The organism is Pseudoalteromonas sp. Z1A8, assembly GCF_011378855.1.
GTDB lineage: Bacteria > Pseudomonadota > Gammaproteobacteria > Enterobacterales > Alteromonadaceae > Pseudoalteromonas.
On the sequence record NZ_WTLB01000001.1, the window covers coordinates 1 to 115,343 of the forward strand.

Consider the following 115,343-nt stretch of genomic DNA (forward strand, 5'->3'; position numbering starts at 1 on the left):
TGAATGGATTCAAGGTTAAAAAGCAATCAATTGAAAATAGTAGAATACGTTCCTAGAAAGAGTAATTCTACAGCCTCAACGCCACGTTAAGCGGCAAAAAATTGTTGGCTAAAATTGTGAACGGAGTGAAACAGCCAACTGTTTTTTGTCCGTTTGAACGTCTTGTTATGTGTATTATACGCCCAAATATCCGTTTTCTTTTTTAGCCTTTTGAAAGCAATCTATATTTGGAAATGGCCATAAACTTACTTCACCATATTCCTGCCATTTATCAAGAGTGCTCTGACCAAAGAAACCCAAAGAAATACATTTTAAAAAGTCTTCTTTAAATGTTGTAGATGGCCAATTGTACTCAATATCTGTTTTTAGGTACAATACCCATCTAGCAACAATTGATTTTGTTTCGTTTGATAAGGCATCCTTACCTCTAAGCTTATATTCTTTCATATCGCTATAAAGGCACCAAGCACCATGAGAAAAAACTTGTCGTATTGCATCATCATCTGATTCAGGAATTAAGTCTTCAAATTCATCATTTGATATTTGACCAGAGCTTAAACTACGGATAAGTTCGGCTAATCTATTTCGGGAAGTTCGATCAATCATAAATACACATAACAGCTTATTGAACACCACTTTGGGGGTTTATAACACCCCAAAACGGCGTATATTACATTGCTTAATAATTCCACTAAACAACTTCTATGTAAACAGGTAATTACGTATTTTGTAAAGTTATTGTTGTTAAAATACACCAAAACGACTTTTAATAATGTTATTGGACAAAACACGAACAACTGTCTATATATACAGTACGTTTTTAAAAGTTGAATATCATTTATGAAATCTCTCTTTCTAACCATGATTAAAGACCATATGTATAGCAAACGGTATGCAAAGAGCACTATTGAAGCTTATCTTTTTTGGATAGCTAGCTATATCCGCTTTAATAATATGCAGCACCCAAGCTCTATGGGAGACACTCAAGTAGAATCGTATTTGAACCATTTAGTAAACTCGCAAAACGTAGCGCAAGGCACACAAGCGCAGGCACTAAATGCGCTAAGTTTCCTATATAAAGAAATAATTAAGAGCCCCCTTTCATTATCATTAGACTTTGTAAAAAGTGAACGCCCAAGAAAACTACCCGTTGTGCTTACTCAAACAGAAGTTTCAGCGCTATTTAAACACTGTGTAGCAAAGCATTATTTACCCTGTGGATTACTTTATGGCAGTGGTATGCGATTAATGGAGGTACTGCGTTTACGAGTTCACGATATTGACTTTGACTATAACTGCATTCGAATTTGGGATGGCAAAGGAGGTAAAAATCGTGTTGTAACGCTTGCAGTAGAGCTCATACCGCAATTACGTTCTCAAATACAATTAGTTGATAGTTACCTGCAATTAGATCTGAAAAACCCCTTATATAGCGGCGCTTATATGCCGCATTTGTTATGTAAAAAATATCCAAACCATAATAAGCAGCTGGGCTGGCAATATTTATTTTCATCACATAAATTAAGTCTTGATCCCGAGAGTAAACAATTAAGGCGCCATCATATTGATGAAAAGCAATTACAACGCGCTGTTAAAAAAGCCGCTTTTGATGCAAATATTAGTAAGAGTATGCGTAACTCTTTCGCTACGCATTTGCTGCAAAGCGGCGCTGATATACGTACAGTACAAACACAACTAGGTCACAGTGACGTACGTACCACACAAATATATACCCATGTACTACAAAAAAATGCCAATGCCGTTATCAGTCCTTTTCAAGATTATAAACTTCCCTATTTAAAACAAAAAAGCACAGCCCACAAGCGCCATGCTTTTTAAATAAACCTTAATTCAGTTCGGTTTACAAACGAATACCGCCGTCTATTTCAACCACGCGACCGGTAAAAAAGTCGTTTTCGATTATGTATTGTGCAGTATGCGCAATTTCGTCGCTTTCGCCTAAGCGCCCGACTGGCGTTACTGCAAGCATACGCTGTTTGGCTTCGGGCTTCATGGCGTCGGTCATGGCGGTGCTTATTACACCTGGTGCAATAGCGCCTACACGTATACCAAAACGACCAAGTTCTTTAGCCCATGTGGTGGTAAGTGCCACTACGCCTGCTTTTGATGCCGCGTAGTTTGTTTGGCCTATGTTACCTGCTCGCGCTACGCTCGACATATTAACGATTACGCCGCCTTTACCTGATTCAATCATGTGGCTTGCCGCTTCGCGCCCTGCTAAAAACACACCTGTCAGGTTTACATCAATCACTGATTGAAATTGCTCAAGAGACATTTTTTTAACGACTTTACCGTCTTTTGCTTTTATAAACATGCCATCGCGTAAAATACCGGCGTTGTTTATAAGGACGCCAATGTGACCAAAATCGCTGTTAATGGTATTAAATACGTTTTCTACTTCGCTCTCATTTGTTACGTTTGCGGCATACCCTTTTATATTGCTAGTTACACCTTCAAGCTGCATTAGTTGCATAAGTTGCTCGCATGCGGTGTTTAATAAGTCTTGTGCCATATCTATTAAAGCGATATTTGCCCCCATAAGAGCAAACTTTTGCGCCATTGCAAAGCCTAAACCTTGTGCGCCACCGGTTATTACTACCGTGTTATTTTTAATTTCCACGCGTTGCTCCTACTTAGAAAACAGTTTAAAAATAGCACTAAAGTCATCACTACCCGCACCTTGGTGCTGTAGCATAGTGTATAAATTTTTAGCCATTGAACCCATTGGGGTTGTTGAATTACTTTGCTGCGCGGCTTCCATGGCAAGCCCTAAGTCTTTAGCCATTAAATCAACCATAAAGCCTGGTTTATAACCGTTACTTGCAGGTGCACCGTCCATTACACCTGGACAAGGATTATAAAGTTCAAGCGTCCAGTTACGGCCAGAACTTGCGGTCATTATGTCGCTAAGTACTTTAGGATCGAGGCCGTTATTGATGCCCATTTGTAGTGCTTCGCTGGTGCCTGCCATTAAAATGCTAAGTAGCATGTTGTTACATATTTTGGCAACTTGCCCTGCGCCAATATCGCCTGCATGAAATATGTTTTTACCCATATCACTAAGCACTGTATTTGCTTTATCAAACGCTGCTTTTTCGCCGCCTACAATAAAGGTAAGTGTGCCTGCAGTTGCGCCTGCAACGCCGCCCGACACCGGTGCATCTACAAAGTTTATGCCCTGATCGCCAAGCGCACTGCCTACAATACGAGCTGACTCTGCATCTATTGTAGAGCAGTCAATTACTAATGTACTTTTGCTCAGCACGTTAATTAAACCGCTGTCGTCGTTATTACCTAAGTAAAGCGATTTAACATGTTTGCCCGCAGGTAACATGCTAATAAGCACGTCAGCATTAGTTGCACAGTGCTTTGCATCAACCGCTGCTTTTGCACCTTTGCTTGCAAGCTCATTTACGACCGACTGGTTTAAATCGAACACGCTAACAGTATGCCCAGCTTTAATTAAGTTAGCCGCCATTGGGCCGCCCATATTACCTAAACCAATAAAACCTATGTTTAATTTACTCATAGTTGTTCCTTTTAGATACCAATTTTATTTAACAGCAAGCTCATTGAGCGGGTGATTTTCGCCAAAGCGGTTAGCAAAAAAGCTATCTATTATTGTTTGTGGTACATCACTAAGTGTTTTGTATTGCCAATTTGGCGCACCGTCTTTATCTATTAGTAGCGCTCTTACGCCTTCTTGAAACTCACCTACTTCGCCAGCGCGTACCGACATACCCAGTTCCATTTTAAAACACGCTAATAAGCTTTTGCCTTGGCTTATTTTTAATTGCTCACTAACCAGTGCACAGCTTAGTGGGCAGCCATGCTTAAGTGATTTTTGAGCGCGTTGTAGCCATTTATCGTCAGTGGTTAACCCTAAAATATAATCAACTTGCTCCTGCAAGGTTGTAAACTCACCCAGTTTTTGAATCGTTTTTAGGTTAGCTTTTACGTTGCCTTTGGGCATACGCGCCGACTGGTTATCTAAATCGGTGAGTAAATCGGTTAAACGCTCATGATTTAGGCTTGCAGTTTTGCCCCACTTGGCAGTTAAAATTTGTGCAAGCATGGCATCATATTTATTGCTATCGATAAAGTGATCGCTAAGCGATACAAAACGTGCGTCTTCGCAGTTTATAGAGGCCGATGTTAGCCCTAAAAATAACCCGACACTTTGTGGCATTTTATGTAAAAAGTAACTGCCGCCTACATCTGGGTATAAACCAATGGTTTGCTCTGGCATGGCAATGCGTGATTTTTCAGTTACGACGCGGTGGCTAGCACCAGCCATTAACCCTAAACCGCCGCCCATTACTATGCCGTTACCCCAAACGAGGATAGGTTTATCAAAGGTATGAATAAGATAATCAAGCTTGTACTCAAGCGTAAAAAACTCTTCAACTAAGCTTGTTGGTTTACCTTGCGCCATTGCATGATGAAGGCTTACAACATCGCCGCCTGCACAAAATGCTTTATCGCCTGCGCCCTTAAGGATGACCATGGCAATGCGGGTATCGGTTGCCCAAGTACGCAATTGCGGTTCAAGTAATTTGATCATCTCAAAATTAAGTGCGTTTAAGGCTTTTGGCGCATTGAGTGTAATAAGCCCAATTAAACTGCCGTTTTCTGCGGTTGCGGTTTCAAATACCACGGGTTCATCGGCGCTATTTAATAATGTTAAAGCACTCATTAGCCGTTTACCCAGTTAGCACGGCGTTTTTCTAAAAAGGCATTTACGCCTTCTTGTTGATCTTCTGTGTCAAATAAACCAACAAATAACTCGCGCTCAAGAGGCAATACACTTGCCATTGGTTGATGGCGCCCTTTTTGAATCAATGTTTTACATGCTGCAACTGAGGTGGGGCTTTGATCGGCCACTTGGTTAGCAAGTTTTAGTGCTGCCGCAAAGCTTTCACCCTGTGGTACTACTTCTTCTACTAAGCCAATTTGCAGGGCTTTATCAGCTTTTAAGCGCTCGCCGCATAAAATCATGCGCTTTGCCCAGCCTTCGCCTACAAGCCATGCTAAATTTTGTGTACCACCCGCACAGGGTAATAACCCAACTTTAGCTTCAGGCAGGGCCATTTGTGCTTGCTCTTCCGCTATACGTAAATCGCACGCAAGCGCTACTTCTAAACCGCCGCCCATTGCATAACCGTTTATGGCAGCAACCGACACACCTCTAAAATTAGTAAGTGCTTCAAATGCTTCACCAAATACACGCGACATGTCGGCGGCTACGCCTTTATCCCCACCTACAAATACGTTTAGGTCGGCACCAGCGCTAAAAAACTTCTCGCCTTCGCCAGTCAGTACTAAGGCATAAATATTTTTATTATTGTTTAGCTCGTTAACGGTATTTTTTAAATCAACTAGGGTGTCTTTTGTCCAGGTGTTTGCTGGCGGATTAGACATCGTTAAAATAGCAACATGACCTTCGGTTGTAAGTTCAATACTTGGATTAGATTTAGATTCTGACATACATTGCTCCTTATAAAACGTCGCTTGCTGACTCTGCTAAAATACGGCGCGCTATAATTACACGCATGATTTCGTTAGTGCCTTCTAAAATTTGATGAACGCGTACGTCACGTACATGACGTTCAAGCGGGTATTCTTTTATGTAACCGTAACCACCATGAATTTGCAGCGCGTCGTTACACACGGTAAAACCAACATCGGTAGCAAAGCGTTTAGCCATGGCGCAGTAAGTGGTTTTTTCGACGTCGTTATTATCTAGTTTAAATGCAGCAAGCCTAACCATTTGGCGCGCAGCTACCAGCTCGGTGTTCATATCGGCAATTTTAAATTGCAGCGCTTGAAACGCAGCGAGTGGCTTACCAAATTGCGTGCGTTCTTTTAAATATTCACGGGCGGTATTAAGTGCCGCTTGCGCTGTACCAATTGAACATGTGGCAATGTTAATTCGACCGCCATCAAGGCCTTGCATCGCAAATTTAAAGCCTTCGCCCTCAGCCCCTAATAAGTTGTGCGCAGGAATGCGTACATCTTCAAAGCTAATTAGGCGTGTAGGTTGTGCGTTCCAACCCATTTTTTCTTCTGCTTTACCGTATTCAACGCCTTTTGCGTCGGCAGGGACTACAAATGCCGAAATACCCGCAGCGCCTTCGCCGCCTGTACGTGCCATTACCACTAATACTTCGGTTTCGCCAGCGCCCGATATAAACATTTTTGAGCCGTTAATAACGTACTCATCGCCCTCAAGCACAGCTTTTGTTTTAAGTGATGCGGCGTCTGAGCCCGAGCCTGGCTCTGTTAAACAATAAGAGGCAAGTAACTCGCCCATTACTAATTGCTCTACGTATTGGTCTTTAACTGCATCGGTACCAAAACTTGCTACCATCCACGTTGCCATATTATGAATGGTCAACATGGCCGTGGTTGCTGTACAGCCCATTGCAAGCTGCTCAAAAATAATGCTCGAATCTAAACGTGATAAACCAAGGCCGCCCGCTTCCTCTGGCGTGTATAAACCACAAAAACCAAGCTCGCCTGCTGCTTTAATCGTGTCTTTAGGAAAAATATGTTCGCGGTCCCATTTTGCTGCATAAGGTGCGAGTTCTGACTCGGCAAATTGTCGTGCTGTTTGCGCAAAGGCTTGTTGATCTTCAGATAAGTTAAAGTCCATGTTAGACCTCTTTAATTGTGTAAGTTATGTTAGTTGTGTTGTTAGCGTTTCCCGTTACGGGGATATCGTGACGAGCGGCGAAGGTTTATGTGTGTTGTGTGTGAAGTAGCCTTCGCGCCCATCTTTATTATTAGTTATTCTTTTATTTACTCATTTTTTAATTACGATTATTTTAAGTTAATGCTCATATTTGGACCCGAAGCAATATCGTCTTCAAACCAACGTGAGGTAATCGTTTTAGTTTCTGTGTAAAAACGAATACCTTGCTTACCGTACGTGTGCGTATCGCCGTAAAACGAGCCTTTCCAACCAGTGAACGAAAAGAACGGAAGTGGCACCGGAATTGGCACATTAATACCTACTTGCCCTACTTCAATTTCGTGTTGAAATTTACGAGCTACTGCGCCGCTTGAGGTAAATAACGAGGTACCGTTACCGTAAGGGCTGTCGTTAATAAGTGCGATTGCTTCATCAAGCGTGTCTACAAACATACACGCTAGTACTGGGCCAAATATTTCTTCTTTGTATAAATCCATCTCTTTGGTTACATCGGTAAATAACGTTGGGCCAACCCAGTTACCTTGCTCGTACCCTTCAACTGTAAAGTCAGAGCCATCAATTAAACAGGTAGCGCCTTGCTCTTTACCACCAGCAATAAGCGATAAAATACGTGCTTTTGCTGCTTTTGATGTTTGTGGACCGTATGCCGCATTTGCATCATCCCATACACCTGGGCGTACATTTTCAAAGCCTGCTTTAATTTCGTCTACCCATTCGCTCGCTTGGCCTACAAATACAGCAACCGAAATACCCATACAGCGCTGGCCAGCAGCACCGACCGATGCACCAACTAGGTTATTTACAACGTGCGATTTACTTGCATCAGGCATAATAACCATATGGTTTTTAGCGCCAACACAGGCTTGCACACGTTTAAGATTTTGTGTGCCTTTAGAATATATATAAGCACCTACACCACACGAACCAACAAACGAAATAGCACGCACTGCTTTATCTTCTAATAGGCGGTCTACTTGTGGTTTTGTACCGTGAACAACTTGTAATACGCCTTTTGGTGCGCCGGCTTCAATAAATAGCTCGGCTAAGCGCATAGGTGTAAGAGGATCTTGTTCAGACGGTTTTAAAATAAAGGTGTTACCACACACAATAGCCAGCGGGAACATCCAAAGTGGGATCATCGCAGGGAAGTTAAACGGAGTAACGCCCGCACATACGCCAAGTGGCTGCATGTAAGAATACGTATCGATTTTACGCGCTACGTTTTCCATTGTTTCACCCATCATTAATGATGGAGCATTAGCTGCTTGTTCTACTACTTCAATGCCACGCCACACATCGCCTTTTGCATCTTCAAATGTTTTACCCAATTCGTGGCAAATAATAGTAGCAAGCTCATCGTGATGTTCTTTTAATAGCGCCGCGTACTTCATCATAATGCGAGCACGTTCTGTAATAGGTACGTCTTTCCATGTTTTAAACGTCTCAGAAGCTGAGGCAATTGCCGCGTCCATTTCTGACTCGGTGGTACATGGCACTTGTGCAAGTACTTCTTGAGTTGCTGGGTTTATAACATCGATAAGCTCTTTTGATGCTGATTGAATAAATTCGCCATTAATAAGTAGTGGTACTTGGTGCATGATTAAATCCTAGTGTGTGAGTTGTGTGTTCTCTTTTAAAATTGGTAGCGCCGCTTTGTTAGTATTATTAGTGCAGCGCTTTTATAGTTATTCGTACAGCTTTCTTATAACTATTAAATACCTAGTTAATATGCTTCTACGGCCATAGCAACCGCTTCACCGCCACCAATACATAAAGACGCGATACCTTTTTTAAGGCCTCGATTTTTAAGGGCATGAATAAGCGTTACTAAAATACGCGCGCCGCTTGCACCAATTGGGTGGCCAAGTGCACATGCGCCGCCATTTACGTTTACTTTGCTTTCATCGAGTTTTAACTCGTTAATAGCAAGCATGGTTACCATGGCAAATGCTTCGTTAATTTCCCAAAGGTCAACGTCGTTTACAGCCCAACCTGCTTTTTCAAGCACGCTGCTTATTGCGCCTACTGGCGCTACTGTAAATTCACTTGGTTTTTGAGAATGCGTGCTGTGCGCTACAATTTTACAAAGCGGTGTTAAGCCCTGCTCTTTTGCTTTTGATTCGCTCATTAATACAAGCGCTGCGCCACCGTCTGAAATTGACGATGAATTAGCCGCTGTAATGGTGCCGTCTTTTTTAAAGGCTGCACGTAAGGTAGGGATTTTTTCTGGGCGGGCGTTACCTGGTTGCTCGTCTATCGATACTGTTACATCGCCTTTGCGTGTTTGCATTGTGTGCGGGGCAACTTCGTTATCAAAACTGCCGTTTTGTATTGCTGCTTTTGCTTTACTTAATGAGCCCAGTGCAAACGTATCCATTTGCTCGCGGCCAATGCCGTATTCGTCGGCGGTGTCTTGTGCAAAACAGCCCATTGCTTTGTTGTCGTAAGCATCTTCAAGGCCATCGCTCATCATGTGATCTTTTATTTCGCCGTGGCCCATACGCATTCCGCCACGCGCTTTTGGAATAAAGTACGGTGCGTTAGTCATGCTTTCCATACCACCGGCAATAGCTGATTGAATAGAGCCTGCTTTAATTAAATCGTTTGCAAGCATGGCCGCTTTTAAACCAGAGCCACATACTTTGTTAATTGTTGTAGCACCGGTGCTAAGTGCAAGCCCTGCTTTTAACATTGCTTGGCGTGCGGGTGCTTGCCCAAGGCCTGCTGGTAATACACAACCCATAATTACTTCGTCTATTGCATTATTAGCTAAACCAGTTTGTGCAAGTGCACTGGCAATGGCGGTAGCGCCAAGCTCGGTAGACTGCGCATCACTTAACGCTCCCATAAAACCACCCATTGGGGTGCGTTTTGCTGCTACAATTACCACTGATTCTAAAGTCATAACTAACTCCGTTGTAATTTAATGCAAATAATTGTTAGTATATTTGCTCTATTAATTTAGTATTCATTTATTATTTAATACCTACACACAATACTAACGTTTACGCCAACGTCAACTAAAAACAGCTTAATTTTTAGTTTTAAAAGTGTAAGCATTATTTTCCAGCTGTTAGGCTGCATCAAGCAAATAAAATTAACTTATTGAATTCTAAGTATATAATTTGACATTTCACACCAACACTCCTTTATAAATAGCTTCAAATCACGCCAAGCTTTACCTTTACGTAAACTTCACTTATATTGGAGTTATTCGAATGAGGTAAATACAACTATGAAACCAGATAATCAAACAAACTTTGCAAGCTCAGCCAAAATGCCGACCAGTAATGAACAAACATTTAGCATTAGCGAACTCGCTAAAGAATTTGACATTACTACCCGTTCTATTCGCTTTTACGAAGACCAAGGGCTAATAACGCCAGACCGTAATGGTCAAACCCGTATTTATTCAAAACGCGACAAAGTGCGATTAAAACTAATATTACGTGGTAAACGATTGGGCTTTACGCTTGCCGAAACCGGCCGTTTGTTTGAACTGTACGACGCTGATAAGTCGAGCGCTAAGCAGCTGGTTACCATGCTTGATTTAATAGCTGATAAAAAGTCTGATCTATCTCAACAAATGGACGACATTAAAGTTGTTCTTATGGAATTAGTGACGGCCGAACGCCGCTGCAGAGACACACTTAACAAAATAGACGAGTAAGTAGCCTATTTTAAGAATAACAACACACTGACGACACACAGGAATGAATCATGAGCACTATTTCACTATATAAAGAAATGAACTTTGGCCTAGGCGAAACCGCCGATATGATCCGCGACCACGTAAATAGTTTTGCGAGTCAGGAAATTGCCCCACTTGCTGAAAAAACTGACTTAGATAACGCTTTTCCAAATCAACTTTGGACTCAAATGGGCGAAATGGGCGTACTGGGTATGACCGTATCTGAAGAGTTAGGCGGCGCAGGATTAGGTTACTTAGAACATGTTATTGCTATGGAAGAAATTAGCCGCGCAAGTGCCTCTATTGGCCTAAGCTATGGCGCGCATTCAAACCTGTGTGTTAATCAAATTAACCGTAACGGGTCACAAGCTCAAAAAGAAAAATACTTACCTAAGCTTATTAGTGGTGAGCACATTGGTGCCCTTGCAATGAGCGAGCCTAATGCAGGCTCTGACGTTGTATCAATGAAACTTAAAGCTGAGAAAAAAGGCGATAAGTACATTTTAAACGGCAATAAAATGTGGATCACCAATGGCCCAGACGCACATACGTTAGTTATTTACGCTAAAACAGATTTAGATGCCGGCGCTAAAGGTATTACCGCGTTTATTGTTGAGAGTGACTTTCCAGGGTTTTCAACAGCGCAAAAGCTAGACAAACTGGGCATGCGTGGCTCAAACACTTGTGAGCTGGTATTTGAAAACTGCGAAGTACCAGAGGAAAACATTTTAGGTAACTTAAACGAAGGCGTTAAAGTACTTATGAGTGGCCTTGATTATGAACGCGTAGTACTTGCAGCAGGCCCGCTTGGCATAATGCAAGCGTGTATGGATATAGTAGTACCGTATATTCACGAGCGTAAACAGTTTGACACCCCTATTGGTCAATTTCAGTTAATTCAGGGCAAAGTAGCCGACATGTATACACAAATGAATGCTGCGCGCTCATACGTATACACGGTAGCTCGCTCTTGTGACCGAGGTGAAACAACCCGTAAAGATGCCGCCGGTGCAATTTTATACGCCGCAGAGCTTGCAACTAAAATGGCACTAGATGCGATTCAAATTTTAGGTGGCAATGGCTACATAAACGAATACGCCACAGGCCGCCTACTTCGTGATGCCAAACTATACGAAATTGGCGCAGGTACATCTGAAATACGCCGCATGCTTATTGGTCGCGAACTTTTCACTGAAAGCCGTTAAGGATTAAACCATGACGATTTTAAAATCGAGCGTTAATCCTCACGATCCAACGTTTGTGCAAAACCATAAAAACATGTCGACGCTGGTGGATGATTTACGCAGTAAAGTAGCCACTATTAGCCAAGGCGGAGGCGCCGCATTAAAAGAGCGCCACGAAGGCCGTGGTAAGTTATTTGTACGCGACCGTATAAGTACGTTAATTGACGAAGGCTCACCGTTTTTAGAAATTTCGCAATTTGCGGCATTTGGTGTGTACGAACAAGCTATACCGTGCGCAGGTGTTGTAGCCGGTATTGGCCGTGTTAAAGGCATTGAGTGCATGATTATTGCAAACGATGCCACGGTTAAAGGCGGTACGTATTTTCCGCTTACCGTTAAAAAGCATTTACGTGCACAAGACATTGCAGAGCGTTGCCACTTACCGTGTATTTATTTGGTTGATTCGGGCGGTGCAAACCTGCCAGAGCAAGACGATGTATTTCCAGACAAGCTGCATTTTGGTCGTATTTTTTACAATCAAGCCCGTATGTCGGGCAAAGGCATTCCACAAATTGCTGTAGTAATGGGTTTATGTACCGCAGGTGGTGCGTACGTACCTGCAATGGCCGATGAAAGCATTATTGTAAAAGATCAAGGCACTATATTTTTAGCCGGCCCGCCGCTTGTAAAAGCAGCAACAGGCGAAGAAGTAACAGCCGAAGAACTTGGCGGCGCCGATGTGCACTGTAAAGTGTCGGGTGTGGCTGACCACTTTGCTGAAAACGATGAGCATGCGCTGTCTATTGCGCGCCAATGTATTGAGCGTATTAATTACACACGTCCTACAGCCCCTCTTCTAGAGGATGTAAAGCCACCTCGTTATGATATTAACGAGCTTTACGGCATTGTAGGCACCGACCTTAAAAAGCCGTTTGATGTACGCGAAGTAATAGCGCGCACAGTGGACGACTCATCATTTGATGAATTTAAACGCTACTTTGGTGAAACGCTGGTAACGGGTTTTGCCAGCATTTATGGCAACCCGGTTGGCATAGTGGCTAATAACGGTATTTTATTTAGTGAGTCGGCGCAAAAAGGCGCGCACTTTATTCAGCTGTGTGCTCAGCGCAATATTCCTTTGGTATTTTTACAAAACATTACTGGCTTTATGGTGGGTAAAAAATACGAAGCCGAAGGCATTGCTAAGCACGGCGCTAAAATGGTGATGGCGGTTTCGTGTGCTGATGTGCCTAAATTTACAGTACTTATTGGTGGCTCTTACGGCGCAGGTAACTACGGAATGTGTGGCCGTGCATTTGAACCTACCATGATGTGGATGTGGCCTAATGCCCGTATTTCGGTAATGGGCGGCGAGCAAGCAGCCGGTGTAATGGCGCAAGTTAAACAAGATGGTTTAGCACGCAAAGGTCAAAGCATGAGCGAGCAAGAAATCAGTGACTTTAAAAAGCCAATTATTGATCAGTACGAAGAGCAAGGTCATCCGTATTACGCCAGCGCCCGCTTGTGGGATGACGGCATTATAGACCCTGCCGATACGCGTAATGTATTAGGGCTTGCGTTAACGGCTGCGAACAACGCACCAAAACGTGATTCGAAATTTGGCGTATTTAGAATGTAACCGGAGCGCAAAATGTCAGTAACACTACAAATAACAAAATCTAATGTGGCTGTACTTGTGTTAAGCCGCCCAGAAAAAAGAAACGCATTTAACAGTGAAGTAATACACGAACTTATTCAGTGTATTGAACATGCAAATACGCTTGATATTCGCGCTTTGGTTTTGAAAACTGAAGGTAAGCATTTTTCAGCCGGTGCCGATTTAGCCTGGATGAAGTCGATGGCGGATAACAACTACGCCGATAATTTAGCTGACTCAATGCAATTAGCTAAATTAATGCAGGTATTAGCAAGCTCGCCCCATCCTACAATTTGCGCCGTACAAGGCGCTGCTTTTGGTGGTGCACTGGGCTTAATAGCCTGTTGCGACATAGCCCTTAGTAAAGACGACGCGCAATTTTGTTTAAGCGAAGTAAAGCTTGGCCTTATTCCGGCTGTTATTAGCCCGTATGTAATTAAAGCCATTGGTGAACGCGCTGCTCGCAGATATTTTTTAACGGCTGAGGTATTTGATGCACATACAGCTAAGCAACTGGGTTTAATTCATCAAGTAACCGGTAACTTAGACTGTGCACTCGATAACATGCTGCAAACACTTATTGATAACGGACCTATAGCAGTAAAAGCCGCCAAAGCATTAATTAACGATGTAGCAAATAAGCCGATTACCGATGAACTCATTGAGCTTACCGCTGAGCGTATTGCAAAAATTCGCGTATCTGAAGAAGGTCAAGAAGGGCTAACTGCCTTTTTTGATAAACGCCCACCCGCTTGGCAACTGTAGGATTAATTATGAACACACAACGATTACAAAAAATACTGATTGCCAATCGTGGAGAAATTGCGTGCCGCGTAATGCGCAGCGCAAAACAAATGGGCTTAACCACGGTCGCGGTTTATTCTGATGCAGACAAAAATGCCCAGCACGTAAAAATGGCTGACGAGGCTTACCATATTGGCGCTGCGCCAAGTAAAGACTCGTATTTAGTGGCAGACAAAATTTTACAAGTAGCTAAAGACTGCGGCGCTGATTGTATTCACCCGGGGTATGGTTTTTTATCTGAAAACAGCGAATTTGCTAAAGCCTGCGAAGCGAACAATATTGCTTTTGTAGGGCCACCAGCAAGCAGTATTGAAGCAATGGGGTCTAAAACCCGCGCTAAAGAAATAATGGCAGCTGCTAATGTGCCTTTAGTACCTGGTTATTACGGTGATAAACAAGATCCTGCTTTTTTACAAAGTGAAGCTGAAAAAATTGGCTACCCTGTACTTATTAAAGCCGCCTTTGGTGGCGGTGGTAAAGGCATGCGCGTAGTTGAAAAAGCAAAAGACTTTATGAGTGCACTACAAGGTGCGCAACGTGAAGCTATTGCCGGTTTTGGTAACGATTTAGTATTGCTTGAGCGCTACGTAAACCAGCCTCGCCATGTTGAAGTACAAGTATTTGCAGATAACCACGGTAACTGTGTTTATTTAGGCGATCGTGATTGTTCTTTGCAACGCCGTCATCAAAAAGTAATTGAAGAAGCCCCTGCTCCGGGTTTATCTGACGAGCTACGTAAAGAAATGGGCGAAGCGGCTGTACGCTGTGCGCTTGCAATAAATTATCGAGGTGCAGGTACGGTTGAGTTTTTACTGTGTGGCGATGAATTTTTCTTTATGGAAATGAATACGCGCCTACAAGTAGAGCACCCAGTGACCGAAATGGTAACCGGTGTAGATTTAGTCAATTGGCAAATTAATATTGCGGGTGGGCAAACATTGCCACTGGCACAAAGTGATATTCAATTGCAGGGCCATAGCTTTGAAGCGCGCATATACGCAGAAGATCCAGCTAACGACTTTATCCCGTGCTCGGGCACTATTGAAGCACTGCATACACCGCTTAACAGTGAATTTGTACGCATTGATACAGGTATTGCACAAGGCGATGAAATCAGCCCATTTTACGACCCGATGATTGCAAAGCTGATTGTGCACGACGATAATCGCGAACAAGCACTGGGCCGTTTACAACACGCCCTTGAGCAATTTCATTTAGCGGGTTTTAGCACTAACATTGGTTTTTTACATAATTTAGCAAGCCACCCTACGTTTAAACAAGGTGCGCCCAGTACGCACTTTATTGCAGAGCAAGGTGACTCGTTAGTAGCGGTTGATGAGCAGCTGTTGCAAGCAAGCCAACTTATTGGTGCGTTTGCATATTTAGAATCGTTAAGTGACACCCAAAATTCGCAAAACAGTGCAAGCCCTTGGCAACAACTGAGTGGTTTTACACTCAATGCGCCGCAAGTAATTAAAGTCCCTTTTGCCGATTTACAGCTAAGCGCTATAAAAACCACAGCGGGCTATAGTATTACGCATAACGAGCACGTATTTAACTTACAAGGCACATTAAATAATGGTCTGTGTAGTGTATTTATTAACGGCGAAAAACACAGCGCACACGTAACTACGGTAGATAATAATACGGTAGGTAATAATACCGTTGGCAATAGTACAGTAGCTAATAGTGTGACAGTGATGAATAAAGCACTGCAAACTAAGCTTGAACTAGTTGATAAACATTATATTAGTTCGCACGAAAGCGAAGCACTTCCACTTGCCGCCCCGCTCAATGGCACGGTAGTAAAACACTTAATTGACATTGGCAGCACAATTACCAAAGGCGATGCGGTTGTTATTATTGAAGCCATGAAAATGGAATACACGCTTAACGCGCCTCACGACGGTATTTTAAAAAGCTACTGTTTTGGTGAAGGTGAATTGGTAACGCATGGTGCCCTGCTTGCGATAGTCGAAGATACGACTGAGGAAGGTGCATAATGAGTGCTTTTCCGAGTAAAGTCCGTATTGTTGAAGTTGGCGCGCGAGACGGCCTTCAAAACGAAAAAACAGTCAGTACAGCGGATAAAGTAGCGCTTATTAATGCGCTAAGTGCTGCAGGTTTAAAAAACATTGAAGCCGGCGCGTTTGTATCCCCTAAGTGGGTGCCACAAATGGCAGACTCGGCTGATGTAATATCAGCCCTTGATTTACCTGATGTGAATTTAAGTGCCCTTACACCTAACTTAAAAGGTGCGCAAGCAGCGCACGCTGTTGGCATTAAAGAGTTTGCTATATTTACAGCTGCGAGTGAGTCGTTTTGTCAAAAAAATATAAACTGCTCAATAGATGAAAGTATTGAGCGTTTTAGTGAAGTAATGGCGTTTGCTAAAGCGAATAATATCCGCGTACGTGGTTATGTAAGCTGTGTGCTAGGTTGCCCTTACGAGGGTGATATAGACCCACTAGCAGTACTGAGTGTATCGCAAAAACTATTAGATTTAGGCTGTTACGAAGTAAGCCTTGGCGATACCATAGGTGTTGGCACTGCTAAAAAAGTAACGCAGCTAATAGAATTACTTTTAACACACATTGATAAAACCAAGTTGGCCGTGCATTTTCACGATACTTACGGCCAAGCGCTCACAAATATTTACGCAGCCTTAAACCTAGGTATAGCAACGGTTGACGCGGCAGTTGCAGGCCTTGGTGGTTGCCCTTATGCTAAGGGTGCGTCAGGAAATGTTGCCACCGAAGATGTAGTTTACTTACTGCAAGGGCTTGGCATTGAACATGGAATTGATTTACAAAGGTTAAGTGATGCTGGATGGGAGATAACCAAAGCACTTGGTAAGCAACCTGTGAGCAAAGTATCTGTGGCACTACACACTAAATAGCTATCTTATAAAATGATAACTCACTACTAATACAAGATAGTTAACAACAAATAGCACACAATGAGGAGAGACTCATGGCCGGTTTTGATAAAGTAGTTTCTAGTTACGAAGCTGCAATGGAAGGATTAAAAGACGGCGATACTATTATTGCCGGTGGTTTTGGTTTATGTGGTATCCCTGAGGGCTTAATTAAACAAATTAAGCACATGCAAACAAAAGACTTAACCGTGGTATCTAATAACTGTGGTGTTGATGACTTTGGTTTAGGTATTTTATTACAAGACAAACAAATTAAAAAAGTAGTTGCCTCATACGTTGGCGAAAACGCCCTATTCGAGCAGCAGTTATTAAGTGGCGAAATTGATGTAGAACTTACGCCACAAGGAACACTTGCTGAAAAAATGCGTGCTGGTGGCGCGGGTATCCCTGCGTTTTACACCGCTACAGGTTACGGTACTCCAGTGGCTGAAGGTAAAGACGTAAAAGAATTTAATGGCCGCCCGTATATTTTAGAAGAGTCTATAACAGGTGAATTTGCTATTGTTAAAGCATGGAAAGCCGATCGTTATGGCAATTTAGTGTTTAGACACACCGCCATGAACTTTAATCCAATGGCAGCAACGGCGGGTAAAATTACCGTTGCCGAAGTAGAAGAAATTGTAGAGCCGGGTGAGCTTGAACCAAGCCAAATTCATACCCCGGGTATTTTTGTAAATCGCGTTATTAAAGGCAACTTTGAAAAACGCATTGAACGTGTAACAACACGAGATTAAGCAGGAGCATAATTATGGCATTATCACGTGAACAAGTTGCAATGCGCGTTGCACAAGAACTTCAAGACGGCTATTACGTAAATTTGGGCATAGGAATTCCGACACTCGTCGCAAACTATGTACCGGATGATATTGAAGTTATGTTACAGTCCGAAAATGGCCTTTTAGGCATGGGCCCGTACCCTACTAAAGCAGAGCTTGATGCCGATATGATTAACGCGGGTAAAGAAACCGTGACAGCTGCCAAAGGTGCAGCCATATTTAATAGTGCAGATAGTTTTGCCATGATACGGGGTGGTCATGTAGACTTAACTGTTCTGGGTGCATTTGAAGTTGACCAGAACGGCAACATCGCATCGTGGATGATCCCTAAAAAGCTGATTAAAGGCATGGGTGGCGCGATGGATTTAGTCGCTGGCGCAAAAAATATTATTGTTACTATGACCCATGCAAGTAAGCATGGTGACTCTAAATTACTAGAGGCCTGCTCTTTACCGCTTACTGGCGTTAATTGCGTTAAAAAAATAGTAACAGATTTAGCCGTATTAGAAGTTAAAGACGGCGCATTTCATCTATTAGAACGCGCTCCGGGCGTAACTGTTGATGAAATCATTAGTAAAACAGCAGGTAAATTACTTGTTGACGGTGAAGTACCAGAAATGGTTTTTTAAGAACTTTTAACAAATTAACTTAAAATAACGCTTTACCCTGTACCGACCTCATTCCCAGTGCCAATGGCGCTGAGTTACCCAAAATCCCTCTCACGAGGGATTTTTTTTGTCTTTTTTACTTATTTTTAGTCTTGTTCATACATCTGTAGTAAATTTTTATCTATAATAGTTGCATAAATAGATGATTAGTTAGTTAGAACATTTGCACTACTATGCTTTAATGATGCACCACTTTTGTGAATTTACGCTGTTAATATTTTTAACTTATTGATATTATTGTAATTACTAATTGGTTCGATTTTTGCCTATACTAGGCTATATAAACAACTTAATACTGGAAAACATGCAAACTCCTATTCGTGGCCTTCGCTCTTTTTGCTTTGCAGCAAGAAGCCTAAGTTTTAAGCATGCAGCTAATGAACTGTACTTAACACCTTCGGCAGTGAGCCACCAAATAAAACAACTTGAAGAACAACTTGGTATTGAACTTTTTCAACGTAAAACGCGTTCAATTAGTTTAACCACTGCGGGTAAAAACTTTTTTGATGCTGTGTCCCCAATTATCACTATGTTAGAAGGCACCATTAATGAGTTTAGTCAGATGCAGCAAAATACAAATTTGACGATTACGTTGCCTGAGTTTTTTGCCAGCGAACTACTCATGCCTAAATTAAGTGAGTGGACGTCAGAGCACCCTAATATAAACCTGCAAATGGATACGCTTAAAACACGTAAAGAAATAACCCGTCATAGCGATTTATCTATTGTATTATCATCGAGTAAACCCACTGAAGGTTCTGCAACAGAGCTATTTAATCTTGAATATATCCCTGCATGTAATAAAAAGCTGCTCGATCAGTGGAGGGACGATCACCGTCAAGCGCTTAATCAAGTTCCGCTAATACTACACAAAGCTCGCCCTTGGGCATGGCATCAGTGGGCCGAAAAAGCAGGAATTGATGACTTCTCTCCTTCTCAAATTATTCAAATAGATAGTATGTTTGGTGTAGCACGTGCTGCACAACAGGGTATGGGGATTGCACTTATTCCACTGCCTATCAGTCAAAGTTGGTTAGATGAGCAGTGGCTTTATAAGTTATTTGAACAGCCTTTAACAACTAAAGATAAGTATTATTTAGTGCAGCACGAATCAAGCACACCTAATCACCCGCTTGATTTATTTGCGAAGTGGGTTGTAAGCACATTTAGAAAAATTCAAGAGTAACTCTCTATTAGGCGAACTTATTAATACAGCCATTGTGTGTTGTATTTATGGTTCGTCTAAATCCTAAACCTCACTTTATACCACCTCCAATAAATAGCTGATCTATTTTACTTGCTAAAACAACCCATTTCTTTGTTGTAAATTTCGCAAAGGGAACAACCATTTACATCAATTTACGCCTAGAACTGAATTATTTTTTCGGCGTAAAATGTAGATCACATACTTAATGGAATTGGTATTATTTTTCAGTAATTTCTTTAAAATACAATCTATTAAAACCACAGTTTAGACTAAAGTCTATAGTTAAATTTTTTTCACTCATTGGTTTTATTTTTATCGTTTGTCGAAAATAGAGTTAAATATTAAAGTTACTTTATCGGCTCGAAACAGTTAAGTTTAATTGTTTATTAAGAGTAATAAATGCAACCTTTTGAGTTTTAGTGACTCAAACCTTGCAGTGAAAAGAATCTTTATATTGTGTGTGAAGATGTTGTCAGTGTGAAAAATGGTTCAAGTTAGGTGGTGACTTGGCTTGAACTGTTTTTATTCTTGGCTCAAACCACATGATATGCAATACAAATGCTTTGAGAGCGTAGCAAACAGAATCTTTATATTGTGTGTGAAGATGTTGTCAGTGTGAAAAATGGTTCAAGTTAGGTGGTGACTTGGCTTGAACTGTTTTTATTATTAAACCACATACATAATATAGCTATATACGGGTTAAATACCTTTGTAAAAAGCCCCGTAAGTTATAACTTACGGGGCTTTTTTAGTTAATTTTTTATTTGATATTCTTTTTTTAATTTACGCATCTGCGCTTTATGTGAAAGTAAAAATGTATCAAATTTCTTAACTACCTCAGGGTAGTCAATGGACGATAATAAAAAGGCTTGTAAATCTGTCGGCAATTCGTTTTGAAAATAAACGGGTCGAGTTAATTTAAAGTATTTAACGATATTATAGTTTAATACATCGTTAGATATGTAAATACACTCCACTCGCTCTTTCAAAAGCATCTCTATTAATTCCATTACATTAGCTGTTTCAATTAGCTCAACGTTTTCGTTATTCATTAAAGGTTTAAAGCTTTGAGACGTAAACCCTCTCACCGTTGCAAAACTAACGCATTCATCAATAGTGATATTTTTATTTAAACTCGCAATACCCGTTTTAGTAACAACGGTTGGCTGCAAATAAATAATTTCATTTAAATCATCAAAGGAAGCTTTATAACTTGGTTTCCATTGAGGATTATCTGGATATTTAAAATCAACATGATGGTGATCAATAAATTCTTTATAAAGACGATTAATTGGCAGCGTGTAAAACTCAAATTTAAAGTCGTGCTGCTGTGCAAACAAAGTTAGCAACTCTTCACTGAAGCCATAATAGTCGCTGTTATCAGCTCCACTACCATCAAAGTAAGGTAGATACTCTATATTCTCTACGCCGACGACATAGTGCGTTGCCGACTTAGCATCGGTTATAAAAATTAATAAAGCTAAAGGCAAATACATTAACTGCGTTGTTATTTTTATAAATTGATTCATTTATAACCTAAGTAATATTATTGATTGATGTGTAGCTGAACGCTTTAATTTTAACAAATTTGCAAAAAATATGATAAATCTATTTTATTTTATGCAAAAAAAAAGCCTGATTAAAATCAGGCTTTACAAAGTAAAAGGTTTAGCTTTTATCTCTTGGTACAAAATCGAGTACTGTTGCGTTTATACAGTAGCGGTCTGTGCCTCTAGGGCCTTCTCCTGGGAATAAATGACCAAGATGAATACCTGTACTTTTAGAGCGAAGCTCAATACGTGTTATTCCCCAGCTGCTATCGTCATGCTGCGTTACACTACTTTTTACTGGGTGCTTAAACGACAACCAACCAGTGCCTGAATTAAATCTATCACGTGTATCAAATAGTGGCTCTCCACTTAATTTATCAACAAAAGTGCCATCAGGTGTATTTTTAAACTCCTTGTACTCTTTACAGTAAGGTCTATCTGTTCTTGCATCAAATGCGACTTTATAAGCGTCACTTTTACCTAACTTAAATGCACCCAATGCTTTATAAAATTCTTCAGGTGTTGCATAACCTTGACGCCCATATACTTCAATGCCATTTTCTAAAAACAAAATAGTCGGTGTTGCCCACGTGGCTGACTTAATAGTTAAACCTTTAAGCTGGTCAGCATAGCGAAACGACATTGGTATAGTCCCTTTGTAATCATTTGCGACTGTTTTTTTAAATTTTTCACAGTATGGGCAGTATTCACGTGAATCTAAGACTAGGATCTGCTTACCTGCGAGTAAGTCACTGTTATCGACTTTTTCTACGGGTTTTTTATTAAAAACAACGCCTGTTGAATGATCAGGACAATAGCCATTAGGGTTCTTTTGTAGATAATTTTGGTGATACTCTTCTGCCGATACAAAACCTGTAAGTGGTTTAATAACCGTTTCGATTTTGCCGTAGCTCGCATCAGTTAAAAGCTGCTGATATTGCGATTTAACTTGCTCAGCTACTTTAGCTTGCGCATCGGTAGTGGTTAATACAATTGAGCGATATTGCGTACCAATGTCGTTACCTTGGCGATTTTTTTGCGTAGGATCGTGGCTTTCAAAATAGTTTTTTAGTAAATCTTCAGCCGAAATTATATTACTGTTATACATAACCTGTACAACTTCAGCATAGTTGTTTTCGTCAAAGCGACGAGACTGATCAGTAATGTTTCTGTATGTTGCTTTAAAGCCATTGCCGTCGGCATAACCCGACTCAGCATCAATAACGCCATTAAGCGCTTCGTAGCGTTTTTCAGCCCCCCAAAAACAACCTGATCCAAGTACAATGGTTTCTACATGCATGGTGGCTTCTATATTGCTGTGCTCGACCTTTTCCATAGATAAAGCAAAGCTGCCTGCGCTAAATATAATAGCAGCGCCTGATAAATATAATAAATGCTGGTGTTTCATAATGTACCTCTTAAACAAGTGCGTGCTAATTAAGACCTCCTTACCTTAATTTTCATTTCAACCTAATTACTTATTTAGTACGAAGTGCATTTAGTTTTGGTCTTCAATAAGTTAAATACGATTAATTAAATATAAAAACACTCTTAAACCAAGCTGAGCAAATAAAAATAACCACTTAGTCGCAATGGTGTAAATAAATTAATAAAACTGTGTTACGTTTAAATTATGTTGTACTAATAGGTTTATTTAATGAAGCCAACTCCTCATATTTATGCATTAACAAACAGTAGCTTACTGTTTGATGCATCGCATTTAGACGCAAAAGATAAACTCTCCATTCAAAAGAAAATTTGGGCTTTAACCAACCACTGTAAAAGCACTGATGAATTTACCGATTTAGTCCCAGCTATGAACTCGCTCACTCTTTATTTAAAATCTGATAAACACTTAAATAAGTGGCTACAAGTGCTACCCTCGCTGTGGGATGACATTAAAAGCAGTACTTTTAAGGGGCAGCATCACTTAATTGAAACCACATACAATGGCGAGGATATTAATTACGTGGCTAACTATCATAATTTAAGCGCTGATGAGGTTATTAATATTCATAGTAAAGCCAAGTACCACGTATTATTTTTAGGCTTTCAGCCCGGCTTTGCCTACCTTCACGGCTTAGATGAGCAATTACATACCCCAAGGCGTGATGAGCCACGTGTTAGGGTTCCTAAAGGCTCTGTTGCGATAGGTGCTGCGCAAACCGGAATTTACCCTGCGGATACGCCAGGCGGTTGGCACATAATAGGCAATACAAATACCTCTTTGTTTGATTCAACCTCTGCGCAACCTTGTTTAATTCAACCTGGCGATACGCTTGAATTTGTTCCGCTAGTTAATAAAGGAGCAACTCATGATTAAAATCCTTAAAAGTGGTGTATTGCTTACAATTCAGGATTTTGGCCGTGTTGGCTACCGCCATTTAGGTGTAAGCAAAGCGGGCAGCTTAGACCCCTTTGCGCAAATAATTGCTAATAGATTACTTAACAATAACGACAATGATGCCGTTTTAGAAATAACCGTTGGTTTGTGCGAACTTGAATTCACCTGCGATACAGTCATTGCACTTCATGGTGCCGATTTGCAAGCAACCCTTGATGGGCAAATAATTTACCCTGGTTGGACATACGCAGTAAAAAACAAGCAAGTGCTTAGCTTTGCTACAGGTAGAGCGGGCTTAAGAGCTTATTTAGCGGTGAAAGGCGGTATACAAAATACTGAGGTTATGGGCTCTAAATCTACAGATTTAAATGCATGTTTTGGTGGTATTCAAGGTAGAGCTCTCACCACAGATGATGAAATACCTATTACTCCTTATTATGGAGAGTTTATAAAAGTAGGTGCAATTGCTCCACCTCAGCGCAAACTTATACGCTTGTACCCAAGCCCTCACGCTAACTTACTGGGTAAGCCATTATTGGATACCTTTGCAGCAACTGCATTCAAAGTCAGTACTAACAGTAATCGAATGGGCGTAAGGCTTGAGCATAATAAGAATAGCTTGGTGCATTCGCACTCTTTGCCATCACTGGGTGTAAGTCCTGGGAGCATTCAACTACCACCAAATGGTGATCCTATAGTGCTACTTAACGATGGACAAACCACTGGGGGATATCCTCTTTTAGGAACAGTTATTGAAGCCGACTTACATCAATTTGCACAATTTAGACCTTTAGATACAGTTGAATTTAAATATGTAACGTTTGAAGAAGCCGCAAAGGCAAAGCAGAAACTTGACGGGCACCTACATCAATTGAGCCTTGCACTTAAAAATAACCTATAAAATATTCTAGAATCAACACGCCCTAGACTTAAAAGATAAGTACCATGTAATAAAGGCCCAAATTCCGACGGCAGTTACCTTACTCGCCGTTAATATTATTTTAATGTATAGCTTGGTGTTTAATGACTAAATCAACTTCTACTATGCCGTGTGTATTAATAACCGGTTTTGCTCCTTTTGGTGGCGAAACTATCAATCCTTCTTGGCAAGCAGTGCAAAAACTTGATGAAACTATCATCATGAAACACAAAATATGCACACTAGAACTTGCCTGTGAGTTTAATACGTCTATCAGTCAGCTTATAAACGCCATTGAGTCGCATAACCCGGCGGTTGTTTTGTGTATAGGACAAGCTGGTGGGCGAAGTGAAATATCAATCGAGCGTATTGCAATAAACGTTGACGATGCACGCATTAAAGACAATGCAGGTAAGCAGCCTATCGATACGCAAATTGAAAAAAATGGCCCTGATGCCTATTTCACAAACTTACCCATAAAGCGCATGTTACAAGCATTGCACAACAGTAATATCCCTGCTGCTATTTCAAATACGGCAGGCACCTATGTGTGTAATCACGTTATGTATGGCCTTATGCATTATATAAACGATCACTGCGCGGTGATGAAAGGTGGCTTAGTACATGTCCCTTATTTACCAAGCCAAGCGGTGCACCACAATGGCGCACCAAGCATGAGTGAAGAAACCATTATTAACGCTTTAAAGGTCATGATCGCACAAGCTTTGAACAACAATAGTGATGTAAAAATAGCAGCAGGCACCACGCATTAACCATTTTGGTGCAGTTACATCTAAGTTGGTGCATAAATTATTCTTAATTAATTGTAAAAGCTATGTGACTTGAGTAATTTTTTCTGATAAAACAAGGTTTCGCAGTACAGCAAATTAGCTCTGCTGCACACATAATAGGAATGAGGAGTTACTATGTGTTCAATTTTTGGGGTATTAGATATTAAATCTGATCCCACTCAATTGCGTACCCAAGCAATTGAAATGTCAAAGCTGCTTAGACACCGTGGTCCGGATTGGTCTGGTGTATATGCATCTGAAAAAGCTATTTTAGTACATGAGCGTTTAGCTATTGTTGGTGTATCAAGCGGTGCACAGCCTTTATACAACCCAGAAAAAACAAATATTTTAGCGGTTAATGGCGAGATTTATAATCATAAAGAACTTGCAGCAGAGTTAGACGTTGATTTTACTTTTCAAACTCAATCAGACTGTGAAGTTATTTTAGCGCTATATAAACAAAAAGGGCCTGACTTTTTAGATGACCTAAACGGCATTTTTGCATTTTGTTTATACGACGAAGAAAACGACGCCTACTTAATTGGCCGTGACCATATTGGTATTATCCCGCTTTACACAGGGCACGACGAGCACGGTAACTTTTATGTTGCTTCTGAGCTAAAAGCACTTTCTCCAATTTGTAAGCACATTGAAGAATTTCCACCAGGGCATTACCTGTACAGCAAAGATGGCAAAATGACGCCTTATTACAAACGTGATTGGGAAACATTTGATGCAGTTAAAGATAATAGCGCAGAAGCGCAAGACGTTAAAGATGCATTAGAAGCGGCCGTTAAACGTCAATTAATGTGTGACGTGCCTTACGGTGTATTACTTTCTGGTGGCTTAGACTCATCAGTTATCTCTGCTATTACGCAGCGCTTTGCCGCAAAACGTATTGAAGATAACGACGAAAGTGATGCATGGTGGCCTAAGCTTCATTCTTTTTCAGTAGGCCTTGAGGGCTCGCCAGATTTAGCGGCTGCACAAAAAGTAGCTGACATGATTGGTACTATTCACCACCCTATCATTTTTACTATTCAAGAAGGCATTGATGCACTTCGTGAAGTGATTTACCACATTGAAACGTACGATGTAACAACAATTCGTGCCTCTACACCTATGTACCTAATGGCTCGCCAAATTAAAGCCATGGGTATTAAAATGGTGTTATCGGGTGAAGGTGCTGATGAGCTATTTGGTGGTTACTTATACTTCCATAAAGCGCCAAACGCACAAGAGTTTCATGAAGAGTTAAACCGTAAAGTATCAAAACTGCATATGTTTGACTGTTTACGTGCTAATAAATCAATGGCGGCATGGGGCGTAGAAGCACGTGTACCGTTTCTTGATAAAGAATTTGTTGATGTTGCTATGCGTATCAACCCTGAAGCTAAAATGTGTAAAGATGGAAAAATTGAAAAACACATTTTACGTGAAGGCTTTGAAGGCTACTTGCCTGATGAAGTTTTATGGCGTCAAAAAGAGCAATTTTCAGACGGTGTTGGCTACAGCTGGATTGATACGTTAAAAGAGTTTGTAAACGAGCAAGTAAGCGATCAAGAGCTTGCAAATGCAAAATTTAAATACCCCATTAATACGCCAGATTCAAAAGAAGCATACTACTATCGTGCAATTTTTGAAGAGCATTTCCCAGGTGATGCATCAGCTAAATGTGTACCACATGGTAAATCGGTAGCGTGCTCGACTCCTGAAGCACTTGCATGGGACGCATCGTTCCAAAACAACGCTGATCCATCAGGTCGTGCTGCAGGCGTTCATAACGACGCATATGCAAGCAAAGGTTAACACTTTTTGTATATCGCAGCGTAGGCCTTTATGGCTCACGCTGCGCTTTATAAAGTACACTTACACCCAATCTGTTTTTTTTAGCCCTGCAAATAACTTAAAAGGCTCAAGCGCCTTAATTGTTATTTATGAAAATGGGTTAACATCAAAAAAAATGCAATATATTGCATCACAATCAATTCACCCTGCTACCGTATTTTTAAATCAAAATGAAATAACTAAACGTCATTGTAAAATTCGTTGGTTTAATCAAACAAGTGAAATTAAACGCTGCGGGCATGGCACTTTAGCAGCCGCTAATTTTTTGATAAAGCATTTTGGTTATTGCCCTAAAGCGTTTATCTCAATGAGTCATGAGCGTTTTACTATAAAAGAAAAAAAACAACGCGCTCAGCTATTACTAAAAAGCATAGAGCCACAAAAAAGCAAATTAGCTAAAGATGAGTTACAAAACGTGTTTTCATTAGCAATAAAAGCAGCCTATAGCACCGGTGATAAAAACGGTTACACGGTTGTATTATTTAATAAAGAATTTGATGAAGAATTCGATAAAGAATTCGATAAAGAACTTGAAAAAAAATCCGATGAAAAGCAGGACTTAAAAAGCTTACACTTTGATTTTAAAGCTTTGAGTAAAGCCCATAAAAATGCAGTTATTGCGCTTAATATACAAAATATAGACAAAAAAAGTGCCATAGCGCATTTTAGATACTTTGCCCCTCAGTTTGGTGTTAATGAAGACAGTGCTACTGGCTCTGCTCTATCGGTTATTGCCCCATTGCTTTTTAGACTGTACGGTTTAAATAAAGCCAAACTTATCCAACAATCAAATAATGGCGCACTGCTAAACTATGAATTTAACAATGCTAAAGTTTTGATTTACTAAATCATATGATAAGTAACTGTTTAAAGAGGCCTTAATAAGCACAAAGCAAAATAGTTACTGTCGTCTTGCCACGTTTGCTCTAACTTTAAATTAGCCTGCGCTGCAAGCTGCTTAAACGACTCAAGCGTGTACTTATGAGAGTTTTCTGTATGAATGCTTTCACCTTCTATAAAGTCTATTTGCTGATCGTTTATAATCACACTTTGAGTACAATTACTTACTAAATGCATTTCAATACGGCTATGTTGCTCGTTAAAGCGTGACTCATGGCTAAAGTTATCTACGTTAAATGTGCCATTTAGCTCGTTATTAATACGTTCCAGTAAATTTTTATTAAACGCAGCGGTGACTCCCGCTTTATCATTGTAGGCATCAAGTAGCACTTGGCGCTCTTTGACTAAATCAATGCCAATTAACACATACCCGTTTACACCACATAACCGATGGAAATTATTCATAATTTCAATCGCTTTTACTGGAGCAAAATTACCAAGAGTCGACCCCGGAAAATACACTAAGTTAGTTTGACTGTCTAAAGTGGTATCTTTGGTTAACTGCTTAACCATTTGGCTATGCGTAAAATCGCCTAGTAGAGGTGAAATTGTAAGTTCAGGAAACAACGGCGACAAATGTGCAAGTGAGTAACTAAGCATTTCTTCAGATATTTCAAATGGAACAAAGGTTTTTACGTTTTCCATATGCGCTAGTAAATACGCTACTTTTTTACCAGAGCCACAGCCTGGCTCTATAATAGAAAGGTTTTCAGGTAGCATTTGAGCAATTGACTTCGAGTGTTGCTCTAATATAGAAAGCTCTGTGCGTGTTACATAATATTCTTGCAGTGTTGTTATTTGCTCAAATAATGCAGCACCTTTATCATCATAAAAATATTTACACGGAAGCGTTTTTTGTTGTTGAGTTAATCCGCTTATCACATCATTTAAAAATTCAGTGTCGGTTATGTTGCTTTGCTTAATCGCTGTTATTTGGCTCATACTATATCCTTAGCTAGTCTAATTCCGCTGCACATCCACGCTTGGTGCGGGTAATAAAAATTACGGTATGTTTGTCGTAAATGGTTTTGAGGGGTAAACACACACCCGCCGCGTAATACCATTTGGTTATTCATAAACTTACCATTGTATTCCCCTGCTACTCCTTCAATAGGTTTAAAACCGGGGTATGGTAAATATGCACTGTTCGTCCATTGCCAGCATGAATCAGTTAACTGACTTATTTTAGTATCACCTTTTGCTAGTTGAGGTGTGAGATAACGTTCTTCTGCTTCAACCAAATCATCGTTCTTAGCCGCATATTCCCATTCGAACTCTGTAGGCAAACGCGCTTTTACAAAATTAGCATAGGCACTGGCCTCAAAATAACTAACATGGCAGATGGGTGCATTTAAATTAAGAGGCTGCAACCCATAGTGTGTAAACTCAAACCATTCGTTATTTATGCAATGCCAATATAATGGCTGTGTTAATTTGTTATTTTGAATGTTTGCCCAACCATCGCTCAGCCAATACTGTGGGTCGCTATATCCACCGGTATTTATAAACTCTAAATATTCACCATTAGTGACTAACCTGTTAGCAAAGCTAAATGGATGAATTAATACTTGGTGCTTAGGTAGCTCGTTATCATATGCAAATTCGTCGTCGGCATTTGTGCCTATATTAATAATGGCTTGCTCAAAGTTTATAAAATTAAGAGGCTTAATATGAATTGGTTTATTTTGATTAGTTAAAAGTGATGTTTGATATTGTGGAAATAATGGGTTTACTGAAAAGTTATATTTGATGTCCATAAGCATCAGCTCTTGATGCTGTTGCTCGTGGTTTAATCCAAGATCAATAATATCTTTAATTTGTGGACTAACTTCGCTCTTAAGCAATTCAATAATGCAGCTATCTACATGCTTTCTATAAGCTAACACTTCATCTAAACCAGGTCTGGATAAACTACCTCGGTTGACGCGCTTAAATTGCTCTCCAATACCATTGTAGTAAGAATTAAAAAGCATTTTATAATGAGGATTAAACACTGTGTACTGTTTACAATGAACGCTAAGTAAAAACGTTTCAAAAAACCAGGTGGTGTGCGCTAAATGCCATTTGCTTGGACTGACATCTGCCATAGCTTGTAGCTGGCAATCTTCTAAAGTGAGAGGTTCAATAATAGCCAAACTTTCGCTTCTAACGCTGCAAAAGCGTTTCACAAGTTCGGTTTGATTGGTATTGTTTAAAGCGCATTCACGCATAATAGTATTAATCCTTTTCCTATCTATTTATAAAATATAGCCCAGTACTGTGTTAAATCATATTCATATTACAACTTGATTAAAGATGCTTCTCAGCTTATAAATTTATACTAGCCCTAGAGAGAAATTTGCTCTTTGCTGCTCAGTTTTTAATTATTCTCATGTGTATTTGAGCATGTAGAATAACGCAGGTTTGTAACCGCACCGTTAGGTTACAAACCTAGGATCGATTAAACTGCTCCTAAATAGAAAAAATTTTAATCCTAAAAGGTCAACAAGCTCTAATATTTAAGCATCAATTAAGTTGCTTAAAAGTGATCTTTTTTTACTTAACCAAGTAAATTAATACTTTTAATAGCAAACTAATTTTTAACGTTCACTGAATTTATAATTTTAGAGCTTTTAAACAAAAGAATCATGAATTTGGCCATATAAACAGCGATTTAAATACAAATTCATTTACATTTAATATTTAACTCATACACTACTAGCTGTATGATCACTCTTCAAATTAGTTAGTCTTCAAATAATTACGGTATTACTTTTACTTAATATTTAAAGGCTAATGTAATTCGATATGACGCCGAATTTATTTTCGGCTTGTTAGGACAACTAAAGAGGTATTGCATGAAGGAAAATCATGACAAATATAGTATTGACAGTACAGACTACACTGTAGGTCAAGACAACGTACAAAAATGGGGACTTGATATACATAACTCTGTTTTCGGCATAAGTGCCGGACTGATTGTCATTTTTTTAATCGCCATTCTTGTTACCGATCCACAAACGGCTAAATCTGCGCTTGATGGTATAAAAACAGATATCATCAATAACTTTGACGCCTTATTTATGTGGGCTGCTAATTTTTTCGTTGTTTTTTGTTTAGCGCTTATTGTTTCACCTTACGGTAACATTCGTTTAGGTGGTGATGATGCTAAACCGACTCATTCACGTATTTCATGGCTAGCTATGTTATTTGCTGCTGGTATGGGTATTGGCTTAATGTTTTGGGGCGTTGCTGAACCACTCGCATATTATACAGGCTGGTTTGAAACACCACTGAACGTAACACCTAATACACCCGAGGCAGCAAAAGTAGCAATGGGTGCGACTATGTTCCACTGGGGCCTTCACCCGTGGGCTATTTATGCAGTTGTCGGGCTTTCACTTGCATTTTTTACTTATAATAAAGGCTTACCGCTTTCTATTCGTTCTATCTTTTATCCTATTTTAGGTGATAGAGCATGGGGCTGGCCAGGTCACCTTATCGACATTTTAGCCGTGCTTGCAACCCTGTTTGGTCTTGCTACTTCTTTAGGGCTTGGGGCACAGCAAGCTTCTGCAGGTATAGACCATGTATTTGGTACCTCAGGCGGAGTTGGTTCGCAAATCTTAGTCATTATAGGTGTTTCACTTTTAGCTATTGTTTCAGTAGTTCGTGGGATTGATGGCGGCGTTAAGGTACTTAGTAATGCCAATATGCTAATCGCCTTAGTTTTGCTTATCTTTGTTTTTTTAGTAGGCTTTGCTGTTTCTGTAGGTAATATCCCGACTACTGTTATGGGCTATATAGAAAATATAATTCCACTAAGTAATCCTCATGGTCGTGAAGATGAAACTTGGATGCACGGTTGGACCGTATCTTATTGGGCATGGTGGATTTCTTGGTCACCATTCGTAGGTATGTTTATCGCGCGTGTTTCACGTGGTCGTACAATTCGTGAATTTTTAATTGCGGTATTACTTGTCCCTACTGCTGTTACTATTTTATGGATGTCGATTTACGGAGGCATTGCTATTGACCAAGTAGTTAATGGTGTGGGTGAATTAGGTGCTAATGGCTTAACTGAAGTTCCTCTGGCTATGTTCCAGATGTTTGATGCATTACCTCTATCTAATATCTTATCGTTTATTGCGATTGTACTAGTATTAGTATTTTTTATTACGTCATCGGACTCTGGTTCTTTGGTAATTGATTCAATCACTGCCGGTGGCAAAATTGATGCTCCAGTACCACAGCGTATTTTTTGGGCTGTTACTCAAGGTGCGGTAGCCGCTGCATTACTTTGGATAGGCGGGACTGAAGCGATTCAAGCACTTCAAGCTGGCTCTGTATCGGCAGGTTTACCTTTCACTATTGTATTGTTATTTATGTGTTTAAGCTTAGTTTTAGGTTTGCGAACTGAGCCTCGCCCAATTAAATAATACTTTTAGGTAACACTTTTACTTAGTAGTACTTTTACTTAGTAACAAAGCGCCGCAATTTTTTGCGGCGCTTTTTTGTTTAATACCAATCTGCTTATATATAGGGTCTATTTAACGTTAAGAAAATCACGCTAGAACTAGGCAAAATTTTTAACGACGTTATAGTGAAATTTAATTCGTTAAATTGATCAAAGATTTATGCAGGTTGGTATAACTATTTAAGATTATCAATTCGCTTAATAAAGTGATCTAATTGGTATTATACCCACAACTCTGAAATTGGAGTATCTACACGGTAATGATGACTCAGCTGCGCTTGTAATAGCTCAGCGGTAGCAAGAGCATCTGTTAATGCATTATGGTTTTGATACGCGGGCAAAGAATAACGCGCACGGCAATCTGTTAATCTGAGTGAGCCAAGTTTTGTGTTAAACAATCGACCTAATACTCCCTGCCTTGCTTTTAGTGCTCTTTTTTCTAACTCCATTGTATCAACAAGTGCAAACTCAATACCTTCTTTAAGCCTCAGTAATAACGCATTATTTAAAAAATGGCGCTCTATTGCAGCGTAATGCACCACGACAACTTTGCCACTTAGCGCTTCAAGTAAAGGTTCAATAATTCGGTTAAAGTCAGGAGCGTCATCCACCTCAGAGTGCGTTATTCCATGGATTAAAATAGACTCTTCATGCAGGTTACGTCTAGGTTGAACAACCCAATGCCGGCTGTGCTTACAATAAATACGCTTTAAATTAAATGGCACTAAGCCAACACTCACAATATCGTCGTTCTGGCTATTTAAACCTGTTGTTTCAAAGTCCATTGCTACAAAAGGCACATCTTCTACTGCGGCTTTATCTTGGTTATAAGCACCTGCATAAAAGTGTTTTAACAATTTATTTTTGGTGTTGTTGGCAAGCTCGTTATATCTAGCTTGCCAATCAAGTACTTTATAATTACGTGGATTCATAGGCTACTTCACACCAGAATTTGCTGTGTAGCTAAATTTTAAATAGCTTTGTGCTTTTTCTAAAATAGCAAACGCCTCTTTTAAATTTCGCTGCTCGAACGGAGACAATAAATGTGGATCTAAGTCATTATCAGGCTCTTCGCCCTTCTCTATTTGCCACGCTTGATGACGAATTCGCATCATAGCAATATACTCAAGTGCATCACGTAAATCTTGGGCTTTACCCTGCGGTAATAGTTTAGCTTCAATAATATCTTCTAAACGCTCAAACGAATTTTGTTTACGCGAACCAATGGCTAACGCATGCACGCGTATAACATCAGAAAGCGGTGCTGTACCTCTTCGCTTTAAGTTCATTGAACGTTTATGCTGGCCATTATGCTCCATAACAAAGCCTTTAAAAAAGCCAAGCGGTGGTGTTCTATTTCTTGCATTTGCTGCCATGTTAGCTAGAAATATACGATTCGCTTTACTTTGTTTCGCTATAAATATTTTAAGCTCATTAGCCCACTTAGTTTTGCCCCACACCCCGTCTAAATCAAAAAATATAGAGCTATTAAGCAGTGCTTGTGGTTTTGGCTGAGCAATCCAATCAGCAAATTGATCAAACCATTCGGAGCGGGTTTTACGCCACTTTTTAAACGACGCCATTATTTCGCCATCACAATAGGTATAACCACATTGCGCTAGGCCATCACACACAAAGTCTGAGATATTCTGAAAATATTCGTTATGTTTTTCGTCGTCGTAACTGTCATCTAAAATTAATGCGTTATCTTGATCAGTTACAATAAGTTGCTCGTCGCGAGCCATTGAGCCCAGTGCAATAAAGCAATAAGGAACGGGAGGTGGGCCAAATTTTTCTTCAGCTAATACGAGTAATCTTTGCTTAAATGTACGCCCGATAACCGCCATGGCAGTACCAATCATGTGTGAATTTGCATCTTCATTAACCATGCGTACAAATACATTGGGTAATTGGCGTGCATAATGCGCTAAATCCTCAATTGTTTGTTGAGCAAGTATGCCGCGCACGAGTAATAAGCTGCTTTGCGATTCATAACGTAAAATATCAGAGAGTGATATAACTCCTATAGGACGTCTTTTTTGTACTACAGGCAAATGATGTAAGTTATCTCTAAGCATGGCAAGTACTGCTTCGAAAATATAGTCATTAGCATCTAAAAGCACTAAGTTAGTCGACATAATCTCTTTTGCTTGAGTATTAAAATCAAGCCCTTTAGCCACTACTTTTGAGCGTAAATCCCTATCGGTTATTATGCCAACGACTTGCCCATCATCTTCTTCTGGGTCATCATTTATAGGTTTATTTACATCAGTTACCAAAACTGACGAAACGGCCTCTTCGGTCATCAATTTTGCAATATCTTGTATTGTAGACGTTGCATCTACGGTGACTACATCTCTGTGAATTAATGATTTTACCTTCGCAGTTGTAAGGTCATTCCCATCGGCTTGTTCAACAATAGCTTGATGTAAACGCACATTACCATCTGTTTCAAAGTAGTCAGCAAACGCATCAAACTCATCACAGTAACGATTGAATAGTTCAACATTTATGCAATAAACTAACGTATCTTCAAGAGCAGTTGCAGGAAAACGCACCTTACGGTTCATCAATAAACCCATTTGACCAAATATTCCTGCGATAGCCAAACGATTGTATAGCTCACCATTTCGGCGATACATTTCTACAGAACCACTTCTAATCACATACAAATCAGATATGTCTTGTCCAAAACTTAAAATGTCAGTTTTTGCTCTAAAATAAGCAACCTCAACTTGTTGAGCTAGCTCATTAAGCGCTTTTTGAGGTAAGTCATCAAAAGGAGGATGTTGTGCTAAAAATTGTGCGATTTCAACTTGTTCGGCTTGCATAAATCCCTTCCTGTATGCGCATTAAAATGACTAAATATGTTTGCAGATTAACACTATCATCGGAGCGTGAAAACAATTACTGCACAATTTTGGGCACAAAAAAAGAGCCCAGATAGACTCTTTAAATGTGATACTTATTGTAAAAATTTATTTACCGCGCTGAGCGTCTTTTTGCGCTTTTTTAGCTTCTTTACGTTGCTGTAAAACGGCTTGCGCTTCATTGCCAATATGACCTTCACCACGGGCTTGTGCTAGTTCTATTTGCTTTTGGCGTTCAGCAAATCGCGCGCGTTGCTCGTCTGTTACTTCCTCAATACAATGATGACAAGATACACCTTCCATGTATTCAGGCTTTAACTTTTCTTCTTCTGTAATTGGCATACGGCACGCGTGGCATTGATCATAAGAACCTTTTTGTAAGTCGTGATCAACCGCAACGCGATTATCAAATACAAAACATTCGCCTTCCCACATGGTTTCTTCTTTTGGCACTTCTTCAAGGTATTTTAAAATACCGCCTTCAAGATGATAAACCTCATCAAAACCTTGCTCTTTCATGTAGGCTGTCGATTTTTCACAGCGAATGCCGCCGGTACAAAACATTGCTACTTTTTTATGTTTCTCAGGGTCTAAGTTTTCTTTTGCCCACTGTGGAAATTCACGGAATGTCGTTGTATTTGGATCGACTGCATTTTGAAAAGTACCAATCTCAATTTCGTAGTCGTTTCGTGTATCAATTAAAATAACTTCTGGATCAGAAATAAGCGCATTCCAATCTTTTGGTTTTACATAGCTACCCACAACTTTTAGAGGGTCAATTCCCTCAACGCCCATCGTTACAATTTCTTTTTTGAGCTTTACTTTAGTGCGATAAAACGGGCATTCATCATCGTAAGATTCTTTTGTTACGATGTTTTTTAAATTTGGTTGCTTATCAAGCCATGCTAGTAAATTGTCTATCCCTTCACGTTTTGCAGAAACAGTGCCGTTTATTCCTTCAGCCGCAAGTAGTAATGTACCGCGTACTTCATTCGCTTCCATCACTTCAAGTAATGGCTTACGGATAGCTTCAAATTCAGGTAAACCAACAAACTTATACATCGCACACACTACAAAGTGCTCATTTGTTACATTATCTTTATGGACAGCCGTCATTTTATTTCCTATTTTGCTTTTTTAGCCAGTATTGGCGTTTACCGAATCGTAAATCCGGCGCATATGGGGCGCGTATTTTACGCTTTTTTAATTTAATTGCAAAAAATAGCGCTATAGATTGGTTTTTACTGTTAGCGACCTATCTGTGTAAGCTATAATGCGCTGATAAATTTATAGACTTAATTTGCTCATTTTGGAGAAACACACATTGCAGTTTACTGATCTTGGGATTGATACACGCCTTGAAACACAATTAGCACATCAAGGGATCACCCAGCCCACCGACATTCAAGCTCATGCGGTGCCTACAGCACTTGCGGGGTATGATATTTTCGCTCAGTCTAAAACTGGGTCGGGCAAAACCTTGGCGTTTTTATTACCTGCTGTACAAAGGGTTATGAAACAAAAAGCACTCAGTAAACGCGATCCTCGTGTACTTATTGTTGCTCCTACGCGTGAGCTTGCTACGCAAGTATTTACTCAACTGCGTTTATTAATTGCAGGCACAGCCATTAAGGCCGTAAAAATACTTGGCGGCGAAAACTTTAATGACCAAATAAAAGCACTTAGAAACGACCCACAATTCGTAGTTGCTACACCTGGGCGTTTAGCCGATCACATTACAAAACGCTCACTACAATTGAGTGGGCTAGAACTGCTTATTTTTGATGAAGCCGATCGTATATTAGATTTAGGCTTTACCGAGCAGTTAAAAATGATTAACGAGCAAGCTAATCACCGTTTACGTCAAACGTTATTGTTTTCTGCAACACTTGACCATGCTCAAGTAGATGCACTATCACGTAATCTATTAAAAAAGCCAAAGCAAATCACGCTAAGTGCGGCGAACGAGCAACATAGCGATATTAAACAAACGTTATACCTTGCCGATCACCTTGATCATAAAGAAGCGCTTTTAGAGCATTTCTTGAATCAAGATGATGTTGGCCAGTGTATTATCTTTACAGCAACACGTTCTGACACAAGTCGCTTGAGTGAAGCGCTTAATGCTAAAGGCTTCAAGTCTGTAGCGCTTGCTGGTGATTTAACTCAAAGTAAACGTTTAGATATTATGGATTCGTTTAGTCGCGAAAACTTTAAAATATTGATAACGACCGATGTTGCGTCTCGTGGTTTAGATTTACTAAGCGTAACGCATGTTATTAACTTTGATTTACCAAAACACGCAGAAGAGTATGTACACCGCATAGGTCGTACTGGGCGTGCTGGTTTTAAAGGTAACGCAATTTCATTAGTTGGGCCTAAAGATTGGGCAAGTTATTTAGCTATTAAAGCATTTTTAAATGACGAGTTAAAATTTGCGAGCGTAGAGGGTTTAAAAGCTAAGTTTAAAGGTTTAAAAGAGAAAAAACCTGAGGCAACGTGGGATAAATCTAAAGAAAAAGCAGCTGCTGTTAAAAAGCCTGTATTTAAACGCAAAGCTAAACCTAAAAAGCCAACAGCACCAATTAAAGCACCAATGAACATTGATGGCGATACACCAATGCGCCGTAAAAAAAAGACTGAGCAGGAATAATTATGAGTTACCTAGGAACCACACAAACATTATTTGTAAAAGAAGTGAGTAACGAAGGTGCTTACTTAGACGGCCATGATTTAGGTGAAGTATTTTTACCAAAGCAAGAAATTAAACATGAACTTGAAGCTGGCGATAGCATAAGTGTTTTTATCTTTTTAGATAATGCTAATTTAGCGACTGCGACAACTAAAAAGCCACACGCACAAGTAGGTGAATATGCCCTACTTCGCGTTAAAGAAATTAATAGTATTGGTGCATTTTTAGATTGGGGTCTTGAAAAAGATGTTCTAACTCCGTTCAACGAACAAAAACCACGCATGCAAGAGGGTCATTCATATTTAGTTCGTTTGTACCTTGATAATGCAAGCCAACGTATTTGTGCATCAAACAACTTTAATCGTTTCTTATCTAAAGATGAGCCGCAATATACTCACTTACAAGAAGTGGATTTAATCGTCGCTGGCAAAACGGATATTGGCTACAAGGTATTAATTGAAGAATCGCACTTCGGTGTTGTTTTTTACAATATGGTATTTAAAAGCTTATTTGTAGGCCAAAAGCTTAAAGGATTCATTCAAAAAGTACGTGAAGACGGAAAAATTGATGTTGTACTAGAAAAACCAGGCATGGGTAAAGTAAGTGACCTTGGTGAAACTATTATGCAAAAACTTAAAAACGAAGGTGGAGTTATTCCATTAGGCGATAAGTCTGAACCTGAAGCGATTAAAAAGATGTTTTCTACTAGTAAAGCTAATTATAAAAAAGCGATTGGTGGATTGTTTAAACAAGAGTTAATAGATATTGAAGCGAAGTCCATTCGCTTAAGATCTTAGTCATAAATAATAGACTTTAATTACCAATAATATCTGTTGGTAATTAACCTAAAATATACTTGTAAGGTAATGTACATTGCGTATATTGCCTTGAATAATCAAGAACTTCACCTTCCGACTCAATATTGAGTGGCGCTAAACGAAAAACCTTTTTTTCACATTCTGTTTTTTTATCATCAAGTTTCGATATGCATTCACTCACACTCACATGCTGAGATATGAGTGTATCTTCATTCTTGTAACACAGGTGATGAGCATAATCTTGCATTGTTTTTTTAAAATAAAACATATCGACTGGGTACGTTGAAATTATATCTGTAACGGTTGTTACACCGTCATATGCTTTATTAGAAAAAACATATTTATTTACCGAAAAAACTGCAACAATAATTATTAATGAACCAAATACTAACTTCAAAACAAACCCCTTACTTCGTCTTTATTCTAACAATGTAACATAAAATACGTATTAGGTAAGGGTTTTAGCACTATATTGCTGCTTTTTGTTAAATTATAATATGGTTTTATTAACATCGTTGAGCACTTTTACGGGATTATCCGATTGAGTAATAGGTCGGCCTATAACTAAATAATCACTTCCTGCATCGATTGCTTGCTTAGGAGTCATGATACGCTTTTGATCGCCGGCATCACTCCCTTCAGGACGTATACCTGGTGTAACAAGCTTAAAGCTTTCACCTAACTCTGTTTTTAATACTTTAGCTTCTTGCGCAGAACACACAACCCCATCAAGCCCTGCTTCCTTTGCAAGCTTAGCTAAATATATAACTTGCTCTTGAGCCGATTTATCAACGCCCAAACGCTTAAGTTCTGTTTCATCCATGCTGGTTAATACAGTAACAGCAATAAGCAGTGGCGCTTTATCACCAAATTGCTCAAGAGCAGATTTAGCTTTACTCATCATTTCAAAGCCACCAGATGCATGTACGTTAACCATCCATACACCCATTTTCGCAGCGGCAGTAACCGCTTTAGCTACTGTATTAGGAATGTCATGAAATTTTAAATCTAAAAAAACATCAAAACCTAAATCAATTAACTCTTTAACAAATGCAGGCCCAAAATAAGTAAACATTTCTTTGCCGACTTTAAGACGACATGTATCAGGAGAAAGTTGTTTAACAAAGTTTAAGGCAACTTCTTGATCATTGTAATCTAATGCTATAAGAATTTTTTTTGAGTGTTCGAAAGACATGACTATCCTAATGTATGGCAGTAAAATTATTAATATGGGGTTATTAAAATCCGTCTAAGCCTCGACTTGGAACAATGGTTTCCCAATGCTTACAAGAAGGGCAATTCCAATATATTGTGTAACTTGTAAAACCACAATGCTGACATTGAAAGTCAGGTTTTGTAGCAATATAAGAGGTTACAAGCTTATCAATTTCGTTAAGTACTTCTTTGGTATTTTTATTTTGATCGCCCATCAATTGCAGTAAAAAACTGAAACCACGAATAGTAGGTTGACGTTTTAAGCTATCAGTTAAAAATTCAAAGGCTTGTTTTGTATGCCCTTGTTCAAGTAAGGCTTGGCAATGTTTTATTTTAATTAATACACCGCCCTTTTCTAATAAATCACTGACTAATTCATGAAATTGATGCGTTAAATTTAATTGTTTATAACTGTGGGCAAGCTCATCAATAAACAACGGCGCAAACAAAGTGAATTGAGTAACAAGTTCACGCCAGTAATAAATAGCTTTAACGTAATCTTCTTTTGCGTAAGCAACTAAACCTAATTCGTACAGCGGACGCACGGCTTTATAATTTAAGCTAATCGCTTTTCTCATTAGTTGGGGGGTACTGTCACTTAAAGCCGACTCACAATAAAAATTAGCAATCGCTTTAAATTGTTGTTCTTTTGAAAATAGCTCGCTGTGGGCTTCAAACATGTTGATGCCTTTCTCCCATTCACGGGTTTGCGAGTATAAAGTAATAATAGGATCTAGCGCTTCTACATGCCCTGCTTTAACTAACCAAACTAAGTGCTCTTCCGCACTGTCTAGTAGCCCAGCCATTATGTAATCTTCGGCAAGTTCTAAACGGCTAGTTGCAGCTTGTTGTTCATTTAAGCCTGGGTGTTTTAATAGAAGTTCATGAATTTTAATTGCGCGGTCTAATTCACCTCTTCGGCGAAACATGGTGGCAAGTGTAGAATAGTGCTCAACTGAGTCGGCTGACACTTCAAGTAAGTTGATTAAGTGCTCTAAGCCTTGATCTTCTTCTCTATCGAGTAGAAACTTTAAGCCTTTGCTATATTCAGAAGTGATCTGACGATTAAGTTGATGAGCTTGGTTTTTAGCACTGTTTTTACCCATAATCCAACCGTAACCGGCGGCAACAGGTAATAGTAAAAACAAAAGCTCAATCATAGTTAGGTGTCTTTATTCGCGGCAAGCTTTTTCTTATCTTTTTCAGGCGCTAATTGCTTTTTTAAACGGTAGTTTTGCCACTTTAATTGCGAAAACAATTTAAAGCTAATAAAACAACCAATCAAAACACCTAATAAAAAGCAGATACTTATTATTACAGCTAAAGGTAGTGTATTACTGGCTATAATATAATTTATTTGTACTAACTGTGGGTTTTGTGACCCTAATACAAATGCACTGATAAGGCATAGCGCAACCAGAATAATTTTTAATACCTTGAACAAGTAACTACTCCACTAAGTTAACTAGGCAATGCTTTCATTTACGCGGTCGCGTAATTCTTTGCCTGGTTTAAAATGAGGTACATGCTTTCCTTCAAGCTCAACTGTATCGCCAGTCTTAGGATTACGACCTGTGCGAGGAGCGCGGAAATGCAAAGAGAAACTACCAAAACCTCTGATCTCAATACGATCTGAAGTAGATAATGAGCCGGCCATTTGTTCAAGAATTTCTTTTACAGCATTCTCAACATCTTTCACTGGAACGTGTGCGTGTTGTTCCGCAAGTGTTTCTATCAGTTCTGACTTAGTCATAGCGTTTCCTTAAAAAGAGATATAGGAAGGGCAAAAAATGCCCTTCCAACTAAAAACTAATTATATATTAGTCTTTTTGTGCATTTGCGAAAGCAGCTGCCATTGCGTTTTCAAACACTGGCTCTTCTTTCTTAAGCTTCTCTAGTACTTCTTTCTCTTCTGCTTCGAAAAGAGCTTTTACAGATAAGCTTAAAGTGCGGTTCTTACGATCAACACCAACGTATTTAACTTCAATCTCGTCGCCTACAGAAACAACAGTAGTTGCATCTTCAACGCGCTCTTGAGCGATATCAGCTACACGGATGTAACCTTCAACGCCTTCGATAAGTTCAACAGTTGCGCCTTTCGCATCAACTTCAGTCACTTTACCTTTAACAATAGCACCTTTTTTGTTTGCATCAAGGTAGTTATTGAATGGGTCAGCTTCGATTTGCTTAACACCTAGAGAGATACGTTCACGCTCTGGGTCAACTTGCAATACGATAGCAGTGATTTCGTCGCCTTTCTTGAATTCACGTACAGCTTCTTCGCCAGGTGTATTCCAAGAAATGTCTGAAAGGTGTACAAGACCGTCAATACCACCGTCAAGACCGATAAAGATACCGAAGTCAGTGATTGATTTGATCTTACCAGTAACTTGATCGCCTTTGTTCTGTAGACGAGCAAATTCCTGCCAAGGATTAGCAATACATTGCTTAAGACCAAGAGAAATACGACGACGTTCTTCGTCAATTTCTAAAACCATAACTTCAACAGTGTCGCCTAAGCTAACAACTTTTGAAGGATGGATATTTTTGTTAGTCCAATCCATTTCAGAAACGTGTACTAAACCTTCAACGCCTTCTTCGATTTCCACGAAACAGCCGTAATCTGTAAGATTAGTAACACGACCAGAAAGTTTAGAACCTTCTGGGTAACGACCAGCGATAGCTGCCCATGGATCTTCACCAAGCTGTTTAAGGCCTAGAGATACACGAGTTTTATCTTTGTCGAATTTAAGAACTTTAACTGCGATTTCGTCGCCAACATTAACGATTTCTGAAGGGTGCTTAACACGCTTCCAAGCCATATCAGTAATGTGTAGTAGACCATCAACACCACCAAGGTCAACGAATGCACCGTAGTCAGTAAGGTTCTTAACGATACCTTTAACTTCTTGACCTTCAACAAGGTTAGCAAGAAGCTCTTCACGTTCTTGTGAGTTTTCAGATTCGATAACTGCACGACGTGAAACAACAACGTTGTTACGTTTTTGGTCAAGCTTGATTACTTTAAATTCAAGCTCTTTGCCTTCAAGGTGAGTTGTGTCACGTACTGGACGAACATCAACAAGTGAACCAGGTAGGAAAGCACGGATTGAATCAACTTCAACTGTGAAACCGCCTTTAACTTTACCGTTGATAACACCAGTAACAGTTTCTTGCTCTTCACATGCTTTCTCAAGACGGATCCATGCTTCGTGACGCTTAGCTTTCTCACGAGAAAGGATAGTTTCACCGAAACCGTCTTCAATTGCATCTAGTGCAACATCTACTTCGTCGCCAACAGCAACTTCAAGTTCACCAGCAGCATTTTTGAACTGCTCAGCAGGGATAGCACTTTCTGATTTAAGACCAGCATCTACAAGTACAATGTTGTTCTCGATTGAGATTACTGTACCTTTAACGATAGAGCCTTGCTCTGCTTCAAAACCCTTTAAGCTTTCTTCAAATAACTGCGCAAAATTTTCTGACATACGAATATACGTCTCTATATATTATACCAATAAGCAACCATGCTGCATGGGGTTGTTAAAATAGCACTGGCATCCTGCTGGCGCATAAAATGTGTTTTAGCTTCGTTTAGGAAGCTTACCTTCAGAGATAGCAATATCTAATAAAGTTATTACTTTATCAAACACTTGCTGTGCATTAAGTTCGCTAGTATCGATCTCAATAGCATCCTCTGCAGGTACAAGCGGAGCAACGGCACGATTCATATCGCGCTCATCACGAGCTTGAATGTCCTGTAATAGACCACTTAGTGTAACATCAAGACCGCGCGTATTCAACTCAACAAAACGTCTGCGAGCACGCTCTTCTGCGCTTGCTGTTAAATATATTTTTAACGGTGCATCTTGAAAAACCACAGTGCCCATATCACGACCATCGGCGATTAAGCCATTTTCAGTGCGAAATGCACGCTGGCGGCGTAATAATGCTTCACGAACGCGAGGTAATGCTGCAACCTTTGACGCTGCAGCGCCTACTTCTTCATTACGAATAGTAGTCGTTACATCTTCGCCTTCTAAAATAACTTTTCCTGCATTAGTTTGGCTATCTACCAAAAACTGCACATCTAAATTTGCAGCAAGAGGGACAAGCCCTTCTTCATTGTCTAATGCAATTTGGTGATGAAGTGCAGCTAAAGATAAAACGCGATAAATCGCACCACTATCTAGTACATCCCACCCCAACTTGTCGGCTAACAAGCGACAAACAGTTCCTTTACCTGAACCACTTGGGCCATCAACGGTGATCACGGGCATTAATAACGCCTGCATTTAAAACCTCCTGCAATGCACACCTAAATAAACCGCGACATTATACGTCAGTTATTAAAATATATCTGCTATTAGTGTGTAACTTTTGTAATTACTTCTAAATAGCTTATTCACTGACTGATGCTAAAACATTGAAAAATGTAGGAAATGTTTTATAAGTACATTTTGGATCATTAATCGTTATTGGCTTTCCGCCTACGGCAACCATAGCAAAACACATAGCTATACGGTGATCGTCGTAAGTATCTATAGCAACATCATTAAAATGTTCAGGTGGAGTGATTTCTATAAAATCCTCACCCTCTACAACTTCAGCGCCTACTTTTCTAAGCTCAGTTGCCATTGCGTACAAACGGTCTGTTTCTTTAACGCGCCAGTTATAAATATTACGAATAGCGGTTTTACCTTTAGCAAACAAAGCAACTGTTGCCAGTGTCATTGCTGCATCAGGAATTGCATTCGCATCTATATCTACGCCATTAAGCTCGCCTTTGCGAACAACTAAACGCTCATCATACCAATCAATTTTAGCGCCAACCTGCTCCATGACTTTAGCAAAGCCAATATCACCTTGAACCGATTTAGCGCCAACACCTTTAATTTCTATCTCGCCACCGGCAATCGCTGCGGCTGCAACGAAATAAGAAGCCGATGAAGCATCACCTTCAACCATAATACGCTCGATTGATTGATACTGTTGACCACCTTTAACGTTAAAAGTTGCATAGTCACTGTGCTCAACATCAATACCAAAGCGCGCCATAACACCTAACGTAATATCAATATAAGGTTTAGATACTAAAGTACCCTTAATAGTTATATGTGTATCGCCGTTAAATAAAGGTGCTGCCATTAACAAGGCAGTTAAAAATTGACTTGAAATACTGCCGTCAATTTCAACTTCACCGCCGTTGATTTGGCCGCCTACGATTTTAAGTGGTGGATAATCTTTATGTTTTGTATAGGTAACATCGCCACCCAGCGTTTGTAGAGCATCAACTAAGTGCCCTATTGGACGCTCTTCCATACGCGGCTCGCCTATTAGCTCGTACTCACCACTTACAGCAGCAAGTACAGCGGTTAGAGGTCGGTAGGCAGTGCCTGCATTACCTAAAAACAATGGTTCACTTGGTGTTTTAAACACACCACCAACACCCTCTACAGTGGCTACAGTGCGTTCTTCATTAAGTGTCACATTTACACCTAAAAGCTTCAGAGCACCCAACATATGACGAATATCATCACTATCAAGTAAGTTCTCTACAACAGTAGTACCACTAGCAAGCGCTGCTAATAATAAAATACGGTTTGATAAACTTTTTGACCCAGGTAAGGTAACTGTGCCGTTTACACGAGAAATGGGCTCTAAACGAAGTTGCTCCATTAGCTATTTTCCTTTGCAAAGGCAGCCATAAAGTCAACTAGTGCTTGAACACCTTCAAGTGGCATTGCGTTGTAAATGCTGGCGCGCATACCGCCCACTATTCGGTGACCTTCCAAAGCAAGTAAACCCGCTTCGTTAGATTGAGCAACAAATTTGCTATTTAAGCTTTCATCATTCAACCAAAAAGGAACATTCATACGTGAGCGACAATGCTTAGCAACAATATTTGAATAAAAATCAGAGTTATCGATAAAATCATACAGTAAATCTGCTTTAGCAATATTTTGTGCTTCCATGGTTTTTACACCACCATTGCTTTCAAGCCATTCAAATACTTCAGCCGCTAAATACCAAGCAAAAGTCGGTGGGGTATTAAACATACTGCCCTGCTTTGCTTCAAGTGCGTAATCTAAAATACCAGGTTTTGCTAAACCTTCACGCTCTAGTAATGTTTTACGTACAATAACGATTGATATACCCGATGGGCCAATATTCTTTTGTGCACCGGCATAAATTAAATCAAATTTATTAACGTCTATTTCGCGCGATAAAATAGTTGACGACATGTCTGCAACAATTGGTGCTGTTGGGTGGCTAGGTACATCAAAAATCTCTAAGCCATCAACGGTCTCGTTAGGGCAATAGTGGATATACGCTGCATCTGCTGGTAAATCCCAGTCAGCAACCGCTTTAATAGAAAACTCGCCATCAGCATCATTACGTATATCGGTAAAAGTCGTTTGAGTGAATTTACTCGCTTCATCTCTCGCACTTTTTGACCATACGCCATTTTCGCAATAAAAAGCGGTTTTACCTTCTTGGTGTAAGTTTAGCGGTACAGCACTAAATTGTCCTCGGCCACCACCATGCATAAACAACACTTCAAACTCATCACTAATATTCATTAAGCGGCGAAGGCTAGCTTCACATTTTGCAGTAACCGTTAAAAACTCTTTACTACGATGGCTTATTTCCATCACAGAAACACCCAAACCTTGCCAATCTAGGAACTCTTTTTGCGCTTTTTTCATCACCGCTTGCGGAAGCATAGCCGGTCCCGCACAAAAATTATATTTACTCATTACCTTTGCCTCATTCCAGTAATTAAAAATTTCAAGCCTGATCGCACTGCAAACAAGCTGTATTAGTTTTATTCAACAACATAAAAAAAAGCGGCTAAAGCCGCTTTTTCAATTTCAATTATTCAGAAGGAGGATTGTCATCCACTACTTCTTCAATAACCGTATCAACTGTTTCAACGTCTTCGATATCAATTAAGTCACTCTCAGTAACTTCAATCTCTTCTATACGTTGTAAACCAACTACTTGCTCTCCGTCAATAGTTCTGATCAAAATAACACCTTGCGTGTTACGTCCAACCGTAGAAACTTCATTAACGCGAGTTCGTACTAAGGTACCACGATTAGAAATAATCATTATTTCATCGTTGTCATCAACTTGCACAGCACCAACAACAGCACCGTTACGTTCACTCACCTTGATAGATACAACACCTTGTGTTGCACGACTCTTAGATGGATAATCTTCAAGCTGTGTACGTTTACCGTAACCATTTTCAGTTACTGTTAGAATAGCACCGTCAGTTTTTGGTACAATTAACGATACTACGCGTTGCTCGTCTGGCATTTTAATACCACGAACACCTGTAGCAGTACGACCCATTGGACGAACACCTTTGAAACGAATCTCAGGGTTGCCTTCTTCATCAAGTACTGGGTTACCGTTTTCATCAACAACGGTTGTTTCTTCAGCTTCTTTAAAGCGTACTACTTTACCAGCATCAGTGAACAACATAATTTCGTTGCTACCATCGGTAATATCAACACCAATTAAGCTATCGCCATCATTTAAGTTAACAGCAATAATACCGCTTGCACGTTGACGACTGTAAGCCGTTAATGGTGTTTTCTTAACAGTACCAAATGCAGTTGCCATAAAGATGTATTTATCTTCTGCGTACTCGCGTACTGGCAATATAGCTGTAATACGTTCATCAGCTTCAAGTGGTAACAAGTTAACAATTGGCTTGCCGCGCGCTGCACGACTTGCTAGTGGTAACTGATACACTTTAAGCCAATATAAACGACCGGCCGTAGAGAAACATAAAATAGTATCGTGTGTATTTGCAACTAACAGACGTTCAATGAAATCTTCATCTTTCATCTTCGTTGCTGACTTACCTTTACCACCACGACGCTGCGCTTCGTAATCAGACAATGCCTGATACTTCACATAACCTTCGTGAGAAAGCGTTACTACAACGTTTTCTTCAGTAATTAAATCTTCTAAGCTTATATCGTGAGCTGCGGCGTTAATTTCTGTACGACGCTCATCGCCATATTGCTCTTTAATTTCAACTAGCTCGTCACGAATAACTTCCATTAAACGCTCAGGCGTAGCCAAAATATATAAAAGATCAGCAATTAAATCTAATAAGGTTTGGTATTCACTTATAATCTTTTCGTGTTCAAGACCAGTCAGCTTGTGTAAACGTAAATCTAATATTGCTTGAGCTTGTTGCTCTGAAATATAATATTGACCATCACGAATACCTAAATCATCAGCTAACCAATCAGGACGAGCTACATTATCTTCACCCGCTTTTTCAAGCATGCCTTGTACATGACCTAGTTCCCACGGACGTGCTGTTAAAGCAATTTTAGCTTCAGCAGGTGTAGGAGATTTACGAATAAGCTCGATAATTGGGTCAATGTTTGCAAGTGCAATCGCTAAACCTTCAAGCGTATGAGCACGGTCGCGAGCTTTGCGTAAATCAAAAACAGTACGACGAGTTACTACTTCACGACGGTGAATAATAAACTCTTCAAGCATTTCTTTTAAATTAAAACACTTAGGTTGGTTATTAATTAAAGCAACCATATTCATACCAAACACAGTTTGTAACTGAGTTTGTGAATATAAGTTATTTAAAATAACTTCGCCTACGTCACCACGTTTGATCTCAATAACGATACGCATACCGTCTTTATCTGATTCATCACGTAGCGCACTAATACCTTCAATTTTCTTATCTTTAACCAGCTCAGCAATTTTTTCAATTAGGCGAGCTTTGTTAACTTGATAAGGAATTTCGTGAACGATGATTGTTTCACGGCCTGTTTTTTCATCGGTTTCGACGTCGGCGCGTGCACGCATGTACACTTTACCACGGCCAGTTAAGTAGGCTTGTTCGATGCCCTTCTTACCGTTGATAATTGCAGCCGTTGGGAAATCAGGACCAGGGATATAATCCATTAACTCTAAAATAGTTAAATCAGGATTTTGAATAAGTGCCAAACACCCGTTCACAACTTCAGTTAAGTTATGTGGTGGAATGTTTGTAGCCATGCCTACTGCAATACCCGACGAACCATTCACTAATAAATTAGGAACTTTCGTTGGTAAAACATCAGGGATGAACTCTGTGCCATCGTAGTTAGGAACGAAATCAACCGTTTCTTTTTCAAGATCGGCTAATAACTCATGCGACATTTTTGCCATACGTACTTCTGTATAACGCATTGCCGCTGCTGAATCACCATCAACCGAACCGAAGTTACCTTGGCCATCTACAAGCATGTAACGTAGTGAGAATGGCTGAGCCATACGAACTATCGTGTCATAAACTGCACTGTCGCCGTGTGGGTGGTATTTACCGATTACGTCACCGACCACACGGGCCGATTTTTTGTAAGGCTTGTTCCAGTCATTACTAAGCTCGTTCATTGCAAACAAAACGCGGCGGTGAACAGGTTTTAAACCGTCACGTACGTCTGGTAATGCACGTCCTACTATTACGCTCATTGCGTAATCTAAGTAGGAGTTTTTTAACTCGTCTTCAATATTGACTGGCAGAATTTCATTGGCGAGATCAGTCATTTGATATCACATTCCTTCAGTATCAGCTCTCAACAACCCGGTATTGGGTATTAAGAGTATTTGTTATTATTACTAACAGCCATGCTATCACAATTAATTTCAATTTACAGGCGCAAAACTTTGCGATTTATCAATTTAGCCCTATATAATGGCCTCAGATTGACGAGGAAGTATTTTATGACCGAACATCAAAATGTAGATCACGCAGAAATAGCAAAATTTGAAGCCATCGCAGAGCGTTGGTGGGACCTAGACGGAGAATTCAAACCTCTTCACGAAATTAACCCGTTACGTTTAGATTTTATAGCAAACAAAACGCAAGGCTTATTCGATAAAGAAACACTCGATGTTGGCTGTGGCGGCGGCATTTTAAGCCAAAGCATGGCGCGTATGGGTGCTAAAGTAACCGGTATCGATATGGGACAAGAGCCTTTAACTGTTGCTAAATTGCATAGTTTAGAAACAGGCGTAAATGTAGATTACATAAAAGTACCTGCCGAAGAGTATGCATCACAAAACCCAGAACGTTTTGATGTAATAACGTGTATGGAAATGCTTGAGCACGTACCCGACCCTGCTTCTATCATTCATGCAGTAGCAGCACTTGCAAAGCCAGGTGCAGATGTGTTTTTTTCAACGCTGAACAAAACGCCTAAAGCATACTTATACGCGATAGTTGGCGCCGAAAAGCTGTTAAAAATGGTACCTGAAGGCACACATGACCATAAAAAGTTTATTAAACCTGCGCAACTTATTGCATGGGCAGAGCAAGCGGGTTTAAAAGTACGTGCAAGTACAGGGCTTTCTTATAACCCACTATCAAAGCAATATACGCTTAATAACGACGTTAGCGTAAATTACATACTTTATTTTGAGAAGTTAGCTTAATGGCTAGCTCTCAATCCCCTCTATCTCTTATTGAGTACGATGCATTTTTATTTGATTTAGACGGCACCCTACTCGATACCGCTGATGATTTAGGCGCTGCTTTAAACGCAGTGCTTATTAGTAATAAAATCACACCTGTTAGTAGTGATGTATACCGCCCTGCGGCATCTAACGGCGCAGGTGCATTATTAGAGGCTGGTTTTAAAAAGTTATGGGCTAAACAACACCAAAGCGAGCTTATTAAGCAATTAGTTGACGAGTACGCTGCAAACATAGCAAAACATACGCATTGCTTCTCTGGTGTTGAATCGTTACTTATCGCCCTTGATCAAAAAAAGATCAAGTGGGGGATCATGACCAACAAACCTGGCTTTTTAACCGATCCTTTAGTGGCTGCTATCCCCGCTTTAAAAAACGCCAGTGTAGTCATAAGTGGCGATACCTTGGCTGAGGCCAAACCATCACCGCTACCACTACTACATTGTGCAAAGCTTATGGGGGTAAAACCAAACCGTTGTTTGTACATTGGTGATGCCGAGCGTGACATACAAGCAGGCAAAGCGGCAGGTATGCACACTGCAACGGCACTTTGGGGTTACATACCAAGTATTGATGAAGCCAACAGCTGGAATGCTGATTTTAACTGGCAAAGTCCAATTGATGGTTTTAACTATATATAGTTCTATGTTAATTATTAAACACTATATATTGTGATTGTGTTAGTTTTCACACAAAGCTTGTCGATAAAAAAGCAGTCAGAATTTATTTTTAAAATGCGCAAATTTAGCAGAACATTAGTTTACTTTTTAAACGCCTTTAATTAAATGGTCGTTTAAGTGTGAGCGTCTACTAACACAAATGCGTTATCCCAAAGTTATACACAAACAGGGGCAATTATGTCCCTTGCAAAACAACTCAGACCACATTAAAGTTTTATTAACACTTTGATGGAATTGATATTTCAACTAGGTGGAGGGGCTAACACCATACTCAAGGTTTGAATATGATGTTAGCAAAGACACTTGCTAAAATTTAGGAAAGCGCCCAAGTGTGGAAATTTGAGCGTAACTGATTCTTATATTATCGGCAAGTGACTAACTCAGATTTAGGATAACTAAAGTTGAAACTCAATATTTCTATAGAAATTTCAGAGAGTGTAATAATGATTCTTTTTAAAATTATTACACTGGGTAGCATGCTCTTCGCATAAACTTAAATGGGCTATCTTTTAGCCCATTTCTATTTCTTACCCCTAATTATGCTTTTTATTTCTGAAAGCATTGAATCGTGAACATTAAACAACTAACTTAGATAGTCCATTAAAACCATATATAGTGCTATGTTAATTATTAAACACTATATATTGTGATTGTGTTAGTTTTCACACAAAGCTTGTCGATAAAAAAAGCAGTCAGAATTTATTTTTAAAATGCGTAAATTTAGCAGATCATTAGTTGATTTCTGCATATTCTAACTTAAATGATTGTTCGAAGGTGAGTGTCTACTAACACAAATGCGTTATCCCAAAGTTATCCACAAATAGGGGCAATTATGTCCCTTGCAAAACAACTCAGACCACACTATCTTGTGATCTCTAAATTGAACAACACCAGATATTGTGGCCAAATGTTATTCAATTAAATTCGCCATTACGGTGAAACTTATAATAAATGAGTACTTACCTTGCCATTGCGAGGTATGACGCATTGGTCAAAATACATAATTCCCAAGGAATACAGGCAAATGAACCAACAGTTATCTGTAAGCAAACGTGACGGGCGTAAAGAGCCACTTGATCTTGATAAGATCCATCGCGTTATTGAATGGGCCGCCGAAGGTTTAAAAAACGTATCGGTTTCGCAAGTTGAATTAAAATCACACATTCAGTTTTACGACGGTATTCGTACTAAAGACATACACGAAACCATTATTAAAGCTGCTGCAGATCAAATTTCAAAAGAATCGCCTGATTACCAATACCTAGCGGCACGTTTAGCTGTATTCCATTTACGTAAAAAAGCGTACGGTCAATTTGAGCCACCACGTTTATTTGACCACGTAACAAAAATGGTTGGCGATAAACGCTACGATGCTCACTTATTAGTAGATTACACAGAGCAAGAATTAGACGAGCTTGATGCATATCTTGATCATTCTCGCGATCTTAACTTTAGCTACGCGGCTGTAAAACAGCTTGAAGGTAAATACCTTGTTCAAAACCGTGTATCGGGTGAGATTTACGAAAGTGCACAGTTTTTATATATTTTAGTAGCGGCGAGCTTATTTTCTGACTACCCACGTGAAACACGCGTTTCTTACATTAAGCGTTTTTACGATGCAGTCTCGTTATTTAAAATATCACTACCAACGCCTATTATGGCAGGTGTACGTACACCAACGCGTCAGTTTAGCTCATGTGTATTAATTGAGTGTGGCGATAGCCTTGATTCAATTAATGCTACGTCGTCTGCAATCGTTAAATACGTTTCACAACGTGCGGGCATTGGTATTAACGCAGGTCGAATTCGTGCGCTAGGTAGCCACATCCGTAACGGCGAAGCGTACCACACAGGCTGTATTCCTTTTTATAAGCACTTTCAAACAGCTGTTAAAAGTTGTTCGCAAGGTGGTGTACGTGGCGGCGCTGCAACATTGTTCTACCCGCTTTGGCATTTAGAAGTAGAGAATCTACTTGTACTTAAAAATAACCGTGGTGTAGACGACAACCGCGTTCGCCACCTAGATTACGGCGTACAGTTTAATAAACTAATGTACTCTCGTTTAATTAAAGACGACTACATTACGTTATTTAGCCCATCAGATGTGCCTGGTCTTTACGATGCATTTTTTGAAGACCAAGCTGAGTTTGACGCGCTTTACGTAAAATACGAACAAGACGAATCGATTCGTAAAAAACGCATTAAAGCCATTGAGCTTTTCTCTATGTTTGCGCAAGAGCGTGCAAGTACAGGTCGTATTTATTTACAAAATGTGGATCACTGTAATACACACAGCCCGTTCATTGCTAAAGTTGCGCCTATTCGCCAATCTAACTTATGTTTAGAAATTGCATTGCCAACTAAGCCACTAAGCAACGTAAACGACGAAGAAGGCGAAATTGCACTTTGTACACTGTCTGCGTTTAACTTAGGCGCCATTGAGTCACTAGACGAGCTTGAAGAGCTAGCTGAACTTGCAGTGCGCGCACTTGATAACTTACTTGATTTCCAAGACTACCCTGTACCGGCTGCAAAAAATGCGACTATGGGTCGTCGTACACTAGGCATAGGCGTAATTAACTACGCATACTACTTAGCTAAAAACGGTAAGCGTTACTCAGATGGCAGCGCAAATGCACTGACTCACAAAACGTTTGAAGCGATTCAGTACTACCTAATGAAAGCATCAAACGAGCTTGCTAAAGAACGTGGTGCATGTCCTAAGTTTAACGAAACAACGTATTCACAGGGCATTATGCCAACAGATACGTACAAACGTGACTTAGATAAAATTTGTGATGAACCACTTCACCTTGATTGGGATACATTACGTGCCAGCATTAAAGAGCACGGCATGCGTAACTCAACACTAAGTGCGTTAATGCCTTCAGAAACATCGTCGCAAATCTCTAACGCAACAAATGGTATTGAGCCACCACGTGGTCACATTAGCGTTAAAGCAAGTAAAGACGGTATTTTGAAACAAGTAGTGCCTGAGTACGAACGTTTAAAGAATAACTACGAGTTATTATGGGATATTCCATCAAACGATGGTTACTTACAACTTGTGGGCATAATGCAGAAATTTGTTGACCAAACTATATCGGCAAACACAAATTATGATCCAAATAAATTCGAAGGCGGTAAAGTACCTATGCAAGTCTTATTAAAAGACTTACTAACTGCGTACAAACTGGGTGTTAAAACCTTGTACTACCACAACACTCGCGATGGTGCCTCAGATATGCAAGAAGATACTCCAGAAGTGGAAGATGATGATTGTGAAGGCGGCGCGTGTAAAATATAGTTATTAATTTTTATTTTAAGCGGGCATTTAGCCCGCTTTTTCTGATAGTTTTTTGAGTGATAAACATGTCTTATACTACATTTAGCCGAAACCATAATAACCAAATGCTAGAGCCAATGTTTTTTGGCCAAACTGTTAACGTATCTCGTTATGACCAACAAAAATACCCAATTTTTGAAAAGTTAATCGAAAAGCAACTGTCTTTCTTTTGGCGTCCTGAAGAAGTAGATGTAAGCAAAGACCGTTTAGACTTTCAAGCATTACCAGATCACGAAAAGCATATATTTTTAAGTAACTTAAAATATCAAACTTTGCTTGATAGCGTACAAGGTCGTTCACCTAACGTTGCCCTACTTCCTATTGTATCGTTACCAGAGCTTGAAACATGGATAGAAACGTGGGCATTTAGTGAAACGATTCACAGCCGCTCGTACACGCATATTATTCGTAATGTTACGCAAGCCCCTGAACTTATTTTTGATGACATAGTTAGCAACGATAAAATAAGCGAACGTGCCGATGCTGTAACCACATACTACGATGACTTAATTAATTCAGTGTCGCTTTACAACCTTTACGGTGAAGGCAAACACGAAATTAACGGCAAAACAGTGATCGTTAATTTGTTCGAACTTAAAAAGAAACTTTACCTTGCCATGATGTCGGTAAATATTCTTGAAGCCATTCGTTTTTATGTAAGCTTTGCGTGTTCGTTTGCGTTTGCTGAGCGTGAATTAATGGAAGGTAACGCTAAAATTATTAAGCTTATTGCGCGTGATGAAGCACTTCATCTTTCGGGTACTCAGCATATTTTAAATATTATGCAAGACGGTAAAGACGACCCAGAAATGGCAATTGTTGCAGCTCAGTGCCGCGACGAAGCTATTAAAATGTTTGTAGAAGCCGCAGAGCAAGAAAAAGAATGGGCAGAGTACCTATTTAAAGATGGTTCTATGATTGGTCTAAACAAGCATATTTTATGTCAGTACGTTGAGTACATTACTAACGCACGTATGACCGCTATTGGCTTACCAGCACAGTTTGAAAATAACAGTAACCCTATTCCATGGATCAATTCATGGTTAGTGTCTGATAACGTTCAAGTAGCACCACAAGAAGCTGAAATTAGCTCATACCTTGTTGGTCAAATCGACTCGCAAGTAGATGCCTCTGAATTTGGTGACTTTGATTTATAATGAGTGACAAGTCTACTGCAAGCATAACGCTTGCAGAAAACAGCCAGTGTATAGAATTTACCACTGGCTGCCCTTCTGTTTTACAGTGCTTAGAATCCATGAAAATAGACGTTGCATTCCAATGCCGCGAAGGTTACTGCGGCGCCTGTAGAGCAACGTTAGTGTCAGGTAGTGTTGAGTATAACGAAGAGCCACTGGCGTTTGTGCGCGAAGGCGAAATACTCCTGTGCTGCTGCAAGCCTAATGGTGACATAAGCATAAATTTAAAATAATTTATGAACAAAATAAAAAGCCGATAATTTATTATCGGCTTTGTTATTTATAAATCAACGACCCAGGGAGATTGTTGTTTAATTATATTATTTTTCTTTTAAGTAAACGGTTTTCTTTTCTAGATATTGCTCTAAACCAAACTTACCGTCTTCACCGCCAAAACCACTTTGTTTCCAGCCATTATGAAAACCTTGATGCTGCTCACCCATACCACGGTTAATATATACCTCACCCACTTCTAATTCGTTAATAGCTTTATTAATATCAAAAAAGTTTTGAGTGAATATATAGGCGCTTAAGCCATAAATACTGTCGTTACAGTACTGTATTGCTTGATCCATATCTTTAACTTTTACAATAGGGAGTACTGGGCCAAAAGTTTCTTCGTGTACTGCAATGTTATCTTGCTTAACGTCTACAAGTAACGTTGGTTCGTACCAACAACCACCTTCGAAACCCTCAACAGAAGCAACTTTACCACCAGTGGCGACAGAAGCGCCTTGTTGAATACTTTGTTGAACAATGTGGTCAATGTTGTCTATTTCACGTTGATTACATTTAGGACCCATTTGTGTATCTGGGTTCATAGGATCCCCAACACGAAGTGCTTTTACTGCTGGTATAAATTTAGCCATAAATGCATCGTACACAGACTCTTGAACATATAAACGCTCAACACAGGTACATACTTGCCCGCAGTTAGCAAAGCGACCCCAAAGCGCACCTTCAACAGCCTCATCAAGGTCGGCATCTGCCATAACAACCATCGGGGCTTTACCGCCAAGTTCAAGCATTACAGGCGTCATGTATTCTGCGCTAGTTTTATAGATTTGCTTACCTGCAGCAGTAGAGCCTGTCATGGTGATCATTTTAGTAATTGGGCTTTCACACAATGCTTGGCCAACAACAGAACCTGATCCATTAATAACGTTTAGCACGCCAGCAGGAATCCCCGCTTCGTTTGCTAAACGACCCAGCTCGGTGGTTGCTAAAGGTGTTTCTTGGGTAGGTTTTAATACAATAGAGTTACCTGTAATCAACGCAGGTCCAATTTTACGACCAGCCAATGCCAGCGGAAAATTCCACGCAGTAATACCAACAACTACGCCACGTGGCACTTTATGAATGTATATTTTTTCATCTTCGTTATCTGAAGGTAAAATATCGCCTTCAATAGTAAGTGCATGGTCGCATGCATAGTCAATAAAAGTCGCTGTTACGTCGACTTCCATTTGTGCAACTGATAGCAATTTACCTTGCTCTGCAACAAGCATTGGTGCAAGAATATCTTTATTTTCACGAATTTTATTAGCAAACACGCGCAATATATTTTGACGTGTGCGAGCTGTCAATTTAGCCCACTTTTTCTGGCCTACATTCGCTGACTCAAGTGCATACTGCGCATCTTCTATACAGCCTTTTGGTATTTCACCAATTTTTTTACCCGTAGAGGGGCTTAGTATTTCAATGATGCCGCTCGCTTTAGACGCAACATATTCACCGTTTATAAAATTTACATTATTATGGAAGTTCATTGAACTATCTCCCCATCCATCCGCCATCAACCAATAAAATAGCGCCGTTTACATAACTAGCAGCCTCAGAAGCCAAGAACACTGCGGGCCCTTTAAAGTCTTCAGGATTTCCCCATCGACCTTGTGGAATGCGCGCTAAGATGGCTGCATTACGCTCTTTGTCATTGCGTAATGCTTCAGTGTTATCGGTATCAATGTAACCTGGCGCAATGGCATTTACATTAATGCCTTTACCTGCCCATTCGTTAGAAAGCGCCATAACCAATTGCCCAATAGCACCTTTACTAGCTGCGTAACCTGGTACTGTAATACCACCTTGAAAAGTGAGCAAAGAAGCCGTGAAAATAACTTTACCCTCGCCATGCTCTATCATTTGTTTGCCTATTTCGCGGCTTAAAATAAATTGAGCATTTAAGTTAACTTCAATCACTTTATCCCATAAATCATCTCCATGCTCAGCCGCTGGTGCACGTAAGATTGTACCTGCATTATTGACTAAAATATCAATTTTAGGAAAATCGCTTTTAACATCATTAATAAAAGAATAAAGCGCATCACGATCACCAAAGTCACATTGATAGGCTTTAAAGTTTCGGCCAAGGGCTTTAACTTCTTTTTCTACTTCTGAGCCTTCAAGCTCTAAGCTTGCAGACACACCAATAATATCAGCGCCAGCCTGTGCTAAACCTAGTGCAATACCTTTACCAATACCGCGCTTACAACCTGTAACAAGGGCTACTTTGCCTTCTAAGCTAAATTTTTCTAACATATTATTCATTTTAATACCTTTATAATTTTTATTATTGTGGATTACATTCAACAAGCGCTTTCATGCCTTCTGGATTTCCATTCATACTCGAAAATGCACTACCAATATCAGTTAACGAACTAACCGAACTAATAAAAGGTTTAAGATCTATTTGGCCCGATGAAATTAACTCTATTGCCCAATCAAAATCTGCCGCTTCGTATACGCGCGCACCTAATAACTCCAACTCTTTCCAAAAGAATTGAAATAAATCGATTTCAGGTTTAACACTGTGAATAGCCACCATGACTATACGACCCCGACGCCCTGCTATTTCGGTCATAGCCTCTATTGCGGGTTTTACGCCTGATACTTCAAATACAACATCTGCACCTTTTGTTTGCGTCCAGCTATCTACATAGGCAGCTAAATCTTCTTCAATGGGATTAACCGATTTAACACCTAGCTCATTGGCAAAAGCACGGCGGCTTTCGTTAGGCTCAGACACGAGCACTTCTGCACCAACACTTTTAGCAACCGCAGCAACTAATTGCCCAATTGGCCCGCCACCAAGTACAACCACTTTCTCACCCGCTTGTAAGCGCGAGCGTCGTACATCATGGCACGCAACAGATAACGGCTCTATTAATGCGCCTTGTTTTAAATCAACGCCTGCTGGTAATTTATGCAAAGTACGCGCTTTAACTGTCCAGCTTGACTGAAAAGCACCTGGCGTATCTATTCCCATAAACTTTAAGTTTTGACAAATATGCGTATGCCCTGCATTACACGTAGGACAATCGCCACACCAATCTAATGGACGTACTACCACGTTTTCGCCTACAGCAAAGCCTTCAACGCCTTCACCTATTTCTGCAACAACACCTGATATTTCATGGCCAATTGTTTGCGGAATAGACACTCGTTGATCCATTACGCCGTGGTATATGTGCATATCTGTACCGCAAATCCCAACGTATCCAACACTCAATCTAATCTCACCCGCTTTAGGTTTAATAGATGTGCCTTCAACAATGTTAAATGACTTGTTACCTATATATTGTGCAGCTTGCATATTTTTATACCTTCAAGAATGTTTAATTAAATAGTAACCAAGTAAAGCATCATCAAAACAATGCCGATACGAGGAATATCAAAGTGAACTATCACACCTTAATATGGTTTATTGTTAACAATTTACACCTAGGTATGTTGTTTGTAAAGCCACTATCAAAATTTAATATAACTTTAGAGCGCAAAAGCCAATACGTTAAAAAGCATTAAGAATAGTTATTAAAATTTACTTGTATGTTTTAATATCAACATATATTGTCAACAATTAACATGGTATAAAGAGGGACAATAATGATTAAAAACAAAAAATCTGCGCTTAGCGTAGTGATTATCAGCGCTCTAAACTTAGCGGGATGCAGTCAAAACATACAAACACACACGCCCAGTAGTAAAACAAATAACAACGTAGTCTTTTCTGACGTATCTGAACAAGCAGGTTTAATAACACAAAAAAATTGGAAGTATGGCGGCCCTACCATTGCAGATATAAACAGTGATGGTCACTATGACCTACTACTAACAAATCACGACACCACTCCTATTCGGTTGTTTATGGCAAATGGCGATAATACATACACACTACAAGATAATATTTTTCCACGAGCAGATCTTCATGGGATGTCGGCCGGTGATTACGACAACGATGGCGATCTCGACGTACTTATTGCACTAGGCGGTGGAAATGGCACCACACCTCAACCCCAGCGACTACTTAAGAACAATAATGGTAAATTTGAAGATAAAACTGTTGAAGCTGGCTTATCTAAAATGGGGGCTCGCGGGCGCTCTGTGCGCTGGGTTGATGTAGATGCCGATGGTGATCTTGATTTTATACAAGTAAACGCCGAAAAATTAATTCACGAAAATTCACCACGCAATATCATTTTTGAAAATCTCGGTAATGGAAAGTTTACTTATCACCCATCAGCTACTTTTGAAAATATAAAAGCCGAGCGTGTATTATTAACCGATTACAATAACGATGACATACTCGATATTTTTGCTTTTGATGGATACAACGATTTAACTATTTATCAAGGTAATAACGACTTTACCTTTGCCAATGTTACTAAAGATCTATTAGGTGCAAATAGTGAAGCCTACAAAGGCACGCTCGCAGTTGCACAAGCTGATATAGATAACGACGGCGATATGGACTACTACCTTGCTCGCGGAAAGCTAAGCTACGCTATCGCTAATAACAGTCTATCGTTTAATAAAGGCAGCAAACGGCTAGACCTGCGTGATGAAGGTAATAAAAGCCACGATGGCATAACACTCATTACCGACAACACAAACTCAGGAAGTCTTATACTAAGTGACTTTTATCACTTCCCGCGTGCCAAGCTATTAAGCCAAATGGATGTATACATAGGTGAGAAAAAAGAACTAATAAATACACCTAGTAAAAACACCACCATTAGCCAGAAAAAAGCGCAAGGGTTTCCAACTAAGCTTGATAAAACCGGCTGGTACATTGGGTATTTAGGGAATAATAAATGGCGAGTGGAATGGGTACTTACCGACAACCTTGCATGGGATGTACGCGCATCATTCAAAAATGTAAAAAACTATCAAAGCGATTGGCAACCACAAAATCTCGCCCTTCCTGATGTATTACTACGTAACGATAATGGTAAGCTGGTTGATATTTCATCTAAATTATCAGCATTAACAAACAGTAATAACTGGGGGGTTGTACCCGGCGATTTTAATAACGACACAAAAATAGACTTTATGGTCTATCGCTTTGGCGAACTAAAAGAGCGAGTTGCTGATGTTTTACTCATTAACCAAGGTGATTACAAATTTAAAGCAACAATCACTCACAACGCTGATACCGAACGTGGCTTAGACTCACACGGCGATATGGGAGCCGCATTTGACTTTAACCTAGATGGAAAACTCGACCTACTAAGCGGAGATGAAGATAACGGCCAATGGCATTTATATAAAAATACCACTGAGTTAAGTCACGCCCACTTCACCCTTATTAGAGTTGGATACTCAAAAAGTGGGGTTGATCCGTATGGTGCAAAAGTACAAATTAAAACAGCAACTGCGAACCAATATCAAGTTATTGGCTCACAAAGTGCTACTCACTCGCAAAGCTTACTTAATATTGTGCATTTTGGATTAGCACAAGCTGATACGCTTTCATCAGTTGTAATTACATGGCGAGATGGCAGCCAAAAAACGCTCACTAATGTTAAGGTAGACTCACTAATAAAAGTGGGAGAATTTAAGTAAGTCCTGTTTAATATGTACTAGCTCAGGCTTGATCTGACAGTTACCCATTTTTCTAATGATGACTGTTAGTTTAGATTTGAGCTAAATTATTTTCTGCCCAAACCGTTTTTCCATCCAGTGATGTTTTAAGTGGTGTTCGACCGCAACATACTTTCCCTTGATGAGTCCGATCATTGTTGTAGTAATCCATCCATTCGTCCAGATCTTTTTATAGTTCTTCCTTAAGCGTATAGCTAACAATTGAACGAACACCACTACCTGAAAAAAACACGCCTAATTTACGAAGCTCATTGCTGCTTCTATGATGGCCGTGAGCAGGATAGTCAACTGCATATTTAATGACGGCTTGCTCTGTTTCTTCGTCAACGCGATTCTTTATATTTAGTGTACGGTGGTTCTTTTCGATTAACGCATCAATCCCCCCTCATTAACGAGTTCTTGATAACGATAAAATGTATCTCGTGATACGCCCATGACTTTACAGGCTCTTGATACATTGCCTAGTTCTTCAGCAAGGTTAAGTAAACCGGCTTTGTGTTTTATGGTTGGGTTGTTAGTGTGCAACATGAGAGTTACCTTTTTGTTTGTTTTGATTTAAAGATTCGACACCTTTATCAAAACGGGTAACTCTCACTTTTTCAAGTTGAATTGTCAGATATTGTCTGAACTAATACATATAAGTTAACTTAATATATTTTTGCCTTTATTCTCTTGTTGATGAATAGTTACTGGCCATCCTGGATACTGATTACTTGCTTTACCATCGGCTATATCTATTAAAAACTTATATGCTTCCATTGTGTATGTCAGCTTTTTAGAATCAAATGTAATAAAGCCAAAACCACTCCCTTTCTCATGTGCCTTTACATAACGATTACTGGATTTACCAACCTGTGGATTTCCTACCGCATAGACATAAATCTTATTACCGAAAGTGTCATTATATTCGCCAGTTTCGCCAAGGCCGTGTGCTGGCCGGTTTTGGTAAGGCATGCTCATCGAATCAGGTTTCCACCATCTTGGCCAACCGGCAGAAATAGCTGGCGTACAAAAAGCCCAATTGCTATCTCTTTGCTGGTTTACGCCATATTGCGATAAAGAACCTAAATGGGTATCTCCACAAATATGTAACGCCATAGAGTCACGCATTGCGTCAATTGCACGGTTACGTGCAGATGCAGGCCAACCACTCGAATCAAAATCATATTTCAAGAAGCGATCAGGTAGGGGCTGATGAGTAGAAATAGCAGCAAACACCGTTTGACTTAATACCGCTTTTAATTTATGCCCACGCCAATCATTACCCCACTTTATAAGAAAGTTCTCTTGGCGGTTTCCTAACAGGTCTAAGCCGGGGGGATTGAATATAGGATTATAAAAAAGTGGGTCTTCATCTTGTCCCGTTTCGCCAACCGCAACATTAATACGCTCTGGGCCACTTTTCCATTGTCTGTCGGCAAGAATCGCAAAACCGACACCGCCATATAGCATAGTGCCATAATACGAGCTAATACCATTAGTTGGCGTTGGATCATAAGGATCTGGATTATGGTTGAGAGTGGTTTTATGTATCATATTTATCACGCGTGCAGAATCAATATAACCACCTAATGCACTTGCTGAAGGGTCTTTGGAAATGTTTTCCATCCTTGCACCACCTTCCCCCCACAAATTACCTTGGAGTACATCATGATCATCGGGCAAACAAATTGTCGGTTGATTACGCATTACCTCTTTGAAAGCCAAGCCAAACTGATAGAATTTGCGTAAGTAATTTAAAATCGCTAAATTATCTGGAGTACGAATTACACCAAATCCGCCATGACTTTCATAAATTTGATCACCAGAAAAGAACACCAAATCGGGGTTTAGTTTTTCGACATTTTGAGCAACAGGTTGGTACGGAAAACCATAATCATTTTGACACGTGAGCGCGGCCATTCGTAATTTTTCACTCGCTGGGTTCGCTTTTATAATCCCTGAATATATATCTGGGGTTTGTGTACCATCTGTGTGTTTTTCACGGTATACAACCCGAAAAGGCGTATCGCGTGTTTCATCCCAATTAGCAATACGAAAGGTCGCCAACCAGCCATCATGGTCTATGACTTGCGAATCAATAGCGAGCCACTGATCATCACGCTGTATTTGTAGTTCTATTTGCTGATTATCTTGTTCACCTATAGGCCCTGTGTAAGCACTCAACTTCATCACAAAGCCTTCATCACTCAATGTATCGTTTAACGAATACATAGTCCAAAGTATCGGACCAAACGCTTGTTCATCTATTACTGAAAATGCTTCACCTTGCATGGTCCAATTACTAAATTTATATCGTGCGCCCAACTTGTCTTCAGGTGCATTTTCATATGTGACGGATGGAATCGAAAAGTTACTCACCAACGCCACATTGCCTAATAATTCAGTGGCTGCAGCCAAATGAGTGAGAGTACCTATCACTTTTCCTGACGACGTTAAACTAACCGTTAACTCTAAAGCCATGGCACCTGATTGAGGTGTTCCAGTCAGCGTTAAAGTAACAGCTTGATCCTCTATCGGAATCGATATAGGCACGGTGTTATTGCCTAACACTAAATCGTTGTTTTTAATACCAAGGTCATAACCCTGCTGTACAAAACAATTACTACGGTATTCATTTAATTCACTTTTAGCACCAAGACGAATACCCGCGCCACCATCGTTGCTGTTTTGCTCTAAGCGAGACACTTGCACCGACATTGTAAAAGATTGGTCAAGATGCGCTATTTGGTGAGTGAGTGAATGAACACTACGATTACCACCTCTACTTCTACATTCAGCAGCACCATTAACTACGCGCCAATCCTCCATTGGATTAGCCCAATATTGTTTTCCAAGCCATACTCTATCATACGTTTTATACCAATTATCATGATGAGATTTAGTACCGCGGGTAGTTGTTGAAGCCACTGTCCCAAAACTGCTAGTGCAACCAGAAATTCCTGTAGCAGCAACACCAGCAGCAAGCATTTTGAGGACTGAACGACGAGATATGTTTTTGTTCATAGTTTTAATCTCACAAATCAAATATTGTTAACAGTAAACAAACTATATTTGATTTTTTACTAAAGATCAGCATTTTTTTTTTCTAAAAACGGTTACAAATTGATAAAAGTTAATTGCAAGTATTATCAGAGATGTTTACCTAGACACTAAATATTTTAGCTAGCTTGTTATAAAAAGGTATTATTGCAGATAGTTTTCTTAACCCGCCCTATATAAAGCTTTGTTTAGATAACCGATTAGAGCTTCCCACTATGAGAAAACTACAGTAACAATTTCTAAAATGAGATAGATTCTCCACTTTCAGTTAATAAATTTTTTGGGCTTGTTTATAAGTCATATCGCCTTTTTCTACAGCGTCGACAACTTGCAATTTAAAGCCTAATGAATAATCTCGTTGTGTTCTTTTAATCGGTGTGTTCTTTTAATCGGTGTATTATTTGACTTGGTCATAATAAGTCCTAAATGTGTAAACACATTTCAGGACGAGACAAGTAACAAAAGCCAAAAAGCCCGCAGAAATGCTGCGGGCTTTTTATTAGATTAAAAATTTAGAAATTAATACGGGTATTAAGTCTCAATGTCCGGCCTGTTTTATATGCGTAAACAGTACGTGATTTAGTTGCATCGCCTTCAAGCGGGCTGCCTTCGGAGAACGTTTGGCCACCAGCATTTAAGAAACGACTGGTAAAGTATTGTCTTACGCCTTCGTCGGTTACATTGGCAACTTGTAGTGATACCGTCATGTAGTTATTTACTTTATAACTTGCAGAAAAGTCGAGCGTTTTACGTCCCTCTTCCCACAGCGATCCGTTTTCCCATGAGCGTTGTACTAGCTGATCGGTTGTCCCTTGGTAAGATAGACGTAATTGATGACCATCTTTTTCCCAAAAACCCGTTACGTTGTAGCTATGCTCTGGCGTATAGGCAACCGCCAATGAAGGAATTTTTACATTATTATCAATCGATGATACTTCTTGATCGTACTTACTGTCTTGATATGTATAGTTAGCCTGCAAGCCAAGGCCGGACCAAATACCCGGTAAGTTATCGTAGGTTTGCATGTATTGAAGCTCTAACCCTTTAATACTTGCCCCTTTACCATTTTTAATTCGGGTGGTGTTAAATTTGGCACACATTTGCTCTAAGTCGCCCGAATACATCCACTCTTTTTGATAATCCTGGCCACCTTGAAAACGCTTAGGCATACATTTTTCTAAGCTATCTTGGCCTGCAATAAGTACTAAATCGTCTGGGTTATAAGATTCGCCCTCTTCGAGTCCCACTCCACGTAGGTCATCCATGTAGGTAACAATCGTTTCAGACTCTTCAAAGTTTGTCATGTCTTTATAAAATAATGATGCTGCTAATAATCCCGAATCGTTGAAATACCATTCATATGATAAATCAAGGTTTATTGATTCAAGTGGATCGAGTTTAGGATTGGTAAGCGTAATTGAGTTGTTACGGTTTTCACCGCCCCATTGTGTTTCTCTTACTTTAAAACCAGGACGTAGTGAATCTATTTGTGGACGAGCCATTGTTTTAGATGCTGCAAAACGAATAATGGTGTCTTCACTTTGCAAGTAGTTAATATTGATACTGGGTAAAAACAAATCGTAGTCGTGCTCACCAGTTACTGCAAACGAGCGTAAGCTTCTGTCTTCTGTTGGTAATAAGTTTCCATTTGCATCAAATTTACGCTCGCCATATATCCAGTTTTTTTCGGTTGATACATCAGAATGGCGCCATAACCACCACTCAGATTCATTTGGATTACCACGTACAGCGTTAGGATCATGACACGCGCCTTGAGCAGGAATAGCCACATCGTCTGATTTATCAATAGTGCCTTTTGTGTCGTAGCCTAGACCATCGGTTCTCGACCAGCGTATTTCTTCGTTGTAATCTGCACCATAAAATTGCGTTGCAGCACACAGTGGTAAGCTAGTATCACGCAACTCTGCTAATTTAAATGGGTCCATTAAACGAGCATTATTTGAAGGGTCAAATGCAAACTGTACACCCGATGCACCTTGCACTTCTACAGTCGTTTTTACATAACGCACACCCACATCACCTGTAACACGTCCATCTGCTAATTCAAAATTTAGCTTGGTGTAAAATGCTAAGTTATCTAGCTCTGTATTGCGAGTGTTTGAATCGTCTGTGGCAAAAGCAACTTCTGGACTCCCTAAAGCTACTTCAAATGCTTTAAAAGCCGAAAATCGATTCCACCCATCGGTTACATTGTCGCGGCCATAACCTAAATCAGCCATAAAATCGTCAACAGGAAACCCTTCACCGTTGGTTATTAAATCACCAGAAATATCTCTTAAACCGCTACCAAGTACTGCAGGTTGGCCTGTTGCAGGGTTTATAACTACAACCCCCTCGCCTACACTATTAAAGGCACCTTGCTGAGCATCTACATATTTTGTACGTTTTGACCATTTTGCACCAAATTCAATTGAGCGTACATAGCTTGTGTCAAGCACGTAATCAAAATCGACAAAGAGCGATTTTTGTTCATCTTCGACTTCGTTGAGGGTTCTGCCCATGTACGATAAATGCTGCGCTTTTAGCTCATCCGGATTAAATCCCGTGGTGCTGTAGTTATCCCATAGATTTGTTGGGTCACCAAAAGTGTCGTTTTCGCCGTAATCAATTAAGCCGGTGCCTGTAACTAATTTACACGGACCGCCTGCTGTACAGTCATAACCAACAGGCTCCATATCCTCTGGTGGCACATTTACTAAGCTCCATGCACTAATATTGGCAAAATTTTGCAGTGCAACGTACACTGAGTTTTCTGGTATTTGCTGCGTTTTAGAGTACCCAACGCCAGCTTCCATCGAAAATGAGTCACTAAAACCGTGATTCATATCAAGTGAGTAAACTTGGTTTTTATTTTCAAATTCACCTTCTGACTGCACTAAACCACCGTTACCAAAGCGGTTGATAAATTTAGTAAATGTATTCGTTTTTAAATCGATTGTACGCCAGCTAGCTTCAGGATCAGTAAATTTAGCTGTCACGCCAGAAAGGCCTGGGTCTTCACCTTCAACTAAGTTTTTAGTTTCCATTGAGCGCGTATTAATACCATGCATTGAGTTATTAACATCTTGTTTTGCAAGGTTTGCGTTAAAGTTAAACTCTGTGTTTTCACTTGCTCGCCACTGCAAACCTAAGTTAATACTGGTGCGGTCATTTTGACTATCAAAAAGCTGATAATTAACTAAACGAGGTGTAATACCTACCGCATTTTCAACAACGTTGCCATTTGTATCTGTTGCTAAAGGCGACTGAACTGCTGTCCACTCTGTAGCAGAGTATTGGTCTTTTCGGTATTCGTTAGTCTCTTTAACTGCAGTAAAAACCACGCCAAAGGTATCGTCAAAAAGCTTTTTCGACATCGTACCCGATATTTTATAATTTTCTTTATCAGATAAATCGTTGTACCTACCTTCTAAAGTCATAGTGGAAATTTCATAATTTAAATCAAGCGGCTTTGTAGTCGAAAGATTGATATTTGCGCCTAGCGAACCCTCTTCATGATCTGCACTCGGTGTTTTTACCACTTCAATTTTAGATAAAATATCGGATGAATACTGCGATAAGTCTACGCCTTGGCTAAAACCTGTAGAACCTAATTGCACACCATTCATGCTAATATTGTTTTGTTGTGAGTTAGCACCACGCACAGATATTCGTGCACCTTCACCATCAACAGATTGCACCGACACACCAGTTACACGAGAAAGCGCATCAGCGATGTTTTGATCAGTGGACTTACCAATGTCTTCAGCGTTTATGGAGTCAACAACGTTTTCAGCAAAACGCTTATCATTAATAGATTTTTTAAGACTGGCGGCTAACCCGCTGACTTCAATTATTTCAATATCGGCTTCTACTTTCGGTTTTTCTTGTGTGCTTTCGTCTTGCTTGGCGTAAACCAATTGTGTTGCAAGTACTGCAGCTGTAATCGCGCTCAACTTGAACGCTTTGTTGATGATTGTCATGTGTGTTCCCTTTCTAAGGTATTATTATGTTGTCAGGTTAATCTTTTGTAAACAATAATATAATAACCAAACAATTGTCAACTGTATTTTGTTAACAATATTTATTTGATTATAAAAAACCAACTTAATGCGTAAGCATTAAATTGCTCTTAAGTAACAGTGTTAAAGTAAATATTTACACAGAGTTTATCGTCAATAGTTCTAGCCTAATCAAAATTCTTTTATATACGGCCAACCAGTAAACTGCTTTTCTGTTGATGGATCTGTATTCCACTCCCAGCACTCTAATTGATAATATTTTTTTGCATGGTTTATTTTAATAATTCCATAACCTTCACTTTTTAAGTTTCTGTCAGCTAAAAACTTACCCCACGTTGTATTTTGTTTAGCAAAAAGTTTATGCGTAACTTTTGGGTTAGCTGCCGCTAGAACTCGCATTTTATTGCCAAACGTGTCGGTAAAATCACCGGTGTTTTTGTCGTTGTTTCGCTGATTTGGTAAAGGTGCGTAGGGTTCAAACCATCGCTGCCAAAATGCTGCGCTAGCTGGGCCTGCAAAAAACAAGCTGCCATCATCAAAAGTATTGATTCCTTGATAGGCAAGCAATCCGAGGTGTTGATCTCCCGCAATTACTAATGCGTTAGCGTCACTTACTAGTTTTACTGCGCGTGTACGCCCATCAGCCGGGTAGCCATTTGCATCGTAATCTATTAATGCTTTGCCATTTTCATCGGTTTGAGGCGACCCCCACATGGAAGCTGTAATACATATTTTAGGTTTACCCGGGTGCATAGTTTGCCAGTCTTTTAAAAAGGCTTCTTGGCGTTTACCTAATAACTCACCCGTTGTGGCAAGCTTATTAGCTTTGTAGTCAGGTGGCGTTTTAAATTTACGATCCTCAACCATCGCAAAACTAATACCGCCATATTCAAATGCAGCATAACTAACCGGAATATCATATTTTATCGGTGTGGGATCGTAAGGGTCCGGATTATGCCCATTTTGCATACGGTAGATCATTCTAACAAGGTCTTTGTCCCACTTATAACCGCCGTCTTCCTCTTTTAGCATATCGGAGTGATCGCCACCATCGCCCCACAAGTTACCTTGCAGCACATCATGGTCATCAACTAAAACAAGTGTAGGCTTATCTTTTATACTATCGGCAAATGCCCAGTACCATAAGTACCATTTATATAAGGTATCTAGTTTGGCATCTTTTGTGTGCCGACCATAACGAGTTGGGTATGTTTCATAGTACTGATCGCCACAAAAAACATACATATCAGGGTTATGATAATTGGCATTTTCAACAAGCTCAGTGTGAGGGAATAAAATATTATCTTTGGTGTAACGCCCTAAATCGCGCTCGCTGCTAATAAGGCGCGTGTAATGTGTGTTGTCTAAGCTTTTAGAAGTAGGAATAATACAAGAGTACAATGCAATCGTGAATTCTTTAGTATTTTGTGGGTCCTTAGCAATAGTGCCAAAGTATAAAGTGTCTTCAGGCTTTTGTGGGTTAACAATTCTGTATTGAGCTTGTTTTAAATAGTTCCAATTACTTAACCTAAACCTTGCTACAAACCCATCTTCAATTTTTGCTGTGCCTGCATGCTGCCAATCCAATTGGTTTTCAAACTTATATTGCAGCTCTACGCGTGAAAATTCTTTAATATTAATAGGCATTAACTGACAAGATAACTTGAGTACCTGTTTATTAACGCTATACATACACCCCATAACCGGGCCTAAGGTATTGGCATTATTTAGAGTTATTTTACCGCCACCGGTTTCAATATCACTAAACCCCCAACGTGCGCCTGCTACAAAAGGCTCTGAGGAGCTTAATAACGAAATCCCCCCTTGCAGTTGTTCTGCGGGTACTTTGTGAAGTACTGCAAATCCTAACTCCTGGGCTGTATTTGTGTTACTTGCCACAAGACGAATATCAAAATGGTGTGCATCTATTGGGTCTAAATGGCAATCGAGTGTTATTTTATCGCCGCTTTTATATTGTTGTATATTAAATGGAGTACGATTAATAATAGTAAAATCAAGCGCTTTGCTTTCATCATCAAACTGTCTAAATGATAATTTACCTAAACTGTCAAAGGCGGCAATTATTCCGCCATTTTCGCCACCAGCTCGCTGTGCTAAAGCAGCACCTTTAGCTGATAGCTCACCTTTGCCAATTCCTAATAAAAATCCACAAAAGCCCTCTTCATTCGGTGTTAAATTGCGTACGGTGGCTTTTATACGCCCACTTTGTAATGAGCCATTAAGTTGCCTGGTGAGTAACGATACAGTACGCGCTTCAAAATCTTTTCCTTCTCGGGTACATAAAAGCTCATTACCTATACGCTGCCAATCTTGTAGTCTGTTGCCCCAAAAATGCTTACCAAGCCACACCTGCTTACTAAAATTAGTATTATCTAATGGCGCAGTTGAGGTTAAGTCACCTCGGTATGATGCAAATAATCCGCTGCAACCACTTAACAGGCTTGAACTTAGTAGACCAGCGCTGAGTTTTAAAAAACTTCTCCGTTTCATTTTAATCACCTTTATTATTGTGTGTGGATTAGGGCGCCTTGTGTAGACAGTGCTTTACATAAGGAAGTTATACATTTGGATAGCCATTAGGGTTATTACTTTGCCAGCGCCATGTGTCTTTCATCATGTCTGCGAGGGTATATTGACATTGCCAGCCTAAAACAGACTGGGCTTTAGATGAATCGGCCCAAAAGGCAGCTAAGTCGCCATCTCGGCGCTTTACAATGTCAAAGTTAATATCAACTCCGGTATACTCAATAAATGCTTTTACTATGCCAAGCACAGAATAAGGAGTACCAGTGCCTAGGTTAAATGCTTCATATAGACTGTGGTGTTGCTCGCCAAGCCATTTAAGGGCTTTAATATGACCATTGGCTAAATCACTAACGTGTATATAGTCACGCTCACATGTACCGTCTTCAGTAGGGTAATCGCCTCCAAAAATAGCTAATTTGTCACGTTTACCTACAGCAACTTGAGCAATAAAGGGCATTAAATTGTTAGGAATACCTAATGGGTCTTCTCCTATTTGGCCGCTAATATCTGCGCCAATAGGATTAAAGTAGCGCAGGCTGGCTACTTGCAAACCGGTATTTGAGGCGACTATTTCTTGTAGTATTTGCTCAATCATTACCTTTGTTTGCCCATACGGGCTTGCTGCACGCCCTAGAGGTAAACTTTCGGTATAAGGCACCGATGCGCCTTGTCCATAAACTGTAGCTGATGAGCTAAACACGAGTTTATCAACATTATATTTAAGCATGCATTGGCATAAATTTAAGGTAGACACCAAGTTGGTATAATAATACTCAAGTGGTTTTTCTATGGATTCGCCTACCGCTTTTAAACCTGCAAAGTGAATAACCGAATCAAATTTATGCTCGCTAAACGTGGCAGACAACTTATCGTTATCAAGTAAACTGGCGTGAATAAATTCAACTTTTCGCTTTGATAACGCTTCTACGCGAGTTAGCGATTCACGACTCGAGTTACTTAAATCGTCTATTACTACTACGTCAAAACCATCTTTTAATAAGCTTAAAACAGTGTGGCTGCCAATATATCCCGCGCCTCCTGTTACCAGTACTTTTTTCATTAGATTGTCCTTATGCTCTTATAAGTGATACACCAGCTGAAGGTACGCTTGTGTAAATCGTTTCTTTTAATCCTGTTTGTTGCTCGTACTGCGTTTCAATAGCACTAATTACATTCTCTACCAAAAAATTAGGAACAAACGCCACTACACAACCACCAAAGCCACCGCCCGTCATTCTTACGCCGCCGTGTTCATTAATTACTTTTGCGATAATATTCACAAGAGTGTCGATTTGGGAGGTGGTTATTTCGAACAAATCACGCATAGAGGCATGGCTTTGTGCCATTAGTGTACTTAGTTTGGTTATATCGTTATTACTAAAGGCTTGCATGGCTTCTAATGTGCGCGCATTTTCATACACAATGTGCTCTACACGCTTGGCTACTTCAACGCTTAATGTATGTTTTTTTGCCTCAAACTCATCAATACTTACATCGCGCAAGCTCGGTTTAGACAAAGCTTCTGCCCCTGCATAACATTGCTCTCGGCGTAAGTTATATTCGCTATCAAGCAAGCCTCGTTTAACGTTTGAGTTAACCATTAAAATAGTCATCTTTGGGTCAATGCTCACTTCAATTAAATCAAGTGAGCGGCAATCTATACCCAATGCTTGTCCTTGCTGACCACACGCCGATATAAGCTGATCCATAATTCCACAGTTGCAGCCCACAAAATTGTTTTCAGCGGCTTGTGCAATTTGAGCTATGTCTTTTCGCTCAATAAACAATTCACATAAATGATTAAATGCATAAGCAATACCTACCTCAAGTGCAGCCGATGAACTAAGACCAGCTCCTTGCGGGACATTACCTGTGATGCATATATCGCAGCCACTGAGTTTATGATTTCGTTTTTGCAGTTCATCAACTACGCCGCGAACATAATTACTCCACGTTTGCGTACTGTGGCTATTAAGCGGTTTATTTACTAAAAAGTTGTCAGTTTGGTTATCGCAATCAAGTGCAAGTACATTTACTACATCGTCAGTTCGAGGGGACACCGCAATGTAAGTAGCGTATTCAATGGCACAAGGCAGTACAAAACCATCATTGTAATCGGTGTGCTCACCAATTAAATTAACACGCCCTGGGGCTTTGACAACAAAGTCGGCATCGCGTCCAAAGTGGTTTGAAAAAGCTAACCGTGCGCTTTGTTCAACATTCATTTAGTGTTCTCTTTATAATGCGTTAGTGATTGTTTCTTCAAAATAGTGGCAGCTTGCTCGGGTGTAATATCACGCTGTGCTTCGGCCATCATTTCGTATCCAACCATAAATTTTTTAACACTGGCTGATCGTAGTAATGGCGGTAAAAACTGCGCATGTAATTGCCAAAATAAGTGGCTTTGACCATCATAAGGCGCGCCATGCCAGCCCATAGAGTATGGAAATGAACACTGAAATAAGTTATCGTAACGAGTTGTTATATTTTTAATAATTTCAGCTAGACTACTTTGTTGAACGTCTGTCAGCTGTATCATTTGAGTAATCGCAAACCGAGGCAATAGCAGTGTTTCAAATGGCCATGCAGCCCAATAAGGCACAACCACCAGCCAATCATCGTTTACACAAACCACGCGTTCTTGCTTTTCAATTTCACGTTTTGCGTAATCAAGCAGTAAATTACTTTTATACTTTTCGTAATATCGTTTGAGGTTTTCGTGTTTACGCGCAACCAAACTAGGTAATTTATTTTGTGCCCAAATTTGACCATGTGGATGTGGGTTAGAGCACCCCATTACAGCGCCTTTATTTTCAAATACCTGAACCCATTTGTAAGTTTTTGATAACTCTACGCATTGCTCTTGCCATGTGCTTACTACATTTGTAACTTGCGAAACACTAAGCTCTGGTAGTGTTTTTGCATGATTAGGCGAAAAACAAATAACACGCGCAGTGCCACGCTCTGTATGCATACTAAATAGCGGATCGGTTTGCTCCACATCAGGCACACCTTCACGCAAGGCGGCAAAGTCATTAGTAAACACAAAGGTGTTTTTGTAATCTGGATTTACTTCACCGTTAATACGCGTATTGCCTTTACATAAAAAGCAGCTTTCGTCGTATTCTGGTTTAACCTCAATATCTACACTTTCTTCTTGACCTTGCCATGGGCGTTTAGCCCGGTGTGGCGACACCAACACATATTCATTTAATAATGGGTTTAAACGCCGGTGTGGATGCTCTGTCGGGTCAAATTGATTTTGTTGCTCACTCATTCTTTACTTTCCCTAGTTACTGTTTTGAAAGGTACCGGCGTCGAGCACTTGCTTACGAGGCGTAAAACGACAAATATAGTTCCAGTTCCAACTGGCATCGTATTTATGGCACAATCCCCAGCTAATTCCAGGTGCTGGATTTTGCTCAAACCCTTGTGCAGGCCTATATAAACCAATTGCTTCTGGACCGCCTTTTATATGCGCCATAATTTCAAAATTAATACCGTCCTGAGCAAATTGAATGGTGTTTTTTTCAGGGCCATCGGTTGTTAGCAAACTAGCAATACCCCCTTTATAATTCCAAACAACGACCTCATGACCGCTATTTGAAATAGGGTTATAAGGCGATTTAACATAAGGACCTAATACATCATCAGCAATAGCAACACCGTGTTTTATTTCACGACCACCAAAGTTCATTCCTTCACCTTGGGTTTCGCCTTTGTAGTACAAGTAAAATTTATTATTAAAAAATACTAAACATGGGTCGTGTACTTTATGACTATCAAAACTACCTTTAGCTGTTACTGCAAAACGACTGTCTTCATCACCAAGCCATTTACCATCTTTGCTTGGGCTTACAATCGGTTTTGGTGATTTTATCCACGGCCCAAATGCAGATTCAGAGTGAGCTATTGCAATATGTTCGTACTGACGATTTGTATAAGGTGTTTGTACTGTTTGATAAACCAAATAATAATGACCTTGGTGTTCAAACACTTCAGGCGTAAAAATTGCTCTGTCGTCGTAATCACCTGGTTTACCTGGGCTTACAGCTAAGCCTTGTTCTTGCCATGTAATACTGTCTTTTGAGGTGGCATGCCAAACTTGCGTTAAATCCCATGGAAATACTTTGTCATTCGGATTAGTAGAGTTAAAACCAACCGTTTCCCCCTCACCTTTGGTGTACCAACAATGGTAAACACCATCAATGTATAAAACAGATGAAGGATCGCGACGTATAACCCCTTCTTCATAGGCAAAATCACCCAGCAACGGTTCTATATCAAATTCGGTAAGCCACTGCGGGCCATATTTATCGTAGCCACGCTCTATTGCACGCTTACTTGCTAAACTTAATTTTTTATCAGACATGTTAATTCCTTACTTACCTAGGCTTATATTTAGCGACTGGTATACGTCAAGAGGTAAAATCGCGCCTTGATGCTGCACAACTTGTGAGGCAACACTGTCAGCCATTTCTAATGCATTTTGAGGGTTTTGTGCGCACATTCTGGCGGCTAAGTAGGTTCCGGCAAATGAGTCACCTGCCGCTGTACTATCAACTTGCTTTGCAGCGGGTGTAAACGGACATGACGCTTTAAGATCATCTTTGCAATAAACCTGCATCCCGGCACTACCAGCTTTAATAACAATTTCGTCGATATCAAATTGTGTACAGTACTGAACAATCTCTTCAATGCTTGAATGACCGAATAACACACGGTGATCATCAAGACCTGGTAAAACTACATTACTAAGCGCATAAGCACGCTCTAGCCATTTAATAGCGTGGCTTTTTGATTGCCACATACGCGCGCGATAATTAGGGTCGAACGCAATTGTGCAGCCTTGTTTTTTAAGAGCAGCTAATAATGTGAGTAAACCTTGTTTAGATTCATCATCTAAAATACCTAAACTAATGCCACTGAAAAACACCCAGTCTGATTCTTTCAAACCTAAATTAAATGGCTTTTGAGTATATAAACTCATCATATGCTTCGCTGCTGATTGATTACGCCAATAATCAAAGCTTCGCTCACCATCAGCATCCGTTGAAATAGCGTAAATACCCACGTTATAGTCTGCTGTTGTAATCACGTTTTGTGTATTAATACCTTCTTGTTGCCAACATTTGAGCATATTGGCACTCAGGACGTCGCTACCTACAGCTGTAAATAGCGCGCAATTTAGTGTGTTAGCAAAACGCTTTGCATACACAAGAGCATTGTAAGTATCGCCCGCAAATGACTGCTTGCATTCGCTAATACCTGTTGGTACTAGCTCAACCATACATTCGCCTATAGCGAGTAAAGTACTCACACACCCTCCTGTACTTTTTTAGTGTGTAGGCCTTCTAGGTAGACTTCAATTTCTTCTATCGATTTATTTTTAGTCTCTGGCATAAACTTAAATAACAATGCAAAGCCGGCTACACCCGATACGGTATAAAGTAAAAAGATGTTTGCAGCGCCTAAATTACTTAGCTGCCATGGGAAAAACTGCTGAACAAAATAGCTAATTACACTGGCTATAAATGCAAAGGTAGGAATGGCCACACCTCGAATACGAGTCGGGAATATTTCAGAAAATATTACCCACATAATTGGCCCAATCGAAAAGTGAAAGGCTGCAATAAAGCCCGCTATACCAAATGATATAAGTGGCGCGTTTATAGTTGCTGCGCGTGAAATTAAATCGCTTTCAAATAATTGCTGTTGCGAAGCTGTAAGTACGCTCGCTAAAGCCTGCTTAAATTCAATATCACTGTGATACACGGTACCAATTATGTGCTCCAGTCCTGTAATAGAGTTTAACGCTGAAAACGAGGTTATATCTTCAGCCGACAAACTATATTCTGCCTGGCTAAAGCCTAAATAACACATAAACAAACTAATTGTTGCAGCTGCTAATCCCCAAATAACAAGGGGTCTGCGCCCTAACTTATCTATCAAAGCAATAGCTACCACAGTAAATACAATACTGACTAAACCAATTAAAACAGCGTTAAAAAAAGCAGCATCAGTGCCGACTCCCAGTTGTTCAAACACCGTTGGAGCATAAAACATTATGGCGTTAATCCCCGTCACTTGCTGCACAATAGCAATAGTAAAAGCAATAATGACAGCTGTGCGAACACGACTTTCGAGTAGCTGTTTAAATGAAGAAAAATACCCACCTGTTTCGCTGTAATCAACCAAGCTCTCTTTAATACTCTTAAGTTGCTCTTGGGCCAATTCAGTATTTTTATTTAAACGATGCAAGATAGTTATAGCGCGTGTTTCGTTGCCTTTCATAACTAACCAACGCGGGCTTTGGGGAATAGTAAATAATAATAAAAACCATAAAATAGCAGGAATAATCTCAACGCCTAGCATCCAGCGCCATAAATTATCTTGTACATTCCACTGTGTTACCCACTCAAAATTACTGTGAGCTAAATCAACAAGTAAGTAGTTAGCAAAATACGCTGCGGATAATCCAACAACAATATTTATTTGAATCATAGACACTAATTTACCACGGTACTTAGACGGTGCAACTTCACCTATATACATAGCAGCGACCGATAAAGACGTGAATGCTAATCCACCTATAAAACGAGCAGTAACTAATAGCTCGTAACTTGGCGCGAAAACCGATGCAATTGCCGACAGTATGTATATAAACGCAATGCCTATTAAGGTATTTTTTCGGCCAAACATATTGCATATGTAACCGGTAATGACTAAAGCAAATAGCACACCAAAACCAGGCGCACTTACTACAGTGCCTATTTGGATGTCAGATAAATTAAATTCTGCAGATACAAAACGAACCGTACCTGAAATAAGAGCAGCGTCTAATCCAAAAATAAAGCCACCAAAGGCGACGATAAATGCAAAGAAAAACACATTACGTTTGCTACCATTCATACTTCTATCCAACTTTGTTGTTATCATTGTGTGTTGCTTTATATAGAGAATAAAGCGAGTGCTAGTGTCAAAACCCAACATTGTTAACAATTAACCATGAGTAATAACTTCGAGACTATTTCAAAATTAACGCACTTGCAACATCTATTTTAAGAAATCATGCTTTAACTTAAACTCTTTTACAATTAACATTAAAAATTAGTTAAACAAAATCAAAAGTTTATTATAAATAACACATAAAAACAAAAATTGCATATTGTCAACAATATTCAATTTGGTTTTTTTGTTGTATGGTATGTTAAATTGTAATTAAAGGTTGAACAGCAATGAAATATAAAAAGAACATACTACTCACATCGCTCTTACTTGCGCTAAGTGCCTGTAACCAACAAGAAATCAAGGTTGAAAAACCAACCAATGAGCCTACAGAGGTTAATTCAGCAGATACATTAATGTATTTATTTGCTGATGCTGCACACACACAGCTAACCCCAGTTCAATACAAAAGTAATGCAGCCACTGTAAAGGCAGAAAACTCTGTATTAGATGTGACATTTCAATCTAAGAAAAATTCGTACGCTAGTATTGTTTTTTCACCGGAAAAACCTTGGGATTGGAGTGAATTTAGTGATTTTAATCTTGCCTTTGAATTGGCAAACCCAGGAACACACTCTGTACAAATCTATTTAGATATCTCCGATATTGACGGTGCTAACTATACGCGTAGCGTTAATGTGCCGGTAGGTGGATACAACACGTATTACGCAAAACTTGACGGCCACGACCTTGCAACGCCCGATGGCAAAGAAAATGTAGAACTTAACTTTACCTCAGGACTTCGTTCAAACCCTGATACATGGGAGTCTGATGAGGTACAGTTTATTTCTATGTGGGGTAAAAAAAATCTTAACTTAAAAGGCATCGCTAAAATAGCAATTAGCGTGCAAAGTACATTGCATGACAAAGAGCTGGCAATAAAATCTATTTCACTTCGTAAAAACCCTCAATTTAATACTGCTTTTTTAACCAAAATTGTTGATGAATTTGGCCAAAATGCCAAACAAGAATTTTCAGGGAAGGTACATTCAGAAGCCGAGCTATTGAGCGACAAAAAACAAGAAGCAGCACAGTTACTTTCTAAACGCCCTACTAATCGCTCACGCTTTGGTGGCTGGGCAGAAGGTCCAAAATTAGAAGCTACTGGTTATTTTAGAACGGCTAAATATAATGATAAATGGTCATTAGTCGACCCTGATGGCTATTTATACCTTGCAACCGGTATTGATATCATTCGACTTGCAAACTCAACCACACTAACTGGTTACGACTTTGATCAAGCATTATTGGCTAAACCAGCGGATGCAGGGGTAACACCTGAGGATTCAAAAGGGTTAAACCAAGTAAATAAAGAAGCGCTTAAAAGCCGCTTTGTAGCGTCACAAGTGCGTAAAAATTTATTTGAATGGCTACCTGATTATAATGAGCCTCTAGGTAAACATTTTGGCTATCGTAAAAGTGCGCATTCGGGTCCGTTAGAACACGGCGAAACATATAGCTTTTACGCAGCTAATTTAGAGCGTAAGTACGGACAAAATAATGCGGATTATATGCAAAAATGGCGTGAAGTGACTCTTGATAGAATGATCACATGGGGCTTTAGTTCACTGGGTAATTGGACTGATCCGAGTTATTACGATAATAAAAAAGTGCCCTACTTTGCCAATGGTTGGATTATAGGTGATTTTAAAACCGTATCAAGCGGAAGCGATTTTTGGGGAGCCATGCCGGATGTATTCGACCCTGAATTTACAGTGCGTGCTAACGAAACCGTTAGTGTTGTTGCAAAAGAAGTTAAAAATTCGCCTTGGGCAGTAGGCGTATTTATTGATAACGAAAAAAGCTTTGGCCGCCCTGATTCCGTTAAAAGCCATTATGGTATTGTTATTAATACCTTAGGCCGTGATGCTAAAACAGTGCCTACTAAAGCTGAATTTTCTCGTTTAATGAAAGAAAAATATACCGATGTCGCTAAGCTTAACAAAGTATGGCACTTAAACCTTGCCTCATGGGTTGAGTTTGACAAAGGTGTAACGGTTGATATTAAAAACGAAGAACAACTGAGTGATTTTGCTATTTTACTTACAGCCTATGCCGACAAGTATTTTAGTGTTGTAGATGCTGCTATGGATAAATACCTGCCAAATCATATGTATTTAGGTGCACGTTTTCCGGATTGGGGCATGCCAATCGAAGTGGTTAAAGCATCTGCTAAGTATGTAGATGTAATAAGCTTTAATGCATACAAAGAAGGCTTAAGAGAAGATAAATGGGCATTTTTATCACAATTTGATAAACCAGCAATTATTGGCGAATTTCATATTGGCGCATCTGACTCGGGTTTGTTTCACCCTGGGTTAATACATGCAGCTAACCAGCAAGACAGAGCAAAAATGTATACAGATTACATGAACTCAGTCATCGACAACCCTTACTTTATTGGCGCACATTGGTTTCAATATATCGACTCGCCAATTACTGGTAGAGCCTACGATGGCGAAAACTATAACGTTGGCTTTATTAGCGTTACAGATCGCCCCTATACTGAAATGGTTGAAGCAGCTAAAGCAATGAATGAGTCTATGTATGAACGACGTTTTAAAAAATAATCGTAAATACAGCCATTAATTGTACATTTATTGGTCTATTGTAATGTGTTGACAATAGACCATTCCACTTTTTTTATATACACTGAGATAAGTACATGATCTTGACTAAATTAACAAAGCTTATTAATTAATGTTAGGGTCAGATAAAGTTAATCAAATTTAGGAATAAATATGGCTGGTAACAGAGCAACTAAAATTTTATCTGTAAAAGATCAAATAGCTGAGCAATTACGCTCAGATATAATCTCTGGTGAAATGCCACCACAAACTAAGTTAAATGAAAAAGAGCTGGCAGAGCGATTTGGTCTTTCTCGCGGCCCTATTCGCGATGTAATATTACAGCTTACAAAAGAAGGTTTACTTATTTCTCGCAATAACTGTGGTGCGTCTGTAAATAGTGTTTTAGAGCCTAAATTACAACGCTTAATGATAAAACTTCGCCGTAGTATTGAAGAGTACGCAATCACTGAATTAAACGGTAATTTAACTGATCAAAACATTGCTGAACTAGAAGGCATTTTAGCATCTTTAGAAGACGCGCTCGATAGAGAAGATTATACCGAAGTAACTAAAATTGATATTTCGTTTCATCAGTATTTAATATACCAAGCTGGTGGCGAAGAACTTGTTAATATTTGGTACCCGTACGTAATGCGTATGCGCTTAAACTATAAGCGAATTACTTCAAGTTCTGAATGTGTAAACGAGCACCGCGCTATTTTAGAAGCACTTAAAGCTCAAGATAGCGCCGCAGCAGTTAAAGCAGTAAAACATAATATTAAGTAACGTACTTTCGAAGTCATTTTGATACTCCGCTATATAAACTAGCGGCTATGAAGTCATAAGGGCGTGTTGATCTTTGTAGATTGAAATTTTTTCAATCTAGGAGCCGATTTAATCGCGGCCCGAGATTTGTAGTCTAGTGGGCTACCGAGCAAAAGCTCCGCGTCCAGCTCACGCCCTTACCATCATCCACATCCATGTAGGTAAGAAAGAGTAAATCGCTCTCGTTTATATAAATTTCAGTTATAAAAAACTACCCTTTATTTATTACATTAAATGCATGAACACTCAATATCACTGAACGAGCTTTACACGCATTGAAACTGATGCGCTACGCCCTAAATTATCAACCACTCTTACGTCAAATTCGCCTACTTGCGGGTGCCAGAAAAAAGGCGTATCTCGCTCTACTTTACCAACAAAGCTGTTATCTACAAACCAATATAAAATACGTGAATCTGTATCTGTGATTGCGCTAAAAGGCAGGCCTTCTTGCTTCAACTTACTGGCTCTTATCGTGTAGCTAATTAAATTACTCGGGGATGTAATACTCGGTGCTGAGCCTCGTGTACTCGTGTCATTAATTAAGCATGAATCTAAATAAGGTGGAGGCTGGCGTTTAACAATGCCTGCTTGTTTAAATAATCTGACTAAGTCAGATGGCCAAAATTCATAAACTGCTTTTGTCGTTGTAGATTCATCATACTGACAAGCACGTAATCCAGATGCTTTATCAATATAAATTTCACGATGTACATCCGATACTTTAATTGGCGACTTACCTGGAATAAAAAGCCCTTTTTCTGTTTTAGGGCAATGCACATTAGGTAAATCACCTGTTGTTGAACAAATATCTACTTCTGTAATATTTAAACCACCTGGCTTTATATTGCCTTTGATTAAGCCGTAACTATCTAATGAACGTATTATTTCAAAAAATAAAGGCGCGGCTGCTTGTCGCCCAATAAAAGATGGGTGCCCTTCTCCTGAAAAATTACCAACCCATGTAGCTAAAACATACGGGCCAACAATACCTACTGACCATGCATCACGAAAAGCAAATGAAGTACCTGTTTTCCAATATACAGGGTAAGCTTGCCTTCTTTCTTTTTGAAATGAGATCTCATCAACTGCACTATTTTTACTTAGCATTTGTAAAGTCAGGTAGGCTGCCTCAGGGCTGATGAGTTGCTTGATATGTTTGTTTGGGTTGTTTGGGCTGTTTGGGTTGTTTTGGTTAATAACAGCGGCGTCTTTTTTTAATATAACTTCATCCTTATACACCCCTAAATTAGCTAACATGGCGTATAACTTAACGAGCTCTAGCATCGTTACTTCACTGCCGCCCAGCGCAAGCGCTAAACCATAAAACTCTTTAGGCTGAAGCTTTTTAACATCGGCTGCAACGAGTAAATCGTATAACCCCACTTTTTGTAAGCGATACATCAAATTAACGGCAGGCACATTACGGCTCAACACGAGCGATTCAGTGGCTGATATAGGGCCTAAAAACTGCTGATCGTAGTTCTCTGGTGTATATCCTCCAAAGCGTTTGGGGGCATCTTTTACAAGCGTTAATGGATGAATTAACCCTTCGTCTATAGCAAGCGCATAAATAAATGGTTTAAGGGTTGAACCTGGCGACCGTTTAGCTCTTACACCATTTACTTGACCGCTAATGTCATTATTAAAAAAATCCACAGAGCCTAATTCAGCAACTACTTCCATAGTTTTATAATTTAGTAAAATAGCAGACGTATTACTAAGCCCGTCTCTTTGCCTACGATTAATATAATTTTTTGCATGGCGCTGAAGTAAGTTTTGTAAATTAAGGTCTATCGACGTTTTATATTCTCCCGGCTTTAGGTGCGGGTACTCGCTTTGTAAATTATTAATAAAATGTGGGGCTTCAAAAGGTAAGTCTGAAGAGGCATATACCTTTATCGGTAATTGCATAGCTGCTAGCCAATATTTATCCTCTGGATATTTTTCAAGCCAACGAGTAAACAGTTTTTTTCTTGTTTCTAGCAATACCAATTTAGCCGACTTTTTAATGGGATTTCGTTTGGTTGGGTTTTGCGGAATTAAGCTAAGTAATAATGACTCAGGTAAATTAAGATCAATGGCTGGTTTCTTAAAGTAAATTAAACTGGCTGCACCAACACCTTCAATATTTGATCCATAAGGCGCTAAATTAAAATACGCCTCGAGTATTTGGTTTTTACTGTAGTGTCGCTCAATTTGTAACGCTCGAAGTATTTGTTCTACTTTTCCAAAAATAACATGCGTGTTCATCCCAAAGTGCAACCGGGCTACTTGCATTGTTATTGTTGAGGCACCAACTCGGTGACTTCTTTTAATATAGCTAGTATAAAACGCATTTATTAAAGCAATAAAATCGACACCAGTATGCTCATAAAAGTCTTGGTCTTCATACAATAAAGTCGCTTGTTGAACGCTCAAAGGGATTTTATCTATTGGCGTCCATAATCTATATCTATCGTCTGCGGCTAAATTTAAACGAAGTAATTTACCACTGCTATCGTAAAAAGCCGTTGAGTAAGCATTGGGCTGGGTAATATCAGGCTTTGGAGTAAATAAATACAACAGCACTGCAAGCAGTGCTGTTGTAAAAAAAGCCGTTTTTATTATAAAACTAAACTTTTTATTTAGCGGCGGTAACATCAAAACGACCCGATTTTGAGTGCGCTTTAATACTTAAATCATACATAGATTCAGCATAAGCCGATGGCACTACAAAGCTGCCAGATGCAGTAGCCTTAATCTTGTAAGTAAGCTCAGTCATGCTATCGCCAAAGCTGCCATACAATATAACGCGATCCTCTCGTATATCTTTATAATCAGAGGTCCAGCGATTATAGCTATTGCGAACGCTGTCTCTGAGTACTTCAAATCCACCAGGTAGTAAATCAATAACAGCAACATCCGAAATATTTTTACCCGTTGTACTACGCACTCGTAATACAACGTTTAGTTCTTGACCTTGAACAGCGGTGGTTATCACATTACCTTTATCGTCTTGGTATTCTCTGACAACTTCTAAGCCATTACTTAATGACTTTTGTGGCACGTTTGTATCAAAACCAGCTTGGCTCATCATGTAAAATGAGCGAGGTGGCGCTAATACATCTAGCGTTTTAACGTCATTTAAAAACGAGGCTTTAGGATAAGGTGCATAAGTTACGTCTAATGCCTTTTTATCTGCCTTTGTCGTTGTTGCCATTATTTTTACATCTTCAGGCTGGGCTTGTGATAACGCAACTTTTGAGTATGCCGTCATAGCAAGTACCGACCAAGCAGACGACAACGTGTTGTAGTCTCCTTCAAAAATAGGGTCTACTACAGTAAACAAATCATCTTTAGTTAACTGCTTTAAGCGAGCCGGAAAATGTTTTGATAATAAATAAATATACTGTCCGTCGTGAGCTAGACGAGAATCGTAAGCGCCCCAATTATCGTGTTGCGTATTTTGCCCAATTTTATAGCTATTGATCAGTGCTTGCGCTTTATCGCTTGCACGTAATAGCTGATAAGTTGCGCCCATAAACGCGGACGTTATATCTTGCTGCCATACTTTGCTATTACTCGCATTTACGCTTTTTTCTAAATCAGATAAGTAATTAGTTGTTACCTCACCTTGTCGTGTTAGCAAATAAATAGCATAAGCGCGGTTTCTGTCATTCGTCTCTAAAGATCCGCTCGCTATACTGCGCACACCTTCAAAACCACTGCTCCACATATCATAAGGTATTGCTACGCCCGCTTCTTTTGCATCTAATAAAAAATGCATAACATAAAGAGAAGAATAAATAGATGCACTAGCATTACCCGGCCATAACATAAATCTGCCATCAGGTAACTGACGTTGACGAAGGGTATCTATTAAGTTGTTTATACGCTCATGTTTATAAGATACATCGCCCATATAACTTGGGTGTTCTAAATAACTCAGCACCGGAAACACACTACTTACCACTTGCTCGGTACACATATGAGGAAAGTTATCTAAATAACTAATAAGACCATCAACAAGCGCTAACGGGCTTTGTGAAGCGGTAATATTATTTTGTGCTAAATTAGGATATAGCTGTCTCGAAACCGCTATTTCTTTTTTACCTGATTCACTAAAGCCACTTTCAAAACTACTAACAAATGCAACCGCAGGGCGCACACTTAACGTAGCCGTACGTTGGCTAACATTGTCACCCGACAGCGCAGTAAATGTAATTGATGCAGCGCCAAGCTTATCGAGCACTTTTACTCTAAACGTCAATGTGTCTTCTGATTTTTCATCAATATTTAGCGTTAGTTTTTTATCACTTATTATTTCAATGTTGCTTGAAGCAAGCGCTTCTACCGTAATTGGGAGTTGTTTACCTGAATCCTCAACGCCATTGGCAATACCAAGTACAATATCAAACTCATCGCCTGGTGCCGCTGTCGTTAATACATTAGGGCTTAATACAAAGGGCCCTTTTACAAGTGTTGTACTTTCTTTAACACCAACACCCTCGTCATTTACGGCAATCGCAATTACACGTACCTGACCTGCAAAAGTATCTGGAATAGTGAACGTATGTTTTTTCGTTTTAGCATCAGCCGATAAAATACCAGACCAAAATGCGACTGGTTTTTGTACCTTACGAGAAAACGGGTTAAGTTGCTTGCTCTTGCGGTTCATTGCCATTGAGTCAGCATAACCACCACCGGCAGCTGCAAGCTCTTGCACTAGCTTAAATTCAGGTAAAATAAGATCAACAATTTGCATAGTGCTAACTTCTAATGCACGTTTTTGTAAGAAGTGATTTAACGGCTTTGGCGTCCGATAATTCGCCACTTGTAAAATACCTTCATCTACAGCAAATAAAAGAACACGTGACGGTGATTTGGCACTATATGAAATGACTAAATCGTCACCTGGTTTTACTTTATCAGGTATGTTTACGTCAAAATCTATTGCGCGTTTACTACGATCAATCGCAAATGGTTTAACTGCGTAGCTTAATGGGCTTGTAAATATTTCTTTCGATTCAAGGCTTCGAACAAATGAAACATTAACATACGCATTGCCTTCTATTCCTTTAGGTAGCGTTATTGTTTGTATGCTACTTGTTGTTTTACTCTCAAACCATTTAAAAGCGTGTACTTTATTGGTTTCAATTGTAATTAAACCCGAGCCAACATAAGGCGCTACAATACTTATTTCAATTGTTTCGCCCGGTTTGTAATCCGGTTTATTTAATTTAACTTGCAGTTCAGCATTTTTTTCAAGCTTACCCGCTATGTTACCCGTACCGGTTACCGTAAACGATACTCTACTGACGGTATTCCCTTTGCCATCAACGAGTTCTACTAAGTAATCACCTGGCTCAGCAGTGGGTAATTCGTAGTCTGCGCCATCTTCTTTAATGTAAAACGGATTGCTTGATACCTGTTTGTTTTTTCTAACCGATTGGTACTTATAAGTGCCGTTATTTTGTTGCACCAACGTAGATACATATTGTTGTTCTATTAAATTTAGCGATAAATCATCACGCGCAACTTGCTCAGTTTCTGAATTAATATTAATAAATTTTACAACACGTTTTGACTCTTTTGATATGTAGCTTAAATCGCCATCGGCTTTATAACCAACTAATTGCTCAACTGGCGAAACAAGCACCGAGCTGCTTGCGCGAACACTTTTACCACCGCCTTCTTCATACCCTTGTACTGCAAAATTTAACTGATAAGTACCTGCCTCATAGCGGGTTAAGTCAATATCAAACTCTGCCTTGCCTTGTTCATCAGTTTTGGTTTCGGTTAATGATTCATTACTGTGTCTAATATTTTTCCCTTCACTGTGGGGATCAGAAAACACATAATCTTTGTATTCATTAAAGTAAAAACCAGCTGGAGATAAACGTAAATCAGCAGTAACACGTCTATTTTGAGCAGGTGTACCAAATAAGTTTTGAAGGCTCACCAATGCTTTAAATTTTGAGCTGTTTACCCACCCCTTTGCAGATGACTGAGAAAATTGACTGCTGATTTTCAATCTATCGGGTACAAACTCTTCAACTTTAAACTCAGTACTGCCTAATTGGTCGCGGCTATTATTATTTTTAATAAGCTGGACCGATACATAATACGTTCCGGTATTGGCGCTATTTTGTGTTTTAAAGTCAAAATCAAGCAATCCATACTTATCTAAGCTCACTCGTTTATTATAAACAGTTGTCCCTTTAGGATCGGTAATTATAAGTTCAAGCGGTATATCGCCCAGTTTTGCAAAATTTTGTTGCTTAACAATCGTGGCAAGTTTAACACTATCGCCTGGTCGATAAATTCCACGGTCAGAAAAAACAAACGCATCTATTTTATTACTACCACTGAGCCCAGAACTTACACCGCCGGTATCAAACCGAGAGTAGTTAACCATTCGAGCATAGCGATTATAAGGAATAAAAGACATGTCACTTTTAGTTTCGACTACAAAAGCAACGGGAGTTTGATCATCAGTAAACCACGTTGTGTTGTCGAAAAATGCGTGCCCCTCAGAATCTGTTTTAGCATTTAAAATAACTAATCCGTTTTTCCCCAATAACGACACCTTCGCTTTTGCTACCGGTTTTCCTGTTTCAATAGATTGGACAAATATATCGCGAGATCCATCTGCATTATTTTTTACCAAAATACCTAAATCAGTAATAAGAATAAGTCGTTTTTCTTGGGGTCCATATACGTAATTATCTTCTGTATTTAACGCTTGAGCATTTATAAAAAATAAGCCTAAACCAACTGACTCATTATACTTACTACTCAAATCAATAGATGAATAGACCGCTTTTTTAGGGTGCTCCGATTTTAAATTAACTTGTCTGGTAAAAATTGAACTTATGTTTTCTTCTGTAAAGTAATAATTATTAAATTCTGGATTAGAAATATCACCACTGGTTTGACTTATAAGGTGGTTAATTTGATTGGCTTCTACCCTACCTACTTTAACTTGAAGTGCGTTTACACCGCGGGTCAAAAATGACAATTTATGGTCACCATTTTTTGATAATATAGACCCTTTAGACATAATATTTACTTGTGTCGGATAAGCCGGCGTATCTAAAATAGTGTCGTATTTATTCACCATCGTAAACTCACCCGTCGACTTTAATCCCTTATCAATCGCGATATAAACTTGCTGGTTTTGAGGGGCGTCAAACGTAAAACTGTGTAACTTAGTTGTATCTTGCGCGGTAGGAATCGCATTTAACTTAACTTTTTGAGATTGCTTAAGCACTGCATCAGTAACTTCTCGTGGGCTACTGAAGTACTTATAGTTACCTTTTGAATCTTTAGTCGGTAATACGTAAGCAACCGTTTTACTAACCACATCTTGCGATGAAATATCATCTGTGAAGTCTAAAACAAGTGTTTGTTCGGGTTCCCCTTGCGTATTTTTTACCATCAACACATTGGCCGTATTTACTCTAAAAAAGCTATTTACACTTGGGATCAACACAGCGTCTTTGATCTCTACTGTTGTTTGAGAAGGACCCATAACCGGCTTTACACCGTTATTAATAACAAAATACAGATAGCTTTCGGTATCTTGAATACGTATTTGCTCTGAAGTAATGTAAATCTCTCGTTGATGCTTGTCGTAAGTAACATCAAATTTATATTGTGCGAGTTCGTTCTTGCCATCTTGCTCAAGTGATTGAGTCAGCTTTAAATTATTTTTTATGGTGTTTATATCTGTTGGGTGAGTCGCTTTTAATGTTGCAACCACCTTGTGACTTTTTTTAACGTTAGGGTCTTGATAAAAAGCGAGCGAGCTAAGTGTTAGTTCAAAATCGGGAGTTTTAAATACATGCTCATTATCACTTAGATGTATATCACTTTTAAAAATAGATGAATCAAAACGTACCTTATATTCTTGCCCTGCTGACCAATCTTGTTTTGGGATAAATTTAAGCTGGCTTTCACTATTCCAAGACCACTGTCCAATTAGCTCAGGCGTGACTTTTATACCTGTGGGAATCACTTTGCCAACAAGCGCAAGCTTTGCGACAGAGTAAGACACTGCATCCGTGTTTTCTACATCATCTAAAACGGGAGTAAAATCAATATAAAGCGGTTCAGGGTTTAAAACATCAGATAAAGTGGTAACAGCAGGTGTAGAGTGAGTTGTTTTGTAACTAATTGGCTGTGGTAAGGAAAGAAAAAAACAATAGCCTGCTATAATTAATATCAGCATTAGCACGGCGCTAAAAAATGCTGTTTTGCGCTCTTTAGCAAACCTAAGCACATTATTTATAGCAGTAATTAACCATTTCGGTTTATGCCAAATAATGACACCAAATATATTTAAAATAACAAAAAATGTGGTCAGTAAAACCCACACACTGCCAACTGTTTTTTCGGTTACATTTACGTTGCCAAGTAAGCTTGCAACCAAACTAAACAAACCCGTTCCTATGGCTGAAAAAACAATACTCATAAATAAGCTCGCTATTTTGGGAGCGAGTTTACTTTGTTTAAGATTAACCTCTTTTGGGTTAGCCTCTTTTGAATCGGTTTTTGTATTCACGTTCAAAATCCTTTTTCTTTATACTGCATATCAATAATTGAGAGAACTCATACTTATAATCTGATTATTTATATTCTTGTGGGACGAAACGGTAATGCCCCGTAATTTTAAAATCGAAAAGCATGTCGCTTTTTTCTGGTCCTCGACCAATATTATGAACAATTAATGGATTCCCTGTGTCTTTTGCTAACTCATTCACAACCATACCAATATGCGGCAAATTACCTGGCAGCATCCACGTTACAATGTCACCCGTTTTATAGTCGTTCGCGTTACTTGATTTAGTGAGCACTTGACCATGATTTTTAAAGTAAGCCTGTAAGTTTGGCACTCGGCGGTGATCTATATTTTTATCAGGTTTGGTTAAACCCCAAATACGCTTAGAGGGATATAGCTCAAAGCTTTTTAGCATGTCCTCATGCACAAGCTTTTGCAAATCAATACCTAAAAGTCGATATGATCGAATAACTACATCGGTACACACCCCTACATTAGCGGGCACATCGCCACCCGGATAAGTAATAGAGCGATAAGACCCATCGTAGGTAACGTTGTATGTTGTTCTTTCAAGCAGCGCTGCAACAATATCGTCATCAAACGATGCCGCATAGGCATTTACACTAAGTAAGCTCAGTAAAAAAACAGTAAAGCGTGTCATATGCAATCCTTTGAAAATGTTCATTAACTACAACGCTTGAACCACGTGTTCAGGCACGTTTATTTTCTTGCCATTATTTGTAAAGTGCTTATCAAGACCATACGCCATTACTTCAAGTGGCACAGCTGCATAACCAACCTGCTGAATTTCGGTTATGTAACGCAACATAAAAGCCTCGGCGCCAAGTTCACTCCATTGGGCTACGTGAACAAGTTCATGAAAATGCACAGCTAAATTATCAGCCACGTAAGGAAGCATGTAGTAAGTGTTTTTGTATGTAGTACCAGCCGCATCCATGTCAATAAAATCGCCTAGCCCCATTTCACGCAAAAAAGGAAAGTTAGGTTTGGGTATTTTATCGACAACAACGTAAAAGGCATTTTTTAAAAATTCAGTAGGATAAAACCCAGCAAACTCACTGGCAAATTTTTCACAGCTAATTCTTTGGTTTTTATATTTAATATTTGTTGCATCAATCCATTGTTCTATTTGTTCGAGCATGTCCATTCTCTTAATCATCAATGTTTACTGGCTTGACATTTCCCATTGCGATACAAGCCGATAAGTTAAATGATACCAAAACCAAGGCAAATAATCGAACTCCAAAACCTAAGAAGTGAACACATAATAGTCTCGAGTTGTAATTCATTCCTTATTTCATAGGTATGAGCATTAACTAATTCACACGAACAATCAGTGGGTGTAAGTAACGCTAATTAATAAAAAACTTATTTTAAATCGTGTAACCATTTTACTAATTTTTGAACATGTCCGCTCGAACATATAATTAGATGACAAGCTTGTATGTAACCCATTGAGTGCAGAACGTTTAGTGTTTCTGCAGATAGTTGTTGTAGTGTATCTGCGGCAATAGAATACAAGCCATTGTAGCCTTGTGTTTTGCCATTTGGTTGAGTGATGTTTAGCTGCACTGCTTCAATTAAATCGTGTTTTAGTAAGGTATTGATAAACGCGGTTGTGCGTTCGCCGCCGTTCATAAGCTTAATTAGCTGCTCACTCACATTAGTTAGATAAGCAGTTGGCTCTGAATTTTCATCAAATAATTGTACCCCTTCGCTATTACTTACTCTTGGGTGCTGCTCGTTAATTGTAACGGCTAACTGGGTTTGCTCACTATTATTTGAAAGCCTATTACCTACGCCTAGCTTAAATGGTTGTCGCTGAATGTGTAATGGCACGTAAGTAGCTTGCCAGATATCCTTTTGTAAAAATAGATTTTGTCCCTCATCAAAACCGGTTAAAGCAAACAGCTCAAATTGCCCAGTCTGATTATTTTTCATAAAATAGACTGGGTAGTCTAATGCAAGTTGAGAAAGCTCATCGGCAACAACCGGAATGTAGTTTATTGCCTCACCGTACTGTGCACCTCGCTCAGTTTTAATGCGAGTGTACTTATGTGTATTTTTATCGAGTAATACTGAGTTTGTCATAGTGTGTCGCTCTTATGTTTTAACTATATTTGCTGCATACCAAATTGATTAATTTGCACTAATAATTCTTTATTTGTAGGTAATTTATTAAGTAATTTTTGGGTGACTTGCTGGTTGTTATTGACAAGCGCAATGGCCTTTTTAAAATAACTTTCTGAGTTGCCATACAGTTCGCTTGAGCCTGTAAACCCCATGCCATACATCACATATTGATAGCTTGCTGCTGGAAACACTTCTTGTGAATGATCAAAGTGGTTATCGCTTGGTGTATGAAATTCCCAAAGTGATAAGTTATCTTTTAAGCTTTGTGGAATAGTATTTTGATGACAGTGCGCTTGCCAAAATGGGCTGTCGGTTCGTTTACTCAACATATAATGCAACTTTAAAAAGTCGATTATTCGCTCCCATCGGTAGCTAAATGTACGGTTAAAACGCTGCGCGGTTATATTCATTACATGCCTATTGGCCGGAAATTGCTGCGCAACAAAATTGGCTGATATTTCTACCAGTAATAAAGCGGAGGCTTCCAGTGGCTCTAAAAAACCAGCTGAGAGGCCTACTGCGACACAGTTTTTATGCCAAAATTTTTCACGATGCCCTGGTTCGAAACTAAGCTTTTTAACTTTGTATTCGCTTTGCTGATCTTTATTAATATTTAAGTAATCAAATAATTGCTGCTTAGCATCTTCATCACTAATGTGTTTACTAGAGTACACATGCCCTATTCCACGGCGTGTTTGTAATCCTATATCCCAAATCCAGCCCGATGTTTGTGCTGTAGATAAAGTATGCGAGCATATTGGTTCGTCATCTTTGTATGGCATGTGTATGGCAAGCGCACTATCAGCAAATAATACATCTTTACAAGATTTAAACCCCACCCCTAAGTTCTCACCTAGTAATAACGATTTAAAGCCACTGCAATCGATAAATAGATCCCCAGCTATCTCTATTTTATTATTAAGGCTAACGCTTTTAATATCGCCATTTGTGCAATTGTTTACACCGACGACAGTGCCTACAATGTGTTTAACATTAAGATTATCAATGCAGTGGTTTTTTAAAAATGTAGCGAATAAGCCTGCATCCAAGTGATAAGCATAATTTGCTATTGCACTAAATTCGGGTGTGGTGATTTGTTTGGGAGCTAATCCACTTTCGCATATTGACTGCTGCGCACTTACATACTGGGCAAAAGGAAGTTTTGGCTCGTTTTTAGTTAGCCAACTAGTAGCTAAGTTATGTTCATACATCCCTGTTGGTAGTTCAAGCGGGTGATAGTAATAGTCGTCTTCTTCACCTGTAATCCATTTGGCAAACTTGGCGCCTTGTTTAAACGACACATTACACTTTTGAATAAACTCACTCTCACGTATTCCCATATCTTTAAGGGTTCTTCGCATAGTAGGCCACGTCCCCTCACCTACTCCCACTGTTGGAATATCAGATGACTCTATAAGCGTAATATTTATTTTTTTACTGTGATGCTTTTGTAAATAAGCTGCAATTATTCCTGCACTTAGCCATCCTGCTGTTCCACCGCCAACTATTACTATTGATTTAATATCATCGTTCATAGCAACCTCGTTAGTTAAAAGGCAAAAACGACAGCGCTGAGCTGTCGTTTTGTATTATTTGTCAAAAACTAACTTATCATTTACCATTTAGCACTTAAGCCAATGCTAAAGCGCGGACCATATTGCTCAGCAGATACTAATTGCTCTGTAAAACGACCATGGCGGCGTGTTGTTTCATTAGTTAAATTAAGTGCATCAAAGCTAACACCCAAGGTGTCGTTAATGGTGTAATTAAAACTAAAATCTAGCTGACCGTACGCCTCTGTAAATGTAGGCTCAGTTCCCAAAGACAGTAAGAAATCATCGCGCCAGTTATAGGCTAAACGAACTTGGTAATCATCGTTTTCGTAAAAGCCGACCAAATTACCTGAGTCGCTTAGTCCTGCTAGTGCAATTGTTTGGTCAAAATCATACGGTTTAAACGATTCATCGCTATTAACTATCGTATAATTAGCAACGACGCCAAAGCCTGTATCAGGCACCATGTACTGCGCATTTAATTCCCAACCATCTACTTCACGATTTTGAAGATTATCTGGCGTTGCAATATCAAATTTAACAATCGGGTCTGACGCTTGGCTTAAACATGCTGGGTTAGGTGTATCTGAACTATCAGGACAACCAGGGCGGGGGTTAACACTTGGATCGCGTAACGGCTCGCCATTTACATCATTTAGCGTACCTTGCACTACGCCTGCACCAATGAAGTTTTCAACAAACTTTTTAAAGTAACCAACCGATGCATAGCTTCCGTCGTCTCCATACCACTCAACTGAAAAATCAAAGTTATCTGACGTAATTGGCAATAAGTTAGGGTTACCTTGCGATGCATTAAACGGTCCTTCAGGACGGGCATTAATGGTAGTTGATGGGAACATACCACCAATACCTGCACGGGCTAATGTACGACTATATGAAAAACGAGTTTTAAAGCCGTCATCTAAGTCGGCGCTTATATCAAAGTTTGGTAATATACGTGTATAACCACCTTCAAGCTCCTGCGGTGTTGCTGTTGCAGCAAATACAGGGCGAAGTTCTTCAGCATGACGATAGTTAAAAGCAACAACCCCAGGCTTGACTGAATAACCTGTTACATCGGTGTCTTCGTAGCGCACACCGACATTCATATCAATTGGAATATCGTTAAATTCGGTTTTAAGATCAAATGATACATATATCGCGAGCGTTTGCTCCTCAACCCCATTTGTAGAAATATTTGGCTCAATAAATAATCCTTCATCTCTGACAATATCTACAAAATCGTTGGCACTGTAACGTGGAATAAATGGAAATAGCTGATCAGAACCTGAAAACTCATCAGCAAAGTCACCTTGTTCATCAAAGGTTAGCCCTAGGTTGTCTAGGGGAATATCGACAAATGAAAACTGCTCAGAAAGATAAGTATCAATTTGGTAATCGGTATACATTACACCAAAATTAATAGCGCTGAGTGCCCCACTCTTCAAATTCTCCCATTGTCCACTTGCATGATACTGCTTAATGGTATTTTTCATTTCATAGCCACGGCGCTGATATAAATCAGATACGATATTAGCAGGATCGTATGCACCGCCTGGCAATGTAGAGTCATCGACAGTAATACTCGGAATATCACCCGAAAAGTTAGCGCCAATTGATTTAACAGAACCCGGTACATTTTTTAAGTTAGCAATCGTTTCGGCAGTATCTCCATCAGGGTTTGAGTGCGATGTAGAGTTATGAGCGTCAAACGTAAGTTTCAATGAATCGCTGGCTTGCCACGCTAAGTTAAGGCCTAGTGAATCATTTTCTTTTTTTTCGTAGAGTTCCCACGCCCAAAAATTCAACTCATCATTTGCATTTTTAATATCAACTAACGTACCGTTGGCATCAGTTGTACCGGTTGGATTATCGAACCAAAATGCCATTTTATTGGTGTTACTAGTTTCTTCGAAGCGCGATAAAGTGTAATCCAGCGTAGCCGTTAAGTTATCACTTGGAGCATACTGTAAAACCAGCTGCGCATTTTGACGCTCGCGCTTAGTTTCAAATCGCTCCATTTCTGGCGTCCAAGGTACCCAATAAGTACCCGTTGGATTAGCTGTTGTATCAATTGCACTGCTATCTACTCCTGTGGGGTTAGCGCGATTACGTACCCAGCCTTGCGATGTACCTACGCGCTCTCGGCCACTTTCTCGCTCTGAATGCGACAGCGCAAGTAAAACACCAAATGTATCGTCTGCAAATGTTTGGCTAACCATTCCCGAAATTTCAGGTGTTAAATTAGAATCTTCAGAGCTGGTATCTAATATTCCTTTTGCATTAGCAAAGGCTTTAAAACCATCAAAATCAAACGGCTTTGCTGTATTTATATTAATGGTTGCGCCAATCCCTCCGGAGGCTACATTCGCTTTACCTGTTTTATAAACAGACACACCCGATACACTTTCTGCTGCTATTTCTCTAAAGTTAAAGCTGCGTGAAACACCCGCCTCTTGCAATACAGAGGAGTTAGGCATTTGGCGGCCATTTAAGGTGACAAGGTTAAAACCTGGACCAAAACCACGGACACTAACTTGGTTGCCTTCATTGTTTGCACGGTCGATTGATACACCACTAATACGTTGCAGCGATTCAGCTAGGTTAGTATCTGGTAACTTACCAATATCTTCAGCTGAAATAGCATCTACCACGCCCGATGAGTCTTGTTTTATTGACGCAGATTTACTTAATGCGCTTCTAATACCAGTTACTTGGATAACTTCAACATCACTTTGTACAGTTGTCTCGTTTTCCTGTGCGGCATAACTTACAGGAGACGTTATCAGCATTGCTGCGCAAATCGCATTTAATTTAAATTGTGTGTTAGTCATTTTTGCACCTAAATATTGTGTTTATTACGTGTAATCGTTGACGGATTATTTACGGGATGCTTATTGTTACCAAAATATTGTTAACAATTAACTTTACAATAAATTAGTTTAGCTAACTAAGTCAAACAAATTGACCATTTATTTTACAGTTAGCGTTGGTTTTTTATTCGATATTGTAAGCAAGCAGTAAAGTACTGAGACTTATGCATGATTGTTGAGCGGGTTGCTTCCTACAAAAGCGCCAGTTGGTATTAGCGCTCTAATAACGAGGTTATTTTTTGGGCGGTATTTTTAAGCTCGCTAATTACACTGTGTTTATTAGCGTGAGTGTTTAGGGTTGAGTCAAAAGAAGAAATGGTCAATGCAGCTATTAAATTTGCATTAGGCTTGCCAATTAAGACACTAAAATCGTGTACTCCGGCGATAAGTGGATTGCTTTGCATTATGTGCCCTTGCACTTTGATTGTGTTTAGCTCATTTAATAATGCTTTATAGGCGTCTTTACTAGCACTGTAAATTTCATCGTGTTCGATAAGCATTTGCCGCACTTCGTCATTACTGTTGGCTAAAAGCAGTTTACCCGCGCTTGAGCTACTAAGTGGAAATAAAGCCCCCTCTGCAATACTCAAATGCATAGGGCTTTTGCTACGCGCTTGCACTACCACCATAGCTTGGCTTTGATAAAGCATACTTAGATGACATGACTGTTCAATATTTACAGCTAGATCTTCCATATGTGGCAAGGCCGATTTTAGTACATTATCCATTGGTGAAATACTTCGCGATAAATTATACAACTTTAATGACAAATGATATCGACCAGAGGTTTCAGAGCGAATTAGATAACCGCGCTTTTCAAGCCCAACAAGTACTCTATAGACTTCGTTAGGTGTTTTTAAAATACCAGCCGCTATCTCACTTTGTGTACAAGGCCTTTTATTTTTTGCTAAAAATTCTAATATATCCAACCCCTTATCTAAAGCAGGAACTGCATATTTAGTTTTTGATTTATCGTTCATTTGTACTTATTTATGCCTTTTAAAATTGATAAACAATACGTTTGTTTATATATAAATTTAAAACTTTTTTTTAGTTTGAAATTTTCAATAATAATTTAAAATCAATAACTTAATAAAACAAAACCCATTCATATATGAATTCTATATTTTTATATAAATTACGCTTGACCTAAATGCTTAACCGAGCAATCATTGTTAACAATATACAACTGTAAGAGAAAATGGAAATATATTTATGTCACACACTTATTTAACACCACAACAAATAGCTGATTTTCACCGTGATGGTTATATTATTGTCAAAAATTACTACAGCGCTGATGAAATTGAGCTATTACAACAAACTGCTTTTAATGACGATACACTCTATGAGCGAGCATGGGACAAAAAAGACGCCGACGGCGCTGTAAGTAAAGTCTGTTTATGGCAAAAAACAGGCGACGATTTATACAGTATGTTTTCTCGCGGTCGTCGTTTAATTGAAGTATGCGAAACACTTATTGGCGAAGAGGTGTACCACACCAGCACTAAAATTATGATGAAAGAACCATTTGTAGGTGGCGCCTGGGAATGGCATCAAGATTTTGGCTACTGGCATCGTGATAACTACATGCTTTATCCAAAATCAATTAGCTGTATGGTCGCCATTAATAAAGCGACGCAAGAAAATGGTTGCTTGCAAGTACTTAAAGGCTCACATCATTTGGGACGATTAGATCACAGTAAAACGGGTGACCAAAAAGGCGCCTGTTTAGAGTTTGTAGAAGAAGCAATGAAGTACCATGAACTTATCAATGTAGAACTTGAACCAGGTGATGTACTGTTTTTCCACTGTAATTTACTGCATAAATCAAATCAAAACCGTGCTGCAGAACCTCGCTGGTCAATGATCAGTGCTTACAATGCGATTAGCAACCAACCATTTAAAGAAAACGAAGCTGTTTATTACCCTTTAAATCGCGTTAACGATGATGCTATTTTAAATTTTAAAGCAAAAGAACGCACTTAAAGTAACCTTCTAGCCTAAACCAGCTTATGCATTATAGCCCAATGCATAAGCTGGTTTTTTTATATGGAAAATTCTGTATGTTAACCTCAGAGCAAAAACACCTTATACCTCACGCTACTCCTAAAAATGACGAAGACCCGCACGGGAAAATAATTGGCCAAGGTCAATTTAAATACAAAATAGACGCCCACTGGGGGAAGTTAAACCCAAATAAATACCCTATAGAAAATTGTCATGCGATGGTGATGGACTCACAAGGAAGAATATTTATGATCACCGATAACACGACTAATAATATTTTAGTTTATAGCCAAAACGGTGAATTACTTGACGCTTTTGGAAGCTCTTTTCCTGGTGGACACGCTATAAAAATTGTAAAAGAAGGCGAGCAAGAATTTTTATACGTTGTAGATAGTGGCTGGATTGTTAATCGCCACTGGGATGGTCACAGCACAGAGCAATGGGATAGCCCTACTAACAATGTCATTCCACAGGCTGGCTTTATTTCCAAAATGACCTTAGATGGCAAACTGATTTACAGTATTGGCCATCCACAAACGTGCGGTGCTTATAAACCCGAGCAACCTTTTCGCCCTACTGATATTGCCATTGCCCCCAATGGGGACTTATACGTAACCGACGGTTATGGTAGCGACTTTTTACTGCATTATGATAAACAAGGCCGCTATATAAACCATTGGGGCGGTCACCATAATGATGACGAAAATTACAATTTACACAACACCCACGGTATTGAAGTAGACTTACGCGATCCATCAAATCCCACATTAATAGTAAGCTCTCGTTTTGAGCAATGTTTAAAAGTATTTTCGTTTGATGGTAAGTACCTTGATAGAATTAGCGCTAATGGGGCATATATTGGCGGTCCCGTGTTCAAAGGCGAACTATTTTATGCACCTGTTTGCTGGTCGCATATTGACAATAAAAATGCTGACGACTCTGGCTTTATTAGTATATTTGATAAAAATAACACGCTCATAGCTAATTTAGGAGCACCGCAACCCCAGTACAAAAATGGTGAACTACAGCCGATGCAAAGTAACGGGGACATTTTTAATCACGTGCATTGTATTTGCGTAGATCAAGACGACAACTTATATGTAGGCCAGTGGAACTCCTCTAAAACATACCCAATTAAATTAATAAAACAACCATGCTAAGTTTAACGCTCTGAGAATAGTGTTTATTTTTAATAATGAGTACCTTGTACTCATTATAAAGCATAAAACTCACAGGCTTAACAGCAAAAATACACCTAAAGCCATTCCTCGCATATTTAGTATTAGTTTATTTGTATTGTGTTAGGCAGTTGTAGCGATACAAATAAAAAACTGCGAAGCTATCATATAGATAAACCCGCAGTTTGTTTATTACTAAACCTTTATTACACGTTTTTAGCGAGTAATGCTTTTACTCATTTTAAAGTTTTGTAATGTAAGTGAACTAACAGCGCCGCCAGTGTCTGGAAATGTCACTTCAATACTATTCGTTTTTGCAAGGTCGCTATAAGGTACCGGTATTTCAAGTACACCAAAGAAACGTTCGCGTCCTAACCCTCCATTAACCTGGTCGTACCCTCTAAAATCAGTAGGTACAGCGACTTTATTACCATTAACAGTAACCGTAGGTGTAAGCGACTTACCATGAGGACGACCAACACCTAAGCGTAATACTGCCTCGCCATTAGTTCCTTTATCAACGTTATTAATTGTAAAAAACTGAGTTGAGTTAGCAACAATATCTTTAACCACAGCACTTGCGTAGTGCTTAGTTTCTTGATTAATATTATTAATTATCACATTACTTTGATGACTAATTTTAATGATCATCGTTGACTCTGTGCCCAAATTAACTAAATCAGGTAATACTGTACTATCGTTATCATCAAGGACTGGTTTACCTTGAGCATCAGGATGTAAATGCTTAATGTTTACGCCAGTAACGCTATTAGAACCACCGCCTAAAACACTTAAATCAATATTGGTTGGTGAATTTTCAAGGCTGTTTAATACCAAATAAACATCTTTGCCATCAACATAAGCATCTGCTTGTATATCCAAATCACTCGCCCAGCTATCGATTCGCGTCCCTTTAATATCTGACCAAAGCTGGTAAAACTTAACCATTTCGGTGTAAACCCACTGCTCGCCGGTTTCACCTTCTCCCTCTTTAGCTTGACGTAGTAAACGCCAGTAATACGGAATGGTATCGCTTATACGGCCCCACTCTGCTTTTAATGGAATAAACGGTATGGCTTTATCAATACGGTTAGGCCTTTCCATAAAGCTCATAAGCATAGAGCTCATTGCTTTTAAACATAGCCAATCACGTTGCGGTGTCCATTTAGTGCCAAAAGACCCTTGCAGTTGCGATCCATATTCCGAAATGACTATTGGTTTAATACTCCCCCATTTATAAGCCATGTATTGCTCAACCATATCAAGAGTCGCTTCCATGTTACTACCTTTACGGTATTGCTCTTGATGTTGACCACCAGGGCCGCCTGGAAAGTTTGGAAAATCGTATAAGTGCATCGAAATAAAATCCATTTTATCTCCTGCAATATCTAGAAATGCCTTGTCGCGTTGCTTCCAATTATCAAAATAGTTTGCCCCTTTTTCATAATCAGGAAATGCCACTGTAAAACCGCCTACTTTTACATCGTTCAATGCTGAATTATTATGAACTACATCTGCAACTGAGTTATGTAGCCTAAAGATGTCATATAGACTTTCTTTGTCATAACCTTTATGAGGAAAGTCGTGTAGTTCAAATAGTGGCTCGTTCATAACTTCAAGGTATGTTGGGCGCTTTTGACCTAGAGTATCTGATGCGCCAGCTTTAAAGTACTTTTGTAAAAACTGCGCCATATAATCACCAAGCGCGGTGCCTAGTGGTTCGCCGGCAGTATCAGTTTGCGAAAAAGACCAGTTTTGGTTACCAATTTTAGTACCATCTGGGTAATAAGGGTGCTGCTGTGCTGCGACAATTAAATCACTGTTACGCCCTTCATGCTTTCGCATTGCTTTAGCTTCATCTGTGGTAATATTGGAGTAATTCCATTTAACACCGCCACCATTAGTTGTAGCCGTTACCGCACTTGCATAACCTGGTTTAGCCGAATCTTCTGGTAACTGTGTTAATTGATATTTCATGCTGCCGGTATCGCGGCCAAAATATACATCATAATTTTCTAAAAAGTTCGTCATTAAATTAGGATCAGCATTAGGCGCATTTAAACTTTGAGCATTATTTCCAAACCAGTCACTTTCGGTATTTGATGAATGTAATGTAATAAACTTACGACGATCAAAACTATCAAACTGACCCACCGCATGCTTAGTATCAATATTAAACTGTACCTTGACTGTATCGTTACTAACGTTTGCACCGCTATTTACTTGTTGCTCAACAACAAACTTACTTTGATTTGCACCACACTGCGATTTAACAACTAAATTACTACCGTCTGATGTGTTAGTTGGTTGAACACATTTACCTCCTGATACATGCTTAATAGCATTAGCCGACGTTTTAGTAAACTTCACTCGGTTATCAAAGTCACAACCCGACCACAAAACAAGTTGCTGTCCATCGACGGGGTTTGCTAAGCCGCCAGGGTGGACGCATAAACCCGACTTAACGTGCTTTATACTCCCACCAGATGTCCAGCTAAACCCTGCTGCATCACCGCTACAGTTATTGTTTAATACTACTTGAGTACCATTTACTGCATTATCAGCGGTTCTAAAACACATTTGTGAAGACGTTTGTTTAATAACAGTGCCAGCGTGTGCATTAAAAACGCTTGAAAGTAATAGCGCGCTCGAAATCGCGCAATACAATGAGCTTTTTTTCATTTTTTGTTACCTATCTTGGTGTGAAAATTAATCCTTTGTGTAAAGGCATCGAATTCACAATCAATATAATGTTAACAATTAACTGTATGCAACAGTAAATTAATGATTTGTTCAAATTTCACGCTTTAGTACCATAAATAGGCACGTGAATTTAAAGTTTAAATGAACAACATGAACACAATATTTATAGTTACAAATAATAGTCACTTATAACACACACGACAAAAAACAACCGTAAGCATATGTTACTAAATACTTTTTAATTTATCGGCATGAAATAAGTACAAGAATTAAATTTTTATATATGCACTTAGTTTTTTAAGAATATATTTTTTTACGACAGATTCGAATTGATATTTTAGAGGTTAAACTGTTAACAATTATTATATTTTATACTTAGACATTTAAGTAAATTGGAAGTTTTAATGAATGTAATTATTAAGATGGCTGGTCTAATTTGTTAATAAAGCAGTATTACCAAAACATTAACGAGTTTAGTTATGCACCCAGATATACAAAACAATCTTAAAATAAGACCTGCTCACATCGCCTCATTTATTGTGTTTTTATTAGTATCTATGTCTACACTTACCGCCAAAGTGTACGCCACAGATGCTGTATGGCCTTCAAAAACCACTTACAAATATGCAAACGTAAATGGTAAAAAAATATTTTATCGAGAAGCAGGCAAGCAACATGAGCAAACAATTGTACTTTTACATGGTTATCCGTCGTCATCACATAGCTACCGTGAGCTTATTCCGCTTTTATCTGGGCGTTATCATGTGATAGCACCTGATTATTTAGGCTCAGGTTATAGCGACCGCCCAAACCCAGAAACTCAAAAATATACTTTTGAATTACTAGCTCAATACGTTGAAGGGTTACTCACAACGCTTAAAGTAAAGCGCTACAGCCTATATATACAAGACTTTGGAGCGCCCGTAGGCTTTAGAATGCTGTTAAATAATCCTAATAAACTTGATGCACTTATTGTACAAAATGGTAATGCGTATTTAGAGGGGCTAACCCTACCGAGGCAAGCATTTTTTAAAGCCGCGAATGAAGATAGTTCGAAAGCTCAGCAAGATAAAATTTATTCGTTCACGTCTGAACAAGCCATTATTAATAAGCAGTATTTACGAGACGTACAAAGTAACCCAGAAGTGATGAGCCCAGATAGCTGGACGCACGATCTTCACTTTTTACAAACCAAAGCCGATAGAGTAATTCAAGTGCAATTGCTACAAGATTACTACAACAACCTTCTCGACTATCCAAAGTGGCAAGCTTATTTACGCAAGTACCAACCACCAACGTTAATTGTATGGGGTAAAAACGACCCAGCATTCATAGCCGAAGGCGCTAAAGCATACTTAAAAGATGTACCGAACGCTGAACTCTATTTACTCGATTCAGGGCACTTTAGCGTTGAAGAAAAACCAGTAGAAATTGCAAAGTACATTATCGACTTTATGAATAAGCTAGCTCAATAGTAAGCCTTTTATTTTGGTTTAGTATTTATAGCGAACATAAAAAAACGCTGAGGGTATAAACCATCAGCGCTTTATTAAGCTCAAGCTAAATCCACAAAAATCACATTTAATATGGATAAGTTATACTTTTATGTATTTAACCTTCTTCTTCAATAAGCGACTCTAGTAGGTCGTGTATTTCAGCTTTAAGCTCTTTGTCTTCAATTTTATTGGCGCTGACTTTAGCATTTTGAAGGTTTTTAATAGCTTCATCTTTTTGGCCAAGCTCAAGCTGTAATGTAGCCATTGAAAAAGAAACCGACGACATGTGATCTTTGTTATTAATCGCAATCGACTTTTCTAATGCTTTTTCGTAAGTAGTAATTGCCTCTTCTAACTCTTCGGTAAAATCAGCTAAAGTTTCCCATTGTACAGGGTGATCTTTTGAGGTGTTTTCGTTTTCAATACAAATAGCTTTTAATTGAGCAAATAACGACTCAAACTTTTCACGGTTATTTTTGTTAGCCGCCGCCATTAAATCTTCTGCTAGATCATGTACCGCTTTATATACTTTTGTATTCATCATCACTGGTTATCCTTTAATGCAGCTAAACTCATTTACTCACTCAATTTAGCTAAAATGTATCATTACAGTCATTATAAAACGTATTTAAACAACTGATTTATTTAATTTGGTGTATAGCGTAATAATACATTAATAATGAACATCGCGTAGGCGTTAAACACTCTGAGATTAAACTTTATCGCAATTACTCTTGGTAAACTTACACGCTGAATAAACTTGCAACCCAATCCAACGTAAAAATGGTCGTAAAGACTTTAAGTGCAATGACAACTAAAAATAATAGGATGATTGCCGCTTTGGCTTTGCTACTTTTAAGATTGTTCCAATACAATAGCTTTGCATTAAATTCTGTTTTTAACTTAGTGACAGCCTCCTTCATAATAACGCCCTGCTTAGGTATCTGCGCTCAGCAACATTTAACAATCACACAGTTGCTCAAGCGGGGTTTGTAATATTTTTCGCTACCTTTAGAGTAAACCATTAAATAAAGCCTGTACTATATAAAATGTAACAAAGGGTTTTAACTTAAGTTATTGTATCTAACTATTGTTTACACACCCAAAAATTAAAGGATGGGTAAATTCAGTAGAGCGTTAATAATAAATTTGGTGCTACACTAATAACTAACTTAAACTCGTTAACAGCCAACCAAATTAGCAAATTATGAAAGAATGCAACCAGTGTGGTAAATGCTGTATTAAATATGGCGGCGGCGATTTAAGCGCAACGAAAGAGGAAATAGATTTATGGGAGCTCTTTAACCCCGAAATTTATGAATACGTTAAAAACAACGAAATTTGGTTTGACCCAAAAACAGGCTTAAGACTTCAAGTGTGCCCATTTTTAGAAATTGCGCCTAAAAAAGATCCTCTCGCTAAAAATATGTATACCTGCAGTATTTACCTCGACCGCCCAGAGGACTGTCGCCACTACCCAAGCCTCATTCCTGAAATGATCAGAGACGAATGCGAAATGATTGAACCTATCGACATAAAAAATCAAACCAGGGCTCAACATAAACTAGATATACTTATGATTGATAGTCGGTAACTCTCTTTTAAACTGCAACAGGTTATTGGTTATTTTTTTATTTTTAAATAAGAGTAAACGTGTATACCAACAACCTATAGCCACAACAATAGAGCCAAAGCAAATTACAAATAAGGGTATTATAGGCTCATTCCATCCCATTGGAATAATTATAATAAATGGAGTTACACTCGCTAAAAGAACCATAGGTAAATTAAAAACATTAAATTTTTTTAATAAAATTGATATTGGTACCCCATAAACAAGTAGTGCGGGATAAACATAAAATAAGCTTCCGCCAACCATTAAGGCATCTGTTTTCTTTTCGGCCAATAGCACAAGTAAATATAATACACATAAAGATCAATCACTAATGCATACGAATTATGCCATCTATTTTTAAAATTTAATAAGACTTCTGTGATAATTAAAGATTGTCTATGAATTTAAAAAGCGGACGAATAACAACTAAGGCCACTAATAATTAGTGACCTTGCTTTTTATATCATAACAAATAGTTAGTTTTTTAAATTAAATATCATCACTGTACTCAAACGCTTGGAGCGTCACGCTGCTAACAAATCCGCCATCATCAGGATATGTAACTAATATTGTATTATTGGTTTTTAACAGCTCGTTTGGTACTTCGATTTCTAGCATACTAAATACTTGTGGGCGAAATACTTGCTCATCACCGGCATAATCGGTTGGTACAGTAACTAAAGTGTCATTTACTTTAACGATAGGTTGTTGAGCTAAATCATGCTCTCTACCAAAACTTAAACGCAATATACCTTTACCATATTCACTTATTTTTACATCGTTAATGTTAAATTTAAGCGCTGTATTGGCTTTAATTGCCTGTTTGTAGGTTGTTGCATAGTATTTATGCTCGTCAGACTCAGCAATAATTTTTATATTGTCGCTGAACGTATATTCAATAATTACTGTGGCTTCTGCGCCTATGTTAATGCTTTTTGGTAACTCATTTTTTACACCAATATTTTGTGATGTTGTTGTAAGTGTTGGCTCACCATTAGCAAAGTGCAAGTGCTTAATTTTAATGTTATTAATCGGATTGCTTGGTAGCTCTGTTAAATTTAGCAAGGCGCTATTAGCACTTGTTTCTAAATTACTGATAATTACATATGCTTTGTTATTGTTTACATAACTATCTACTAGTAAGTCGGCTTCGTTTGATTCAGTATTAACACGTGTGCCATTTACATCTGACCACAATTGATAAAATTTAATAATGTCGGTGAATACATATTCATCGCCTGTTTCACCTGTTTTTTCGTCATTGTGGCGTAGTAAGCGCCAAGCATAATCGCGTCCCTCATTACCACTCCACTCTGCTTTTGCTAAACTAAATGGAATGGCTTTAAGTATGAGATTCGGTTTAGCCATAAATTGTATCATCATAGGGCTAAACGATTTCATAGTTTGCCAGTCATTTATTGCAGTCCATGGCGTTGCTTCTGTTTTATGGTCACGCCCGCCGTATTCCGAAATCATGAAAGGTTTTACCTTACCTAGTTTAAGCTTTTCGTATTGCTCCATCATATCCATAGTGGCTTCTATACGGGCTCCTTTAAAGTTAGCAACGCCTTTATCGCGGTTTAAGTAGCCAAAGTCATAAAGGTGAATCGAAAAATAATCCATGTATTCACCGCTGGTATCTAAAAATAGCTTCATTCGCTCATCCCAACGATTGAAATTGTTATCGTCAAACCATGGAAAGGCAGTGGTGTACCCACCAATCTTAATACTTGTATTAACTTTTCGTATGCCTTGGGCTACTTCGTTATGAAAAATAAATGTATCGATAGGCTTACCGTGATGTACATCAACAAGTTCGTAAAGTGGCTCATTAAGTATTTCAAGGTATTGTGGGCGTGCTGGGCCTTTGTTCGGTCCTTGGTTGTCATTTCGATAAAATTCATTTACAAAATGTCCCATGTATTGACCCACGGCATCGGTATTAGCAAAGCTCCATTCGCCTTTGCCTTTATGATTACCAATCCAAAACTGATTAATTTGCCCGCCTATCATTACATGGGCTCTATTGTCGTATTTATGAAGCTTCGACAACGTTTTACCATAATAATCTTCGCGAGCAGTTTTGCCATAAGCAGCGATACTCTCAGGGCTTGCGTACCCTAGATTATTTGGGTTTTGCTCAACTTGAGTCGCGTAATACGGCATAGAACCGTTATCACGACCAAAGTACACATCAAGGTCGTTAAGTAAGTAGTCGAGCTTATCTTCTTCCCCCTTCCAATCGGTTGTTGTTAGCATCGAGTGCATAACAATATATTTGCTTCTATCAAAGGTTGATAGGCCGTCAATACTTCGCTTTACGTTTAAATTTACGGATACTTCTGGCTGTGCGACTAAATTGCTTGATGCAGTACATGCAAATGCAATTAAAAGTGAGCTAATGACTTTCATGGGTTATTTCCTTATTTTAATTGTGTGTGAGTTTTGCTTTCTAATTGAGCAAAAAAGATCATAGTTTTAGCTACATGTTCGTGCCAATACTCCCAGCAATGGGTGCCTGCAAAAATATCGAACGTATGAGGAACATTTTCATCAACTAGCTTTTTTGCAAGCGCAGTATTAGCACTAAAAAGTACATCGTCTTTTCCGCAATCAAATCGCAGTGGCGGTAATGTCTTTTTATTCGCGCTCAATGTTTTAAACACGTCGCCTTTGTACTTATCAGTGGTTTTTTTTAGTGGTTTTAGAGTGTGTTCATCAACAAAGTGATTAAAGTCGTCAAGCTCAGTAATTGATGAATGCGCTGATATACCGCTAAAAATAGTTGGATGCTTTGCACCTAAACATAATGCTCCATACCCTCCCATTGAAAGGCCCGTAATATAAATATTTGATGAGCTCGAGCACATTGGTTGAGTTTGAATAACAGCGCTAATCACATCATCAACTATCCATGCTTCATAATCTGCATTTTTAAGTGGCAAATACCCGCTGCCCTCGGCGTGCGCGCCATCTGATGGCATCACTAATACAAACTCGTTAAGGCCACTGCTACGAAGCTGCTGATACACTTTATGTACGCCCCCTAGCTGGCTCCACACCCAGTGGCTACCATACACACCATGCAGTAATACAATTATAGGTACATTTTTATTACTGGTTGCTTCTTGGTAAATGCTTATATCACCTCGCCCTTTTAAGTGGCTGCTATACGCGGTTAGCGTTACAAAGTTATCAGCGGTGTAGCTGCTATTTGATATTTCTAAACGATGAATTGCCATTTTATACTCCTTTAATCATCAAACACGACGACACCTTTAGCGATACGCCCTGCTAGCATGTCGTCAAAGCCTGTTTGTAACTCATCTAACGAGTAAGTTTTTGTGACTAGCTCATCGAGCTTGAGCTTTTTTGCGTCATAAAGGTCTAGTATTTGAGCAAAGTCGCGCTTAGGATTACATTGCCCGTAGAGCGGATTTATATAAATTTTATCCCACTCAAATAGTTCGCAATCAAAATCTATTTTTTGCTCAATGCCACTCACTTGTACCGCAACTCCCGCGCTGCGTATTAATGCTAATGGCGCTGAACCAAGTGCCGGCACTGCTGTACACTCAAAGGCATAATCGGCTCCGCGACTATTTGTTAGCGCTTTAACTTCGTTTATCATGTGAACTAAATCAGGGTCATACTTTTTAGCAAGTACGGTATGTGTAGCACCAAATGCTTTAGCTTGTGTTAATCGCTCCGGTGACAAATCAATTGCTATTATTTTAGCGGCGCCTGAAATTGCAGCCCCTTGTATTGCATTTAGTCCTACGCCTCCACAGCCTAATACGGCCACTGAAGAACCTGCTTTTACTTTAGCTGCATTAACTACTGATCCGTAACCGGTCATTACGCCGCAACCAACAATACTGGCACTTGGAAAAGGAATGTCACTGTGTATTTTTATAACTGCAGCAGCCTTAACGACGGTGTATTCGCTCATCGTACCTAAATGAAATGAGCGCTCTAAGCTATTGCCATTATGCTCACACGCTTGTTTACCTGCGTGTCCGCATAAACCATTGCCAGTTACGGGGCTATTTACTTCACAAATGTGTAAATTACCCTCTTGGCACTGGAAACACTCACCACACGGAATTGCCCAATTTAGTATTACTTTATCGCCGATAGTAAATTCCGTTATACCTTCGCCCAACTCAATAACGGTTCCTGCGCCTTCATGACCAATGATAAATTTTTTATTCCACGTTTTAATTGAATCCCAATCTGTATGACAAATACCTGAGGCTTTTATTTTAATTTTTACTTCGCCAGCACTTGGTTTTCCGACATTAACGGTATCGAAGAAAAAACCGCCTTTTCCATCTGCAATTGCAGCTTTTGCCTTGTACATGTAGACTCCTAAGTCTCTAAATATAAGTATTATGTTATGAAGCAACCGACAATTTACTGTGAACCGTTTTGTATAAAAGACGGTTACGATTTCGAAATTCATCATGTAAGTTATCTTCAGCACGATAGCTATTCATGTTTTATGCACTTTCATCAGGTGCATGAATTTATATTTTTTGAACAAATTGACGGCACTTATTTTTATCATCAAGGTGAATCGATTCTTTCTGATTTTGAGGCCGTTTTTACACCCGCTATGGAAACCCACGACTTTGCTTTAAATCCGCGCCCTAAATCTTGGTATATTGTGCAATTTATGCCTGAACGCCTTAATAATCAGGCCTTACAAGAATTTATAGAATTACTAAAAACTGGTTTGCATTTAAGCTTTAGCATTGAAATACAAAAAAGGATTCATAAGTTGCTCGCTTGGATGCTTAGCGAATTTAACGAAAATCCTAAAAGTAAAACCTGTGCTCAACTGTTTGATAGCTTAATCACTATGGTGTGCGAATATGGTAAAAGCAGTTTATCTAAGCAGCAAACGTCATTAAGTAGCTCAGCAAGTTTTAAAAAGCTTGCTCCGGTAATTAATGAGCTTAAAACAAATAACGGCCTTAACCTGTCACTTGAGCAAGCCGCAGCCCTTTGCCATTTATCACCTTCGTATTTTTCAAGGGTATTTAAAAAGCACTTTAGAGTGCCGTACTCCGACTACCTTATTCAGCACAAGTTATATAGCGCTGCCCGCTTACTTGGGCAAAGTGATGTTTCGGTGACTGATATAGCTTACGATTTAAGCTTTTCTAGCCCCTCGTATTTTATTAAGCAGTTTAAAAATCACTTTAAAGTAACTCCGCATCAGTATCGACAGCAGTTACGTCTCAAATAAATGAGGTTTTGCAAGCGATATCGTTAAGTCGTTCAATACTTTTTTGTTTACTTTTAAACTCTGCTTAATAGCTTGTGTGCCCAGTACATAGGCCTTTGCATGATTAACAGCTTCTACACAAAGTAGTGAATCATTATTAAAATACCAAAGAGAAAATTGATCGTTCGCTTCTTGGCGCTTAATAATCTCGTTATAGCCTTGTGATAAACCTACTATTTGTAATTTATATTCGTATTGATCTGACCAAAACCAAGGGAGTGCAGGAGCTGACGTATTATTTTTAGCTAAAAACTGCGCAGCAACTTTAGCTTGGTCAACTGCGTTTTGTACCGACTCAAGTCTGATCCAACGATTATAAATTTTATTAAAATGAATAGTGCAATCACCAATTGAGTAGATATCAGGGTGTGATGTTTGGCATACGTCATTTACTTTTATGCCTTGCTCAACCACCAGCTCAGCATCTGTTGCAAGTTGTGTATTTAGCCTTACACCTACGCCAATTAAAATAAAATCGGCGGGATACTCACTGCCATCACTACATTGCACATAATGTTTATTGTTTGTGTGCTTAATTTGTACAATATCTTTTGCTGTTTGCAGGTCTACCCCCTTCGTTTTGTGTAAATCAGTTAAAAAGTTAGACATAGCAGATGATGTGACTCGCGATAGTATTTTTTCTTGTTTTTCGATAACCGTTACTTTAGCGCCAAGTGCTATAAAGGATGATGCCGATTCAAGGCCAATGTAACCACCACCTATGATGACAACATCTTTATCAACACTTGAATTCAATGCTGTTTTTATCGCAACTGCGTCTGCGTGTGTTCGCATCGCAAAATAGTGAGGGTTGCCATATTCGTCAACAGTTTCACTAAGGCCTTTAATGGGGGGTATAAAGGGCGAGCAGCCAGTCGCGATCACTAATTTATCAAAATCTAGTTGTTTATTATTTTTAAGAGTCACTGTTTTGTTTTGCTTGTCAATTGCAGTAACACGTTCACCTAAACATAAATCTATATGGTTATCTGTATAGGTTTTTAGTACTTTTAAAGGCGTTGATTTTACCTCTAACGATTGCAGCGTTTTTTTAGAAAGCGGCGGCCTGTGATAAGGCAACTCTAAATCACTATCAAGTAATGTTATTTTACCTAGCCAACCTTGCTGGCGTAAGTTAAATGCAAAATTAACCCCACCATGGCTGGCACCAATAATTACAACACTTTGCTGCAGCCTGTTTGATTCTAATTGTGTGTTTTGCATAATGATGCCTATTTTATTAGTTAGCGACTACAAAGGTCATGCCATCAATAGCCTCAGTAACCTCAATTTGACAGCATAAACGGCTATACTGTGTAACGTTGTCGTCAAGCTCTAACATGTCGCTTTCTATTTCCTCTGGTTGACCTATTTTTTCAAAATCATTTGGAGCTACATAAATATGACATGTTGCGCATGAGCAAACACCGCCGCAGTCGCCATCAATACCGCTAACACCATTAGCGGTTGCAAGCTCCATTAATGAACCACTATCGCCTTCAACTTCAACTGCATCGTTTTTTTTGGTTATAAATATTACTTTCGCCATCGTATTAATCCTCTACTTTTACTTGTTACTGTATTTATTTAACTATTTTCTACGGTGTTTTTATTTTGATTTAAAGCTAACGTGCAGACTGTTAAAGCCTACCTTTCTTGAAAACTCACCGAGTTTTTCAATATTTTCATCTGCTTTTATTGTCTCTATTTGAGCAACTTTATTAGCAAGTGATAACACTAGTTGACGTAGAATTTGGCGGGCATGCGTTGCGCCCAAACAATTGTGATGGCTAAAACCAAAACTAATATGCGGGTTAACTTTTCGATCGAAGTCGACATTGTTGGGATCTTTGAATACCTTTTCATCGCGATTAGCCGACGCCCAACATAACGAAACTCGTGTGTCGGCTTTTATAGCGTGCTCACATACGCTTGTGTCTTGCGTAGCGACACGGCCCATTTGCGTAAGCGGCGAAAAATAGCGAATTAGTTCTTCTACGGCCCTGTTTAATATTTCAGGCTGATCATCAATACGCTTTAAATCGCTGATGTTTTCGCTAAAGTAGGCAATAGAGTTTGTGATCGCGTTTATAACGGTGTCGCGCCCCCCTGCAAAGGTGAGGATCATCACACCTTTTATTTCTTCTTTACTCAGCTTTTTACCGTTCGCCTCTGAATTTAAAAGCACTGAATATAAATCATCACCAGGGTTTAAAATGGCGTTTTCTATTTGCTCATCAATGTAGTTGTATAGAATATTGGCTTTATCGCCATCAAGGTCACTGCCTTCACTTCTAAATACATGAGTACCCCAATCTATCCATGTTTGTGCTTTATCCATTGAGGTATTAAGTAAAAGCGTTAACGCTTTAGATTGAAGTGGTAAAGCAAATTGTGACACCACATCAAACGACTCTGCTTTAAAGGCGTTTTCAATGGTTTCATCAATAATGGTTTGTAAACGCGCTTGGTAACATTCATCTAGTGGGCGTTTAAACCAAGGGTTTAATAGTTCACGAAAACCGCCGTGCTCAGGCGGGTCTACTTCAAATGGAATTTGGCGTGTTTCACGTATTGCCACTTCTGATGGAATTACAATACGTCCAGGTTTAGCACCCGATTGAAAAACAGCACAATTATGCGCTGCTTTTCGTACATCTTTTAAGCCTAAGATCATATTTACAGGATCGTTTTGGTCATCCATTTGACCCATTCCTGTTACTCTTCGTTGCTGTGCAAACGCATCGGGAAACTCGCTAATACCAGTTACTTTTGACGTCATAATGAAACCTAATTTCTATTATTAATCTATTTTTGATACACCATTTTAATCACAACTTAATGATACAAATACACGGATTTGGCTTAAAAATGGTAATTTGATGCTCTTTATTGCTATTTTTAAAATATAAAAAAAGCCAGCAATTTAAGCTGGCTTTGGTGGGGTTGTGAGAGCCCCTAACTAATTAATTTAAAGCATTGAAATAAAACTATTCTCGGCGTTAATTACAACCATCGGGTTTACAGCAGACTTAGCAATTTGGGTTTGTGTAAAATAATCAATAGTTGCAATACTAATCACAATTTAACTTTATAAAAGCGTCCACAAAATCAGTATTCATAAATTTAATCTTATGACAAAGAGGTAATTATTCATTCCTTGATAAATAATCTCTACGCTGAATTTGTGGACACACAACAACTCTTTTCTTTTGTTACTAATTTTTGTATTACGACTGTTTAATTAAATGCTTTTTCACTAGTTGAGGGTCAAATTCTACACCCGTACCTATTATATCTGGAGCGCATGCTTGGCCATTTTTAAGCCTTAAAGGACGTGTTGTATATTCATCTATAGGGAATGAATGAACTTCTAAAAAGCCAGCATGAGGCTGAGATGCTAACAGTGAGACATGTAACTCGTGCATGCCATGGCTACAAATTGGCAAGTTGTGTGTATATGCCATACTTGCCACGTGTAACCACCCCGTAATACCGCCAATGTTTGACGCATCAGGCTGTAAAAAGCCTAACTTAGCTTGCTCAATCGCATAACCAAACTCGTGCAATGTATGCAAATTTTCACCCATTGCAAGCGGTATTGAAGTCGCTTGTGCTATGCGAGCAAAGCCTTTGTAATCATCAGGTATAGTCGGTTCTTCAAACCAGGTTATGTCGTATTTTTCAATTGATTTAGCAAAACGAATAGCTTGCTCAACAGTCATTGAGTAATTGGCATCTACCATAAGTATTTTATCTTTACCTATTAGCTCTCTTACTGCGGCTACACGTTCTATATCTTCTTTAAAGTTGGGTTTACCGACTTTAATTTTTACTGCATTAAAGCCACGATTTAAATAACCATCTATATTACTAAGCAGTTTTTCTTGGCTAAAGTTTAAATCTATTCCGCCTGCATAGCATTTTGTTTGGTCACTGCTACCACCCGCAACTTGCCATAATGGTGCATTTAAGCGCTTACACTTAATATCCCACAGCGCTATATCAACTGCTGAAATCGCAAAGCTAAGTAGTCCACCTCGGCCAACATAATGAAGATCCCACTGCAATTTGTCCCAAATTGCCATGATAGACATTGAATTTTTCCCAATTAATCCGGGCTTTATTTCATCGTTAAGGAGTGAATAAATTGCGCGACCACCTTTGCCGCCAGTGTAGGTATATCCCATCCCTTCATACCCGTCGTGAGTCATAATATGCAACGCAATAACTTCAA

Annotated in this window: 86 protein-coding genes and 2 pseudogenes (1 of these 88 running past the window's edge); 32 read left to right on the forward strand and 56 right to left on the reverse strand. The window is 39.3% G+C overall.

Annotated elements, in window-relative coordinates; genetic code table 11:
* Nucleotides 1–174: 174 nt before the first annotated feature.
* On the reverse strand, nucleotides 175–606 hold the full coding sequence (locus GQR55_RS00005; protein WP_166418993.1) for a hypothetical protein: 432 nt from the start codon (nucleotides 604–606) through the stop codon (nucleotides 175–177).
* A 234-nt stretch (nucleotides 607–840) separates the two neighbouring features.
* Here GQR55_RS00005 and GQR55_RS00010 point away from each other — a divergent pair, with 234 nt between their 5' ends.
* Complete coding sequence (locus GQR55_RS00010; protein WP_240916815.1) at nucleotides 841–1,839, forward strand: integron integrase; 999 nt, start codon at nucleotides 841–843, stop codon at nucleotides 1,837–1,839.
* A 22-nt stretch (nucleotides 1,840–1,861) separates the two neighbouring features.
* On the opposite strand, the gene GQR55_RS00015 is transcribed toward GQR55_RS00010, so the two are convergent.
* From GQR55_RS00015 to GQR55_RS00045, 7 genes are all read right to left on the reverse strand, one after another.
* Nucleotides 1,862–2,641 carry an SDR family oxidoreductase gene (locus GQR55_RS00015; RefSeq protein WP_024592410.1) on the reverse strand — a complete coding sequence of 260 codons (780 nt, stop codon included), beginning with the start codon at nucleotides 2,639–2,641 and terminating at the stop codon, nucleotides 1,862–1,864.
* Nucleotides 2,642–2,650: 9 nt separating this feature from the next.
* The gene (gene mmsB / locus GQR55_RS00020; protein ID WP_166418994.1) at nucleotides 2,651–3,550 is read right to left on the reverse strand and encodes a 3-hydroxyisobutyrate dehydrogenase; all 900 of its coding nucleotides are present in this window, start codon (nucleotides 3,548–3,550) and stop codon (nucleotides 2,651–2,653) included.
* A 24-nt stretch (nucleotides 3,551–3,574) separates the two neighbouring features.
* Nucleotides 3,575–4,717, reverse strand: a complete 1,143-nt coding sequence (locus tag GQR55_RS00025; protein WP_166418995.1) for an enoyl-CoA hydratase/isomerase family protein — start codon at nucleotides 4,715–4,717, stop codon at nucleotides 3,575–3,577.
* A complete protein-coding gene (locus GQR55_RS00030; protein WP_166418996.1) occupies nucleotides 4,717–5,508 on the reverse strand; it encodes an enoyl-CoA hydratase in 792 nt (263 codons plus the stop codon). Before GQR55_RS00030 ends, GQR55_RS00025 begins: the two co-directional genes overlap by 1 nt.
* A 10-nt stretch (nucleotides 5,509–5,518) precedes the next feature.
* Nucleotides 5,519–6,676: an acyl-CoA dehydrogenase family protein gene (locus GQR55_RS00035; RefSeq protein ID WP_165727517.1), complete on the reverse strand. Its 1,158-nt coding sequence runs from the start codon at nucleotides 6,674–6,676 to the stop codon at nucleotides 5,519–5,521.
* A 167-nt stretch (nucleotides 6,677–6,843) separates the two neighbouring features.
* Entirely contained in the window at nucleotides 6,844–8,334 is a 1,491-nt protein-coding gene (locus GQR55_RS00040; protein ID WP_076926125.1) for a CoA-acylating methylmalonate-semialdehyde dehydrogenase, read from the reverse strand.
* A 125-nt stretch (nucleotides 8,335–8,459) separates the two neighbouring features.
* The gene (locus tag GQR55_RS00045) at nucleotides 8,460–9,641 is read right to left on the reverse strand and encodes an acetyl-CoA C-acyltransferase (protein WP_166418997.1); all 1,182 of its coding nucleotides are present in this window, start codon (nucleotides 9,639–9,641) and stop codon (nucleotides 8,460–8,462) included.
* Between the two features lie 330 nt (nucleotides 9,642–9,971).
* Between GQR55_RS00045 and GQR55_RS00050 the strand changes: the two genes are divergently transcribed.
* From GQR55_RS00050 to GQR55_RS00090, 9 genes are all read left to right on the forward strand, one after another.
* Nucleotides 9,972–10,406 carry a MerR family DNA-binding transcriptional regulator gene (locus GQR55_RS00050; RefSeq protein WP_166418998.1) on the forward strand — a complete coding sequence of 145 codons (435 nt, stop codon included), beginning with the start codon at nucleotides 9,972–9,974 and terminating at the stop codon, nucleotides 10,404–10,406.
* A 50-nt stretch (nucleotides 10,407–10,456) separates the two neighbouring features.
* Nucleotides 10,457–11,632: an isovaleryl-CoA dehydrogenase gene (locus tag GQR55_RS00055; protein ID WP_166418999.1), complete on the forward strand. Its 1,176-nt coding sequence runs from the start codon at nucleotides 10,457–10,459 to the stop codon at nucleotides 11,630–11,632.
* Between the two features lie 10 nt (nucleotides 11,633–11,642).
* On the forward strand, nucleotides 11,643–13,250 hold the full coding sequence (locus GQR55_RS00060; RefSeq protein ID WP_166419000.1) for a carboxyl transferase domain-containing protein: 1,608 nt from the start codon (nucleotides 11,643–11,645) through the stop codon (nucleotides 13,248–13,250).
* A gap of 12 nt (nucleotides 13,251–13,262) precedes the next feature.
* Nucleotides 13,263–14,033: an enoyl-CoA hydratase/isomerase family protein gene (locus GQR55_RS00065; protein ID WP_138585140.1), complete on the forward strand. Its 771-nt coding sequence runs from the start codon at nucleotides 13,263–13,265 to the stop codon at nucleotides 14,031–14,033.
* A gap of 8 nt (nucleotides 14,034–14,041) precedes the next feature.
* Nucleotides 14,042–16,075 carry an acetyl/propionyl/methylcrotonyl-CoA carboxylase subunit alpha gene (locus GQR55_RS00070; RefSeq protein ID WP_166419001.1) on the forward strand — a complete coding sequence of 678 codons (2,034 nt, stop codon included), beginning with the start codon at nucleotides 14,042–14,044 and terminating at the stop codon, nucleotides 16,073–16,075.
* Nucleotides 16,075–16,971, forward strand: coding sequence for a hydroxymethylglutaryl-CoA lyase (locus GQR55_RS00075; RefSeq protein ID WP_166419002.1), 897 nt, complete (start codon nucleotides 16,075–16,077; stop codon nucleotides 16,969–16,971). The genes GQR55_RS00070 and GQR55_RS00075 overlap by 1 nt, the downstream gene beginning before the upstream one ends.
* Before the next feature lie 74 nt (nucleotides 16,972–17,045).
* Nucleotides 17,046–17,744 carry a CoA transferase subunit A gene (locus GQR55_RS00080; RefSeq protein WP_166419003.1) on the forward strand — a complete coding sequence of 233 codons (699 nt, stop codon included), beginning with the start codon at nucleotides 17,046–17,048 and terminating at the stop codon, nucleotides 17,742–17,744.
* A 14-nt stretch (nucleotides 17,745–17,758) separates the two neighbouring features.
* Nucleotides 17,759–18,415 (forward strand): CoA transferase subunit B, encoded by a 657-nt coding sequence (locus tag GQR55_RS00085; RefSeq protein WP_007580251.1) that lies wholly within the window; start codon nucleotides 17,759–17,761, stop codon nucleotides 18,413–18,415.
* Nucleotides 18,416–18,758: 343 nt separating this feature from the next.
* The gene (locus tag GQR55_RS00090) at nucleotides 18,759–19,640 is read left to right on the forward strand and encodes a LysR family transcriptional regulator (RefSeq protein WP_166419004.1); all 882 of its coding nucleotides are present in this window, start codon (nucleotides 18,759–18,761) and stop codon (nucleotides 19,638–19,640) included.
* Between the two features lie 773 nt (nucleotides 19,641–20,413).
* On the opposite strand, the gene GQR55_RS00095 is transcribed toward GQR55_RS00090, so the two are convergent.
* Together GQR55_RS00095 and msrA are read right to left on the reverse strand one after the other, a co-directional pair.
* Nucleotides 20,414–21,190: an amino acid ABC transporter substrate-binding protein gene (locus tag GQR55_RS00095; protein ID WP_166419005.1), complete on the reverse strand. Its 777-nt coding sequence runs from the start codon at nucleotides 21,188–21,190 to the stop codon at nucleotides 20,414–20,416.
* A 139-nt stretch (nucleotides 21,191–21,329) separates the two neighbouring features.
* Nucleotides 21,330–22,619: a peptide-methionine (S)-S-oxide reductase MsrA gene (gene msrA / locus GQR55_RS00100; RefSeq protein ID WP_166419006.1), complete on the reverse strand. Its 1,290-nt coding sequence runs from the start codon at nucleotides 22,617–22,619 to the stop codon at nucleotides 21,330–21,332.
* A gap of 249 nt (nucleotides 22,620–22,868) precedes the next feature.
* On the opposite strand from msrA, the gene pxpB reads away from it, so the two are divergent.
* The 6 genes and pseudogenes from pxpB to GQR55_RS00130 all read left to right on the forward strand — a co-directional run bounded on the left by pxpB (nucleotide 22,869) and on the right by GQR55_RS00130 (nucleotide 27,960).
* Nucleotides 22,869–23,534, forward strand: a complete 666-nt coding sequence (gene pxpB, locus GQR55_RS00105) for a 5-oxoprolinase subunit PxpB (protein WP_166419007.1) — start codon at nucleotides 22,869–22,871, stop codon at nucleotides 23,532–23,534.
* Complete coding sequence (locus GQR55_RS00110) at nucleotides 23,527–24,456, forward strand: biotin-dependent carboxyltransferase family protein (RefSeq protein WP_166419008.1); 930 nt, start codon at nucleotides 23,527–23,529, stop codon at nucleotides 24,454–24,456. The genes pxpB and GQR55_RS00110 overlap by 8 nt, the downstream gene beginning before the upstream one ends.
* A 22-nt stretch (nucleotides 24,457–24,478) precedes the next feature.
* Nucleotides 24,479–24,586, forward strand: a pseudogene (locus GQR55_RS20285) (DUF979 family protein); the annotation flags it as partial.
* Entirely contained in the window at nucleotides 24,579–25,247 is a 669-nt protein-coding gene (gene pcp, locus GQR55_RS00120) for a pyroglutamyl-peptidase I (protein ID WP_166419009.1), read from the forward strand. The pseudogene GQR55_RS20285 and the gene pcp, both read left to right, overlap by 8 nt.
* Nucleotides 25,248–25,400: 153 nt before the next feature.
* A complete protein-coding gene (gene asnB, locus GQR55_RS00125; protein ID WP_024598933.1) occupies nucleotides 25,401–27,074 on the forward strand; it encodes an asparagine synthase B in 1,674 nt (557 codons plus the stop codon).
* Complete coding sequence (locus tag GQR55_RS00130) at nucleotides 27,058–27,960, forward strand: PhzF family phenazine biosynthesis protein (protein ID WP_166419010.1); 903 nt, start codon at nucleotides 27,058–27,060, stop codon at nucleotides 27,958–27,960. The genes asnB and GQR55_RS00130 overlap by 17 nt, the downstream gene beginning before the upstream one ends.
* A 20-nt stretch (nucleotides 27,961–27,980) precedes the next feature.
* Here GQR55_RS00130 and egtD read toward each other — a convergent pair whose 3' ends face one another.
* Together egtD and egtB are read right to left on the reverse strand one after the other, a co-directional pair.
* A complete protein-coding gene (gene egtD / locus GQR55_RS00135; protein ID WP_166419011.1) occupies nucleotides 27,981–28,955 on the reverse strand; it encodes an L-histidine N(alpha)-methyltransferase in 975 nt (324 codons plus the stop codon).
* Complete coding sequence (gene egtB / locus GQR55_RS00140) at nucleotides 28,952–30,223, reverse strand: ergothioneine biosynthesis protein EgtB (protein ID WP_166419012.1); 1,272 nt, start codon at nucleotides 30,221–30,223, stop codon at nucleotides 28,952–28,954. Before egtB ends, egtD begins: the two co-directional genes overlap by 4 nt.
* A 627-nt stretch (nucleotides 30,224–30,850) precedes the next feature.
* On the opposite strand from egtB, the gene GQR55_RS00145 reads away from it, so the two are divergent.
* Nucleotides 30,851–32,431, forward strand: coding sequence for a BCCT family transporter (locus GQR55_RS00145; RefSeq protein WP_166419013.1), 1,581 nt, complete (start codon nucleotides 30,851–30,853; stop codon nucleotides 32,429–32,431).
* A 259-nt stretch (nucleotides 32,432–32,690) separates the two neighbouring features.
* On the opposite strand, the gene GQR55_RS00150 is transcribed toward GQR55_RS00145, so the two are convergent.
* From GQR55_RS00150 to GQR55_RS00160, 3 genes are all read right to left on the reverse strand, one after another.
* Complete coding sequence (locus GQR55_RS00150; protein WP_166419014.1) at nucleotides 32,691–33,401, reverse strand: 3'-5' exonuclease; 711 nt, start codon at nucleotides 33,399–33,401, stop codon at nucleotides 32,691–32,693.
* 3 nt (nucleotides 33,402–33,404) lie between these two features.
* Nucleotides 33,405–35,300 (reverse strand): DUF294 nucleotidyltransferase-like domain-containing protein, encoded by a 1,896-nt coding sequence (locus tag GQR55_RS00155; RefSeq protein ID WP_165727499.1) that lies wholly within the window; start codon nucleotides 35,298–35,300, stop codon nucleotides 33,405–33,407.
* A gap of 147 nt (nucleotides 35,301–35,447) precedes the next feature.
* Entirely contained in the window at nucleotides 35,448–36,455 is a 1,008-nt protein-coding gene (locus GQR55_RS00160; RefSeq protein ID WP_165727498.1) for a rhodanese-related sulfurtransferase, read from the reverse strand.
* A 208-nt stretch (nucleotides 36,456–36,663) separates the two neighbouring features.
* On the opposite strand from GQR55_RS00160, the gene GQR55_RS00165 reads away from it, so the two are divergent.
* Both GQR55_RS00165 and GQR55_RS00170 read left to right on the forward strand, forming a co-directional pair.
* Nucleotides 36,664–37,992, forward strand: a complete 1,329-nt coding sequence (locus tag GQR55_RS00165) for a DEAD/DEAH box helicase (RefSeq protein ID WP_166419015.1) — start codon at nucleotides 36,664–36,666, stop codon at nucleotides 37,990–37,992.
* A gap of 2 nt (nucleotides 37,993–37,994) precedes the next feature.
* Entirely contained in the window at nucleotides 37,995–38,828 is an 834-nt protein-coding gene (locus GQR55_RS00170) for a S1-like domain-containing RNA-binding protein (protein WP_024590152.1), read from the forward strand.
* 43 nt (nucleotides 38,829–38,871) lie between these two features.
* On the opposite strand, the gene GQR55_RS00175 is transcribed toward GQR55_RS00170, so the two are convergent.
* From GQR55_RS00175 to gyrA, 10 genes are all read right to left on the reverse strand, one after another.
* Nucleotides 38,872–39,246 (reverse strand): hypothetical protein, encoded by a 375-nt coding sequence (locus tag GQR55_RS00175; RefSeq protein ID WP_166419016.1) that lies wholly within the window; start codon nucleotides 39,244–39,246, stop codon nucleotides 38,872–38,874.
* 93 nt (nucleotides 39,247–39,339) lie between these two features.
* Nucleotides 39,340–40,044, reverse strand: coding sequence for an orotidine-5'-phosphate decarboxylase (pyrF, locus tag GQR55_RS00180; protein WP_166419017.1), 705 nt, complete (start codon nucleotides 40,042–40,044; stop codon nucleotides 39,340–39,342).
* A gap of 43 nt (nucleotides 40,045–40,087) precedes the next feature.
* Nucleotides 40,088–41,224 carry a lipopolysaccharide assembly protein LapB gene (lapB, locus tag GQR55_RS00185; RefSeq protein ID WP_166419018.1) on the reverse strand — a complete coding sequence of 379 codons (1,137 nt, stop codon included), beginning with the start codon at nucleotides 41,222–41,224 and terminating at the stop codon, nucleotides 40,088–40,090.
* A gap of 2 nt (nucleotides 41,225–41,226) precedes the next feature.
* The gene (locus GQR55_RS00190) at nucleotides 41,227–41,508 is read right to left on the reverse strand and encodes a LapA family protein (RefSeq protein ID WP_024600249.1); all 282 of its coding nucleotides are present in this window, start codon (nucleotides 41,506–41,508) and stop codon (nucleotides 41,227–41,229) included.
* A 21-nt stretch (nucleotides 41,509–41,529) separates the two neighbouring features.
* A complete protein-coding gene (ihfB, locus tag GQR55_RS00195; protein ID WP_007583054.1) occupies nucleotides 41,530–41,817 on the reverse strand; it encodes an integration host factor subunit beta in 288 nt (95 codons plus the stop codon).
* A 67-nt stretch (nucleotides 41,818–41,884) separates the two neighbouring features.
* Nucleotides 41,885–43,552 (reverse strand): 30S ribosomal protein S1, encoded by a 1,668-nt coding sequence (gene rpsA / locus GQR55_RS00200; RefSeq protein ID WP_002961176.1) that lies wholly within the window; start codon nucleotides 43,550–43,552, stop codon nucleotides 41,885–41,887.
* Between the two features lie 96 nt (nucleotides 43,553–43,648).
* Entirely contained in the window at nucleotides 43,649–44,359 is a 711-nt protein-coding gene (gene cmk / locus GQR55_RS00205; RefSeq protein ID WP_076923977.1) for a (d)CMP kinase, read from the reverse strand.
* Nucleotides 44,360–44,465: 106 nt separating this feature from the next.
* Entirely contained in the window at nucleotides 44,466–45,743 is a 1,278-nt protein-coding gene (gene aroA, locus GQR55_RS00210; protein WP_166419019.1) for a 3-phosphoshikimate 1-carboxyvinyltransferase, read from the reverse strand.
* Entirely contained in the window at nucleotides 45,743–46,825 is a 1,083-nt protein-coding gene (gene serC, locus GQR55_RS00215) for a 3-phosphoserine/phosphohydroxythreonine transaminase (protein WP_165739711.1), read from the reverse strand. The genes aroA and serC overlap by 1 nt, the downstream gene beginning before the upstream one ends.
* 118 nt (nucleotides 46,826–46,943) lie before the next feature.
* Entirely contained in the window at nucleotides 46,944–49,643 is a 2,700-nt protein-coding gene (gene gyrA / locus GQR55_RS00220; protein ID WP_166419020.1) for a DNA topoisomerase (ATP-hydrolyzing) subunit A, read from the reverse strand.
* 177 nt (nucleotides 49,644–49,820) lie between these two features.
* On the opposite strand from gyrA, the gene ubiG reads away from it, so the two are divergent.
* From ubiG to yfaE, 5 genes are all read left to right on the forward strand, one after another.
* Complete coding sequence (ubiG, locus tag GQR55_RS00225) at nucleotides 49,821–50,531, forward strand: bifunctional 2-polyprenyl-6-hydroxyphenol methylase/3-demethylubiquinol 3-O-methyltransferase UbiG (protein ID WP_166419021.1); 711 nt, start codon at nucleotides 49,821–49,823, stop codon at nucleotides 50,529–50,531.
* Nucleotides 50,531–51,211 (forward strand): HAD-IA family hydrolase, encoded by a 681-nt coding sequence (locus tag GQR55_RS00230; protein WP_166419022.1) that lies wholly within the window; start codon nucleotides 50,531–50,533, stop codon nucleotides 51,209–51,211. Before ubiG ends, GQR55_RS00230 begins: the two co-directional genes overlap by 1 nt.
* Before the next feature lie 1,063 nt (nucleotides 51,212–52,274).
* A complete protein-coding gene (gene nrdA / locus GQR55_RS00235) occupies nucleotides 52,275–54,557 on the forward strand; it encodes a class 1a ribonucleoside-diphosphate reductase subunit alpha (RefSeq protein ID WP_166419023.1) in 2,283 nt (760 codons plus the stop codon).
* Nucleotides 54,558–54,622: 65 nt separating this feature from the next.
* The gene (nrdB, locus tag GQR55_RS00240) at nucleotides 54,623–55,753 is read left to right on the forward strand and encodes a class Ia ribonucleoside-diphosphate reductase subunit beta (protein ID WP_165727486.1); all 1,131 of its coding nucleotides are present in this window, start codon (nucleotides 54,623–54,625) and stop codon (nucleotides 55,751–55,753) included.
* Nucleotides 55,753–56,025, forward strand: coding sequence for a class I ribonucleotide reductase maintenance protein YfaE (gene yfaE, locus GQR55_RS00245; protein WP_166419024.1), 273 nt, complete (start codon nucleotides 55,753–55,755; stop codon nucleotides 56,023–56,025). The genes nrdB and yfaE overlap by 1 nt, the downstream gene beginning before the upstream one ends.
* Before the next feature lie 87 nt (nucleotides 56,026–56,112).
* Here yfaE and aldA read toward each other — a convergent pair whose 3' ends face one another.
* Genes aldA through GQR55_RS00260 form a run of 3 tightly spaced genes read right to left on the reverse strand, consistent with a single transcriptional unit; the run spans nucleotide 56,113 to nucleotide 59,384 of the window.
* On the reverse strand, nucleotides 56,113–57,561 hold the full coding sequence (aldA, locus tag GQR55_RS00250; RefSeq protein WP_166419025.1) for an aldehyde dehydrogenase: 1,449 nt from the start codon (nucleotides 57,559–57,561) through the stop codon (nucleotides 56,113–56,115).
* Between the two features lie 4 nt (nucleotides 57,562–57,565).
* Entirely contained in the window at nucleotides 57,566–58,330 is a 765-nt protein-coding gene (locus GQR55_RS00255) for a 2,5-didehydro-3-deoxy-L-galactonate 5-reductase (RefSeq protein WP_033016439.1), read from the reverse strand.
* Between the two features lie 31 nt (nucleotides 58,331–58,361).
* Entirely contained in the window at nucleotides 58,362–59,384 is a 1,023-nt protein-coding gene (locus GQR55_RS00260) for an alcohol dehydrogenase catalytic domain-containing protein (RefSeq protein ID WP_166419026.1), read from the reverse strand.
* 290 nt (nucleotides 59,385–59,674) lie between these two features.
* On the opposite strand from GQR55_RS00260, the gene GQR55_RS00265 reads away from it, so the two are divergent.
* A complete protein-coding gene (locus GQR55_RS00265) occupies nucleotides 59,675–61,633 on the forward strand; it encodes a CRTAC1 family protein (RefSeq protein WP_166110886.1) in 1,959 nt (652 codons plus the stop codon).
* Between the two features lie 70 nt (nucleotides 61,634–61,703).
* Here GQR55_RS00265 and GQR55_RS00270 read toward each other — a convergent pair.
* The 10 genes and pseudogenes from GQR55_RS00270 to GQR55_RS00315 all read right to left on the reverse strand — a co-directional run bounded on the left by GQR55_RS00270 (nucleotide 61,704) and on the right by GQR55_RS00315 (nucleotide 78,195).
* Nucleotides 61,704–62,200 (reverse strand): annotated as a pseudogene (locus GQR55_RS00270) (helix-turn-helix domain-containing protein).
* A 114-nt stretch (nucleotides 62,201–62,314) separates the two neighbouring features.
* On the reverse strand, nucleotides 62,315–64,678 hold the full coding sequence (locus tag GQR55_RS00275) for an alkaline phosphatase D family protein (RefSeq protein ID WP_166419027.1): 2,364 nt from the start codon (nucleotides 64,676–64,678) through the stop codon (nucleotides 62,315–62,317).
* Nucleotides 64,679–65,226: 548 nt separating this feature from the next.
* A complete protein-coding gene (locus tag GQR55_RS00280) occupies nucleotides 65,227–68,697 on the reverse strand; it encodes a TonB-dependent receptor (RefSeq protein ID WP_165741745.1) in 3,471 nt (1,156 codons plus the stop codon).
* Between the two features lie 210 nt (nucleotides 68,698–68,907).
* Complete coding sequence (locus tag GQR55_RS00285; RefSeq protein ID WP_166419028.1) at nucleotides 68,908–71,247, reverse strand: alkaline phosphatase D family protein; 2,340 nt, start codon at nucleotides 71,245–71,247, stop codon at nucleotides 68,908–68,910.
* 67 nt (nucleotides 71,248–71,314) lie between these two features.
* Nucleotides 71,315–72,343 carry a UDP-glucose 4-epimerase GalE gene (galE, locus tag GQR55_RS00290; RefSeq protein ID WP_165740990.1) on the reverse strand — a complete coding sequence of 343 codons (1,029 nt, stop codon included), beginning with the start codon at nucleotides 72,341–72,343 and terminating at the stop codon, nucleotides 71,315–71,317.
* A gap of 10 nt (nucleotides 72,344–72,353) precedes the next feature.
* A complete protein-coding gene (galK, locus tag GQR55_RS00295; protein WP_165727477.1) occupies nucleotides 72,354–73,508 on the reverse strand; it encodes a galactokinase in 1,155 nt (384 codons plus the stop codon).
* Nucleotides 73,505–74,560, reverse strand: a complete 1,056-nt coding sequence (locus tag GQR55_RS00300) for a UDP-glucose--hexose-1-phosphate uridylyltransferase (RefSeq protein WP_166419029.1) — start codon at nucleotides 74,558–74,560, stop codon at nucleotides 73,505–73,507. Before GQR55_RS00300 ends, galK begins: the two co-directional genes overlap by 4 nt.
* A gap of 12 nt (nucleotides 74,561–74,572) precedes the next feature.
* Entirely contained in the window at nucleotides 74,573–75,655 is a 1,083-nt protein-coding gene (locus GQR55_RS00305) for a glycosyl hydrolase (protein WP_165727475.1), read from the reverse strand.
* A gap of 9 nt (nucleotides 75,656–75,664) precedes the next feature.
* Entirely contained in the window at nucleotides 75,665–76,603 is a 939-nt protein-coding gene (locus GQR55_RS00310) for a sugar kinase (protein ID WP_166419030.1), read from the reverse strand.
* On the reverse strand, nucleotides 76,600–78,195 hold the full coding sequence (locus GQR55_RS00315; RefSeq protein WP_165727473.1) for an MFS transporter: 1,596 nt from the start codon (nucleotides 78,193–78,195) through the stop codon (nucleotides 76,600–76,602). Before GQR55_RS00315 ends, GQR55_RS00310 begins: the two co-directional genes overlap by 4 nt.
* Nucleotides 78,196–78,521: 326 nt before the next feature.
* On the opposite strand from GQR55_RS00315, the gene GQR55_RS00320 reads away from it, so the two are divergent.
* Nucleotides 78,522–80,861 carry an agarase gene (locus tag GQR55_RS00320; protein ID WP_166419031.1) on the forward strand — a complete coding sequence of 780 codons (2,340 nt, stop codon included), beginning with the start codon at nucleotides 78,522–78,524 and terminating at the stop codon, nucleotides 80,859–80,861.
* Nucleotides 80,862–81,032: 171 nt separating this feature from the next.
* Nucleotides 81,033–81,647 (forward strand): GntR family transcriptional regulator, encoded by a 615-nt coding sequence (locus GQR55_RS00325; protein WP_149605600.1) that lies wholly within the window; start codon nucleotides 81,033–81,035, stop codon nucleotides 81,645–81,647.
* A gap of 291 nt (nucleotides 81,648–81,938) precedes the next feature.
* On the opposite strand, the gene pbpC is transcribed toward GQR55_RS00325, so the two are convergent.
* The 8 genes from pbpC to GQR55_RS00365 all read right to left on the reverse strand — a co-directional run bounded on the left by pbpC (nucleotide 81,939) and on the right by GQR55_RS00365 (nucleotide 97,791).
* Nucleotides 81,939–84,329, reverse strand: coding sequence for a penicillin-binding protein 1C (gene pbpC / locus GQR55_RS00330; RefSeq protein WP_166419032.1), 2,391 nt, complete (start codon nucleotides 84,327–84,329; stop codon nucleotides 81,939–81,941).
* Nucleotides 84,310–90,234 carry an alpha-2-macroglobulin gene (locus GQR55_RS00335; RefSeq protein WP_166419033.1) on the reverse strand — a complete coding sequence of 1,975 codons (5,925 nt, stop codon included), beginning with the start codon at nucleotides 90,232–90,234 and terminating at the stop codon, nucleotides 84,310–84,312. Before GQR55_RS00335 ends, pbpC begins: the two co-directional genes overlap by 20 nt.
* Before the next feature lie 64 nt (nucleotides 90,235–90,298).
* On the reverse strand, nucleotides 90,299–90,892 hold the full coding sequence (locus GQR55_RS00340; protein WP_165740628.1) for a DUF1287 domain-containing protein: 594 nt from the start codon (nucleotides 90,890–90,892) through the stop codon (nucleotides 90,299–90,301).
* Nucleotides 90,893–90,919: 27 nt separating this feature from the next.
* Nucleotides 90,920–91,399 carry a hypothetical protein gene (locus tag GQR55_RS00345; protein ID WP_206012000.1) on the reverse strand — a complete coding sequence of 160 codons (480 nt, stop codon included), beginning with the start codon at nucleotides 91,397–91,399 and terminating at the stop codon, nucleotides 90,920–90,922.
* Between the two features lie 221 nt (nucleotides 91,400–91,620).
* A complete protein-coding gene (locus tag GQR55_RS00350) occupies nucleotides 91,621–92,343 on the reverse strand; it encodes a SapC family protein (protein ID WP_166419035.1) in 723 nt (240 codons plus the stop codon).
* A 23-nt stretch (nucleotides 92,344–92,366) separates the two neighbouring features.
* Entirely contained in the window at nucleotides 92,367–93,920 is a 1,554-nt protein-coding gene (locus tag GQR55_RS00355) for a tryptophan halogenase family protein (protein WP_166419036.1), read from the reverse strand.
* An 80-nt stretch (nucleotides 93,921–94,000) separates the two neighbouring features.
* Entirely contained in the window at nucleotides 94,001–96,772 is a 2,772-nt protein-coding gene (locus GQR55_RS00360; RefSeq protein ID WP_166419037.1) for a TonB-dependent receptor, read from the reverse strand.
* Nucleotides 96,773–97,023: 251 nt separating this feature from the next.
* Complete coding sequence (locus GQR55_RS00365; protein WP_166419038.1) at nucleotides 97,024–97,791, reverse strand: IclR family transcriptional regulator; 768 nt, start codon at nucleotides 97,789–97,791, stop codon at nucleotides 97,024–97,026.
* A 235-nt stretch (nucleotides 97,792–98,026) separates the two neighbouring features.
* Here GQR55_RS00365 and GQR55_RS00370 point away from each other — a divergent pair, with 235 nt between their 5' ends.
* On the forward strand, nucleotides 98,027–98,800 hold the full coding sequence (locus tag GQR55_RS00370) for a phytanoyl-CoA dioxygenase family protein (protein WP_007378079.1): 774 nt from the start codon (nucleotides 98,027–98,029) through the stop codon (nucleotides 98,798–98,800).
* Nucleotides 98,801–98,877: 77 nt separating this feature from the next.
* The gene (locus GQR55_RS00375) at nucleotides 98,878–99,981 is read left to right on the forward strand and encodes a hypothetical protein (RefSeq protein WP_007586172.1); all 1,104 of its coding nucleotides are present in this window, start codon (nucleotides 98,878–98,880) and stop codon (nucleotides 99,979–99,981) included.
* Between the two features lie 234 nt (nucleotides 99,982–100,215).
* On the opposite strand, the gene GQR55_RS00380 is transcribed toward GQR55_RS00375, so the two are convergent.
* A complete protein-coding gene (locus GQR55_RS00380) occupies nucleotides 100,216–102,681 on the reverse strand; it encodes a ricin-type beta-trefoil lectin domain protein (RefSeq protein WP_165741213.1) in 2,466 nt (821 codons plus the stop codon).
* A 500-nt stretch (nucleotides 102,682–103,181) separates the two neighbouring features.
* Between GQR55_RS00380 and GQR55_RS00385 the strand changes: the two genes are divergently transcribed.
* Nucleotides 103,182–104,177, forward strand: coding sequence for an alpha/beta hydrolase (locus tag GQR55_RS00385; RefSeq protein WP_166419039.1), 996 nt, complete (start codon nucleotides 103,182–103,184; stop codon nucleotides 104,175–104,177).
* A 136-nt stretch (nucleotides 104,178–104,313) separates the two neighbouring features.
* Here the strand turns inward: GQR55_RS00385 and GQR55_RS00390 are convergent, their stop codons facing one another.
* On the reverse strand, nucleotides 104,314–104,742 hold the full coding sequence (locus GQR55_RS00390; protein WP_007586178.1) for a hypothetical protein: 429 nt from the start codon (nucleotides 104,740–104,742) through the stop codon (nucleotides 104,314–104,316).
* 663 nt (nucleotides 104,743–105,405) lie between these two features.
* Between GQR55_RS00390 and GQR55_RS00395 the strand changes: the two genes are divergently transcribed.
* Nucleotides 105,406–105,792 carry a YkgJ family cysteine cluster protein gene (locus GQR55_RS00395; RefSeq protein ID WP_007586180.1) on the forward strand — a complete coding sequence of 129 codons (387 nt, stop codon included), beginning with the start codon at nucleotides 105,406–105,408 and terminating at the stop codon, nucleotides 105,790–105,792.
* On the opposite strand, the gene GQR55_RS00400 is transcribed toward GQR55_RS00395, so the two are convergent.
* The 4 genes from GQR55_RS00400 to GQR55_RS00415 all read right to left on the reverse strand — a co-directional run bounded on the left by GQR55_RS00400 (nucleotide 105,763) and on the right by GQR55_RS00415 (nucleotide 110,176).
* Entirely contained in the window at nucleotides 105,763–106,104 is a 342-nt protein-coding gene (locus GQR55_RS00400) for a hypothetical protein (protein WP_166418992.1), read from the reverse strand. The genes GQR55_RS00395 and GQR55_RS00400 overlap by 30 nt on opposite strands.
* Nucleotides 106,105–106,302: 198 nt before the next feature.
* Nucleotides 106,303–108,225 (reverse strand): beta-agarase, encoded by a 1,923-nt coding sequence (locus GQR55_RS00405; RefSeq protein WP_166419040.1) that lies wholly within the window; start codon nucleotides 108,223–108,225, stop codon nucleotides 106,303–106,305.
* An 11-nt stretch (nucleotides 108,226–108,236) separates the two neighbouring features.
* On the reverse strand, nucleotides 108,237–109,055 hold the full coding sequence (locus tag GQR55_RS00410) for an alpha/beta hydrolase-fold protein (RefSeq protein ID WP_165727460.1): 819 nt from the start codon (nucleotides 109,053–109,055) through the stop codon (nucleotides 108,237–108,239).
* Nucleotides 109,056–109,066: 11 nt separating this feature from the next.
* A complete protein-coding gene (locus GQR55_RS00415; protein ID WP_166419041.1) occupies nucleotides 109,067–110,176 on the reverse strand; it encodes a Zn-dependent alcohol dehydrogenase in 1,110 nt (369 codons plus the stop codon).
* A 36-nt stretch (nucleotides 110,177–110,212) separates the two neighbouring features.
* Between GQR55_RS00415 and GQR55_RS00420 the strand changes: the two genes are divergently transcribed.
* Nucleotides 110,213–111,067: a helix-turn-helix transcriptional regulator gene (locus GQR55_RS00420; RefSeq protein WP_240916816.1), complete on the forward strand. Its 855-nt coding sequence runs from the start codon at nucleotides 110,213–110,215 to the stop codon at nucleotides 111,065–111,067.
* On the opposite strand, the gene GQR55_RS00425 is transcribed toward GQR55_RS00420, so the two are convergent.
* The 4 genes from GQR55_RS00425 to GQR55_RS00440 all read right to left on the reverse strand — a co-directional run.
* A complete protein-coding gene (locus tag GQR55_RS00425) occupies nucleotides 111,053–112,330 on the reverse strand; it encodes an FAD-dependent oxidoreductase (protein WP_166419042.1) in 1,278 nt (425 codons plus the stop codon). The genes GQR55_RS00420 and GQR55_RS00425 overlap by 15 nt on opposite strands.
* Before the next feature lie 16 nt (nucleotides 112,331–112,346).
* Nucleotides 112,347–112,655, reverse strand: coding sequence for a 2Fe-2S iron-sulfur cluster-binding protein (locus tag GQR55_RS00430; RefSeq protein WP_166376291.1), 309 nt, complete (start codon nucleotides 112,653–112,655; stop codon nucleotides 112,347–112,349).
* 60 nt (nucleotides 112,656–112,715) lie between these two features.
* A complete protein-coding gene (locus tag GQR55_RS00435; RefSeq protein WP_166419043.1) occupies nucleotides 112,716–113,888 on the reverse strand; it encodes a cytochrome P450 in 1,173 nt (390 codons plus the stop codon).
* Between the two features lie 448 nt (nucleotides 113,889–114,336).
* Nucleotides 114,337–115,343, reverse strand: partial view of a mandelate racemase/muconate lactonizing enzyme family protein gene (locus GQR55_RS00440; protein WP_165727455.1) — the 3' portion only. It continues 103 nt past the right edge of the window; 1,007 of the gene's 1,110 nt are visible here — the last part of the coding sequence; its start codon lies off the right edge, out of view — the gene reads right to left on this strand; the stop codon is at nucleotides 114,337–114,339.

Bases quoted from the DNA above. Each gene is read 5' to 3' on its own strand.
- GQR55_RS00090 (WP_166419004.1), top strand. From the start codon at position 18,759: ATGCAAACTCCTATTCGTGGCCTTCGCTCTTTTTGCTTTGCAGCAAGA.
- gyrA (WP_166419020.1), bottom strand. From the start codon at position 49,643: ATGACTGATCTCGCCAATGAAATTCTGCCAGTCAATATTGAAGACGAG.
- asnB (WP_024598933.1), top strand. From the start codon at position 25,401: ATGTGTTCAATTTTTGGGGTATTAGATATTAAATCTGATCCCACTCAA.
- cmk (WP_076923977.1), bottom strand. From the start codon at position 44,359: ATGCAGGCGTTATTAATGCCCGTGATCACCGTTGATGGCCCAAGTGGT.
- GQR55_RS00050 (WP_166418998.1), top strand. From the start codon at position 9,972: ATGAAACCAGATAATCAAACAAACTTTGCAAGCTCAGCCAAAATGCCG.
- GQR55_RS00370 (WP_007378079.1), top strand. From the start codon at position 98,027: ATGTCACACACTTATTTAACACCACAACAAATAGCTGATTTTCACCGT.
- GQR55_RS00275 (WP_166419027.1), bottom strand. From the start codon at position 64,678: ATGAACAAAAACATATCTCGTCGTTCAGTCCTCAAAATGCTTGCTGCT.
- GQR55_RS00350 (WP_166419035.1), bottom strand. From the start codon at position 92,343: ATGACAAACTCAGTATTACTCGATAAAAATACACATAAGTACACTCGC.
- GQR55_RS00345 (WP_206012000.1), bottom strand. From the start codon at position 91,399: ATGGACATGCTCGAACAAATAGAACAATGGATTGATGCAACAAATATT.
- GQR55_RS00035 (WP_165727517.1), bottom strand. From the start codon at position 6,676: ATGGACTTTAACTTATCTGAAGATCAACAAGCCTTTGCGCAAACAGCA.
- GQR55_RS00070 (WP_166419001.1), top strand. From the start codon at position 14,042: ATGAACACACAACGATTACAAAAAATACTGATTGCCAATCGTGGAGAA.
- GQR55_RS00080 (WP_166419003.1), top strand. From the start codon at position 17,046: ATGGCCGGTTTTGATAAAGTAGTTTCTAGTTACGAAGCTGCAATGGAA.
- GQR55_RS00410 (WP_165727460.1), bottom strand. From the start codon at position 109,055: ATGGCAATTCATCGTTTAGAAATATCAAATAGCAGCTACACCGCTGAT.
- GQR55_RS00285 (WP_166419028.1), bottom strand. From the start codon at position 71,247: ATGAAACGGAGAAGTTTTTTAAAACTCAGCGCTGGTCTACTAAGTTCA.
- galE (WP_165740990.1), bottom strand. From the start codon at position 72,343: ATGAAAAAAGTACTGGTAACAGGAGGCGCGGGATATATTGGCAGCCAC.
- GQR55_RS00340 (WP_165740628.1), bottom strand. From the start codon at position 90,892: ATGACACGCTTTACTGTTTTTTTACTGAGCTTACTTAGTGTAAATGCC.
- nrdA (WP_166419023.1), top strand. From the start codon at position 52,275: ATGAACCAACAGTTATCTGTAAGCAAACGTGACGGGCGTAAAGAGCCA.
- GQR55_RS00315 (WP_165727473.1), bottom strand. From the start codon at position 78,195: ATGAATGGTAGCAAACGTAATGTGTTTTTCTTTGCATTTATCGTCGCC.
- GQR55_RS00355 (WP_166419036.1), bottom strand. From the start codon at position 93,920: ATGAACGATGATATTAAATCAATAGTAATAGTTGGCGGTGGAACAGCA.
- GQR55_RS00300 (WP_166419029.1), bottom strand. From the start codon at position 74,560: ATGAGTGAGCAACAAAATCAATTTGACCCGACAGAGCATCCACACCGG.
- GQR55_RS00280 (WP_165741745.1), bottom strand. From the start codon at position 68,697: ATGACAATCATCAACAAAGCGTTCAAGTTGAGCGCGATTACAGCTGCA.
- GQR55_RS00095 (WP_166419005.1), bottom strand. From the start codon at position 21,190: ATGAATCAATTTATAAAAATAACAACGCAGTTAATGTATTTGCCTTTA.
- GQR55_RS00395 (WP_007586180.1), top strand. From the start codon at position 105,406: ATGAAAGAATGCAACCAGTGTGGTAAATGCTGTATTAAATATGGCGGC.
- GQR55_RS00065 (WP_138585140.1), top strand. From the start codon at position 13,263: ATGTCAGTAACACTACAAATAACAAAATCTAATGTGGCTGTACTTGTG.
- GQR55_RS00005 (WP_166418993.1), bottom strand. From the start codon at position 606: ATGATTGATCGAACTTCCCGAAATAGATTAGCCGAACTTATCCGTAGT.
- GQR55_RS00170 (WP_024590152.1), top strand. From the start codon at position 37,995: ATGAGTTACCTAGGAACCACACAAACATTATTTGTAAAAGAAGTGAGT.
- GQR55_RS00045 (WP_166418997.1), bottom strand. From the start codon at position 9,641: ATGACTTTAGAATCAGTGGTAATTGTAGCAGCAAAACGCACCCCAATG.
- yfaE (WP_166419024.1), top strand. From the start codon at position 55,753: ATGAGTGACAAGTCTACTGCAAGCATAACGCTTGCAGAAAACAGCCAG.
- GQR55_RS00160 (WP_165727498.1), bottom strand. From the start codon at position 36,455: ATGACGGCTGTCCATAAAGATAATGTAACAAATGAGCACTTTGTAGTG.
- GQR55_RS00265 (WP_166110886.1), top strand. From the start codon at position 59,675: ATGATTAAAAACAAAAAATCTGCGCTTAGCGTAGTGATTATCAGCGCT.
- GQR55_RS00380 (WP_165741213.1), bottom strand. From the start codon at position 102,681: ATGAAAAAAAGCTCATTGTATTGCGCGATTTCGAGCGCGCTATTACTT.
- lapB (WP_166419018.1), bottom strand. From the start codon at position 41,224: ATGATTGAGCTTTTGTTTTTACTATTACCTGTTGCCGCCGGTTACGGT.
- GQR55_RS00255 (WP_033016439.1), bottom strand. From the start codon at position 58,330: ATGTTAGAAAAATTTAGCTTAGAAGGCAAAGTAGCCCTTGTTACAGGT.
- GQR55_RS00375 (WP_007586172.1), top strand. From the start codon at position 98,878: ATGTTAACCTCAGAGCAAAAACACCTTATACCTCACGCTACTCCTAAA.
- pxpB (WP_166419007.1), top strand. From the start codon at position 22,869: ATGAAGCCAACTCCTCATATTTATGCATTAACAAACAGTAGCTTACTG.
- aroA (WP_166419019.1), bottom strand. From the start codon at position 45,743: ATGGAGCAACTTCGTTTAGAGCCCATTTCTCGTGTAAACGGCACAGTT.
- GQR55_RS00155 (WP_165727499.1), bottom strand. From the start codon at position 35,300: ATGCAAGCCGAACAAGTTGAAATCGCACAATTTTTAGCACAACATCCT.
- GQR55_RS00230 (WP_166419022.1), top strand. From the start codon at position 50,531: ATGGCTAGCTCTCAATCCCCTCTATCTCTTATTGAGTACGATGCATTT.
- GQR55_RS00075 (WP_166419002.1), top strand. From the start codon at position 16,075: ATGAGTGCTTTTCCGAGTAAAGTCCGTATTGTTGAAGTTGGCGCGCGA.
- GQR55_RS00085 (WP_007580251.1), top strand. From the start codon at position 17,759: ATGGCATTATCACGTGAACAAGTTGCAATGCGCGTTGCACAAGAACTT.
- GQR55_RS00435 (WP_166419043.1), bottom strand. From the start codon at position 113,888: ATGACGTCAAAAGTAACTGGTATTAGCGAGTTTCCCGATGCGTTTGCA.
- GQR55_RS00430 (WP_166376291.1), bottom strand. From the start codon at position 112,655: ATGGCGAAAGTAATATTTATAACCAAAAAAAACGATGCAGTTGAAGTT.
- GQR55_RS00425 (WP_166419042.1), bottom strand. From the start codon at position 112,330: ATGCAAAACACACAATTAGAATCAAACAGGCTGCAGCAAAGTGTTGTA.
- aldA (WP_166419025.1), bottom strand. From the start codon at position 57,561: ATGAACTTCCATAATAATGTAAATTTTATAAACGGTGAATATGTTGCG.
- GQR55_RS00405 (WP_166419040.1), bottom strand. From the start codon at position 108,225: ATGAAAGTCATTAGCTCACTTTTAATTGCATTTGCATGTACTGCATCA.
- GQR55_RS00325 (WP_149605600.1), top strand. From the start codon at position 81,033: ATGGCTGGTAACAGAGCAACTAAAATTTTATCTGTAAAAGATCAAATA.
- pyrF (WP_166419017.1), bottom strand. From the start codon at position 40,044: ATGTCTTTCGAACACTCAAAAAAAATTCTTATAGCATTAGATTACAAT.
- GQR55_RS00260 (WP_166419026.1), bottom strand. From the start codon at position 59,384: ATGCAAGCTGCACAATATATAGGTAACAAGTCATTTAACATTGTTGAA.
- GQR55_RS00390 (WP_007586178.1), bottom strand. From the start codon at position 104,742: ATGATGAATACAAAAGTATATAAAGCGGTACATGATCTAGCAGAAGAT.
- serC (WP_165739711.1), bottom strand. From the start codon at position 46,825: ATGAGTAAATATAATTTTTGTGCGGGACCGGCTATGCTTCCGCAAGCG.
- mmsB (WP_166418994.1), bottom strand. From the start codon at position 3,550: ATGAGTAAATTAAACATAGGTTTTATTGGTTTAGGTAATATGGGCGGC.
- galK (WP_165727477.1), bottom strand. From the start codon at position 73,508: ATGAATGTTGAACAAAGCGCACGGTTAGCTTTTTCAAACCACTTTGGA.
- egtB (WP_166419012.1), bottom strand. From the start codon at position 30,223: ATGCGTGAATGCGCTTTAAACAATACCAATCAAACCGAACTTGTGAAA.
- GQR55_RS00025 (WP_166418995.1), bottom strand. From the start codon at position 4,717: ATGAGTGCTTTAACATTATTAAATAGCGCCGATGAACCCGTGGTATTT.
- ihfB (WP_007583054.1), bottom strand. From the start codon at position 41,817: ATGACTAAGTCAGAACTGATAGAAACACTTGCGGAACAACACGCACAC.
- GQR55_RS00420 (WP_240916816.1), top strand. From the start codon at position 110,213: ATGAAGCAACCGACAATTTACTGTGAACCGTTTTGTATAAAAGACGGT.
- GQR55_RS00130 (WP_166419010.1), top strand. From the start codon at position 27,058: ATGCAAGCAAAGGTTAACACTTTTTGTATATCGCAGCGTAGGCCTTTA.
- pcp (WP_166419009.1), top strand. From the start codon at position 24,579: ATGACTAAATCAACTTCTACTATGCCGTGTGTATTAATAACCGGTTTT.
- GQR55_RS00415 (WP_166419041.1), bottom strand. From the start codon at position 110,176: ATGTACAAGGCAAAAGCTGCAATTGCAGATGGAAAAGGCGGTTTTTTC.
- GQR55_RS00360 (WP_166419037.1), bottom strand. From the start codon at position 96,772: ATGACTAACACACAATTTAAATTAAATGCGATTTGCGCAGCAATGCTG.
- GQR55_RS00150 (WP_166419014.1), bottom strand. From the start codon at position 33,401: ATGAATCCACGTAATTATAAAGTACTTGATTGGCAAGCTAGATATAAC.
- GQR55_RS00145 (WP_166419013.1), top strand. From the start codon at position 30,851: ATGAAGGAAAATCATGACAAATATAGTATTGACAGTACAGACTACACT.
- msrA (WP_166419006.1), bottom strand. From the start codon at position 22,619: ATGAAACACCAGCATTTATTATATTTATCAGGCGCTGCTATTATATTT.
- GQR55_RS00040 (WP_076926125.1), bottom strand. From the start codon at position 8,334: ATGCACCAAGTACCACTACTTATTAATGGCGAATTTATTCAATCAGCA.
- GQR55_RS00060 (WP_166419000.1), top strand. From the start codon at position 11,643: ATGACGATTTTAAAATCGAGCGTTAATCCTCACGATCCAACGTTTGTG.
- rpsA (WP_002961176.1), bottom strand. From the start codon at position 43,552: ATGTCAGAAAATTTTGCGCAGTTATTTGAAGAAAGCTTAAAGGGTTTT.
- GQR55_RS00385 (WP_166419039.1), top strand. From the start codon at position 103,182: ATGCACCCAGATATACAAAACAATCTTAAAATAAGACCTGCTCACATC.
- GQR55_RS00365 (WP_166419038.1), bottom strand. From the start codon at position 97,791: ATGAACGATAAATCAAAAACTAAATATGCAGTTCCTGCTTTAGATAAG.
- egtD (WP_166419011.1), bottom strand. From the start codon at position 28,955: ATGAGCCAAATAACAGCGATTAAGCAAAGCAACATAACCGACACTGAA.
- GQR55_RS00055 (WP_166418999.1), top strand. From the start codon at position 10,457: ATGAGCACTATTTCACTATATAAAGAAATGAACTTTGGCCTAGGCGAA.
- GQR55_RS00320 (WP_166419031.1), top strand. From the start codon at position 78,522: ATGAAATATAAAAAGAACATACTACTCACATCGCTCTTACTTGCGCTA.
- GQR55_RS00010 (WP_240916815.1), top strand. From the start codon at position 841: ATGAAATCTCTCTTTCTAACCATGATTAAAGACCATATGTATAGCAAA.
- GQR55_RS00305 (WP_165727475.1), bottom strand. From the start codon at position 75,655: ATGTCTGATAAAAAATTAAGTTTAGCAAGTAAGCGTGCAATAGAGCGT.
- ubiG (WP_166419021.1), top strand. From the start codon at position 49,821: ATGACCGAACATCAAAATGTAGATCACGCAGAAATAGCAAAATTTGAA.
- GQR55_RS00110 (WP_166419008.1), top strand. From the start codon at position 23,527: ATGATTAAAATCCTTAAAAGTGGTGTATTGCTTACAATTCAGGATTTT.
- pbpC (WP_166419032.1), bottom strand. From the start codon at position 84,329: ATGTTACCGCCGCTAAATAAAAAGTTTAGTTTTATAATAAAAACGGCT.
- GQR55_RS00030 (WP_166418996.1), bottom strand. From the start codon at position 5,508: ATGTCAGAATCTAAATCTAATCCAAGTATTGAACTTACAACCGAAGGT.
- nrdB (WP_165727486.1), top strand. From the start codon at position 54,623: ATGTCTTATACTACATTTAGCCGAAACCATAATAACCAAATGCTAGAG.